Source organism: Cystobacter fuscus (assembly GCF_044360685.1).
GTDB classification, from domain to species: domain Bacteria; phylum Myxococcota; class Myxococcia; order Myxococcales; family Myxococcaceae; genus Cystobacter; species Cystobacter fuscus_C.
Genome location: NZ_CP043491.1, coordinates 7762470 through 7876966, shown reverse-complemented (window position 1 = coordinate 7876966; position 114497 = coordinate 7762470). Strand labels below are relative to the sequence as shown.

Sequence of the window (114497 nt, the reverse complement as noted above, 5' to 3'; positions counted from 1 at the left end):
TGCAAAGCCTCAAGACGATGCAGGCGCAGATCATCACCCAGGAGAAGTTCGCCTTCCTCGGCTCGCTCACCGCGGGGATCGCCCACGAGCTGAAGAATCCCCTCAACTTCGTGAAGAACTTCTCCGAGCTCTCCCTCGAGCTGGTGCGGGAGCTTCGCGAGACGGGGGACAACCGGCAGGAGTCCGGCCCCCTGCTGGAGGAGTTGGAGCAGAACATCTCCAAGGTGTGTACGCACGAGCAGCGGGCCAGCGGCATCATCAATGGGATGTTGCGGCACGCGCGCAACAACCGGAGTGAGCCGCAGCCCATCTCCATCAACCAGATCGTGGAGGAGGCGGTCCGGCTCGTCCACCACGCGCTTCGGGCCATGCGTCCTCCTCGTGACGTGCGCATCGACACCTTCTTCGACGACGCCTTGCCCCAGTGTCACCTGGTGCCCGAGGACCTGAGCCGCGTCATCCTCAACCTGGTGGACAACGCCTGTTACTCGGCCCACCAGAAGGCCCAGCGCAACCCGGTGGAGCCTCCCCGGTTGAAGGTGTCCACCTGCTGGACGGGCTCCGAGGTGGAGATCCGGGTCCATGACAACGGCGGCGGTGTCCCCCCCACTGTGCGCGAAAAGCTCTTCACTCCCTTTTTCACCACGAAGCCGGCGGGCGAGGGGACCGGGCTGGGCCTGTCCCTCAGCCATGAGATCATCGTCGGCGCGCTTGGCGGCAAGATGCGGGTGGAGTCCGAGGAAGGGCTCTACGCGGAGTTCACCGTGGTGCTCCCGGGTGAACTCGCGCGACGTCCGGCCAGGGGCTGACCTCGTGTTTTGCTCGGCCGCCTCGGACTCCGGCTGCCATGGGAGGGGCCCCTGTGCCTGAGTCCAGGAAGTTGTCGGGCAGTCAACACGAGGCTTAGGATTGCTCTTGACACGGGTGGATGAAACCCAGGTGGGAGAAGGTCCATGCTGTCTGCCTCGGGAGGACGGAGAAGCCGCTCATCCGTCAGCCGGTCATCGAGCCCTTGGGCCTGCTGCGCCAGGGACTCCCCGGGCTGAGCGGCTCCTGCGTGCCAGATGACGGCCGGATGGCCGCACTCCTCTCGCGGGCCTTGAAGGTGGCGCAGCGCGCCACCGCGGCCTGAAACCTTCCTCTCCGCCGCTCCCAGCCATGATCTGGTTCCAGAATCTGAAGATCGCCACGAAGCTGCTCGTCTCCTTCCTCCTCCTGCTCACCCTGACGGGCCTCCTGGGCGTCTCCGCGCTCGAACAGATGCGCCAGATGCGCCATGCGTCCGACGAGGTCACCGACAACTGGATGCCGAGCACCCTCTACGTCTCGGACGCGAACACCAATACCTCGGACTTCCGCGTCGCCGAACTGCAGCACGTCCTCTCCCTTGGCCCCGAGGAGATGTCCGGCTACGAGCGGCAGATGCGCGAGCAGCTCGACAAGTTCGATCGCAACCTCGACCGGTACGAGGCGCTCATCTCCCTGGAGGAGGAGCGCCGCGTGTTCGACGAGTTCATGGTGCTCTGGAAGGAGTACATCGAGGAGCACGACAAGGTCATCGCGCTCTCGAGGGAGAACAAGAACCAGCAGGCCCGCGGCTTGCTCCGCGGCCGCTCCCAGCAGGCCTTCGACGCCGCCAGCGCCAAGCTGTCGCAACTGGCGGAGATCAACCTGAGGGCGGGCCAGCGGGCCTCGGATGCCGCGGACAAGACCCATGAGACGGCGCAGCAGTGGATCCTCTGGGCGATGGGGGGGGCGGTCCTCGTGGGCCTCCTGCTCTGCTACTTCCTCGCCCGGGCCATCGCGCGGCCGTTGATCGGCGCGGTGGCGGTGGCGGACCGCATCGCCGAGGGAGACCTCACCGTGCGCATCGACGTGGCGACGGAGGACGAGACGGGCCGGCTGCTGGCGGCCATGCAGCGCATGGTGCGCAAGCTGGCCGAGGTCATCGGTGAGGTGCGCGAGGGGTCCGATGCGCTCGCCTCGGCCTCCGCGCAGGTGTCTTCCTCGTCGCAGAGTCTGGCGCAGGGCACCAGCGAGCAGGCCAGCAGCGTGGAGGAGACCACCTCCAGCCTGGAGCAGATGTCGGCCAGCATCGGCCAGAACCGGGACCACAGCCGGCAGATGGCGCAGATGGCCCTGCAGGGGGCTCGGGATGCCGAGGAGAGTGGCCAGGCGGTGAAAGAGACGGTGGTGGCCATGGGCTCCATCGCGGAGAAGATCTCCATCATCGAGGAGATCGCCTACCAGACCAATCTGCTGGCGCTCAACGCGGCCATCGAGGCGGCGAGGGCGGGAGTGCACGGCAAGGGCTTCGCGGTGGTGGCCACGGAGGTGCGCAAGCTGGCGGAGCGCAGCCGGTCGGCGGCACGGGAAATCAGCGGGCTGGCCTCGAGCAGCGTGAAGGTGGCGACACGCTCGGGAGAGCTGTTGTCGGAGCTGGTGCCCTCCATTCGCAAGACGACGGATCTGGTGCAGGAGGTGGTGGCGGCCTCGGTGGAGCAGGCCAGCGGCGTGGGGCAGATGAGCAAGGCGATGGCGCACGTGGACCAAGTGACGCAGCGCAACGCCTCGGCCTCGGAGGAGCTGGCGTCCACGGCGGAGGAGCTCTCCTCCCAGGCGGAGGCGCTCAGTCAGTTGGTGTCCTTCTTCCGAGTGGCCGACGGGGATCGCGGCTCGAGGCCGAGGCCGCACCCCGCGGTGGCGAAGCCCTCCATCGCTCATGGGCTGAAGGCCACGGCGCGGGGGCCCGGCTCCGCGGCTCCGTCCGCGCGGGTGTCCCTCTCCACCGCGCTCCCGGACGAGGACCGCGAGTTCAGGCGCTTCTAGGAGACGGCCATGAGCGAACAGCCTGCCGAGATCTCCACGCAGTACCTCAGCTTCATCCTGGCGGGGGAGGAGTTCGCGCTCGGCATCCTGCAGGTGAAGGAGATCATCGAGTACGACACGGTGACGCGCATCCCCGGCGCGCCCGGATGGGTGCGAGGGGTCTTCAACCTGAGAGGCAGCGTGGTGCCCGTGGTGGATCTGTCGGTGAAGTTGGGTCTGCCGCCAGCCACGGTGACGAAGTGGAGCTGCATCGTGGTGGTGGAGGTGAAGCTGGGCGGGGAGCAGCTCGTGCTGGGCCTGCTGGTGGATGCCATCGGGCAGGCGCTGGAGTTCCAGCCCTCGGAGGTGGTGCCGCCGCCGTCGTTCGGCGCGCCGGTGCATGTGGACTACCTGCTGGGGATGGGGCTGCCCGCGGGGGAGAAGACGTTCGTGTTGTTGATGGACCTCGACAAGGTGCTCAGCACCCAGGAGGTCCTGGTGGCCAGCACGCTGCGGACCGAGGCGGAGGCTCCTGTCCAGGAGGCAGCCGTTCAAGAGGCGGAGGCGCCCGTCCAGGAGGAGCCCTGAGCCAGGCTCAGGTCATGGAGTCCGCTCGGCTTCGCGCCGGACACATGGGTTGCGGCCGGTACTCGGCCCACGTATAGGGAAGGGCACCGTGTCGCTGGCTCTTCGTCTCTTCACGCTCGTGCTTCTGCTCGGCTGGCAGGCCGTCGCCAGTGGCGTGGGGCTCGCGCACTTCTGCCCGAAGCAGGCCTCGACGCTCTCCGCCTGTCACTGCCCTCATGGAGAGAAGAAGGCGGAGACGGTCCCGCACGACGAGACGGCGTTGCGCAAGGACTGCTGCGACGCGCTGGACCGGCACATCCCCGCGCCGGCCCTCGTGGACGTCTCCAGCCACGCTTCGCCGCTCGGGGTCCCCCCGTCCCCACCGCCGGTGTGGATGACCGTCCAGGCTCCCGAGGACAGCGGCCGCTTGTCGCTCGCCCTCTGGGACACGCCCCACGCCCAGGGGCCTCCCGTCTTCCTTCGTATCCGCTCGCTCCTCATCTGAGCTCTCTGGGCGCGCGCCCGGGGGACCCTGGCCCTCCCTCCGCCCTGGCGAGAGGGGGCTCGAGACCCTGAGCGACGTCCCGAACGGCGGAGGAGTGGCCTGGCGCATTCGCGCCGCGCTGCCCCTCCTCCTGTCGAGAAGCATCGAGGGGCCGGGCGTGCTTTCGCGCTCCGGCCAGTCATCCCCTTTGATTGGCGTCGAGAAAGAGCGAGAAGAATCCATGGAAATCGTACTGGTCTCATTGCTGGGCATGTTGGCGTTCGGTGGCCTTTTCCTCGTGCTGTGTCCGGAGTGGTGGAGCACGAGCCTGGGGACACTCAAGGAGCAGAAGCCGCCGGAGAAGACGGGTGATTCCGGCGGGGACGCCCGGGGTACCAAGACAGGCCCACGTGAGAGGGAAGAGGGCCCGTCGAAACAGCTCTCGTGAAGTCAGACGAACCGCTTGCCCTTGACCAGCTCGAGACCCAGCGGGTTGCCGCGGAAGTGGATGGGATCCAACATCACCCGGCGGATCCTCCAGCCCTCGGGGGTCTTCTCCAGGTCATGGGTATAGCGGATGACGATGGTCCACTCCTGGGGGACACCGCCCAGGGAGAAGAAGTGGCCGACGTCCGCATAGGCCATCACCTGCGCCTCCGTGTCGCTCTTGAAGTGGGTGCGCACGGTGTTGGCCGTGGCGTGCTGGACCCTGCTGAAGGGCGCCAGGGCCTCGCCTCCCACCTGGGCCATCTGCTCCCGCGCCATGGTGACCGGCTCTCCGAAGAGCCGGCTGTAGTCCGCGGTGACCTGGGGCGTGAAGACGTTCACCCAGCGGCTCCAGTCTCCCGTGTCCTTGCCGAAGTCGATGGCCTGTCCGTACTCGGCCACCAGTTCCCGGATGGCGATCCAATCCAGCGTGTATTGGAGATCCTGAGGCTTCATGTCGGTACACCTCCGTGAGAAGCCCGGAGCTTTCAACGAAGGGGGCCTCCACGGCCAGCACACCTGGGCACCGCGAGGCAAAGGCTCAGTCGAGCAGGTGGGGGTTGCGCAGGACGAGGAGTCCGGCCAGCACGGTGCTCACGTAGTCATTGAGGTGGCCAGCGCGGGCGAGTGCGCTGGCATCGCGCAGGCCCGTCGCGCTCAGCACCTCGTCCACCTTCTGGTCTCCCTGGTTGTAGGCCGCGAGCGCCAGGCGCCAGTCGCCATAGCGGCCGTGCAGATCGGAGAAGAGGGCCGCGGCGGCCTCCGTCTCGCGCGTCACGTCGAGCCGCTCGTCACGCTCCGCGTCGACCTGGAGTCCGTACTGGCGCGCCGTCGAGGGGATGAACATCCACACCCCCGCGCCCCTCATTCCTGGAGCCAGCGAGGGATTCGTCGACGTCTCCGGCATGTTGGTCACCGCCGACTCCACCATGGCCACGGCCAGCAGCCCCTCGGGCAGCCCCCGGGCGCGCAGCGTGCGCGTGAGCGCCTCGCGCTGGGGGGTCAGGTTCCCCAGGGCCTTCTTCATGAAGGCGCGGCCCTTGGGTGTGCTCACCAGCTGGTTGAGCTTCTCCACCACCAGCTCATCCACCACCACGGGAAGGTCACCCTCGGGCTGCGAGGAGCGCGCGAGCGCCTGGGCCTCGGCGAGCGTCACCGCGCGGCCACGGGTGGCGCTCTGCGCCCACAGGGTGAGGGGGACGAGCGTCAGGGCGATGGTGGCGACGAGCCCGAGGGCGCGGTGGTTACGGCTGGGACGGGATTGGAACAGCATTTCGATCCTCCTGGTGGTGGGGTGGGCCATGCCCGTGACACTGACGGGAAGCGGGGGTGAACCGGAGGCGCGCAGGGCCGCGTCGAGCAGGCAGCGCGCGTAGTCGTGCGGACGGGCCTTGCCTCCGGACACGAGTGCCTCGTCGCAGGCGAACTCCTGGTGGGTGGCGAGCCAGCGCCCGAAGGCGCGCACCGCGGGGTTCCAGAAGAAGGCCCCGTCCAGGAGCAGGCGCACGTAGGCGAGCACCGTGTCGCGTTGGCGGTGGTGTTGGAGCTCGTGCAGGACCGTCATCCGCAGGCCCGCGGGGTCCTCCAGGAGATGGGCGGGTACCGCCACCCAGGCGCTGGGGTGGGGCGCCGGACGAGGGAACCAGGTGGAGAAGGCGGTAGCCCCGGTGTCGAGGAGGACCACGGCCACACGGCCCACCTGGCGCACGCGGGGCAGCGCTTCGAGCTGGCGGAGCAGCCCCAGGTGCGGGCGGAGCTCCCGCGCGCAGTGCACCCCCGTGGCCGTCCCGAGCAGCAGCACCACCGCCAACCCCACCGGGAAGGACGCGGGCGCCTCGGCGGGGCGGGGCGCGGAGGCGCGCGGAGGCGCGTTCCAGGCCGGCTCTGGCAGCCGCGTGGTGAGCCGCACCACGGAGCGATCGAAGGTGAAGAGTGGCCCGGTGGGCACCAGCCCGCGCACGCTCATGCACGCGGGGGGAAGCAGGAGCGCCAGCGCCAGCGTCACACGCCCGGCCCACAACGTCTGCCGTGCCGACAGGTGGAGGCCCACCCGCCCCAGGAGCGCGAGGGCGGCGCGCAGCAGCGCGTAGCCCATGGTGAGCAGGATCGCCACGCTCACATAGCCCGTGGCCAAGGTGCTCGCCAGGGCGCTCATGACCGGGAGTCCTTCTTGGCGAGCAGCGCGCGGATCTGCTCCACTTCCTCGGGGGAGAGCGGGACGGCCTCGACCAGTCGCTCCACCAGCGCGGAGGGCGTGCCGTCGAACACCGTCTCCACCAGGTGGCGCACGCTCTGCAGCTCGTAGGCCTCGCGCGGCAGCACCGCCGAGTACAGATGCCCCCGGCCCACCTTCCGGCTGCGCAGCACCCCCTTCTGCTCGAGGATGCGCAGCACCGTGGACACCGAGGTGTAGGCCAGCTTCCTCTCCGGCGGCAGCGCCTCGAGCACGTCCGCCACGCTCACCTCGTCCTTGCGCCAGACGAGCTGCATCAGCTCCAGCTCCACGGGCGTGAGCGGCCTGGGAGCTTCGTTCTGCGATGACTTGGACACGGTCCCGACCTCCAGGACCGTAAACTACTAAGACCTTAGTTGTTTGGCAACTAAGACCTTAGTTCTTTGTCATCCTGGAGCTGGGGAGGGCGGGGGACGCCCTACTGCAGCGCGCCGTGGATGGCGCGGAGCAGGGACTGCTCGCTCGAGGTGCTCTGGTCTCCGGCCAGCTCCCAGATCATGATTCCGCCGTACTGCTTGCCCAGGGTCGTCTTCGCGCGCATGGTCGCGAGCCCGTTGTACGAGTACTGGGCGCCGTCGGCGTTGATCCAATCCGCGTTCCAGGCGTTCGGGTACTTCGCCAGGATGTCCTTGTAGAGCACGTACGCGCTGCTCTTTCCGCCACAGTTGCCCCAGCAGTAGCCGTAGAAGGGCACTCCGAGCACGATCTTGTCCTTCGACACACCCTTGTTCGAATAGAAGGTGAGCGCGGTCTGGGCCTGCGCATAGCTCGAGTGCTCGCCCGCGCCCGTCCAGGTGCCCGCGTTGTCGTAGGACATGACGGTGATGAAGTCGAAGGAGCGCAGCGTGGTGTCAGACATGCCGTACTGCATCCACTGAGCGACGGCGGCCGTCACGGGAAGACCGCGCGGACGCGCCTTGGCGATCAATTTCGCGATGAACGTGTCGTACAAGGCGCCCATGCGATCCGGCGCCTCCACGTCCACGTCGATCCCATCCATGTTGTTGGAGACCACGAAGTCGATGATGTGGTCCACGAAGGCATCGACCTTGTCGGGCTGGTAGAAGGGCGTGATCCGGCCGTCTCCGCCGCCGCCACAGAGCGAGGGGAACACCTTCACGCCCTTGGCATGCGCGGCGTTCACGAACGTCGCGAGATCGCTGCTCGGCGCCAGCTCGAGGTGTCCATTCGCGTCGCCCAGGGCGAAGGCGAGGTTCACATGCGTGAGCTTGGCGAAGTCCACCCGGCCGACCCAGCTCGCGTAGGAGCCGTACCAGTTGGGCAGGTAACCCACGACGCGCGGGCGCGTCGTCGGCGGCGGCGGGCTCGAGGGCAGGCCGGAGATCGCCAACTGCTCCCAGCTGCCAAACGCGCCGCCGTACGCGAACACTGTGCCGCCGCCGCCATTCTCCGCGGACACCCAGTGGCCCGTCGTCACCGTCTGCAGGCCGACGATGTCGCCGTTGGAGATGACCCCGCTTCCGCTCTGCTTGACGATGCGGAACGTCTCCCAGCCGAGCGCATTCGAGCTGGCGGCGTTGAGCGAGGAGCCGCCGCCGTTGGCGGCCTGGAGGTAGTTCCCGGTGCCCGCGAGGATGAAGACCGTATCCCCGCTCTCGAGGGCCCCACCGTTGATGTCATCGAGGGTGAACTTCTCCCACGCCTGGGCGCTCGTCGCCGTCGCGATGACCGCGCCGCCTCCGTTGTTCTGCGCGCCCACGTAGCGATTGCCGAGCACCGTCTTGAAGCTCACGCCGGAGGTGCGCAGTGCGCTGGAGGCGGCCACTGGGGCGTCATCTTGTCCCTCGGGAGAACCGCTCGCCGGGGAGCACGCGGTCGTGAGGAACAGCGTCGCGCACGTGGCACCCAGGAGCCACCTGGAGCGGTTGTCACGGCGCCTGGAACGGGTTTCGGTCGGATGAATGTGGGAGTGGGTCATGACGGCCATGGAGGCGCTGGCCGTGGATTTCGGGTCACGGAATCGCTTGAGAACCTGATAAGCTGGAGATTCAAGCTTCTACTGAAAAAATTACCCTCCGCTGAGGGGCTGGGTTCTGGAGTCAGAGCCCGAAGGGGTTCTTCCCCTCATAGAGAACCTCGTGCTGGTGCAACTTGAGGCTGTCCTGGATGCGGAACTCATAGAGGTCGGACATCTTCGTGATTCGGACCCCTGGATCGAGGCGGATCACGAGGATGTGGGAGCCCCGGCCCTCGTGCGTCGATTGTGCCAGGAAGAGGTTCATGTGCGCGTCCGCCTGGCTGAAGGGCTCCTGGGTGAAGTAGACGTGCCCCTTGCGGTTGGGCCGGATGACGCCCTCCTGAAGGATGTTCCGCAGCCCTGTCTCATCGGTGTAGTGGATGAATACGTCCGGATCAGCCTGCAGGAGACTGCGGATCTCGATGGAGTTCATGGCCCTTGCCTTTCGAGGTTCTTCGGTTCTCGCTGATACGTCCTCACTCGCCTTGAATCTCTCCCCGGTGGAAGCGGAAGTGCCGATCCACCGCGAACGTCTTCTCATCGATCGTGACGGTTTGTGTGCTGCCTTCTTCCAGGAGGATTTCCAACCTCGGTTGTTTAGGATTTTCGTGCAGATAGGATGGACATGTGTTGAAGATCATCAATCTGTTCGAAGGCCAGGGTGTGGATGGGCCCGAGGAATTCCTCGCGTTGCCGCGCCGAGCAGGTGGGCAGGAAGATCCTCAACACCCGGGGATCATAGAACCGGAAGTAGAGGCGATGGTCGTTGTCCTCGGCCTCGACCATCAAGAACTTGCGCAGATGGCGCCTGAGCTCGAGGAAAGGCGAGGGACAGGTCAGATAGATGCCCCAGTTCTGCATCCAGCCCTCGAGCGTCAAGGACTCCAGCAGCCGTGACTGAGGCGGAAGGCTCACGAGGTAAGGGGCCACCTCCGCGAGTGCCTGCCCTTGGGGGCCCTCGTAGAGGGATTGGTACTCCTCCACGGACTCCTGGAGCAACTCCAGGATCCGGGGCGTGCGCGCGGCGTCGAGGATGGCGAACAGCGGAGCCTCCGCGGCGAGCGACTGCAAGACCCGAAGGTGTTGCTGTGCGGCATCTCTCGCCTCGGGAGGAGGCGGCTCCTTGGGAGGGGTAAAGCCCTCGATGAACACCGAGAAGTCGGTCGAGCCCGCGCGGATCCAACTCTTGTTGAAGACTTGCCCGGTTGCTGCCTTCTGTCCATCCAGCAGGGTGCCCGTGGCGCTTCCCAGGTCGCGAAGTCGGCAGTGCTGACCGTCCCACGACAGCTCGAAGTGCTCCTGGGACATCCCTGCATCGTTGGGGAGCGAAACCCCCACGGTCTTCCCTCGTCCGACGCGAAGCGCCTGGGCCGGCTGGACGATGAACTTGTTGGGGGAGAGGGCCCCCCAGAGAACCTGGATGATCAGTCGTCTTGCTTCCATCATGCCCACTCGGTGTCGATCGCCGCGGCGGGCATTCGCGCCAGTGGCTCGGTCTCCAGATCGATGCCGTGTGCGGTCAGCCAGGGGCTCATGCCAGTGCCGATTTCGTCCGAATCGATCTGCCAGGAGCCCCCCAACTCGAGGGTCTTGGCTTCCACGGCCTTGAGGAAGGCGTTCAACCGCGGGGTGTGGCGGCCCGCGAGTTCGCGATTGTCGAACATCCGCTTGTAGTCGAACTCGGGATGAGTCAGGCCGAAACTCCACGGAAACCAGATGTCGGAGTGGATGGAGAAGCGCACCTCAAGTGGCCAGTCCAGGGGCGAGTTCTTCGGCTCGCGTGAATCCGGGGGATATTCGAGGCGTCTGCCCGTCACCCGGACCGGTGGATAATGCCTCAGGCAGTCGAGTGGAAAGGCGTCCGGCGCCGGCTCGAACCGGGCCAGCAATGCCCCCAGATCGGTGCAGGCTCCTTCCACGACCTTTCCGTTGACGTCGTACCACGACAGGGTGGCCTGGGCCGTGGATGATTGCGGATGCCCCGGTGCCATCGCGGCTCCCGTGAAGCCGAAAAGGTCGACGACGTGATGCTCCTGGTACAGCTTGGACAAGAGGGGTCCGAGTTCGCCGCCATGTTCCGCGGTGTAGCCGAGGAGCGGCGCCTCGATGATCTTCAGCACCTGGTAGCGGGCTCCCTCTTCGAGCACGTCGAGGACGAACCGCAGCAGCGACTCGGGCTGGGCGCGCAGTGGCGTCAGGTCCGCGACCCAGGTCGCGAAGGGATTCTCGGTTTGTGCCCACAGATTGCGCATGGTCATTTCAGTTCGTCGGGCGAGAAGATGTGGGTTCCGTGCTGATTGACGATTCGCACGACCCCGGGAGTGGTGTCTTTGGGTTGCAGGCTATCAAGGTTGTTGACCCTCCCGCGCAGATTCCCGAGAAGCTCTTGCCGATCCTGCTGGTAGAGGGTGCTCGTCGGTGCCAGACGAACCTCGGCCACGCGCTGGTAGCCCACGGGCGGATCCTCCCCTCCCACGCCACCCAATTGATCCACCGCCGATTGCAGGTTGCCGAGGAACGTGTTGAGAGATGCTCCCGTCACGGACTTCATCTGGATGGCTTCCATGCTCGTGTGATCGATGACATCCGCCTGGCCACTCCGAGCATCGTTGTCTTGCCGTTTGCGGCCCTCCAGGGCCACTTCATGGCCCATCATCGCGCGACGATGGACTTCCTTGAGTTGTTCGAATTTGCCATTGCGCGGGTTGTTGATGTCCTTGCGTTCCGCATGGAGTCCCGTGAGGAACCTCTTCAAGCCCAGCAGGTTCTCGAGCTTCCCGCTGTTGACGACCTCGACGACCTCACGTGCGACGCCAGCCAGTGCCGCCAGCTCCAGGGTTTTCTGGGCCTGGGCTGGATTGACCTTGGACGCGACGAGGCGATCGAGCGCGCCCTGCTGCTGCTCGGGAGACACCTGCTCGGGGGACGGGCTGCTCGAGGCGGATGCATCAGGAGCTTCGGCCTGGGACTGCGCGTCCCGCTGGGCTTGCTCTTGTGCCCTCTTCTTCTTTTCGCACTCCTCACAGAAGGGGGTGCCGTCCCGGGCCGCCACCACGACGGTCTGCGCTTGCGCGGACGAGCCGATGATGACCGTGGGGCAACCGGCCACGAGGACTCCACCATGGGAGGTGCCATCCCCCAGACGCGCGGCGGGCTTGCCCCCGATGATGACCGTAGACTCGCCCTGGGAGATGGAGTCGGGTGGTCCGCCGAAGCACACCAGGCTGTCACCAATCCGGGCGGCGGGCATGCCACCGATGATGACCGTGGACTCGCCGGAGGACGTGGGCCCTCCGACATGGGGGACCGGTCCAGGCTCCACCTTGGGACACACATGCATGTCGCTGATGCGCGCGGCTGGAGGCATGGGGTTCTCCCTCGGCGTCAGGTTCCGTCGTCGGCCAGGGCGGGCTGGGTGGGCTGCGCTGGAGCGGCATCCGTGGGCGCGGTGGGTTTCGCGCCGCTGCCAGGTATGGGCGCCCCGCTGGTGTTGATGTAGACCATGGTGCCCTTGATGGAGATGCCACTGGCGTCGATGGTGATGAACCCTCCCGGCCCCCGGATGGTCAATCCACTCGCGGCCTCGATGACGACGTTCGTGGACTTGAGGTGGATTTCCTGGCCGGCCTCCAGTGCGTGTTTCTGTCCCACCGTCACCTGGAGATCCTTGCCCACGGTGAGAGATTGGGTGGCGTCCACCTGCTCGTTGAGGTTGCCCTTCACGTGCAGATGGCTGTTCTTGAGGATGAGCTCCTTCTTGTGGGCCTCGATGATGATGTCCTGGTTCCCCTCGCCGTCGATACCGCCCACCAGCAGCTTCATGTCTCCGCCGATGTGCTCCTGGTGGTGCCGGTGGATCTTGAGGCTCTTGTCCCGGTAGATCATCTCGTTCTGATCGCCGACCTTGCCGTCCTTGAGCTGGCTGCCAATGGTCTGGTGGCGATCATGCAGGATGTTCTCGAAGGAGTCGTTCTTCACATGCTTGTCCATGTTGCGCTGGGCATGCATGAAGATCTGCTCCTGGCCCTTCTTGTCCTCGAAGCGCAGCTCGTTGTAGCCGTTTCCATCCAGGGAAGTGTTGGACTTGATGGTGCTCTTGGTCTTCTCGTCCGGTAGCGGGTAGGGCACCGGGTTGGCGCCGTTGTACACGCGCCCGGTGATGATGGGCCGATCCGGGTCGCCCTCGATGAAGTCGACGATGACCTCCTGCCCGATACGGGGGATGAACATCGCGCCCCAGGACTCGCCCGCCCAGAGCTGGCTCACGCGGATCCAACAGGAGCTGCGCTCATTGCGCTGGCCTTGCCGATCCCAGTGGAACTGGACCTTCACCCGTCCGTACTCGTCCGTGTAGATCTCCTCTCCCGAGGGGCCGACGACCACCGCCGTCTGCACCCCGCGCACCTGGGGCCGAGGTGTCGTCCGGGGCGGGCGGAAGGGCGTCTGCTCCGCGATGCAGGTGAAGTTGTTGGAGTAGTTGAAATCTCCTCCGTCAGACTCCTCGTCGAGCACCTGGGACTGGTGGCCATAATGGCCCACGCTGGTGAGCAGGTAGCGCGCGTTGTAGTCGGTACGGGAGTGCTCCGACAGCGTGAACAGGGAGCCCGGGCAGAAGCGCTCGCAATCACTCTCTCCCTGTCCCACCTTGCGGCCCGCCTGCCATTCCTCCAGCCGCAGCTTCGCCAGACGCTTGCCCTTGGCGGAGCTGCCCTCGCCGGGGTGCTGGTACTCGCCCGGGTAGTCATAGACCTCCAGGTCCGCGTCCACCTGCGCCTTGCCATCCGCGTGCAGGGACAGGTCCGGCTTCTTGAAGTTGAAGTCGCGCAGGCTCACCGTGCCGGGTTGGATCTCCTCGGCGAACCGGAACCGCTGGACGTGCTCCGCGTCGATGACGAAGCCGGCCGGCCGGCGGAACGGCAGCAGCTCGCCGCCCGGGATGGGCTGGTTCGCCGAGGCACTGTCTCCCATGACGAGGACATGTTTGTCCGCGTGGTGCTCGAAGAAATAGAAGATGCCATCTTCTTCCATGAGCCGGCTGACGAACGCCCAGTCCGACTCGCGGTATTGCACGCAGTAGTTGCGCGGCTCGTAGGTGTTGCTCAGGGAGAACTTGAAGTGGTCGCTCGAGATGCCCGCTTTCTCGAAGACCTTCTTGAGGATGTCCGGGGTGGTCTCGTCCTGGAAGATGCGGCAGTCGTGGCGGTGCCGGAGGCGCCACGTCTGGGGCACGAGGCTGGCGTGGTAGATGGCATGGCGGTGCAGCTCGTTGACCTGCTCGAAGCGGCTGACGATGCCATGCACGAAGCGCGGCGCCGACTCCCCCACCAGGGTGAGCAGGGCCGTCTTGCCCACCACGTCGGAGAAGTCGAGCGACTGGTTCTCGCAGGCCAGCTTCAGGTGGAACTCGAACGGGCTCGACATCGCCTCGGTTCCGGAGAACTGGATGACCCGCATCTCGTCCGGACTGCCATTGACGGCGAAGCGGAACAGCGAGGTGCTGCCCAGCAATGAGGCTCGTGCGACCATGACACCTTCCCTGGGGACTCAGCCGCCAATGACGGGAGACTTCCGGACGTACCGGGGAGAACGAAGCTGCTCGAGCATGAACGCGGCCACGTCGGCCCGCGCGATGCGCAAGGGCACCTTGCCCTGATCGATGGACACCTGATGCCGTCCGCTCGCCGCGGCATCGGTGAGCCGCGTGGGCCGGACGATCACCCACTCGAGCGAACTCTCACGAATCACCGCCACGCGCTGCTGCCAGCCGCTGGTGTTCGTCCTCGGGCGCAAGCGGGCCATGAGCTTGTCGAAGAGCGCCGCGGGTCCCCACCCATCTCCCTGCTCGTGGAAGGGGACATAGATAAGGCGCCAGACCTGATGGCGTTGCATCGCCGCGACGATGTTCTCCGTCCCCCGGGCGATGGCCTCGGCGTCCTTGCGCCCCGTGGGGCCCAGCGCGCACAGCACGGCGTGGTGGTTCTTCACGGCGTCCTCCACCGCGCTGGCGTCTTCCACCCGGCCCTGGATGTGCCGCAGCCGGGCGTGGGCCGGGGGGAGCGCACGTGTGTCCCGCGCGAACGCGGTGACCCGGTGTCCCGCCGCGAGCGCCTGTTCCACCAGACACCGCCCCGTGCGGCCCGTGGCACCGAAGACGAGCAGCGGCAGCCCGGGCTCCGGAGCCGGCTCCTTCTTGCGCTCCGGCCCGTACGTGACCGCGTCTCCCCGGCCCGTCACCGAGACGCAGAGCTCCTCTGGCAGGGGCTTCTTCACGGCGTGCTCTTCGCCTGGGCCACGGAGGCAGGTTCGATGGGGATGGCGCCCGCCAACAACTCCAGCTCCATCAACCGCACCCACATGGATGCGTCCGTCGCCACCAGGCGGTTGTTCTCGACCCGGAGCTTGCGCTCGGACTGGGCCCGCCGGTACGCGCGGGGCGGCATGGCGGGGAGCTTGGGATTCAGATCGTCCATCGCCACCTCCTCGTTGATGGAGATGCCCTCGGGCGTGTACTTGAGCGTGGCGGTCTGCTGCACCTTGCGGTGCATCCCGCTGGGCAGCTTGAGCAGCTGCTCCCGGGCGAAGGGGAACCACGCGGGGCCCAGGCACTTGCCGTCCTTGCTCATCACGGACTCGGAGAAGAACCGGCCATTACGCATGGGGAGGATGCGGGCGAACCGCCGGCACACCGTGGGGGCGCTCAGGCTGCACTGCTCGCCCTCGGCGACCAGGAGGGTCGTGTCACCACTGCGCTCCAGCCTCAGCTGGGAGTGGAGGGGAAAGGAGCGGAGGCTGCCAAGCGCGCGCACGACGATGCCCTTGTCCGTGCGCTCCACCAGTCCCACGGGCCCCAGGGCCTCGCCGTTGGCGTAGCGCCGCGCGATGACCCACACCAGCCGGAGGTCCGCCCGGAGTGTCGTCATCACGAGATCCTCGTCCGAGAGCTGCTTGGACATGGGCAGCAGCTCGGCGTCGGGGCCGGCTTCCCGGCACTCGTCCGCCACGGGCTCCTGCCACACCACCGGGGAGCCCGAGCAGTCCAGCGTGGGCCGCGCCAGGGTGTGCGCCTCGCGGTCGAAGCCGTGGAGCAGCAGGTCGAACCAATCCTCCGCGGAGAGGATGGGCCGCTTCTCCCGGGCCACGTCGATGGAGCAGAGGGCCTGGGTGGGAGGCCGGGCCGCGCATCCGAACAGGAGCAGGATTCCGGTGCTCACAAGGGTCGTCAGTCGTTTCATGGTGTTCCTGGCCTCTCGACGCAAGGCATCACGCCCGGGTCTCGGTGAAGTGGGTGTGCCAGCCGCCCTCGGGGGTGAGCCCCACGTGCAGGCGGGCCGGAGCACTTCCTCCGGCCAGGCACTGCAACAGGTTCCGGGAGACCTCGGGCATCAGCGAGCCGCGCAGCAGGTGTTCCACGTTGCGCGCGCCCGTCTCCGACTCGGTGCACCGGCGGGCCAGCACGTCCACGAGCTCGGGGGCGAAGGTCGTTTCAATCCGGTGGGTGGCGCGCAGCCGGTCGGCGAGCACCGTGAGCTTCATGGCGGCGATCTGCTTCATCACCTCCTGGCCCACGGGGAAGAAGGGGACGATCGTCATGCGCGCGAGCAGGGCGGGCTTGAAGTGCTGGCTGAGCGTGGGCCGGATCGCCGCCACCACGTCCTCCGTGCTGGGAGTGGCGCCCCGCTCGTGCATGCGCATCACCACGTCCGAGCCCAGGTTGCTGGTGAGGATGAGCACGGTGTTGCGGAAGTCGACCGCGCGGCCCTCGCCGTCGGTGAGCATCCCCTTGTCGAACACCTGGTAGAAGAGGTTCATCACCTCCAGGTCGGCCTTCTCGCACTCGTCCAGGAGGACGACGGAGTAGGGCCGCTGGCGCACCGCCTCCGTCAACAGGCCTCCCTCGCCATACCCCACGTACCCCGGCGGGGAGCCGATGAGCCGGGAGACAGTGTGCTTCTCCTGGAACTCGGACATGTTGAGCGTGGTCATGAACCGCTCGCCGCCATAGAGGCTGTCGGCCAGCGCGAGCGCCGTCTCCGTCTTCCCCACGCCGCTGGGGCCCACGAAGAGCAGCACCCCGATGGGGGCCTCCGGATCGCGGATGCCGGCCTGGGCGACGCGCAGCGTCTCGGCCACCTTCTGGATCGCCGCGGGCTGCCCGCGCACCCGCGCCTCGAGCCGCTGCTCCAGGTGGAGCACGGCCTCCATCGCGTCGGTGCGCATCTTCCCCACGGGAATGCCGGTCCACCCCGCCACCACCTGGGCCACCACCTCCGCGTCCACGTCCCCGTGCACCAGCGGCTCCTCGCCCCGGATCCGGGCCAGCGCCGCCACCGCCTCGTCCACCGCGGCCCGGAGTGCTCCGGGCTCCTGTCCGGCGGGGACCTCCGACAGGGCCTTGCGCGCGGCCTGGAGCGAGGCCACCGAGGCACGCTCCTCCTCCCACCGTCCACGCAAGGTGGCCACCTGATCGTGGAGGGCGCGCAGCTTCGCCTCCAGGGACTCCAGCTCCGCCGCGTCTCCCGAGTGACCGTCCGCGAGATCCCTTCGCCGCGCGTCCCGCTCCCGCTCCACGCCGGCGATCCGGGCCTCCAGCCCCGTCAGCTCCTCGGGCCGGGTGGACTGCGCGATGCGCACGCGCGCGGCCGCCGTGTCCAGCAGGTCCACCGCCTTGTCGGGCAACTGCCGCCCGGTGATGTAGCGCTGGGACAGGCGCACCGCCGCGGTGATGGCCTCGTCCCGGATGATGACGCCATGGGCCGCTTCGTAGGTGGCGCGCAGGCCCCGGAGCATCAGCACCGCGTCCTCCTCGCCCGGCTCCTCCACCTTGACGGGCTGGAAGCGGCGCTCCAGCGCGGCGTCCTTCTCGAAGTACTTCTTGTACTCGGACCAGGTGGTGGCCGCGATGGTGCGCAGCTCGCCCCGGGCGAGCGCGGGCTTGAGCAGGTTGGCGGCGTCACTGCCTCCCGCGGCGCCTCCCGCCCCGATGAGGGTGTGCGCCTCGTCGATGAAGAGCACGAGCGGCACGGCGGAGGCCTTCACCTCGGCGATCACCGCCTTGAGCCGGTTCTCGAACTCGCCTCGCACTCCCGCGCCCGCCTGCAAGAGCCCGATATCCAGGCCCAGCACCTCCACGTTCTTCAGCGAGTCGGGCACCTCGCCCTTCACGATGGCCCAGGCCAGACCCTCCACCAGCGCCGTCTTGCCCACGCCCGGCTCACCCACCAGCAGGGGGTTGTTCTTGCGGCGCCGCGAGAGGATGTCCACGAGCTGCCCCACCTCGCGGTGCCGGCCGAAGACGGGATCGATCTTCCCCTCGCGCACCCGGGCGGTGAACGACGTGGCGAAGCGCTTCAGGGCGCCTTCCTCGGCGCCGCCCGCGGACGTGGGAGCGGAGGCGGGCCGTCCGCCCTCGGGCGGTGCCACCTCGACCGTCTCCGCCGAGGGCCGCAGCACCTCCGCGAGGCAGCGCTTGAGCTCATCGGCGGGGATGGCGTCCAGCTCCGGGAAGTACTCGGCGGTGTAGCGGCTGCGCCGGAGGATGAACTGGGCGAAGAGCACCCCGGAGCGGATGCGCGAGTCCCCCAGGTGCAGCGACGCGAGCAGCCAGGCGTCCTCGAACCACTGGAAGACGGACTCGGAGAAGACGGGCCGGGCGGCGCTCCCGGTGCGCAGCTCGCGCAGCGCCCGCTCCACGCCCTGGAGCAGCCGCCGCCGCTCCACCCCGAAGCGCTGGGCCAGGAGCGCCGTGTCGGACTCCTCGGCCTCCAGCAGTTGCGCGAGCAGGTGCTCGACGACGATTTCGTGGCAGTGGCTGGTGTTGGCCCGGCCCACCGCCCCCTCGAGCAGCTGGGTCGCGGTGGGAGTCAGTCGCTTCACGAGGGCATGAGGTTCGACGCGCATGGTAGGGGCTCCGGAGACAGCCGGACTCAAGTGGAACCCGGCACGGTGATCCGGTTCTGCCGGTTCGTGCCGAGCCAGGTATCCCGTCCGAGCCGGGAGGGCTCTCGCTGGGTGAGTTGGAAGGTGTGCTGGACGCTCTCGCTGAGGAACAACTCGAAGGAGTACTCGAGGGGATCTCGCACGCAGAGCGACACCACCTCGCGCGCCATCGGGTACAAGTCTCCCTCGGGCATCAACCGCCGCCAGGTCTGGGGCGGGAGCGGACCGATCTCGACCTTGAACCGGCCCGTCCTGTCGAAGGCCCGGCCCCCGAGCAGCGTGTTGCGTCCGAGCTGGTGGTTGGCGCGGCCCAGTTGCATCCTCGCGTCGATCTCCACCCACCGGCCCACGAACTGGTGCACGGTGACGCGGGCGCCGCCCAGGTCCTCCCCGAGCACGTCCTGCAGGGCCATCTCCAGCTTCTCGGCGGTGCGCACGTAGCTGGCGAGGATGGGGACGATGCGCAGCATCTTCCAGGAGGGCAGCTTGCTGGGCCGGCCCTGCTCGAAGGTGTCGAAGCCGGCCAGGGCCAGCAGGCGCCGGGACCATTGGTCGTCACAGGTGGACGTCAGCTCGGTGGTGACGCGGTAGCGCGACTCGATGCGATAGAGCAGCGAGAGCAGCCGGTGGTGGAAGAGATCCAGGAACTCGCGCCGCACGGGGTGGTCGGGATCCTCTTGGGCCACCTCCTCGGCCACGTACATCGGCAGGGGCGACACCGAGCCGGTGAGGCCCAGGAACGAGGTGACGACCTCGAAGAGGGGCCGCTTCGCCAGCACGTCGTCTTCCTGGGCGGGGACCCGGCGCAGCGCCATGTCGCTGACGTCCCCCGAGGAGAAACCCAGGGAGGGATCATGCCGGAAGCGGATCTGCTCCTGGAGCACGGGCCCCAGCTCGCCCACCCGGGCGGCGCCCGCGGTGAGCCGCTCGAGGAACGCCACCAGGGGGAAGAACCCCAGGCGGTTGACCCGGGGCGCCAGGGCCGCGGAGGCCGCTACAAGAGCGTCTGGGTGCCGTTCCTCGGGAGCCACGAATACTCCATCTGCGAGGGCTGGAGCCGGAGCGCCAGCTCGTTGAAGGCGTTGAGGGTGACGTTCGACGCGAGCAGCTCGTCGAGGATGCAGCCAAAGAGGAAGGCGTCGCCGGTGCCCATGAAGCTCGTTCCGTCAATCTCCAGGAGGGTGCGGGTGCCTCGCACGGGCACGCCCTGCAGGAAGCGGGTGCAGGCGCGCACCTCCACCTTGCGCATGGCGTTGATGCGCAGCCGGTTGGCCCGGCCCGTCAGGTCATCCGTGAGGGAGTGGAAGTTGTAGAGCTCCAGCAGGCGGCGCAGCACGTCGGCGTCCGCGAGCGACATCTGGTTGATGGCGAGGTGGGAGAGCAGCCGCCAGTGCAGCTCGGTGCCGAGTGGAGCCCGGGCGGGGCGGCTGACGGGGGTGATGTTCTTGAAGCGCGCCTGGGTGGGCGAGGTGAACGTGGCGAGGCACACGTCACCCACCTGCAGCCGGGTGGGCAGCGAGCGGTTGGTGCACGTCAGGTCGACGGACAGGGTCTCCTCGGAGATCGACGGCACCACGTCCCGGGCGGTCTCCAGGGAGAGGTAGGTGTCGATGCCGTCATCGATGGGCGAGGCCGCGCGCCGCAGGCGGTAGAAGGCGGGCTCGGCGCCCTCGCCCGCGCCGTGCGCGAAGTCGAAGAAGGGCCGGTAGTTGCGCCGCTCGTTGCGGCCTGGCTGCAGCCCCGTCACCTGATCCACCGAGTACACCTCGGAGTGCCGCGGCTCCATGTCCGAGGCGCGCAGCAGGTGCTCGCCATCCAGCGTGTGGTGGCGCAGCGGGTGGGCCGACGCCGAGAAGAGGTTGAGGGCGGGCGTGCAGTGCAGCCGGAACATGTCCCGGCCGATCCGCGCCTCCAGCGGAGGCGGACGCGACAGGTGGAAGGCCAGCTCGAAGCGATCCTCCGCCACGGCGGCGACGGTCTCCAGCTGGTGCACCTCGAAGAAGAGGAACTTCTCGGGCAGGGTGAAGTACTCCTGGAGCTGCCGGTAGCCCTCGGACGAGCGGGGCCAGGGCAGCAGCCGGAAGTCGCGATCGAACCCGATGGGCTTGATGGCCTGCGGCGGCAGCCACACGCTCTGGCCGGAGCCCAGACGCACCTCCACCCCGCGGCAGTAGCGCAGCAGCCACAGGAGGATGAGGGCGCTGGTGGCGAGCTCCGAGTGGATGAACAGCCGCAAGCCGCCGGGCTTGAAGACCTCCAGGCGGCCCTGCTCGTGCGCCAGGAAGGACAGGCGCAGCACGGGCGCGGTGCTGGACGACTTGTCGAGCGACGCGTCCTCCAGCGTCAGGGGCAGCAGGTCCACCGCGGACGTGGTCCGGAAGAGACACGAGGTGCCGTCGATGGGGTTGGCCGCCAGCTCCGCGCCCGCCGGCACATGGGCACGGCCGCGCAGCGCGCGCAGCTGTGGGGTGAACTCGATGATGGTGGAGGCGGGCAGGGGACGCAGGTAGTGCGGCAGCAGCAGGTCCGTCAGGACGTGCACCATCTCCGGGATGTCGTCCTCCACCCGCTCGCGGATGCGCGCCGTGAGGAAGGCGAAGCCCTCGAGCAGCCGCTCGACGTCGGGATCCGCCCCGCGCTCCACCAGCAGGCCCGCGATGGTGGGGTTGGCCAGGCCGAACGCCCGTCCCATCTCCCGGAGGTAGGTGAGTTCACTCAGGTAGTACTTGCTGAACATGCTCCGGCCTCACGGTTCACCACAACTCGAGCTGGCCGCCGGCACCGACCCTCGTCCGGAAGCGGAGGACCTCGCGGCTGCCCCGCTGGGCGAGCTGCGCGGTGATTTCGAACTTCAGCGCCGCGGGCTCGTGCACATCCGGCACATGCACGACCACGACGTTCTTCAGACGCGGCTCGTACTCCTGGATGGCCGTCCGGATGGACGTCTGGATCTTCTGGAGGGCCGAGGGGTAGGAGTGGACGACATCGTTGAAGTCCAGGATGCCGTAGCCGGGGGAAGAAACGGACTCCCCCCGGCGGGTGTTGAGCAGCACCCGCAGGTGCCGGGTGATGGACTCGAGAGGTGCCTCCTTGTGGGAAGACGGATGCAGGTGGCCCTTCTCGAGCCGGGACAGGAGCCCGCGGGTAGACATGAGGTGGAACCTCGGGGGAACGCCCGGTTAGCGCTGATCCGACCAGGTGTCCTCGTGCTGCACGCCACCGTTCGTGTACGTCCACGAGATGGTGTGGAACACGAACGACAGCTCCTCCAGGGGCGGCTCGAAGGAGGTGGCGGGGACGATGGTGCTGGGCACGTACTGCTTGATGTGGTTGATGCGGCCCTGCTTGATGGTGACGGTGTAGAACTGCTCCGTCGTGCCGTCGCCCGTGGGGTTGGGGCGGAAGAACTTCATCGTCCCCTCGATGACGGCGTTCTCCACCAGCGCCTTCATGAGCAGCGGCGAGCTCTTGTCGATGCGCTTGCGGATGAGCAGCGGCGAGTACTGGCGCCGGCCAGACGCGATGCCCGAGCCGCGCTCACGCGCCGTGATGACCTCCTGCTCGTAATAGACGCACTCGATGGAGCCGTCGCGCCCGAGGCTCTTCTGGGTGCTCTCTCCCTTGATGTCCGCGCCATTGGCCTTCAGAAAGAGGTGTACTGTCTCTGCCATGTTGGGCTCTCCCGTTCAGTTGCGTAGGGGTGGGTGAAGCGCCGGAGCACCAGCTCCGGACATGAGGAAGGCGGGACGGGCCGCTGTGCGCCGCGGCGGCCCGTCTGGGATTGCGGCCCTCGGGGGGGCCTATTCCTTGTCGAGCTTGCCGACGAGCGACAGGGTGAAGGACGCGCCCATGTACTTGAAGTGCGGACGCACCTGGATGTTGCAGCGGTACCAGCCCGGCTGCCCATCCACGTCCTCCACCTTCACCTGGGCCGCGCGCAGCGGCCGGCGCGAGCGCACCACGGGCGCGGGATCATCCATGTCGGCCACGTACTGGCTCAGCCAGTGGTTGAGCTCACGCTCCAGATCCGAGCGCTCCTTCCAGCTGCCGATCTGCTCGCGCTGCAGCACCTTGATGTAGTGCGCCAGGCGGCTCATGATGAACATGTAGGGCAGCTGGGTGCTCAGCCGGTAGTTCGTCTCGGCCTGCTTGCCCTCGGGCGTGCCGCCGAAGTACTTGGCGCGCTGGACCGAGTTGGCCGAGAAGAAGGCGGCGTTGTCCGCGGACTTGCGGAACACCAGGCCGATGAACCCTTCCTCGGACAGCTCGTACTCGCGGCGCTCGGTGAGCAGCACCTCGGTGGGAATCTTCGTCTGGATTTCCCCCAGCGCCTCGTACTGGTGCAGCGGGAGGTTCTCCACGGCGCCACCGGACTGGGGCCCGATGATGTTCGGGCTCCAGCGGAACTTGGCGAACGAGTCGGCCACCCGGCTGGCGAGCGCGATGGAGGCATGGCCCCACAGGTAGCGCTCGTGCTCGCCCACCACGTCCTCCTGGAAGTTGAAGGACTTCACGGGGATCGTCTTCTCCCCATAGGGCAGGCGCAGCAGGAAGCGCGGCAGGCACAGGCCCACGTAGCGCGAGTCCTCGCTGTCGCGGAACGAGTGCCAGCGGGCGTACTGGGGACCTCCCAACAGCGAGTTGAGGTCCTTCAGGTTGGGCATGTTGAGGAAGTTCGGCTCCCCGAAGAACTCCGCGCTGGCGTTGGAGAGGAACGGCGCGTGCGCCATGGACGCCACCGCCGCGCACTTGCGCAACAGCTCGATGTCCTGGGGGCCCGGCCCGAAGTCGTAGTTGCCGCACAGCAGCCCGTAGGGCTTGCCGCCGAACACGCCGTACTCGTTCGAGTAGACGAGCCGGTACAGCCCGCTCTTGACCACCTCCGGTGCGTCCTCGAAGTCCTTGAGCAGATCCTCCTTGGAGACATTGAGCATCTCCACCCGGATGTTCTCGCGGAAGTCCACCTTGTCGATGAGGAACTTCAGCGAGCGCCACGTGGACTCCATCGCCTGGAAGTCCTTGTGGTGGATGATCTCGTTGACCTGGGCGCTCAGCCGCCGGTCCACCTCCGCGATCATCGCGTCCACCAGCGCCTTGTCCACGCGCTCCTCGGAGGAGCGCTGGGGCGACAGCATCTCGGTGATGAAGGCCTGCACACCGCGCATGGCGATGTCATAGCCCTCGTCCTGCGGCTTGAGCCGCGTCTCGGCCAGGATGGAGTTGAGCAGAGAGGCATTGGTCTGCGCCGTCTCCACCACGAGGCCGCCATTCTTCACGACATTCGTCTCGGTGCTCATGGGTGTCTTTCCCTCTGGCGACTACTGCTTCTCGGGGGTGGTCTCGTCCTGGATGCCCAGCTCGCGCATCAGCTTCTGCCGGCTGTCCGGATCTCCCAGCAGCGACTGGAGCTTGCGGCGGAACGCGGGGAGGTTGCCCAGGGGGCCCTTGAGCGCGTGCAGCGCCGAGCGCAGCTCCAGCAGCGTCTTGAGCTCCGGCACCTGATTGACGACGCTCTCCGGCGAGAAATCCGCCAATGTCTTGAATTCCAGCGTCATCGGCAGTTCGGCGTCCTTCTCATTGGACAGACGGTCCGGCACCGACAGCGTCACCTTCAACTCCTGCTGCGCCATCACCTCGTTGAAGTTGTCCTTGTCCACGTTGATGGGCGCCCGCTCCTCCAGGGGCCGCGCGTCCGGCTGGTGGGTGAAGTCCCCCATCATCAGGATCTTCAGCGGCAGCTCCACCTGCTCCTGAGCATTGCCGGTGGCGGGCTTGTAGACGATGTTGACGCGTTCAGTGGGCGCGACAGAACTATCCTTGCTCATCGGCAGGGTGCTCCTTTGGGTGAGGGTCGAAGGGAAAACGGCGCGGCGAACGGAGTGGAACTGGGCGGAACTGCGCGCGAGCGAGGATGAGCGAGCAGAGACGTGTCACGCTGCCAGGAGTTTATTGTCCTAAACGGAAAGCAGCGGCCGGGTCAAGCTTTGACAGACGAATAAAATGAGGCCAGGCCTCGCGAGGAAGAGCAGGGGTGTTTTTTTGCACAGTGCGCGTCACGAGGAGGAGTCCTTCCAGGCACTCCGCCGACAACTGGGGCTCCCATTCATCCATCCCCCGGGTGGTGCTCTCGGCGACGAGCGTTTCGTAGAGGGCCTGTGCCATCAAATGTTGTCCGGAAAGGACACACAACCTTCCAAGTAGGAGGCGGGCCTTGAAGCGGGCGCGGCCCGTGGTGGCCGTGGTCACCTGCTGTTGCAGCCGCGCGAGCGCCTCGGCGACCCGGTCCGCGGCGAGGAGCTCCCGGACCTCGGAGGGCAGCGCATCGGTGCCGTCCTCCGGGCGCTCACCCGTGCGCGGCAGGGGCGCCGAGGGCGCGGTGCGCTCCAGCACCTCGGCCTCCACCCACTTCCGGGTGCGCTCGTCGGCGAGCGGCGTCCCATCCGAGGCGAGCAGGCCCAGCACATCGGGCATCCGCTGGAGCAGCGCGCGCACCTCCAGGCGCACGGCCTCGCGCGCGGAGGCATGCGTGGGCCCGAGGCCCGCCAGCGCGGTGGCGCCGTAGCGCTGGAGATCCAGCACGAAGCGGTATTGCTCCAGGTTCGCTTCCGCTTCCTCCAGCAGCTCCGCCCAGCGCGAGTGGGTCTCCAGTCGCTCCAGCTTCTCGCGCAGGGGCGTGGGGAGCGCGGGCACCGGTGTCCTGCCCTCCGCTCCGGGAGCGGGGGGCTGGGTGAAGTGCAACCAGAGACCCACCCGCTGCAGCCGGTAGGCGAGCGGATCCGCGGTGTTCGCCTCGCGCAGCAGCCGGGCGGACTCGGCCAGCGAGGCACCGATGCCACGCAAGGTGTCCAGGACGTTGTCGGCGCTCCTGGGTTGCTCCCCGGGGAGGACGAGCGATGGCGCGAGCACCGCGGGAGTCGTGGCCGGAGCCGGAGGCGGGACTGGAGTTGGAGGTGTCGCTGGACGGGCGGAGGGCTCGGCCGCGGGCGGACGGGGCGACGCGGAAGCGGGGAGGCGGTTGCGCAGCCGCTCGACGCCCTCCAGCAGGGGTTTGAGGGAGGGCCCCTGTTCCTCGAAGCGCACGCGCGAGACCTCCGCCAGCCTCCGCGTGACGGTCTCCAGTCCCTCCACCAGCTCCCAGTCCTCGCCCGTCACCTGGACCGAGGGCAGGGACTCCGTCATGCGGGCCACGAACCAGCTCACGGCGTTCACGCGTCCGCGCAGGCGCTGGGCCTCCGGAAACAGCGTGGGCCAGTAGCGATCCAGCACCTCGGTGAGCACCGTCACGCCCGTCACCGCGCCCCGGAGCCCCTCGGTGGCGTGGAGCCCATGGGCCAGGTACGAGGTGAGCCAGAGATCCTTGGTGCGCCGCTGGAGCAGTTCGCCCGCGTTCGTCACCACCTTGCTCCAGCTCACGGGCGTGCCCGTGGGGGACTCCAGCCGGGCCACTTCCTGCGCGACGAGATCGTACGCGGGCTCGTGTTTGGCGGACCTGCCGGCGGGCGCCTCCTCGGAGATGGGCTCCGTCCAGGTCCGGGCGCGCTCGCGAAGCTCTTCGAGGGAAGGGGGCATGGGAGGGGGCGCGCGGCTCAGCACGACAGGGCGTGGAGCAGCTCCTCGAGGTTCGTGGTGGGCGAGTCGATGCGCTGGCGCTGGGGCTCGGTCAGGGCCTGGGCGGCCTGGTCGATGGCGGCCTCGCGGGGCGTCCGCAGGGGCCACACGCGGCGTCCCCCCTGGTTGGTGCGAGAGAGATGGAGGAAGACGTCGGGCGCCATCGCGCCCAGGCACAGCAGCAGGCGGGGCTCTGGCGCGCCGGACCAGATGAAGGCCGGAGGCGCGGACGTCCAGTGCAGCAGCCGCGCCGCGAACTCCAGCCACGCCGAGGGTCCGAGCCCGGGAGCGATGGGGCACTCGAGGACGACCTGTGCCGGGCCCTGCTGCCGGTGGTGCTCTCCCGCGCAGGCCGTGCGGAAGGTGTGGAAGGCGTAATAGGCGCCGCCCGGCGGATCCTCGGGGTGGCGCAGGGGCTCGAGCAGCTCCGCGCCGCGCCGCCGTGCCAGCACTCCCCGCCAGAGCCGCTCCGCCTCGGAGAAGGCGCCGGACGGGGGGAAGGGCAGGGCGTCCACCCGCGCGGTGAGCTCGGGAAGCGCCATGGACGCGGCGGCGTCCAGGAGCGCGGCCCCCTCCGTGAGGAAGGGGTGGAAGACCATGGGCAGCAGGGCGAGCCGGTGCGCCGCCGTGGAGGCGGGCAGCTCGGTGAAGATCGCCAGGGGAAAGGCGCGGCCCACGCCGTCGGTGCTTGGCGCGAACGCCCCCACCAGCACGTTCTTCTCCTTCGGGGCCGTGAACAGGAAGGAGACCGTCCCGGAGGGCAGCTCACAACGGGCGGCGCGCGCCGCCTCCACCCCCTCGGCCAGCCAGCGCTGGAGCTGGAAGGCGAGGGAGCTGACGGCGTTGATCCTCAGGAAGTCGGGCTGGCAGGGCGCCTTCCCCACCAGGCCGGCCCGGACGGAGAGGGCGCGCATGTCAGGGCACCGCGGCGGCGCTGAACTGTGGCTCGCAGACCTTGTCGCTCCGGGCGAGTCCCTGGGGCGGCAGCACCTTCGGGTCGCGGAACAACTGCATCAGCTTCAAGGAATTGTTCCCCGCGGATCCGAAGAACGGGTGGGCCAGCCGCTCCGGGCGGATGTCGATGGAGACCAGGGCGCCGTTGAACTCCTTGAGCTCCCAGGTGGCCGTGAAGAAGCGCCCGTCCGTGCTGGGCTCGATGTTCTTCACCTGCTCCAGGAGCCGGAACAAGCCCCACTCCCCCATCTGGGTGAGCTCGGACATGTCCCCCTTGGTGTTGACGACCTGCAAGGTCGCTCCCGGCTCACCGGCCTGCCCGGGCCAGATCATCCGCTGCCAGATGTTGTCGGGGCCATTGCGGTAGATCACATCGGTGCCATCCAGGGTGAACTTGATGGAGGCGATTTCCGAGGCCGAGGTGTCTGGAGAAGTTCCCGCGTGGATGCGGATCTGGAACCGTACGAGTGGCAGCACCTCGTCTCCCGGGAACAGCGCCGTCGACAAGGCGTTGAGCCGTTCCATGTAGGTGCACAGGTCATCCTTGTACAAGCCCCTGGAATCGAGCGCGAGGGAGCACCGCCTTCCCTCCAGGATGACATTCTCCTGGAGCTGGGTCTTCACGAACTCCTTCACCCGGCCATTGGCGGGGCGGATGAACTCGGCCAGCTCCGACAGCGGTACCTGTAGATCTGAGTCCTTGGCGAACGGGTATCGGCTGCCCACGATGCTCATGAAAGGATCGGCGACCTCCGCACACCACAATGCGCTCTTCTTCTTGAGGAGGTCACGGGGGACGATATCGGGCCGCAGCGGGGGAAGCAGCAGCCGGGTGAAGAGCGCCTGACTACCGTCTTGATTCTGGACGATCCGTTCGATTTCCTGGCGAGTGGATCGAATGGTGTCCGTCAACCTGGATTCACCCGGCCTGTCGTGATCCTTGATGATGGCGTCGAGCACCAAGCGGAGCTTTTCCCTGTAGTAGGTGATCTGGGTCACCTTCTCCTGCTTGTCGTCCGTGAGGAGCTTCTCGTTCACGAAGGCGTTCACCGCGCTGAAACGGTTCGCCACATCCCTGGGTTCGAACTGGGTCTCTTGTGCGTTCTCGGCGACAGCGTCATCGAACTCCAGGACGCCCTTGCGCTTGGCTTCATCGACTAAATTGCGGAGCACGCCCTGGGGAAAGGGGGCTTTTTTCTCCTCGTCCTTCTTCACCAAGGGCTCAAGCTGGACGTTGTGCGTGACAACCTTGAAGAGCCGCTCCAGGGGAATGACCGCACCGCTGGTGAGGCTCTTCAGGATGCGCTCGGACTGGTCGATGTTCTGGGGTTCCTCGATGGTAATCGACGACAGGAACGCGTCCCACTCCTCGATGTACTTCTGATAGTAGAGGCTGCGCAGCTCGGCCCTCAACTTGCGTCCCTCTTCTTTGGAATCGGGATTGAGGACCCAGGCCTGCCGTTCCTGGAAGGCTTCGTTCAGCACATTCTTGATTCGCTCATCCCAGGCCCGCTTCGTGAAGGCGGGCCGCACCTTCTTCGTGGCCCGCATTTCCGGCACTGCTCCCACGATGTCATTCAGGGTCAGCTCTGGGAACTCCTGACTCGCCTCGGCGCTGATTTGTTGAAGATGCAGTTCCGCCAGAGGGACGCGGTTGAGCGCGCGGCGCGCCTTGATGACCACCTCTGCATCCCGGATGAATCCAAATTTCTCGGGATTCCGGGCCATCATCGCGATGTACATCCTGGCGTGATCGACGAGCTGCTCCTCCACCGACGTGTCGCGATCCTGCCCGCGGATGTTCCTCCAGTGCGTCACGATCTGCCAGACGAGCCAGGACTGGTGGTCCGCGTCGAGTTCGGGCTCCTGGACGCTCCGGGGATGGGTGATGAGCAGGTACATCTTCAAATCATTGAAGCTGCTTCCGTAGGCGGTGGTGCTGGGGACCCATTCGACACGCTCCTGGGGCGCGGAAAAGGCTTGCAGCTCGTACTTGATGCGTGCGTGCTGCTTGCCGAGCAACAGTTCCTTGAGCTGCTTGTGGTAGAACGGCTGCGCTAGGTCGAAGAGCCGGTTCCCCTGGTACATGCCCATGCGCAGCCAGAACGGTGCGCCTTCCTCTTGGTGCCTGGCCAGCACCTCGAGCTGGCGCTGGAGGGGCGTCATCTCCACGATCCGGCCAACGTCATCCACCGCCTCGAGCTTGATCGAGACAATGGTGTCGCGCAGGCCCCTCACCAGCTCGAAGTTGTTGACATACGACACGGCGGGAAGCAGCAGCACCAGGGCAGCCGTGGCCAGGAAGGCCAGGGTGAGGGTGTAGCGCTGCTTGCGCCGACGCATCTCCTCCATGGAGCTGCGTACCGCGAGCTTCTGATCCTGGAACATCACCTTGTTGAAGACATCCCAGAGGAAGAAGCTGCGTCCCTCCGTCTGCTCCGCCGAGGACCGGTGGGTGCCGAAGACCTCGGCCGCCGCCCCTCGCACCTGTTGACGCTCCGTGAGGCGCACGTCCTGGGTGCCACTGGTGAAGTAGAGCCCGCGCATCACGGGTGTGTCCTGGAAGACGCTCTCCATGAACAGGGGTTGGATGAACTCCACCATGTTCTTGCGCAGGGTGTCGAAGCGCTGGGGAAACTGGTAGATGCGCTCGCGCGTCTCCAGTTGGCGCTCCTGCCCGATGCGCCGGATGGAGCGCTGCTCCAGCACGGCCGTCAACTCATCGAAGCGCTTGAGCAACAGCTCCGAGGGGGCTTCCTGCTGGGCGGACAGCGGCACGGTGAAGCCCCAGATCTGCCCCCGCTCGGAGCGGGGCAGGTCCGAGAACATCTCCACGAAGCCGCTGAGCAAGTCGCACTTGGTGATCATCACGTAGATGGGCACCACGACCTTGAGCCGGGTCGTCACCTCATCCACGCGCTCGCGGATGCGCTGGCCCAGCTCTCCGGCCGCCTGTGGATCCACGTTCATGAGATCCGTCACGCTCACCGTGACGATGAGCCCGTTGATGGGCCGGCTGGGACGGTGGCGCGCCAGGATGTCGAGGAACGCCATCCACTCGTCCCGATCCTCCTCGCCTGTCGTGTAGCGGCCCGCCGTGTCCAGGAAGACGGCTTCATTGGTGAGCCACCAGTCGCAGTTGCGCGTGCCGCCCACGCCACGAACGGCGCCGCCCCCCTTGCTCGACAGGTAGGGGAACTTCAGGCCCGAGTTGCGCAGGGCCGTGCTCTTGCCCGTTCCGGGCGGACCGATCATCAGGTACCAGGGCAGCACCGCGAGGGCATCCCTGCCACCGCGCGCGAGCTTGGAGTTCTTGAGCGAGGCCACCGCCCGCGAGAACTCGGCCTTCATGGCCTGGACCTCGGGCTGGAGGTCCGGACGCACTGTCCGGGCCTGCTCCTCGGCCTGGGCGGTGATGTCCTCCTCGAGCTTCTTCGCCGCCGCCTTGCGCGCGCGACGGCGGCGGATGAACGTCCGCACCAGCATCAGCAGGAGCACCGCCCCCGTGGCTGCCAGGCCCATCCAGGGCGCCAGGGACAGCTTGTAGACGGCTCCCCAGACGAGGGCGAGCAGGAGCGCGGCGAGAATCGGAGCGATCACGGCGAGGCCCTCGTGAGGTTGGCGATGTGCAATTCAATCTCGTGGAGCATCGCGGAGGTCCCCCGGTCCAGGCTGAGCAGGAGTCCGCCGTAGACGAGCAGCGACAGGGCCACGGCGCCCAGGGACATGGAGAGCAGGGAGACCCGCCGCTTGGCGGAGGCCAGCACCTCCGAGGGACGCTCCCCGTGAGGTGCGAGCACGCTGAAGTCGAAGGGGCTGGCCCGCTCCAGCTCCTTCTGCACGGTGTCGATGAGCGTGAGCAGCTCCAGCTCTCCGCCCCGGATGCGGTAGTGGCCCTGGAAGCCGAACAGCAGGCAGAGGTAGTAGACCCGGAGGACCTCCGCGCTGTGGGGATCCTTGCGCAGGGCGTTCAGCCGGACGAAGAAGCCGTCACCCGCAACGTTCTCCTTGAAGTAGTGCAGCTGCAGTGGGTGGGTCATCCAGAACTGGCGGTACTGATCGGACTTGCCGAGCACCGTCTCGTCCAGGAGCGCCACCAGGGCATAGGCCATGTCCTGCGCGTCCTGGTGGCTGAAGCCGAGCGCCGCGGCACGCCGCAGCACCTCGTCCACGACGCCCCGGAGGCTGTGGCTCAGCTTCTCGGGAGGTGGCACCTGGCTCGCCTCCTTCTGCCGAAGCTGGATGATGACGTCGAAGCAGTCCTTGGTGGCTTCGTTGACTCGATCCATGTCGCTCCCCCCGGAGCCCTGTGGGTGATGGCGCTCACTGGCCGTTGGTCGGCACGGCGAGCAGCTCGATGGTGGTGCGGCTGATGTCGAAGGGATGCGGCAGGTACAGGGCCACGTTGCGCTCGCGCATCACGTTCTTCCAGTAGCCGTCCTGGACGGAGAGCGTGAAGTACGAGGTTCCCGGCTGCACGGGAATCTCCGGCGGCGGCCGGTAGGTGACCTTGATGGGCACACCCGGCGAGGCGGCATGGACGATGTCGCGGATCTCCGAGCCGGAGGCCACCTTGACGAGTCTGGGGAGCTGCTCGGCCACCTGGGCCTCGGGCAGCTCGCTGCGCACGGTGAGCAGGAACTGTCCACATCGCTCCAGCCGCTCGTCCGAGAGCGAGCCGCGGAAGATGCGATCCGGGCCGAGTTCCATGAACACGGACAGGCATTGCTCCAGGGCCACGGCGCGCAGCAGCTCGTTGATGCGGCGGAAGAGCTCCTCGAAGGTGGCGCGCAGGTGGGTGTACTGGAACGTGGGCAGCGTGGAGGGGTCCGCGTCCGGGGTGAAGGTGCAGAGCTGCCCCGCGCACCGGATCAGCATCTGGTACAGCTCCTGCGGCCGGGCGTTGCCGGCTTCCAGGATGTGCTGGAGGTACGGGATGACGCCATTGAGGGCGTTGAGTTCCAGGAAGAGCGTGACATCCGACGCGGTGAACTCGAGCGCGGACTCGTTGCGGTGCCGCCGCCGCGAGGAGAGCGTGCGCTGCTTGCTGACGATCAAGCGCAGCAGCAGCCGCAGCTCGTGCAGCAGGTAGGGCGAGGCATCGATGCGCAGACAGGGCGGCACATAGTTCGCCACGAGCAGCAGGTTGCCGGACTTGTCCCGCGCCAGCTCAGCGATCTTGATGGCATCGAAGTCGTCGCGCTGCTCGTTCTCGAACAGCAGGCGCAGGTTGCGCTGCGCGAAGGCCACCGGCAGGACCGAGGTGGACGCGTGCAGGTCGCTGATGGGCTGGTTCTTGGGCGTGAAGCGGGGGCTGGCCCCCACCTGCCCACTGGAGCCGTAGCTCTCCACCCCATTCCGCTCCTTGGGGATGCCCAGATAGACATTCAGGGTGTGCTCGGAAACCGGGAAGTGTCCCTCGACGAGCCGGGCGGGGGGGGCCTCCTCCTGCCCGCGCGAGAAGCTCACGGGCAAACCATCCGGCAGCACTCCGGAGAAGCGGAGCAGTTGCACCTGTCCCGCGCGCAGCGCCTCCAGATCGAACTCCTGGGACACGACCCCCCACGTATAGGGAAACAGGGAGCCCAGCCGCGCTTCCACCAGGTTCTCGTGGTACAGGTCCTGCTGCTGCATGTGGTGGGGACTCATGAACATCCCCTCCGACCAGACCACTCGCTGCGGGGGCTTCATGACTTGCTCCAGTGCGGCTTCACGCCACCTTGCAGGTTGTCCAGGATTGGGTCGCTCATGGAGGCGGGCGAGCCCTGGAGAAGATCGATCTGATAGCCCTCGAGCTTGAAGCGCAGTTGCTTGTCCGTGGCTCTCGGGCCGCGCTGGCCCACGGGCTCGTCCGTACACAGATGCTTGGGCACCGAGGGCAGCATGGTTATCTCTCGCCAGGAATCACCCTGGGGCCGCCGGAACAGACCCATCGCCACCACGAACTGGGCCTTGGGATCCCTCGAAATCCACCGCGCCACTTCCTGGCCTGGCGCCACGGTGAACTCAGCCACCTGGAGGAGATCTTCCTTGAGAAGGGTTTCGGGTTTACCCCAGAGATCCCGGAAACTGGATTGCTCCACGCGAATGCTGTCCCGGAGTTGCAGGATTTGCACGAGGGTGGGCATGGCGCGTCCTCGCGGATCGGGATTGACGCGATCAGACGCCACCAACTGGAGATAGAAAGGCGGTGGCTTGTCACACGTCTCGAACCGCTTCGCCGCGCAAGCGTTACAGAGCAGCGCCACGAGCAGCGGCATCACGAACCGGGCAAGGTCCGGACGATCGAGGCCATGGCCTGTCTGTCCCTTCTTTGATCGAACTCCTGGCATTGCCCCCTCTTGTCCCGCGTTACGTTTCCCCGCCCCACCCACGTTCACGCGCGCCAGCATCCAGACGCGATACCCACTGGAGGACGAAGACCTGCGGCTCCAAGGTGGTCCGTCGTGCGCGTTTGCTGAATGACACGTGCCTTCGCGAACTCGCAAGTCCCCCCCCCCATCGGGTTCACTATTCGTTTAAAAGCCCTTGACGATGCCCGGCATTTAACAGAAATCTTGTTGAGTATGTCCAGCAAATAACGCTCGCTGGTGCGCGCTTGGGGTCGTAGGCCTGACGGACTTGCTGTGAACTCCGCAGACCCTGTACCTCCCCAGGTACCGCACCATTCCTGGTTCCGCGAGCAACAGACGAGGGGTTCTCTCGCCTGTCACGGATGCTTTTCTGTCTTTGAATGTGAATCGGGTTTTGCGTGGTTTTTCATCAGGGACTGAACATCCTGTCGAGGGGAGGGGGCATGATCCGAGGTCGGTCCATATGGAACCAGTCACCGATGGGGCTCATGCTGACGGTGGGCCTGCTGCTCGTGGCGAGGCCCGTGGGCGCTCAGGGCGTTGCCTTGGAGCGGATGGAGTTGAGTCCCGGCGCCGCGGGCTCGCTCCTCTTGGGGACGGGAGAGCTGTTGCCCGAGGGTGCTCTGCGCTTGTCCACTGTGGGGCACTATCAGCACAACCCCTACGTTCTGTCCCGTGGCGGCGCCGTGACGCAAATCGTCGGCAATCGTCTGACCACTCACCTGGCGGCGGCCTATTCCCTGACGAACTGGCTCGAGCTCGAGGCCCAACTTCCCGTGGTGGCGCTTCAGCGGGGAGAGGACCTGGTCGACAAGGGAATCGAGCCGCCTGTTCGTTATGGGTTGTCCACCCCGACAGTCGGTGCTCGTTGGGGACTCCTGTCCCAGCGGGCGGAACGATGGGCGGACCTCGCGCTGGGGTTGAATGTGGGGTTGCCATTCGGCAATGCGTCAGGGCTCCCGGGAGAGGCCGGGGCGCATGTGACCCCTCAGTTGATGTTCGGCCGGCGCTTCGGATGGTTCCGGCTGGCGCTGGAGGCGCGTGCGCTGCTGCGCAAGAAGAGCTTGCCCCCAGCCGATTCCACCGTTGGACGATCAGAGGTGGGCAGTGAGCTGCGCTTCGGCGCCGTGGCGGCCACCGTGGGCCGACGGCTGCGGTGGGAACTCAACGTGGTGGGAACGGTTCCCCTGGTGAACCAGCCGAGGTCGCTGGAGTTGTTGCTGGGTCCGCGCTACCTGCTGAATCCGTCCACGGAGTTGTTCGCGCTCGGTGGCGTGGGGGTGGGGATCGCGCCGGGAACGCCGTTGTTCCGTGTGATGGTGGGAAGCGCTTTTGGTGGGGTGACGCCTCCGCGGCTAAAGGGGGAATCGTCCGTCAATTGCTCGATGGGCCTGTCGCACACGGCGGAGGAGTGCCCCGACCTCGACGACGACAAGGATGGGGTTCGCAACGAGGTGGACAAATGCCCCGACAAGCCGGGCACGCTGGAGCGCAATGGCTGTCCCCCTCAAGACTCGGATGGTGACGGAGTCGAGGACGCGTTGGACGAGTGTCCGAAAGAATGGGGCGAGTGGCGTGGGGGGTGTCCCATGCCCGATGAAGATAAAGACGGAGTCGACGACGAGCGGGACTCCTGCCCGACCCTGGCGGGTCCGCCCGAAACGCGCGGCTGCCCGAGAAGCGATCAGGATGGAGACGGTGTCGAGGACGACGTGGATCTCTGCCCAAAACAGGAGGGAGAGCCAAAACTCCAAGGTTGTCCGGAAGCGGATCGGGATGGAGACACCCTCGCGAACCGGTTCGACAGTTGTCCCGATCTCCCGGGGCTACTCACCAACCATGGCTGTCCGAAATACGAGGTTCCGTTGGTGGAGATCACTCCAACGCAGTTGAAGCTGACGAGCAAGGTCTATTTCCTGACCGACAGCTCTCGCCTGGATTCTCGTTCCAACGAACAGCTCAACTGGGTGGTGAAAGTCATCAAGGAACACCCGGAGATCCAGAATATCTCGATTGGCGCCCACACGGACGACCGGGGCTTCCCCAATGCCAACCTGCAACTGTCTCTGGAACGGGCGAGGGCGGTGCGGCAGTACCTCATCCACGAGGGAGTGGCGCCGGAGCAACTGGAAGCCAGGGGATTCGGCGGCACTCAGCCCATTGCGGATAATCAATTGTCGATTGGCCGGGAGGCGAATCGCCGAGTGGAGTTCTCCATCATCTGGCGCGAGTAGGGCTTGTGAGGCACGAGGAGCAATGAACCCATGAACGCATGGTTGCCTGTAGTGTTGTTGTCCGTGGGGCTCGGCTCCGCGCCGGTTCGGGCTGGACCCGATTCGGTTGGGCTGGGCAGCGGACGGGACGGACCCCTGGTGGTGACCGGGGCAGCTCAAGTCATCAACCACTATGCCCAGGTGACAGGGCCGGCTGCTCCAGGGGACGATGTCCTGCTGGTGGCGGACACGAAGGCGTTTTCCGCGGGTGAGTTGGTGCTGGTGCTGCAGGCAACGGGCCTGGTGCCGGAGCCTTCTCCAGGAAGCCGTAAGCCGCTCTCCGTGCCGGACGACTCGGTGGGCCAGTGGGAGTTTGCCAGACTGGCGCGGGTAGGGGAGGGGATGCTGAGCTTGAGCGAGCCCCTGGTTCATTCCTACGCGGCCGAGGTGACCCAGATCATCCGGGTTCCCGAGTACACCCAGGTGCAGGTCCAGAAGGGAGCGAGCCTCCGCGCGGTGCCCTGGAATGGCCGCACGGGGGGGGTCTTGGCGTTTCTCGCCACCGGTCCCCTGCACAATGAGGGGGAGATCAGCGCGACCGGAGCGGGTTTCCGTGGAGGCAGTCATGTGCCGGACCTGTTCAGCCCGATGAGCTGCAAGGAACTGGTCGTGGCCTCGAGGCCCGGGGCACAGAAGGGTGAGGGCGTGGCCGTGACCCAGTTCGGACCCACGAAAACGGGTCGCGAATCCGTGTCCAACGGAGGCGGCGGAGGCGTCTGCCCGCTGGCGGGAGGTGGAGGCGGTGGTAACGGAGGGCCAGGTGGCCGAGGTGGAGGGTCCACGGGACTGGACGAAGACGGCCTGGAACTGGGAGGGCAGGGCGGCTCGAAGCTCGTGTACTCACTGCCTGCCTTCCTGGGGTTCGGAGGAGGAGGAGGGGGCGGGCACGGTTCGGATTGGTCCGTGTCCAGAGGAGGTGCTGGCGGAGGCATCGTTGTTGCCCGTGCTCAAGCGCTGACTGGAGCAGGTTCGATTACCGCTGATGGTGAGAGTGGTGATGCCGCGAGCACGGGGGGCGCTGGCGGTGGTGGGGCGGGTGGTGGCATCTCCTTGCGGTTCTCGGACTCCGCTGAGTGCGGTGTCATATCGGCTCGTGGTGGTGACGGAGGTGCTGGCGGGACCCAGTTCACGGGCCGCGGTGGCGCTGGCGGAGGCGGTGGTGGCGGACGCGTGGTGCTCCTGGCTGACTCGCACTGGAGATGCCCTCTTCTTGTTGACGCGGGACTCGCGGGCGCTGCTATGGCTCCAGCGGTCATCCATGCCAATCAAAACGCTCAGCCCATCCAGGACGAGCGAGCTTCTCTCGCGGGAGTTGTCATTGACTCGCTTTTAGATCCTCCTCCTTCTTGCCCTTCTCCGGGAGAGACGTTCAAGATTATAACTCCGAAGGATGGGGCCCGCGTAAATACAAGCCAAGGCATGGTTGTCACAGGACGCGCACCAGTTGGTTTCCAGATGGTTCTTGATTTCAATGGACCCGCCACAGATCCAGCTGTGTCATCAAACAGCAGCGGGATATGGACAATACCTCTCAGTCGGGTGCCCATTAGTGGTGGAACTGAAGCGTTTGTGGAAGGGATGTCTTATACGTTCTCCGCTCGTGCGGTAGCTTTTCAAAACTGCCAAACATCCAGCGTCACCTTTACCGTGGATACGCAGGCGCCGTCTGTTTATTTTGATTCAGCAGCCGCGCCAAAAACCCCATCAAATCTGGAGATTGTCAATTTCAAGTTTTCTACAACGGACACCGCGAGTACTGGATTCAAAGAATTTCAATGTTCGCTGGATGGCGCCCCGTTCGTGAAGTGCAATTCTGACGATCCGTTTACCATCTCTGGGGATAAGCAGCATGTATTCAAACTCAGGGCGATGGATGAGGCTGGCAATATCAATGAAATGCAACCTCCGTACACCTGGACTACTGACTTCACAAAGCCAGGGGTGAGGTTCGATAACCCTGCGTTGCCCAATGCGCGAACCAACGTGCAGGATTTTGCATTCGCTTTTTCATCGACAGCTCAAGATTGGAAGGAGTTTCAATGTGCCGATGAACGCGATGGCAATTACTCTACCTGTGCTAGCGGTACAGGTCGTCATTTCGATGATGGATCCCGTACATTCTGCGTGAAGGCAGTGGACCATGCGGGAAACATAGGGGAGCCTGCTTGTCATACATGGTTTGTGGATACCGTGAGGCCAAGGGTTGTTCTGGATTTGAGCCCAGGCAAGACGCCTCGCAATCCGACAAACAAAGAATCAGCTAGTTTTGAGTTTTCATCACCAGATGATGATGTTGGAAAGTTTCAGTGTGCCCTGAATGGCAATTCAGAGCAATCGTTTCGTGATTGCAATAGTCATGATTCTTACCCCATCGTGCAAGAGGGCATCCAAACCTTCTATGTTCGGGTTGTGGATGCTGCTGGTAATGTCAGTGAGCCGCCGGCTTCTTATTCGTGGAATGTCGATCTCACAGAGCCAATCATCGCCATAAATCGTGAGCCCAAACCGAGGTCCACCACTCGAGATGCTGAATTTGCGTTTTCGTCTGAACCAGGAGCGGTTTTTGAGTGTGCGCTGGAGGATTCTGGAGGGTTGAGTTTTACGTCCTGTCACAGTCCCTGTCGGTTCAGTGTTGGAACAGATGGCATTCAGAAGTTTTATGTCAAAGCCATTGATCTGGCGGGAAATGAGGTGCTGGTCAATCGCGAATGGGAGGTTGATACGCAACTCCCCGAGGTTCTGGTGACCGAGCCGTCGCGTGAGGCATTGACCAGGGCTAAATTGCCTTTCTTCAGGGGGCAAACCGAACGTAACAGCATTGTTCATATCTGGGTTGACGGCAAGGAGTACGGATTGACGCCTTCGGGTCCCTCTGGAGATTGGTATTTCTTCCCGAGGGATGAGGCGCTTTCCTTGGCGGAGGGCCGTCATACGGTAAGCGCATCGGCGATTGACTCTTTTGGGAACACGGGGAATTTCAGCGAGAGCGTGGTGTTCTTCATTGATTCCATACCGCCAGATACGAATATTGTTACCTATCCGCCCAAGGCGCATAGATCGTACAAGTCGGACTTTTCCTTCTCCTCTACGGAAGAGGGCGTTGAGTATGAATGCCAGATTGATGCGGGTAAATTTCTTCCCTGCGGAAAAAATCACAGTTTTGATTCGCTAGCGGTAGGCCAGCATACCCTTGCGGTTGCCGCCAAGGACAAGGCGGGCAATGTAGACCCGAATCCAGCGACCTATGTATGGTCGATTTATTTCGAGCGGCCACTCTACCCGGACATCTCCGAGCCAGCCGACGGCGCAAGAGTAGAGACGGGAACCCCCACGATTTCGGGCAAGACTGTGCCCAACGGAACCGTCATCATCTTTATCGATGGTGAGCCCAGTGAAAAAACCGCATCGGCGGATGGAAATGGTCTATGGACCTTTCAGCCGCCGGCCCGGTTGGCGCCGGGTCGTCACTCCTTGAGTGGTGAAACGAGGGATGTTGATGGAACGCCCAGTGAGTCACGCTCGCCAGAAATATTTTTCACAGTTGTGATCCCCAGTGAGGTAAATCAAGCGATTGGTGGAGGTCTGGGGGGATGTAGTTCCTCCGGAACCGCTGGTTCTTCCTCCTTCTTCTGGGGTCTGTTCGCGCTGATTGTTTTTCGTCGAAGGTGTCGATCTTGATGTTTTGAACTGGAATTTGCTTGGTCATGAGGCTGATTAGATGAGAGTTTTTCCCAGGCTGCTTCTCTCGACCCTGTTGCTTGGCACGCCAGTGGTCATGGCACAACCTGTCCCCATGGAGCTGGCGAACGGTCTCCTTGCGTCAGGGCCAGACACGTCTATCGACTCTGCTCCTGCGGAGCAGAGCAACAAGGTTGACGCGGTTTTTACTTTTTCCTTGCAGGGTGGCGAGGGGTTCGGGGGGTACGAGTGCTCCATTGACACCGCGACGTACGGGCGTTGTTTCAGTCCGTATACGCGCAAGAATCTCGCCGACGGCCGGTACGTTTTTTGCGTCAGAGGAATAGACTCAACTGGCGCGAAAGATGGGACTCCCGCCTGCCACGAGTGGACTGTCGACACCAGGCCTCCCTCGGTGGCAATTACGTCGCCTGCGGACAATGCTGGTGTGCTCACGAAGGATCCCGAAATCAGGGGGACGACCACCGAGCCGCTCTGCGAGGTTCACGTCTTTGTCGGTGACAAGGATGTGGGCAGCGTGACCTCGAATGAGAAAGGTGACTGGGCATTCTCCGGCGCCTTGAATCTGGGCAATGGAAGTCAGAGTGTGGGTGCGACAGCCAAGGACCGGGCAGGAAACGTGAGCGGACGCACGACTATTTCTGTCAACGTGAGCACGCAGCCTCCGACCACGACCATTGTCGAGCACCCGGAGCAGGTCGAGCGTTCCCACAACGCCGTATTCGAGTTCTCCTCACCCAGTGGCGCCACGCAGTTCGAGTGCCAGCTCGACAATGCCCCTGAGTTCACTCCTTGCGACGCGGTGTGGCTCCTCAAGAAGCTCGAGGCGGGTCCCCATACGCTTCGGGTTCGTGCCAAGGACAGCGCGGGCAATGTGGATCCGGCCCCGCTGGCACATTCCTGGACCGTTGATCCGCAAGCGGCGATCACTTGCTCGCCGGATCCTCAGGGCGGCTGTGCCTCGTCGGGTGGACAGCCGACGCTGGTCCTGAGCCTGCTCGGTGGCCTCCTCCTCGTGTTCACCGCGCGCCGACGCCGTTCGTCCTGAGGCTCGACACACGACACGGGGCGCTCCCTCCTTCTGGCGGGGCGCCCCGTTGTCCGTGAGGGGTGTCCTGGTGCCGGGAGCCGAGTGCTTCCTGGCTCAGGGGGTGGCGGCAGGCGAGCTCCACACCCCCCGGAATCGCTTGGAGGCCGAATCCTTCAAGCGCTTGCACTCCACGCCGTCGATCAGGTGGGTCCCGTCATCGCTGAGCACGAGGATCTCGTCCTTGTCCTCGTACGAGACGAAGGCCTCGGGGTTGAGGCCGGTGAAGTCGGCGCCGGTGACGACCGTGGGTCGCTCCGCCTTCCCGTCCCAGACGAACAGGCGCGAGCCCTCGCTGCCGGACGCGGAGCCCCCGATGATGAGGTAGCGGCCCCTCCACCGAGACATGGAGCGGATGCCCTGGCCCCCCAGGTCCAGCAACAGCGCGGGGCCCAGTCGCGCGGGCTTCCCCTGGATCAGCTCCAGCGGATTGAGCAGCGTGACGGTGAGCGCCTTGCCCTGGGACCGCGGATTGCGGAAGCCGATCAGGAAGGACTTCCCATCCTCCATCACCGTCAGGCCCTCGATGTTGAGCCCGCCTTCCTCCTTGGGTGCCTTCTGGGAGGCCGGGGCCAAGCCGAATGGCTCGAGCTGGGGCGCGGCGAGCAGCTCGTCCAGCAGGCGCGTGTACGGCTTGCCCTCGAGCCGCACGTCCTTGCCGTCCTCGGAGGTGCGGGTGGCGAAGAAGCGGAAGCGGTTGGCGTCCGGCTTTCCGGAACTCTTGCGCCCATGCGACGTCATCCAGAAGGAGAGGGGAGGCAGGGGCGTCGCCGCCTCGATGTCCGTCTCGGGCGCCTGCTTCTTCCCCGCGGGAAGCCCCAGCGCCGAGGACAGATCGAACGTTTGCACCGGGGGGCCTCCGGTGTTGCCGTCGTAGACGCGCAGCACGTTGTTCTCGTCATCCCCCACGAGGAACAGGCCGCCCTTGAGCTCCACCGCGCCGGACGCATCACACGTGCCCTCGAACGTCACGACCTTCCGGGTCGCGGGCGGGGCAGGGGTGGCGGGCGCGGGCGCGGCACCCAGGAACGTTGTCAGCAGAAGCGAAGTCGTGAACATGGCCACCAACCTAGACCCTTCTTCTTACGGGGAGATGTCGTGCGGCTTTCTTCCTCGTCATCCGGGCATGCCGAGAGGCGTGTCCGGACCCGGGGGGTGAGGTAGATTGCGGAGCCTCGGATGACCCTCTACGCGGAGATCGCCACCCTCATCGCCGAAGGCCGCGCCTTCGTGCTCGCCACGGTCATCGAGAGCGCGGGCAGTACGCCCCAGAAGCCCGGCTCGAAGATGGTGGTGCTCGAGGATGGTTCGCTGCGCGGCACCGTGGGCGGCGGCGCCATCGAGTTCCAGATCATCGAGGCCGCGCGCCAGCTCCTCGCGTCCCCCGAGCGTACCCGCATCCTCGAGACCCACCTCACCCACGAGCTGGGCATGTGCTGCGGCGGCCGGATGAAGGTGTTCCTCGAGAAACACGAGGCCCCCATGCGCCTCACCCTCTTCGGGGCCGGGCACGTGGCTCGGGAAGTGGCGGCGCTCGCCCTCCACGTGGGCTTCCGCGTCACCGTGGTGGACGCCCGGCCCGAGTGGGCCACGTCCGAGCGCTTTCCGGGCTGCGAGGTGCTCCTGAAGGATCCCGCCGACCACGCGCGCGCCCTGAGTTCCGACGCCCGGGACTGCTTCTGCGTCACCACGCACGATCACCCCCTGGACCAGGCGGTGCTGGAGGCCCTGCTGCCCAAGCCCTCGGCCTACCTGGGCGTCATCGGGAGCCGGCGCAAGGCGGAGCGCTTCCGGATGCGGCTGGCGGCGGCCGGCGTGGAGGACGCGGCACTGGAGCGCCTCCGCTCACCCATGGGCCTGCCCATTGGCGCGCTGACGCCCGCGGAGATCGCCGTCTCCATCGTGGCGGAGCTCATCCAGGTGCACCGGAGCGCGTCCCCCCGGAAGTGAGCCTCAGCGCTTCTTGAAGAGCGCCTCCGCGGCACTCAGGAGCGCGTCCCTCCGGTCGGCGTCGGGCCGTCCGCCCTCGCCCATCTGGAAGAGATCGCAGAAGTTGATGATGTCCTTGTCCGAGGGCACCTCGGCGAAGGGCTCCTTGCACTGCTTGGCCGCCGCCTCGTCGAAGTGGCGGCAGTTGCGGCAGTTGCGCAGCTCCGCGCCACAGTGGGGACACGTGTCACGCCGTCCCACCTGCGTGCCCACGATGTCCAGCCGGCCTCCGCACCGCGCACACCCTGGCATGCCTCACCTCCCGATTGGAGAGGCCCTCAGTCTACTCAGGTGCGCGAGCGCTGGACGCGCGCATGCAGGGGCACCGGCACCGGCTCGCTGGCCTGGGCCACCTGCACGTCCTCGCTGACTTCCTCCAGCTCGCCGTTGAGCTTGCGCAGCAGCCTCAGCACCCAGGCCGCCGCCGCTGCCGCCGCCGCGAACAGGATGCCCAGCGTCTGGCCGCGCTGCCACAGGTACGCCTGCTCCAGCACCGCCCGTCGCCTGGCGAACGTCTCCAGTTGCTGGGTGGCCAGCGTGTCGTTGAAGCTCTCGGCGTACTCGCTGGCCTGGGCCTTGCTCCGCTCCAGCAGCCAGGCGGCCTCCGAGCGCAACTGCTCCGCGCGGTACCAGGACGCACCGGCCCCCGCCGCGGACAGCAGGCACACGCACACCGCGGTCGTCACGCTGAACAGTCGCATGTCCCCTCCAGCCCAAGGAATCCGAGGTTGGAAGACAACCCCTCACTGCTCCGGCTTTGCGAAGACAGTAGCCGATGGTAGGGAGCCCGTCCGCCATGGGCAAGCCCTACCGTCCGAAAGACCATTATTTCAAGAAAGCCAAGCAAGAGGGTCTCCGCGCCCGTTCCGCCTTCAAGGTGGACGAGATCCTCAAACGCTACCCCTTCTTGAAGAAGGGGGCCACGGTGCTCGATCTGGGGGCGGCGCCCGGGGGATTCCTGCAGATCCTCGCCGACACGGTGGGTCCGGGGGGACGGGTGATCGGCGTGGACATCGTGCCCATCCGGCCCTTCACCCAGCCCTTCGTGAAGACGGCGGTGCTGGACGTGCTGGCCGACGACTTCGACGCGAAGCTGCGCGAGCTGTACGACGGGCCCTTCGACGCCGTCATCTCCGACATGGCCCCCAAGACGAGCGGCATCCGCACCACCGACGAGGCGCGCAGCCTGCGGCTGGCCCGCAAGGCGCTCGAGGTGTCCGTCACCCGGGGCCGCCCGGGTTCGGCCTTCGTGGCCAAGCTCTTCATGGGCGGCGAGTTCGAGGAATTCCGGCAGGAGGTGCGTGCCCATTTCGAGGAAGTGAAGCTCGTCCGCCCGGAGGCCACTCGAGGGGCGAGTATGGAAGTGTACGTTATCGGATTGGTTCGCGTGGCCAGCGGGCCGAAATCAGAATAGACTGGAACCATGTCCAACCAGAAACCCCCCACGCGAGGCAATCGCTCGCGCAAGGCGATCACCGCCCTCGATGGCAACGACGAGTTCAGCGTCTTTTCCGTGGAGCCAGAGGCCTACCGGGATCCCGTCGACCTCGGCAGGGGAGGAGACACCCGGGGCCGTCCGGAGGACACGGCGGCGACGAGCTCGGTGGTGCGCTTCTTCCGCCGGATCTTCGGCGAGTAGTCCTCCTCCGGTGGCCGGGCCTCCGCCTCGTGCCGGAGGGGCCGGGGCGCCGGAGTGGATGGCCACATGCGGCCCACGGAGACCTTCGTCGTCGAGGACATCAACGAGGCCCACGGCTTCGCGCGGCTGCGCGGGGAAGGCGGCTCGGGCCTGCTGCACTGCGGGCTTTTCCCCGAGCAGGGTGATGGAGAGCTGAGCCCCCTGCGGCTGCAACTGGGAGACCGGGTGAGGGGCGTGCGCCGGGGACAGACGGTGTCCCAGGTGCAGTGGGTGTCGCGCGCCGCCCCGCCGGAGGCCCTGGTGCGGCGGATGGAGGAGGTGTCACGGCAGCTCGAGTCCCGGGGCCTGCGCGTCGCCGTGGCCCCCGAGTCGCTCGCGGACCACCAGTGGCGCGAGGGTCCCGGCAGTCCGCTCCTGGAGGCGCTCCAACCCCAGCTGCGGCTCTTCTTCGCCTGGGACGCGGCCCATCCCTTCGAGGACGAGCGGCTGCTCGATCGGGTGGAACAGGCCACGGCCGAGCACCTGCCGGGCTTCTCCGTGCTGCCGGTGCCCGGGGTGGCCCGCTTCCGCGTCGAGCCCGGCTCGCACGTCATCGTCGGCGGCGAGCCGGACTGGGAGGAGCCCGCCCGGCTCTTCGAGCCGCTCGTGGAGCACATCAACCAGGAGCTGGGCCGCGCCAGGGCGCTCGTGCGCTGGATGCCGGTGCGCGACAACTGGGTGCTCGCTACCCAGGAGCTGGTGGACCTGCTGGTGTCCAACGGCGTCCTGCAGGGCCGCGCCTCGGCCTGAGCCCCGCCGCAGCCCGTTCTGGGCTCCCTTTCGGGACTTCAGAGGAGGGCGGGCTGGCTCGCCACGCGCTCCACGCACGCCACCACGTCGTTGGTGGGAGAGTTCACCACCCGGCCGACTTCCCAGGCCACCAGGGGCTCGTCCTCGTTGGGCACCAGCAGGGGCTGGAGCTCCGCGGCGTCCTGGGGCTCGGGGCGCAGCCACACCGCTTGCGCTTCCGGGCGGAGGATCACGGGCATGCGATCATGGATGGGCGCCATGAGCCGGTTGGGGCCCGTGGTGATGACGGCGCAGGTGCGCAGCACCTCACCGGTGTCCGGGGCGGTCCACTCCTCCCACAGGCCGGCGAAGGCGATGGGCCGTCCGTCCTCGCGCTTGAAGAGGTAGGGCGTCTTGGGCTTCGTGGACTGCTTCCACTCGAACCAGCCATCCACGAGCACCAGGCAGCGCCGGCGCTTGAGGGCGGAGCGGAAGCTGGGCTTCTCCGCCACCGTCTCGCCCCGGGCGTTGATGAGCTTGTTGCCGATGGAGGCCTCCTTGGCCCAGGAGGGGATGAGGCCCCAGCGCACGGTGTCCAGCATCCGCTCCCCGTCGTTGAGGACCACGGGCATGAGCTGGGTGGGGGCGAGGTTGTAGCGGGGGCGCTCGAGGGCGGAACGGACGCCGGCGAGGCCCAGCTCACGGGCGATCGCCAGGGCGGGGGTCTGGATGGTGACGCGGCCACACATGCGCCCAGTATGCCCGGGAGCGGGGGGCCGCGCACGGGCCGCTCACTCGCCGCAGGTCGGCCGCTCGTCGGTGGGGTAGAGCGAGGCGATGCCATAGGTGCCGTTGCGCGTGCCGCACCAGATCCGCCACGCGGTGGGCCCCAGGTCCGCCGCCGCGTACACGCCGCCCTCCTTGCGGCCCCCGTCGCGGGCGCAGCAGCGGGCGAAGGCGCGAGTGCCAATGGCCACCATCCCCACGGGATCCGCCTGCTGGGTGAAGCCGCCGAGCTTCTTCTCGGCACAGGACCAGGGCGCCACGCCCCGGTAGCGGATGACGTACTGGCCCTCGCGCAGCGCCTGCCGGCCACGCGCCGGCCCGTCGAAGCACAGCTTGCCCTCGGACTCGAGCTGGGCGTAGCGCGGCAGGTAGTGCAGCCCGCCGATGGTGCGCGTGGTCCAGTCATCGCCGCAGAAGACGTGGGTGAAGGCGTTGCGCGGTCCGGTGCTCACCCAGAGGCCGGTGAGCCAGTCGAGCTGGGCCTGGCGCGTGCCCGTCCGGCCCGCCGCGGACAGGGCCCGCTGGAGGCGGGGATCCTCGTAGTGCGCGGCCATGAAGCGCCGCACGTCGCCCGCGCTCACCGAGGCGTCGGGCCGCGCCGGGCACATGCCGAGCACCTCGCGGTCCACCGGCGTGAGCGCGAGCGCCTCGCGCAAGAGGGGAGGGCGGGTGCACCGGGTCTCGCAGCCCGTGGCCACGGGGGCCTGGGCGGGCAGGGGCGCCGCCACGGGGGCCCTGTCCCGCGAGGCCAGGAACTCTCCACTCATGCGGGGCTTCTCCGGCAGCTCCGCCGTGCCGTCGCACTTCACCCAGCCCTCGCCCGCCGCCCCCTTCAACTTGCACCACGCGCGTCCGGGCCCTCCCTTCTTGAGCACCGGGTAGGCGACGCCCGGCTCCACGGTGAAGACGACCGAGGAGGACTCAGGCTCCTTCACCGCGCGCAGGGTCTCGCCGGACACGAAGGCTCCCGCGGCATGGACACGCGCGGGGGCAAGACACAGCAGGCTCAGGACAAGGAGGAGGGCGGAGAGGCGGGCGGATCGCATGGCGGCGGGAGGATACCCTCTCCACGCGGCCCGGATGGGCGGGGTGAGGACCGCGCGGCGTCCTGGCCGGGGAATGCTTCGGGCCGCCACCCATGAGACGCCAGCCAGGCTCGTCCCTCGTCCGCCCGTTCGTCGTCCAGGGCGAAGTCCACCCGGTCTCCCGCCAGGGGCTGGACGGTGTCGTCGTAGAGCCGCACCTGGCCCTCGCGCACCAGCAGCACCGGCAGCAGGGTCTCCTCCAGCATCCGGTTCACCCCCGGGGACGAGGACTCCAGTTGCGGTGCCTCCAACACCCAGCGCTCCAGCGACACCCGCCCCCGCTCGCTCCGGGACGCCCACTCATCCAGACCACGCTCCTCGCCGAAGAGGACGCGGCCGATGTCCCCCGCGTGCTCCTTGCGCACCGCCGTGTGCCCGCGATGCATCGCCACCAGCGGACGCGCCGTGCGGTCATGCTCGCGCACCTTGAGCGCGAAGAGCAGGTTCACCGCCTCGTTGACGGTGAGCCCCACATAGCCCGCGCGGCCCTCCAACTGGGCGCGCAGCAGCGTGCGCTCGTCCAGTCCGTCCCCGAAGAGTACCTGGAAGCCTTCTTCCTGGGCATGGCGGCAGGCCTCGGCCCCCATGTCCACGAGCGTCACGTTCTGCCCCGCGGCTCGCAGCGCGCGGGCCACCAGTCGGGCGAGCCCATTGGCCCCGAGCAGCACATAGCCGCCCGGCGCCGTGCGGCGCACCCCCAGCGCCCCCGCCACCCAGCCGCCACTGAGCCCCTGCAGCACCACCGTCACCGCGATGACGAGGAACACGAGCGCGCGCAGCTCGGGTCCGCCCTCCAGGCCGCTGTTCTCCAGCCGCGTGGCGAAGAGCGAGGCCACCGCCGCCGCGACTATCCCCCGCGGGCCCAACCAGGAGATGAAGCCACGCTCGCGCCAGGACAGCTTCGAGCCGCGCGTGGACACCCACACCGCGAGCGGCCGCGCCACGAACATCAACACCCCCACCGTGACGAGCCCCCGCCACCCGAGCGCCGTCACCTGGGCGAGCCGCACGTCCGCCGCCAGCAGGACGAAGAGCATGCCCACGAGCAGCACCGTGAGCTGCTCCTTGAAGGTCACCAGCTCGCGCCGCACGGGGACGCCGGCGTTGCCCACCACCAGCCCCGCGGTGATGACGGCCACCACGCCACTCTCCGGCGCGAGCGCGCCGCTCACCTGCACGAGTCCCAACACCATGGCGAGGCTGAAGACGTTGCGCAGCTCCTCGGGAATGGCCCGCTCGGACTTCAACCCCCACGCGATGAGCCTCCCCGCGAGCAAGCCCACGCCCAGGCCCACGCCCCAGCGCAGCGCCAGCTCCTGGAGGAAGGTGGAGAACGCCTCGGAGGCCGGACGCAGCGCCACCTCCAGGGCCACCACCGCGGTGATGGCGCCCACCGCGTCCACGAAGATGCCTTCCCCCTCGAGCACCGTCTCCACCGGGCGCACCACCCGGATGCGGCGCAACAGCGGGGTGATGACCGTGGGCCCCGTCACCATCACCAGCGTGCCGAAGAGCAGCGCGTTCCTCCAGCTCCAGCCCATGACCCCCCGGGCCGCGAGCGCCCCGCACGCCGCCGTCACCAGCGCCCCCACCGTGACGAGCTGGCGGATGACCCGCCCCTCCTTGCGCAGCCGGCGCACGTCCAGGCTCAGCGCCCCCTCGAAGAGGATGACCGCCACCGAGAAGCTCACCAGCACGGGCAGCGCCGTGCCCAGTCCGGAGGGCCATACCAGCCCCAACCCCTCGGGTCCCAGCACCACCCCCGTGGCCAGCAGCACCACGATGCCGGGGATGCTCAATCGCCGGGCGAGGATCTGCGCCAGCATCCCCGCCGTGAGGGCCAGGGCAACGGTGAGCGCGGGAGGGTGACTCACATGGTCCATGTCGGAAGGGGCCGCCTGATTGGAATCTCGTGGCCAAGCTAGCCATGACTCCCCACGGGGCAGCCCTCGCGCGGCCCGAAGGTCGGGCAGGCGACGAATGCGTGCTCCATCCGGGGTGATGCGCTCCGTGCCGCGTGCGCCGAGCCGCGCGGGGGGGGGGCGGTGGTGCTTTCGCCGGGGAGCGGCGGATATAGTTTCCGCCATGTCCAAACCCTCGCGCCCCTCTTTCATCCGGAACTACTCGGAGCTGCCCGCCGAGGCCGGGTGCTACCCCGGTGAAACCGAACTCATGAGCGTGGGGACTCCCCTGTCGCGCCCCCTCGGCTTGTCACGCCTGGGCATCCACCACGAGCTGGTTCCCCCCGGCACCCGCACCTCCTGGCCTCATGCCGAGGAGCTGGAGGAGGAGTTTGTCTTCGTCCTCGAGGGCCACCCCGACGTGTGGCTCGACGGCGAGTTGCACCGCGCGGGCCCGGGCGACGCCATCGCCTTCACTCCAGGTACCGGCATCGCCCACACGCTCATCAACAACACGGATCAGCCCGTGCGCCTGCTCGTCATTGGCGAGTCGCTCAAGGGTAATCGTATCTACTACCCGCTGCGCCCCGAGGGCTTCCCCGGCATGCGTCCGGAGCGGCACTGGTCGGACGCCCCCAAGCACCCGCTCGGTCCTCACGATGGCCTGCCCGATGCCAGCCGTCCTGTCTCCCCGGACACGGAGCGTTATCCCTGATTCCCCGGGTACTTGTCGTTTCCTGGCTTGTGCTATTCTTCGGCCCACCCGGTGCCCCGGGGGCGTCCAAGCGCAGCGGACAGGAGAGGAGCTTCACCCGTCTCTCCCTGGAGAAGCCCATGAACAACAAGACCGAGAAGAAGACCAAGATCAAGTTCGTCAGCCGTCTCACCCCCAAGCAGGATCAGGAGCAGGCACAGGAGAGCCGCGTGCCGAGCATTGACGAGGTCAAGATCGGCCAGACGTTCTTCGTGACCGAGGCTGGCCGTACCAGCATCTACTGATGTGCTGAGCGTGCCCTAGAGCACGCTTTCGTCTTTCTGCTTTGCTCCTCTCCTGTGTGATGCGCTTGGGCCGCACTCTGTAGGGGCATGAACGAGAAGGAGGAGTAGTCATGCGGGTCTGCCTTTTGTCTCCTCCTTACGGGGACGGTGGCGAGTCGATGCGGCCGATCGGCCTGATGGCCATCCACTCGTACCTGGAGGGCGAGTTCGGCTCGGCGGTGGAGGTGGAGCTGGTCGACTTCTCCGATTGCGAACCGACGGCCTACGCGCTCATCGACGAGTACGCCCTGTCTGAATACGACATCGTGGGGTTGTGCTCCTACAGCACCAATTTCATGCTCGTGCGGGGCTGGGCGGAGGAGATCAAACGGCGCAACCCGCGCTGCCTCACCGTGATCGGTGGCCCCCATGCCACGGCGTTGCCACAGCACGTGGCCCAGCACCACTCCGACGTCTTCGACTACGTCGTCCGGGGTGAGGGCGAGCGCCCCATGGCTGCCATTGTCCGCGCCGTGCTGGAGGGGCATGCCGAGCGGCCCACCGCGCCGGGCATCTGTTTTCTGGGCCCGCTCGGGGTGGTGGGCGGTCAAACCACGGATCCGGTGCGTGACCTGGACACCGTTCCGCCCCCCGTCACCCGGGTCAAGTCGCCCTACGAGCGCGAGACCTCCTATTTCGACAAGCGCGACAACCGGTTGCGCCGCGCCGTGGCGCTCACCACCAGCCGCGGCTGCCCGTTCACCTGCTCCTTCTGCTCCATCCGCGCTTCCAACTCCAAGTGGCGCTCGGTGAGCGCCGAGCGTCTGTCCGCGTGGATCCGCCGCTCCATCGAGCTGGAGCCGCAGCCCATCGAGCACGTCTACTTCATGGACGCGGACTTCCTCATCAATCGCAAGCGCGTCATCGAGATTGGCGAGATGATGGCGCGTGACTATCCGAAGATGACCTGGAGCTTCTCGGGCCGGGTGGATGACCTGGCGCGCCTGGGCGAGGACGCCATCGCGAAGCTGACCACGCAGGGACTGCGTGCCATCGAGATGGGGCTGGAGTCGGGTTCCCAGGCCTCGCTGGACCGGCTCAACAAGGACGTCACCGTGAAGGAGAACTACGACGCGGTGGCGATGCTCAAGCGGTTCGATCTGGAACTGGTCATCGACTTCATCAACTTCCTGCCGGACTCGACGCCCGAGCACCTGCGCGAGAGCCTGGACTTCGTGCGCAACGCGGGCCTGTCCGAGTTCTTCCCCGCGGATCACCTGTCCACCTACCTGCTGCTGTACCCGGCCACGCCGCTGCGCACCTTCTACGGCAACCTGTTCAACCGGACGTTCTCCAATGATGTGCTGCCGGAGCCGGATGATCTGTTCATCCACGAGGGCACCCGGCGCATCTTCAAGCACTTCGTGCGCGACTTCCGCCCGTACCGCGGCCGCCTGATGGCGCTGGTGGAAACCGTGGAGCGGGGAGCGCTGGAGCACGCGCAGTCGGATCGCGAGCTGGCGCAGTTCCTGCGCATCGAGTTGGTGTCGCTCAAGCACGTGCAGTTCCTGGTGCTGGAGGCGCTGTGCCGTCAGCCCGAGGCACAGTCCCTGCTGGAGGCGGTGCCGTGGCTCGCGCAGTTCGAGGAGCATGCCCGTCAACTGGAGGAGCTATGTGGTCGGAATCAAAGGGCAGCGGCCTAGAGGCGCTTGGACTGGGACTCTCCGCCACGCCCCGCGAGGCGCTGGAGTTCTGCGCCCGCAAGGAGCGCGGAGAGGCGGGGTTTCGTGACCTCGGCTACCTCAACATCGGGGTGGCCTCCTACAGCGACATCCCCGAGGAGCTCCCCGAGCGTCTGCGCCGGGCCGGACTGGGCACGGTGTCCCATCTGGAGGAGTTCAACCTCGTCGAGCCGGACATCGATCTGGGCGTGGCCGAGCGCGTGGCGCGCAAGGCCGCCGTGCTCTCCCCGGCCTGGTTCCAGGAGGACCTGGGCTTGTGGAGCCACGGCGGGACGGCCCTCTTCGGCCACATGATGAACGCCATGCACGCGGAGGCGGACGTGGCGCGCGTGGCGGGCAACATCCGCCGGCTCATGGCCCACACCGGCATGCTCTTCCTCGCCGAGAACGCGCCGGCCTACATGACGGTGGAAGGGATGGATCTGCTCGGCTTCCTCAGCCAGGTGGCCGAGCGGGCGGATTGCGGCCTGGTGCTCGACATCGGTCACCTGATTGGCTACTGCGTGGCGACGGGACGAGACCCGGTGCGCTACGTCCAGCAATGGGCGGGCATCGAGCGGGTGGTGGAGATTCACGTGGCCGGGTTCCAGGTGCTCGACAGTCCCCACGGTCCCATGTGGCTGGACGACCATACGCGCGTCATTCCGGCACGAGGGCTGGAGGTGCTGGGGACGGCGGTGGAGCGGGCGTCGAACCTCAAGGCCCTCACGTTGGAACAGGACGGGGCGGTGCCGGACGTGGTGCTGCACAACCTCGGCGCCGTGTCGGCGGTGGTCGCGATCTCATGATGGAACGTTACGCGGAACTCTTCTCGGCGTACTACACGGGAGAGGTACCTCCGGGCTGGTTGCCGGAGGACCAGCACTCCCGCTTCCGCGTGGACTCCATCCGCCGGCGATTGGATCTGCTGTCGCGGGTGCGCGAGCAGTTCCCCCTGACGAGCTACGTAGCCAATGCGCTCATGGACGAGCGCTTCCTGCTGGGGGTGTGCGAGCACTTCCCCCAGGCGACGCGGGCGACCAGTTCCCTGTCCCGAGCGGTGGCCAAGGCGCTGGAGGCCTGGGTCGCGGGACAGGACGCTCGAATCGAGGCGCTCCACGCCTACGAGTCCCTCCTGCTGGTGGGCCTGCGGCCCTGGTACGAGGGCCCGTGGAAGGAGGCGCTGCGCGAGCGCGGCGGCCTGCCCGAGCGCTTCCTGTTGGCGGAGTTCTCCCTCGACGTGCTGGCGCTGGCCGAGTACGTCGGGTTCCTGGCCCACCACGTGGCACCGGACTCCTTCGTGCGGGAGACCGTGGGGCGTCCCCGCCGCCAGGTGCTGGCCGCCTATCCCTCGGGCAACAGCATGCTGGCGCGAGACGTGACGGCGCTGGTCGACTCCATCGTGGGCCGCGTATGACGTCCGACCTCGTCATGCGGGCTCCGGGCAGGACGATCTTCGGCGTGCCGCTGTGGGCGCCGGAGCAGCCCTGTGACGTGGTGTTCGTGGGGGTTCCCGCGGACATGGGCATGCTCGGCATCCGCTCCACCCAGGGCGGCCCCGGCGCGCTGCGCGACGCCTCCATCGTCTTCCCCGAGGTCCGCGACGACGCGAACAGGCCCGTGGGCTGGTACGACTACCCGCAGCGGCGCGTGCTTCTCGCCGGGCGCCAGCTGCGGGACGCCGGCGATTTTCCCTACGATCGCCGTCAGGGGCCCGAGCAGCTGGAGTCGCTGCCGGACCTGTACGCCGCGCTCCGGGAGTCCTCGCGGCTGCTCGTCATCCTGGGCGGCGACCATTCGCTCTCGTACTGGATGGGGCGGAGCCTGTCGGGCGAGGGCGTGGTCTGGGTGGATGGGCACGAGGACGCGGGACGGGTGCAGGGGGAGGTGCCCCATCACGCCAACGTGGTGAGCTATGTGGAGCGGCTCGATACGGTGGGCTGTGTCGTCCAGTACGGCCTGCGTGGGCTGATCCCCGCGCTTCGCCGCGACCCTCCACCCCAGCGGACGCTGTGTGAGCGGCCCGAGGAGGTGGTCGCGGCGCTGCGGCGGTATGGCATCACCGAGGTGGCCCTGAGCATCGACGTGGACGTGCTGGACCCCTCGGTCATGCCGTCGGTGAGCTCGCCCCTGCCCGAGGGCCTGGGGTTCGCCGACCTGCTGACGCTCGTGAGTACCTTGACGCGGGGAGGCATCTCCATCCGGGTGCTGGAATTGATGGAGTTCGCGCCCGTGGGCGAGGCGGATCGCCTGCCCGCGCTCGCGCTGGTGAAGTTCCTGGTCCGGGTGGTGGACGCGTGTCTGGCCCGGTGAAGACGGACGGAGCCTGGGTGCGTGAGGCCCTGGAGCGCCTCACGGGCTTCCCGCATGCGGTCTTCGTGCAGAGCGGAACGGCGGCCTTGGAGCTGGTGCTGCGGTTGCTGGGGCGCCGGGGCTGGCGGGTGGCGCTGCCCGGGCTCACCTGCTGGACCAACCCCCATGCGGTGCGCAAGGTGGGCCTGCGCCCGGTCTTCTGCGACGTGGACGAGTACTGGGGCCTGCGTCCACCGCGCGAGCCGGTGGAGGTGGTGCTCGGGGTGGACCCCTGGGGGGGCGCGGGCAACTGGACCGTGGGCGGAAAGGAGCGGCTGCGCATCGGAGACGCCACGCAGTCGCCCGGTGCCCGCGTGGGAGGCGCACTGCTGGCCGAGCGCTTCGACGCGGCCATCCTCAGCTTCGGCGTGGGCAAGCCCATCAGCCTGGGCGGAGGGGGCGTGGCGCTCTTCTCCGACGAGCGGGCGGCCGTGGAGGCACGCCGCCACCTCCAATTCGGTTTCTGGGATGGCCGCTGGGCCCTGCACACGGACCGGTATGTCTTCCCGCAGGCCCTCTACCCCCTGCTGGCCGAGCGGCTGCGGCGGGCCCTGGTGGAGCTGCCCCGCGCGCGCAGGGCGCTGCCCGGCGAGCGCGCCGCGCTGACCCGCTTGCTTCCCCACCTGGCCCCCCCTCCGTTGCGTCCGGGGACGGAGCCGGGACTCTTCTCCATGACCCCGTTGATCCTCCAGCGGGGGGCCGCGCTCACCCCGGCGGACCTCGAGGCGGCGGCCATCGTGAGTGGCGTGCCGCTCGTGCGGCACCCCGTGTCGGCTCCCTACCTGGAGGCCGTGTGGCGGGGGCCTCGTCCGGACCGGCCGCTGCGCCGGGTGGAGTCGCTCTCCCCGCGGCTGCTTTTCTTCGAGGGCAGGGGGCCCAAGCCGCGGCGCGCGCTCGCGCGGTTCCTGTCGCTCGTGCTCGGCGCGCCGGAGCGCTTCCGCCGGCCCTACTCGCTGGGCGAGGCGGCCCCCCTGCCGGAGCATGTGCGGCACTGGGCGGAGCGGGGGACGGTCTGCCGCTCGGCTTCGGGTGAGCTCTTCGTGGTCGACCGGGCCCTGGCGCGCGCCTTCCCGGTGCCGGAGGCCATCGCGGCCGAGGTGCAGCGGCACGAGTGGAGCCCCCATGGCCGTTGAGTTGATCCACCTGGGCGGCTCGCCCGAGGAGCTGGAGGCGGCGCTGGGCTTGCGCCGGCGCCGCAACGTCCACGTGCAGGTGGAGCCCGAGGCGGTCCCCCATTTGCGTGCCACCGGCTTCGTGGAGGCACCCGAGGCGGTGAACGCCTTCGTGGAGCTGCCGTACGACGGGGCGCGCCGCTCGCACAACCTGCGCCGCAGCATTGGGACCGCCGTCGAGCGGTGGGAGCAGGCGGAGGTGTCGCTCGAGCTGCACGACGTCTCGTCCTACGGGCTGGAGCGGCTGATCGAGGAGTTCTACTTCCCCATCCTGGTGCGGCACCTGTACACGCGGGGGTTGTCGCCCTTCGGCGCCCACAACCTGGAGGCCTTCCGGCAGATCGCCCGCCCAGATACCTACGTGGTGATGGCCACCCGGGACGGCAAGGTCGCGGGCGGGGGGTTGTTGCGGCGCCGGGCCGGTGAGCCGTTGCGCTCCGTGCGGGGGCCTCTTCCCACGGGTCCCTGGGTGGAGGGGTTGGTGTATGCGCTCGCGCCGGTGTTGGACGGCTTGCAGCGTGCCTTCCTGTACGCCCTGACGGAGATCTTCTCGGCGGAGGGCTTCTCCCACCTCTCTTTCGGCAGGGATCTGCCCTACGCGGAGCCGCGCTACTCAGGAGTCCTCCTGGAGAAGCTGCGCTGGGCGGATTGCATCGCCGTGCATGAGGGCGCGCGGCGCCACCTGTATGCCTTTCACGAGGAGTCGCTGTCGGACTCCGGGTTGTTGCTGCTCGAGCAGTGCGCGGAGGGGCTCGCCGCGCGGGCCCTGGGCCGCGTCTTCGACAACCAATCCCATATCTCACGCCTGCTCGCTCGACGAGCCGAGGACTGATGCGCTCCTTCACCATCATCTGGTTCGGACAATTCCTGTCGATCTTCGGCTCGGCACTGTCGCGCTTCGCGCTGGGCGTATGGGTGTATGAGCGCAACCACTCCGTGTCGGAGTTCGCGCTCATCACCTTCTTCGGCGCGCTGCCCGAGCTGCTCCTGCTGCCCTTCACCGGAGCGCTGGCGGACCGGATGGAGCGGCGGCGCATCCTCCTCTTCTCCGACACGGCGGACGCGCTGCGCACGCTGTTGATCGCGGTGCTGTTCTTCTCCTCGTCGTTGCAGCCCTGGCATGTGTATGCCTCCGCGATGTTCTCGGCGTGCTTCGCGGCCTTCCAGTCGCCGGCCTTCTCCGCGGTGGTGCCTCAGCTGGTGCCCCGGGAGCAGCTGGGGCGCGCGAGCGGGATGATGGAGGTGGCGCAGTCCGTGGCGCTGGTGTTGGGGCCAGGGGCCGCGGGTCTGCTCATGGGCTCCGTTGGCATGGGCGGCGTGCTCCTCATCGATGGGGTGAGCTTCGTGCTGGGCGTGGGCAGTCTGCTGCTGGTGCGCATTCCCGCCCTGGCTCGCGAGCCGGAGCCCGGGCCGCGCAAGTCGCTGGGGGCCGAGGCCCTCGTTGGCTGGAACTTCATCCGCGAGCGCACGGGGCTGCTGGTGCTGTTGGGCTTCGCGCTGATGACGAACTTCCTCATCGGCTTCTTCAGCGTGCTCATGACGCCCATCGCGCTGAGCTTCGCCTCGCCGGAAGGGCTGGGGCTGGTGGTGTCGGTGTCGGGGGCGGGCATGCTGTTGGGCGGGTTGTTCATCGCGGTATGGGGAGGGCCGAAGCGCCGCGTCCCCGCGCTCATCGGCTTTCAATGCCTGGCGGGAGCGGCGATGATCGCCGCGGTGAGCCGGCAGTCGCTCGCGTTGCTGAGCGGCGCCGCGTTCGTCTTCCTCTTCTGCTTTCCGCTGATGCGCAGCTGCAGCCAGGTGATGTGGCAGATGAAGGTGCCCATGGCCATGCAGGGGCGCGTGTTCGCCATCCGCAAGATGCTGGCGCTGTGTGTCGCGCCCCTGGCCTACCTGCTGGCCGGACCGTTGGTGGCGCTGCTGGAGCGCTCCCTGGTGGAGGGCGGGGCCGCGGCGCGGCTGGGTGGGGTGCTGGGCATGGGGCCCGGGCAGGCTCCGGCGCTGCTGGTGATGGTCCTGGGCCTGCTCGTCATCGTGTTGTCCCTGTTGGCGCTGCTGGTGCCCCGGCTGCGGCACCTGGAGCGGGAAGTGGCCGATGAGCCTGGAATCCAAGCCGCCGGAACCCAAGGGTGAACCCATGAAGCTGACGCTCATCAGCCTGCCGTGGTCCGCGATGAACCGCCCGTCGGCCGCGCTGGGCGCGCTCGCCGCGTACGTGCGCCAGCACGAGCCCCGGGTGGACGTCGAGGTCCGCTACGAGTACGCCCACGTGGGGACCACCCTGGGCGCGCGTCTGTATGGCGAGCTGGCGAACCTGGCCTACGAGGCGGGGGAGCTGCTCTACATGCCCCTGCTCTACCCGGAGAAGCGCGACGAGGTGCTGGTGTACGCCGCCCGCGAGCTGGCGGCACGCAACCCCGAGCCGGGGGAGCTGTGGCCCGGTGCCTCCTCGTGGGAGGAGGTCGCCCGCTCCACCCTGGACGTGATCGAGCGGCACCTCGAGGCGCTGGCGCGCGAGGTGGCGGGCGACGCGGACGTCGTGGGCCTCACCACCTGCTTCGGTCAGCTCTTCGCCAACGTGGCCCTGGCCCAGAGGATCAAGGCACTCGCCCCCGACACGAAGATCCTCCTGGGCGGCTCGACCATCTCGGGGCGGGTGGGGCCCTCGGTGATGCGCGAGTACCCCTACCTGGACTTCATCACCCAGGGCGAGGGGGAGCTGCCGCTGGTGGGCTTGTTGCGCGCGCTCCTGGCGGACCGCGCGGCGATGCCCACCGTGCCCGGACTCCTCACGCGCGCCAACATGGCGCTGCACCCCGGCGGCATCGCTCCGGCGGAGGTGCCCGACATGGACGCGCTTCCCGTCCCCCAGTACGACGAGTACGCCGACTTCGCCGAGCGCACCGGCATCTCCTGGCTGGTTCCCATCGAGGGCTCGCGAGGCTGCTGGTGGGATCGGGTGCACCGCGCCAACAACCCGAAGAGCACCTGCTACTTCTGCAACCTCAACGTGCAGTGGCGGGGCTACCGGCAGAAGACCGAGGCGCGCGTGGTGAGCGAGCTGGCGGAGCTCTCGGAGCGCTACTCCAATGGCAGCTTCTTCTTCCTGGACAACATCCTGCGCTTCAAGGGCGTGGAGACGCTGGCGCGCTCATTGGCGGAGCTCGGCAAGGACCTGAGCTTCTTCTACGAGATGCGCGCGCACGTGCGCCCCTGGGAGATCCTCGTGCTGTGGGAGGCCGGCCTCACCGCGTCCCAGTTCGGCATCGAGGCCCTGTCCACCTCGATGCTCAAGCGCGTGGGCAAGGGGACCACCTGCATCCAGAACCTGGAGGTGATGAAGACCTGCTTCGAGCTGGGCATCCACAACCAGGCCAACCTCATCCTCGACTTCCCCACGTCCACGCAGCTCGAGGTGGAGGAGACGTGCCGGATGATCGAGCGCGTGGCGGTGGCCTACCAGCCGCTGGAAATCACCCGCTTCCACCTGGGGCAGGGCAGCACCGCCGAGGTGCTCCAGCGCGAGTTCGGAATCGTCAACGTGCGCAACCGGGACTCGTACCGCGCGGGGCTGCCCGAGGACGTGTGGCGGCGGCTGAGCCTGCTCGATCTGTCCTTCGATCTCGAGGGGCCCCTGGCGGACTGGACGCCCGTGGAGCGCGCGGTGGAGCGCTGGCGTGCGCGCGTGGCGGCGCAGGCGCGGCATCCCGAGCGCGGCGTGCTCACCTACCAGGATGGGGGCTCGTTCTTGCGGATCCAGGATCGCCGCGGGCCCAACTTCGACGTGGTGCTCAAGGGCGCCACGCGTGAGCTGTACCTCTACTGCTGCGAGATCCGCTCCCTGGAGCACGTGCTGGCGCGCTTCGGCGCGGGCTCCGAGGCGGCGCGCCGCTCCATCGAGGGGGTACTCACGCAGCTCACCTCGCACCAGTTGATGTTCCGCGAGGGGGACCGGATCCTCTCGCTGGCCGCGGCGCAGAGCCCGCGGGCGGCCGCGCGGCGCATCCAGATGCTCCACGACGAGGCCGAGCTCGAGGCCCAGGAGCAGGCCGCTCGCGAGCCGGCGGCGTGAGGCGGGCTCAGCGGCCGCCGAGCAATCCGCTGAGCAGACGCCGGTCGTGATAGAAGTGCGCCCCCGGACGCTCGGCCCCGGGGACGAGCCAGAAGTTGACGGCGATCTGCAGCCCCTCCTCGTTGCGCACGGCGTGCCACCAGTTCTCGGGGATGAAGATCATCTCCCCCTCCTGGAGCGCGACCTCGAGGTAGGTGGCGCCGCGCGCGCGGGGGAAGCGCTCCGGCGCCGGGTTGAAGACGTCCAGGTCGCTCCAGTTGCGCTTGCGCAGATCCGCCGGACTCCGGAGCGGGCAGGGGTAGAGCGCCTCGTGCTGATCCGGAGAGAACAACCAGATGCGCTTGCGGCCGCGGATGAGCGCGAGCAGACCATTCTGGGAGTCCCAATGCAGTCCGGTGGAGGTGCCGCCGGGACCCAGCCAGATACCGGACTGGTCCACGGCCTCGGCGGGAACGAAGCGCGGCAGGCGATAGTCGGGGATGAGCCAGGGGCAGCGGGTGAGGATGTCCTGGATGACGAAGCTCTGGGCGGGGCCCTCCCGCCGCGCCGCGAAGAACTCCGCCAGGCTCATCCGCGTCTCCTTGACCTGATGGCCGGTGTAGAGCCCCCGCTCATGGTGGTTCACCTGGACGAGGCGCTGTCCATGGCGCGAGGTGAAGTACTCCTGGCTCCAGTGGGAGAACGCCGGCCAGGTGGGGACCTCGCCGGTCAGCACCACTGGCTGGTTGGCCCGGAGGTGGTGCTCCTGGAACTCCTCCGCGGAGAGCGTCTCCCGGCGGGGGACCTGGACATCGGAGCGGATCAGCATTCCTCGGTCTCCTCGGTGAAGAAGTGGCGCACCGCCTCCAGGGACGCGGGCGGCAGGGCGAGCACGCCCACGTTCTCCTCGACATGGGACTCGCGCCGCATGCCGACCACCGCCGTCCCCATGCCGGGCAGCGAGCGCACCCATTGCAGTCCCACCTGTGGGTCGCTCACGACGGGCCCGAGCCGCAACCGCTCCGCGCGGGGCATCTCGTAGCCGACGTGCCCCCCATCCAGACAGCGCTCGGCCAGGACGTGGAGCCCGAGCGCCCGCGCGGCCTCGAGCGTGGGCAGGTGCTCGCCCCCCACGTGGTGGCGCAGGGCCAGCATGTCCTGGTGGCTGAGGCTCAGGGGCAGCGAGAGGGCACGCAGGTGGTGCCGCTCGCCGGCCACGGCGCGCGCGGCGTCGAACACGTCTCCCACGTCGAGCGCGCCCTGCATGGCCACGCCATAGGCGCGCAGCCAGCCGCGGGCGGCGAGCTCTTCCAGACACTCGCATGCGGCGCGGAGCCGGGCGCGGAAGGTGGGCAGGTCCACCGCCTCCAGGTGGAGTTCCGGCGTGTCGAGGAGCACCAGGTCGAGCGTGTCCAGCCGCATCCGCTCGCGGCTGGTGGCGAGGCTGTGCTCGAGGAAGCGGGGGGCGAGGCTGTGCCGGCCGAGCACCAGCTCGCCCCAGTCCAGCAGCCCCCGGCGCACGTAGTGCTCCTCCAGGGCGAGCACGCGGGGGCCGAAGCGCGAGGGCAGGGCGGGCAGGTGGCCCACGCGGGTGCAGAGGACGAGGGCCTCGCGTTCCGCCAAGCCCCGGGTGGCGGCCTCTCGCACCACCGTGCCTACGAAGTCCTCGTGCTGGCCTTGCTGCGCGTGGGGGGCCGAGACGAGCACGTTGACGCCGAGCTCCACGGCCAGCAACGCCCCCTCGGTGCTCTCGGCGGGGCCGGCGCTCGAGGGGCCAAGTCCCAGGGTCGACACCGCGAGGCCATCGAGGACACCGAAGGGGGCCGTGGCGAATCTCCGGCGGAAGGCCGCCGTTGCCTGGACGGTGGCTCCGCGTTGCGCTTGCTGCTTCACGGGCGTCATGCGCGGCATCGTAGCGCAACCCCTCGCACGTTTCGGGCGGGCGGTTGACGCGTTCGGGCGCCAACCCATACGCTTGGGAACGTGGGCTACATCGGTCTCAATTCGCAGGTGCGCTACCGGATGGAGCTGGGCTTCGCCTTCGTCGACGATGGCGACAAGCTGTTCAAGGTCGATGGCGCCCTGTTCCAGCAACTGGCGGCCCACGCGGTGGCTGCTCCTCCCCCCGAGGGACCCGTGCGCGACCTGGTCGGCAGGCTCACGACCATCTTCCGCGAGTACGACGGGCCGGAGGAGGCGCTGCGCTCCTTCGAGGACGCCGAGCTGTAGGCGGCCCCGGCCGGGCCGCGGGCTCGTCTGGGTTCAGCTCCCGGGCAGGAGCGTCACCACCGAGCGGCGCTCGGGACGCAGATAGCGGGCCAGGGCCTCCCGGACCTGCTCGCCCTGGATGGACTCATAGAGGCTCAGCACGTGCAGGCCCGCCTCCCAGGAGCCCAGGAGCTGCTCGCACAACCCCAGCCAGTAGGCCCGCCCGCTGTTGGTGGACAACTGGCGGAGCAGGTCCGCGCGCAGGTTGTTCCGGGCCTTTTGCATCTCGTGTTCGCTGGGCCCCTCGCGCACGAGCCGCGCCAGCTCCTCGTCGAGCAGCTCCTCCACGCGGCGAGGCTCCACGCCCGGCTTCAGCTCGAGGAAGACGACGAATGCGCCCGGATCGAACCGGGAGGCCCAGTCCAGTCCCACGGAGAGGGCGAGCCGCTCCGTATAGACGAGCCTGCGCACCAGCCGGCCGCCGTTGCCCTTGGCCAGCACGTACTGGAGGACGTCCAGGGCGGCCGTGTCCTCCGTTTCGCGCGCGGCCGGACCGCGCCAGGCGAGCATCATCGCGGGAGCGCTCACGGGCAGGCGCAGCTGCGCGCGGCGTTCACCCCGCTGCGGGGGTTCGGCGTCCACCACGGCGGCGGGCCGGGGGCGCCGGGGCAGGTCGCCGTAGGCACGGCGCACCCACGCGAGCACCTTGTCCGGATCGATGTCCCCGGAGATGTAGAGCGCCGCGTTGCCCGGAACATAGTAGGTGCGAAAGTGCGCCTCGCAGTCCTTCCGGGTGAGGTGCTCGAGATCCTTCATCCACCCGATGACGGGCCAGCGGTACGGATGCGCCTTCCAGGCGAGCGCGTTCAACTCCTCGCTCATCAACCCGACGGGGCTGCCCTCCACGCGGGCGCGGCGCTCCGCCATGACCACCCGTCGCTCCCGCTCCACCACGGCCTCCGAGAGGCTCGGCGAGCGCATCCGCTCCGCTTCCAACTCCAACACCGTCTCCAGCGCCTCCGTGGGGAAGTCCTCGCGGAACACCGTCATGTCGGGCGACGTGTAGGCGTTGGAGCGGCCTCCGTTGGACTCCAGGACGTGGTCGAACCGCGAGGCGCGACGGGCGGGGCCCTCGCCGCCGAACATCAAGTGCTCACACAGATGGCTGAGGCCCGTGAGGCCGGGACGTTCATCACGGCTGCCCACCCGGAAGAAGGTGTAGAGGCTCACCACGGGCGTCTGGTGATTGACCAGGAGCCGCACGGAGAGTCCATTGGGCAGGGTTGCTTCCTGGGCGTGGAGGAGGGATTTCAGCGCGGGATCCACCTGGACGCGGGACGGAGAGGAAGCCTTCGGCACGTGATTCTCCGGCGGGAGGACGGTCGGGGGAGGAAGGAGTGCGCTCCCCACAGCGTACCTGGGGCCTCGTCTGGGAGGAAAGCCGGAAACCCGCCCATCCATGCAATTCTGTTCGCGTCGGGGTACGATCCTCCCGGGACTGACGGAGAGGCTCTGTATGGCGGCAGCCGGCGCGGGTAATGACCTCGAGGTGGCGGCACACGATGTCTGTTTGGATCTGATCCTGGTGGTCCCTCCGGGGTTGGACAAGCAGATCCACCCCTGGGGTGTCGAGTCATTGAGGGACTACGTCACCACGCTGGGGACGGTGGAGAGCGCGCGCATCTGGCGGCTGCAGGAGGAGCCGTGGCTGCGCGAGCTGTTCGACACGTGCCGGGAGCCGTTGTACGCGCTCTATTCGGCCCTGGAACCGGAAGCCCGGGGCGTCTTCTTCGGGCATACGGTCAATCCCTTTCTCTACATGGGATTGGTGGGGGCGGTGGGCACGCGCTTCCTGGAGATCGCCGAGCGCCACCAGATGTTCTCCCTGGCGAGCGGGGAGTTGGGACTCGAGCACCGTGTGGCGGAGGCCCTCACCGTGCTCCAGGAGCAGTACGGCCGGCGGCTGCGCGACGGCATCCAGCAGTTCCTCGAGCCAGTACCGGGCGCGGCGGGGCGCCGGCGCAGGGTCTGGGGCATCAGCGTGTATGACTACACGCTGTTCAACTCGCTGTTCCTGGCGCGGGCCATCCGCGAGCTGGATCCGGACGCGGCGATCCTGCTCGGCGGTGACTACTTCGACTTCCGCGCGGCGGACAAGCTGGTCCGGGCGGTGCCCTGGGTGGACGGCGTGGTGGTGGGCTATGGCGAGGAGGTCCTACGGCAGGTCCTGCTCGGGCTCGCCAGCGGGAAGAGCCCGGGGTCGCTGGGGATGACGGGCTTCGTGACGCGGGGGCAGGGCGCGGAGGCCACCCAGACACACGAGGCGGCGGATCGCGTCCTGGGGCTGGGGCAGACCTCGCGCGAGCACCGGCAGACGGTGGTCAACGTTCCCTCGAGCTACACGGCCCCCTCGCGCACGCCGCCGGTGCGCTACGTGCACCTTCAGCCCGACGGCACCATTCGCATCTTGACGCAGCGGGGTTGCAGTTGGGGCCGGTGCACCTTCTGCTCCCAGCTCGACCGGCGGATGTTCTTTCCGATCGGCATCGAACACGTGCTCGAGGAGCTGACCGCGGTGCTCGAGCAGGCCGAGCCCACCGAGAACGGAGTGCGCCGGGTGGTGCTCGACGCGGACGAGAACGATCTCAACGCGGTGTTGCCGCTCATCGAGCACCTCAACGGCTTCGACGAGTCCTACGTCATCGAGTTCTGGCTCATGGTGCGCAAGTTCGGCGTCGAGCTGCCGCGGCTGCTGGCGGCCCGCAACCGCAACGTGCTGCTCAAGGTCATCCTGAACATCGAGAGCCTGAACCTCTCCACGCTCAAGCGGATGAAGAAGGGGACCGTGCCGCTGCAGGCGCTCGAGGCCGTCAAGGCCGTGCAGGACACCGGGCACGTCGTGCAGAGCAACTACTTCATGAACTACCCGCTGGAGGATCTCCAGAGCGTCCGGGAGGAGGCGGATCTGCTGCGCCGGGTGGTGCACCTGCTGGTGCCACCGAAGATGATGATCTCCGGCTTCTCGTACCTGGCCAACGCGCGGGACGAGATCCATTTCGATCAGGAGAAGTACCAGATCGAGTCGAGCCGGGTGGAGAAGGACGTCTGGCTCCAGGAGGTATTCGGGGTCGACCTGCCGTTCTCCATCTGGGCCTTCAACTACCGCAAGAAGCTCCGGGACTACACGGCGGAGGGACTGGTGCCCTACTCGTACCACCGGCTGTCCTTCGCGAGGAAGGAGCTGATGGCCGCGAACACCGCGCGCCTCGTGTTGTTGGGGACGCACGAGCAGGGGGCGCTCTCGGGGCTGGCGGAGAAGGCACGCCACGCGGGCTACTTCCTGTGGAAGGGGGTGCACCGGGTGGCGCAAGAGCTGGCGAAGACGCACGCGTACCAGGAGCGCACGGCGGTGTTCGAATACCTGGAGGGAGTCGCGCGCACCAACGGCCTGCGCCGGCGCAAGGCGGCGCAGACAATGGACGGGGGCACGCCGTCTGGTTTCGCGGATCTGGGGCGGCGGGTGGTGGCCCGGTGGGAGGGGCACCAGGAGCGGGAGAGTTCGCGCCTGCGCATCGAGGGCAATCGCCTCCTCAAGGACTACCATCTGCCAGGGCACGAGGAGAGTTGGTCGCGCGAGCTCGATGACAAGGAGTTGCGCGTGCTGCGCTTCCTCTACTGGCGCCGGCAGGAGCGGCAGGTGCGCGACAGGTTCAAGGACGAGCTGCCCGCCCACGAGCTGCAGGAGATCCTCGACCGGCACACGGCGCTGGGGACCGTTCTGGTCCATACCCAGATGATGCTCTGCGTGGCGCACGATCCGGGCTACTGGCGCACCGAGGAGTGCATGACGAAAGGCCCCTCCGCCAGGACGGACCTGTCTCCCCACCCGAAGCACGTGGAGGTGAGCGTGCCCTTCAAGGGGGCTCAGCTGGAGCCCTCCTCCAGCTGAGCGGGTCCCTCCTCGTCAGCGCGGGGCGCCTAGACGAGCTTGAGCCGGGCCGACTTGTGCTTGCCCACCTGCACGAGGTACTCGCCCGCGGGCAGCTCGTGCTTGGGATCCATGGCCTTCTCGCCATTGACCCGGACGCCACCCTGGCCCATGAGCTTGCGGCCCTCGGTGCCGGACGCCACGAGCTTCGCCTCCGCCAGCGCCTTGGCGAGCGCGATCGTCGGCGCGCCCCCGAGCGATACCTCCACCAGCGGCTGTTCCTCGGCGACGAGCTTCTTCTGTGAGTAGCGCTGCTCCCAGGCCTGCATCGCCTGCTCGGCGGCCTCGGGGGTGTGGAAGCGCGCGGCGATCTCCTGCGCGAAGCCCGACTTGGCCGCCTTGGGGTGCACGGCGCCGCTCGTCACCTGCTCCTTGAGCGTGGCGATCTCCTTGAGCGTGCGCGAGGAGAGCAGCTCGTAGTAGCGCCACATCAGGTCATCCGTGATGCTCATGAGCTTGCCGTAGATCTGATCCGGCGACTCGCTCAGGCCCACGTAGTTGTCCAGGCTCTTGGACATCTTGTCGCCGGTGATCTTCCCGTCGACCAGCCGGGCATCCAGGCCCTCGAGGATGGGGCCCGTCATGATGACCTGGGCCTCCATGCCCTCTTCCTTCATGAGCTGGCGGCCCACCAGCAGGTTGAAGAGCTGGTCCGTCGCGCCCAGCTCCACGTCCGCCTTGAGCGCCACCGAGTCGTAGCCCTGCAACAGCGGGTAGAGGAACTCGTGGATGGCGATGGAGCGGTTGTCGCGGAAGCGCTTCTTGAAGTCATCGCGCTCGAGCATGCGCTGCACCGAGTAGCGAGCCGCCAGGCGGATCATCCCCTCGGTGCCCAGCTTGTCCAACCACTCGGAGTTGAAGCGCACCTGGGTGCGCGCCGGGTCGAGCACCTTGAAGACCTGCTCCTGGTACGTCTGGGCGTTGGCCTTGACCTCGTCGCGCGTGAGGGCGGGGCGCGTGGTGTTCTTGCCCGAGGGGTCGCCGATGAGCGCGGTGAAGTCGCCGATGAGGAACACCACCTGGTGGCCGAACTCCTGGAAGCGCCGCATGCGGGTGAGCAGCAGCGAGTGGCCCAGGTGCAGGTCGGGCCGACTCGGATCGAAGCCCGCCTTGATGACGAGCGGCTTGCCCGTCTCATACGAGCGCTCGAGCTTCTTCTTGAGTTCCTCGGGCACCTGGAGATCCACGGTGCCGCGGGTGACTTCCTCGAACTGCTCCTGGGGGGTCGCCTTGCGCAGGGGGTTTTCGGACATGACGGCGCGGAACCCTAGCCGAAGCAGCCGTGTTTGGCATGTCCTGAAGCCGATGTCCGCGCGCCGGTCTATATACGTTCCCCCCCTTTGGACTCCCCTCGATCCGGCACCATGCTCCAGCTTCCTGGCTATTCGCTTCTCGGACTCCTGCAGTCCAGCTCCTCCAGCCTCCTCTACCGAGCCGTACGCGAGGCGGATCGCCAGCCCGTCATCCTCAAGACCCCGCGCTCCGAGTTTCCCGGCGCCCGGGAGCACGCCCGCCTGCGGGGAGAGTACTCGCTGCTGCGGCGGCTGAAGGGGGCGCCCGGCGTGCTCCAGGCCCACGGCCTCGAGTTCCTCCTGGAGCGGCCGGTGCTCGTCCTGGAGGACGTGGGGGGCCGGGCCCTGTCGGAGGCGCTGGACCGGCCCTTCGGGCCCGAGCGCTTCCTGCCCCTGGCGCTCGCCCTGTGCACGACGCTGGCCGAGGTGCACCGCCGCGGCGTCATCCACAAGGACATCAAGCCCACCAACATCCTGTTGTCGCCCGGGGGCCAGCCGTGGCTCATCGACTTCGGCATCGCGACGCTCCAGCAGGCCGAGCACGTGGAGGCCTCTCCTCCCCAGCTCGTGGAAGGCACGCTGGCCTACATGTCCCCGGAGCAGACCGGGCGGATGAACCGGACGCTGGATTACCGCACGGACTTCTACTCCCTGGGCGTCACCTTCTACCAGGTGCTCACCGGGCGGCTGCCGCTGCAGGGCCGGGACACGCTGGAGTGGTTCCATGCGCACCTGGCCCAGGCGCCCGTGCCCCCCCATCAGGTGGAGCCCTCCGTCCCGCCCATCCTCTCGGCGCTGGTGATGAAGCTTTTGTCCAAGGTGGCCGAGGAGCGCTACCAGGGGGCGGAGGGGTTGCGGTTGGATCTGGAGCGGTGCCAGCGGGGTTGGGAGGCGGGAGCGCTGGAGGACTTCCCGCTGGGGCACGAGGACGTGCCCGCGCGCTTCCAACTGCCCCAACGCCTGTATGGCCGGGAGGCGGAGGTGGCCGCGCTGCGCTCGGCGTTCGAGCGGGTGGCGGGCGGGGGCGGGCTGGAGTGGGTGCTGGTCCGAGGCTACTCGGGCATCGGCAAGTCCTCCGTCGTGAATGAGCTGCACCAGCCCGTGCTGCGCCGCCGGGGCTTCTTCCTCCAGGGCAAGTTCGACCAGTTCCAGCGGGACGTGCCGTACGCCACGCTGGTGCAGGCCCTGCGGGGATTCGTCCAGCAGGTGCTGGCGGGCAGTGACGTGGAGGTGGACGCCTGGCGCCAGCGGCTGCTGGAGGCGCTGGAGGGCCAGGGCCAGGTGATGGTGGAGCTGGTGCCCCAGCTGGCGCTGATCCTGGGCGAGCAGCCCGCCGTCGCCGAGCTGCCTCCGGCGGAGACCCAGAACCGCTTCCACCAGCTCTTCCTGCGCTTGCTGGGCGTGTTCGCCACGCACGAGCACCCGCTGGTGCTCTTCCTCGATGATCTGCAGTGGGCGGACCTCGCCAGCCTCAAGCTGTTGGGTCAGTTGACGTCGCGGCGGGAGCTGCCCTGGCTGTTGTTGATTGGGGCCTACCGGGACAACGAGGTGACGGCCGCGCACCCCCTGGCGTCGTTGTTGGAGCAAGCGCGCGCGTCGGGGGTCCGGCTGGAGGACATCCAGCTCCAGCCCCTGTCGCTCGAGCAGACGCGGCAACTGGTGGCGGACTCGCTGCCCGGCGCCGACGCGCGGGTAGTGGAGCCCCTGTCGGTCCTGGTGCAGGAGAAGACCGCGGGCAACCTCTTCTTCCTGCTCCAGTTGTTGCAGACGCTCCACCAGGAGCGGTTGGTGTTCCGGGCGCCCGGAGGGGGCTGGCGCTGGGACGAGGAGGGCGTGAAGGCGCGCGGCTATTCGGACAACGTGGTGGACTTCATGGCGGGGCGGCTGCGGCAGTTGCCCGAGGTCACGCGGCGCCTGCTGCAACTGGCCTCGTATGGAGGCGGCGTGATGTCCCTGTCCCTGCTCGGGCTCCTGTCCGAGCGGGACGTGGCGGAGGTGGAGAGTGGACTGGAGCCCGCCCTGATGGAGGGGCTGGTGGTGCGCTCGGGGCCCCAGCACCTGCGCTTCCCGCACGATCGCATCCAGCAGGCCGCCCATGAGCTCATCCCCGCCGGGGAGCGGGACGCCCTCCACCTGCGCGTGGGCCGCTTGCTGCTCGACAGCCTCTCCGCCGAGGAGCTCGCGGAACGGCTCTTCGAGGTGGTGGGTCATCTCAACGCGGGCGTGGCGGGAATGGACGATGCCGCGGAGCGACTGCGGCTGGCGCACCTCAACGCCGAGGCGGGCTCGCGCGCCAGGTCCTCCACGGCCTATCAATCCGCCAGTGGCTACTTCGCCATGGCGTTCTCCCTTCTGCCCGGGGATCCCTGGGAGGCGGATCCCGACTTCGCGTTCAAGGTGCGTCTGGCCCAGGCGAGCAGCGAGTTGATGCGCGGCAATCCTTCCGAGTCGCTCGAGATGGTGATGGAGGCCTTGCCGCGGGCGCGCAGCCGCGCGGACATGGCCAGTGCCTATATCCTCAGGAGCGAGCTGCTGCGGACTTCCCAGCGCGCGCAGGTCTCCGTGGAGGGGCTCCTGGAGTGCCTGGCGAAGCTGGGCATGCCGCTGCCGCTCACGCCCTCGCCACGCGAGCTCGAGGAGATGGAAGCGGAGGTGTGGGCGCTGTTGGAGCGCCACCCCATCGAGAGCCTCCTCGCGCTGCCCGCCTTGACGGACCCGGACATGAAGGTGCTCATGAGTGTGTTGTCCTCCCTGGCGCCCATGGCCTATCCCATCGGCGTCGGCTTCGCCGCCCTGGTGTCGGGACGGATGGTGGCCCTGAGCATCCGCCATGGCAACGCGGAGGGGTCCGCGGTCGGATATGTCTCGTTCGCGCTCTGGTATGGCGGAACCCGCGGAAGATACCGCGAGGCGTATGCCATTGGACGGCTCGCGGTGGACCTGGCCGAGCGCCAGGGCCTGTCCGCCTCCAAGAGCATGATTCTCACCGTGTTCGCCTCCATCAACAGCTGGCTCCGTCCGCTCTCCGACACGCGGAAGGTCATGCTGTCGGCCTACCATCATGCCCAGATGACAGGCGGCTACTCGGTGGCGTGTTACAACTGCTTCACCCTCGTCTTGAACGCCATCATCAGCGGGCGGGAGCTGGGCGAGGTCTATCGGGAGGCGGAGTCCTTCCTGCCGTTCACGCGCAATTATGCCGTCGCGCACGACATCATTCTCTATCTGCAGCGCATCGTGCAGCAGCTGCGAGGGTTGTCGCGGACGTTCCAATCCCCGAGCGGCGATGGCATCGAGGAAGACGCGCTCATGGCGCGGATCTCGAGAGGGGAGGGCTTCTTCTACGGCGTCTGGGGATCCATCATCCGGATGAAATCCGCTTACCTGTCGGGGGACCGCGAGCACGCGCTCCGGCTGCGTGCCCAGGTGGAGCCCCTCATGGCGCACACGCCGCTCGAGGCCTCGCACATTCCCTTCAACCTGTATGGGGCGCTCGCCCTGGCCGTGGCCCATCGGAGCACGCCCGAGCCCGGGCGGCCCGCGGTGGTGGAGGAGATGAGGAAGCACCAGCGGCGGCTCGCGGAGTGGGCCGAGAATTGCCCCGCGAACTTCCTCGCGCCCGAGCGCCTGGTGTCCGCGGAGCTGGCGCGTGTGGAGGAGCGGCCCCAAGAGGCCCTGCGCGCCTATGAGGGCGCCATCCAGGCCGCGCGCGTGCACGACACCCTCCCGTACGTGGGACTCGCCAGTGAGCTGGCCGCGCGCTTCTGCGAGGAGCAGGGCCTGCACACCCTCGTCACGGCCTTCATCCGCCAGGCGCGCGAGGCCTTCTTCCAATGGGGCGCGATGGGCAAGGTGCGCCAGTTGGACGAGCAGTGGCCCCTCCTCCTCACCTCCGCGTCGGTGTCCCAGGGCACCACCACCACCCAGGACACGGGCGCCCACGGCGTGGATGCCCTGGCCGTCATCCGGGCCCAACAGGCCATCTCCAGCGAGATCGTCCTGGAGCGGCTGGTGGACACGCTCATGCGCGTGGCGGTGGAGAGCTCCGGCGCCCAGCGCGGTGCCCTGCTGCTGCTCCAGGATGACACGCTCCAGTTCGTCGCCGGGGTGCCTCCGCTGTCCACCGCGGAGGCCGGGACTCCCCCCTCCGAGGAGCTGTTGCCGCTGTCGCTCGTGGCCTATGCGCGCCGCACCGGCGAGTACGTCCTGCTGGATGACCTCGCCCAACCCCATCCCTTCTCCACCGACCCCTACTTCGCCACCAGCGACGCGCGTTCCCTGCTCTGTCTTCCGCTGCGCCGCCAGGAGACCTTCTATGGGTTGCTGTACCTGGAGAACTCGCTCACCACCCAGGCCTTCTCCCATGGGCGCATCGCGCTGCTGGAGCACCTGGCGTCCCAGGCGTCCATCTCCATCGAGAACGCCCGCCTGTACGCCGAGGTCCGCAAGGCCGGGGCCGCCCTGCGTCAGGCCAACGAGGAACTGGAGGTCCGCGTGCGCGAGCGCACCCGGGAGCTGAAGCAGGCCCAGGCCCAGCTCGTGGAGACCGCCCGCATGGTGGGCATGGCGGAGGTCGCCTCCAGCGTCCTGCACGACGTGGGCAATGTCCTCAACAGCATCGTCGTGGACACCCAGCTCATGCGCGGCGCGGTGTCCAGCTCGCGCATGAGCCGGCTCCAGCAGGTCGCCTCCCTGCTGGAGGAGAAGCGCCCGGTGCTCGCGGACTTCTTCACCCGGGACACGCGTGGCCGCCACCTGGTGGACTACCTGCGCGCGCTCTCCGACACGCTCGCCGAGGAACACTGCTCCCTGAGCCGGAGCCTGGAGGCGCTGGACGGCAACGTCTCGCGCGTGCGCGCCATCGTCCAGAACCAGCAGGCCCACGTCACCTCCACCCTGTTGCTGGAGGAGTGCGAGTTGCCCGCGCTGGTGGAGGAGGCCCTGCGGCTGCAGGAGGGCGCCTTGCGGCAGGCCGGCATCACCGTGTCACGGGAGCTGAGCCCCCTGCCGCCGGTGAGGGCCGACAAGCACCAGGTGTTGAAGATCCTGCTCAACCTGTTGAGCAATGCCCGTCAGGCCATGGAGTCCCAGGCGCCCGAGCGGCCGCGCCGCCTCGTCATCCGCCTGTCGGCGGAAGGGGGCTGGGTGAGCCTGCAGGTGGTGGACACCGGCAAGGGCATCGCCTCGGAGGTGCGCCCGCGGCTCTTCACCCAGGGCTTCACCACGCGCGAGGGAGGCCATGGCATCGGCCTGCACTCGAGCGCCCTGGCCGCGCGGCTCATGCACGCCCACCTGTCGCTGGACAGCGGCGGTCCGGGCATGGGCGCCACCGCGACGCTGCTGCTGCCCATCGCGCCCGATCCGTCCGAGCAGGGAAGGGTACAGGGCAACTAGGTGCCCGGCAGGTACTCGCGGATGCGCTGGATGGAGCGCGCCTTGCCCGTCTTGTCATCCAGGTCGAGCACCACGCCCTGGAGGTAGACGAGGTTCTTGGCGACTTCGTACTGGTTGTGGCGCAGGGTGACGAAGCGCTCGATGGACAACTCCTTGCGCACGCCGATGACGGAGTCGAGCGGACCGCACATGCCCACGTCGGTGATGAAGGCGGTGCCGCCCGGGAGGATGCGCTCGTCGGCCGTCTGCACGTGGGTGTGCGTGCCCACCACGGCGGACACCTTGCCGTCCAGGTGCGCGCCCATGGCGTTCTTCTCGCTGGTGGCCTCGCAGTGCATGTCCACGAGGATGCAGGGCGTCTGCTTGCGCAGCTCCGCCACGAGCTCCGGCGCCACCGCGAACGGGTTGTCCAGGGGCTTCATGAACACGCGCCCCTCGAGGTTGAGCACCCCGAGCTTGCGCCCGTCCGGCGTCTGGATGACGGTGTGCCCCCGTCCCGGCGCCCCCTTGGGGTAGTTGGCCGGCCGCAAGAGCAGGTGCGGATGCTCCTCCACCCAGGGAAGGATGACCTTCTTGGTCCAGAAATGGTTGCCGCTCGTCAGGAGGTTGACCTCACTGTCGAGCAGCGCCTCGGCGGACTCGGGGGAGATGCCGGCACCGCCCTCGCTGTTCTCAGCGTTGGCGATGACCAGGTCCACCGAGTGCCGCGCGATCAACTTGGGCAGGAGGGTGCGCACGGCCAGCACTCCTGGCTTGCCCACCACATCGCCCATGAAAAGGACTATCACGTGTCGAGGAAATCCCAGTCGCGGTAGAGCCCGCGCATCGTCTGCGACTCGGTGACGACGAGGTCCATGTCCACGTCGTCATTGGTCGTGGGCAGGGTGTCGACGATCTGGTCGCCGAAGGCAAGTCCCACGCGCCGGCTGCGCGCGGAAGCCGCCTTGAGGGTGGCGTCGTAGTAGCCGCCCCCACGTCCCAGCCGCTTGCCATCGCGCGTGAAGCCCAGGCCGGGCACCACGAAGAGATCGATCTGATCCACCGCGATCAGCTCCGACGAGTTGGTGGGCTCGCGCACACCCAGGCGTCCCGGCTCCAGCTCCGCCTCGGACTTGATGGCGCGGAAGGCCAGGATGCGCCCGTGCACATGTGACAGCGGATAGCAGACGATCTTCTCGTCCTGCAGGGCCGCGATCAGGATGTCCCGGGTGGGCACCTCGCCTCGGATGGGGGCGTAGAGCGCCACCGTCCGCGCCTTGTTGTAGTAGGGGGTCGCCAGGAAGCGCGACTGAACCTTCAATCCCCGCTCGTCGATGATGTCGGGTGTCATCGCCTTGCGACGAGCCGTCAGCTCTTCACGCAGCGTCACCTTCCGACCCACTCCCTCTTGCGCCACCGTCTCGCTCACCTGCCCCACTCCCCGCCAAGAGAAAGAAAAAGCCCCCCGCGAAATGGCCGTGTGCCTAGCGTCCATTGAACCCTAAAAAGCCAGGTGGGGTTCGAAGTCATGGAACCGTAGGCTTCCCTCATCCCCGAAAGGGAGGGCTTGCTCATGGAACCTGAAACGGACCCCGTGATGGACGTATCGGTTCGAATTTCTGCTGGGCATCACGCGCCCCGCAGGGGACAAGACCTTCAATCAAATTCTAACGAACTGCGACACCAGGAAACTCCTGGAAACCCCCAGAAGCATCTAGGGGAATGATAAGGACGTGGGTGTGATGGGTCAAGCCATCGCCGCGCGTTTACAAGGCGGTGGAGGCCCTCGTATGATGCGGCGCTCCATCCATGGTGTCCGTTTCGAGAACAATCAGCCTGGCGGCGTTGCTCGCCACGGTTTCTGGTGCGCGGGGGGCGGAGCTCCCCCTCCAGGGCAGCTACCAGGCGGACATCTGGGGCACGGTGGAGTTGAGCACCGAGGGCGAACGCCTGGTCGGCAGGGCGAGCAAGGGCAATCCCTGCGGGCTCGAGCCCGGGACGCCGGTGCTCGACGGGCTCTTGCAGGGCCGGGTGCTCGTGGGGCAGTTCGAGCTGTGCCTGCAGGGCGAGGGGTGCCCGGAGAAGCAGGCGCTGCCGGTGCTCGGCTTCCACAGCCCCGAGGAGGGCTCGCTGACGGCCTACGTGCGCATCCAGCCGGGGTGCGTGTCGCCGGTGTTGGGTCAGGAGGGCCTGGTGGTGCTGCGCTCGCCCCGGGCGGTGAGCGCGGCCCAGGAAGCCGCCGCCGCGGCGCGCGCGAGCCTGATGTCCGGGCGTGCCGCCACCCGGCGCAACCCCGAGGCCGCCAAGGCGGCGCTGGAGCGGGGCGAGCAGTTGCTGCGCGAGAAGAAGTGGGGCGGCTCGGTCACCGAGTTCGAGCGCAGCATCGCCCTGGGTGAGCAGAGCTGGGTGGCCTTCTTCGGGTTGGGCACCGCCCAGTTGATGCGCAACCAGATCTCCGAGGCCGTCGAGATGCTGAGCCGGGCCCAGAAGCTCAACAAGCGCGATCCGAACATCGCCTACAACCTGGCGTGTGCCTACAGCCGGCTGGGGAAGAAGGAGCAGGCGCTGCTGTTCCTGGAGCTGGCGGTGAAGTCGGGCTACGCGATCAAGGCGGGCACGCAGGATCTCGGGCTGGAGAAGCTCCTGCTGTCGGATCCCGGCTCCATCGCGCGGTACACGGAGAACATCCAGGAGGCCTTCAAGAACGCCGAGGCCCCCGCCAGAAGGCGGCAAGCCCAGGGACCGTGAGCGCGTGAGTTCCTCTGCTTCTCCGAGGGTTCCCCGCATCCTCGGCAACTACGAAATCCTGTCCGCCTTGGGCAAGGGGGGAATGGCCGAGGTCTTCCGTGCCCGGGTCCTGTCCGGACCGCGCCAGGGTTGGGTCGTGGCCCTCAAGCGGCTGTTGCCCGCGCTCACGCAGGATCCCGCCTCGCTCGCGCTCTTCGACGCCGAGGCGCGCCTCACCCAGTTGCTCAACCACCCCAACATCGTCCAGGTGCTGGACGTGGGCTCGGTGGCCGATCAGCACTTCATGGTGATGGAGCTGGTGGATGGGCGCGACCTGGGCCACATCCTGCGCCGCTGCAAGCAGCGCGGCATCTACCTGCCCCTGGATTTCGCCCTCTACCTGTGCCGGGTGCTGCTCGACGCGCTCGCCTACGCCCACTCGCTTCCGGGGCCCGACGGCGGGCCCCTGGGGCTGTTCCACTGCGATGTGTCGCCCTCCAACCTGTTCATCTCCCGCCTGGGTGACATCAAGCTGGGGGACTTCGGCGTGGCGCGCCTGCGCGTGGACGGCGTGCTCCAGGGCGGCGAGGTGCTCGGCAAGCCCTACTACCTCTCGCCCGAGGCGCTCCAGGGAGAGCTGTCCCCGCAGGTGGACCTGTGGGCCGCCTGCGTCGTGCTGTACGAGCTGCTCACGCTCCAGCGCCCCTTCGTCGGAGCCACGCCGGAGGAGGTCTTCAAGAAGATCATCTACCGGGACTACGTGGCGCCCAGCCTCATCCGCCCGGAGATCCCCGAGCCCCTGGAGGAGATCATCGCCCGGGGCTTCAGCATCAGCCCCGCGGAGCGCTTCGCCAGCGCCGAGGACTTCGCCGCCGCCCTGACACCGCACTACGACGAGTGGGTGGGCACGCCCCTGGCCATCGCCGCCGTGGTGCGCGGCCTCTTCGGCATCACCGACGCGAAGTAGGTGGCCGGGCGGGAAGTGATCGCTCGGCGGGTCGCTCGCCGCTGCATGCCGGGAGCACCGTGCGTGCGGAGATTTCCCCCATGAGCGGGCGCATGCGCCCCCACAGGGAGGACGACGATCATGGCGAACCAGGATCAGAAGAAGCCCCAGAAGCCCCAGGAGCAGCGGGAGGCCCAACCGGAGCGCGAGTCCGAGCGCCAGCCGGCCAGGCCCCAGGAGTCCCACGACGGGATGCCGGGCTATGGGCAGCCTCCGGACGAGGTGCGCACGGGCAAGCTTCCCAACCAGAAGTGGTGAGCGCCTCCGGGCGGGAGGCTAGGGCGTGTTGAGCTCCCGGGCCCGGGGCACGTGCCGCACGAGCGCCTCCACGACGCGCTCGACCTGCTCGCGGGTCGTGGTGGGGCCCAGGGAGAAGCGCAGGGTGGCGTGGGTGCGTGCGGGGGTGAGCCCCATGGCTCGCAGCACGTGCGAGGGTGTCAGCGTCCCCGACGCACAGGCCGCTCCCGACGAGGCACAGATGCCGTCCAGATCCAGGGCGATGAGCAGCGCCTCGCCATCCGCGCCCTCGAAGGTGAGGCTGCTCGTGTTGGGCACCCGCGGGGCCGCCTCGCCATTCACCGTCACGTCCGCGAGCCGGGCGCGTACCTCACGCTCGAAGGTGTCGCGCAGGGCGCCCAGCCGCTCCGCGACGGCCGGCTGCTCCTGGTGGGCCAGCTCCAGCGCCAGGGCGAATGCCTCCGCGTAGGGGACGTTCTGGGTGCCTCCCCGGCGCCCGGCTTCCTGGTGCCCGGGCGTCAGCGCCTGCACGTCCACGCCCTTGCGCACCACGAGCACTCCCGCGCCCGCGGGCCCTCCGAACTTGTGCGCCGAGAGCGAGAGCAGATCCGCGTCCACCTCGCCCAGGCGCAGGGGCAGCTTTCCCGCCGCCTGCACCGCGTCCGTGTGGAACAGGACGCCGCGCTGACGGCACGCGCGCGACACGTCCGCCACCGGCTGCACCACGCCCGTCTCGTTGTTCGCCCACATCAGCGAGCACAGCAGCGTGTCCGGCGTCAGGGCCTCGAGCAGCGCCTCCCTCGGCACCTGGCCCGTGGCGTCCGGTGGCAGCCGCACCACCTCCGCGCCCAGAGCCTCCAGGTGGTGGAGCGCCGCCAGCGCCGACGGATGCTCGATGGCCGTGCTCACCACGCGCCGCCGCCGGGGCTCCTTCCTCCCGAGCCACACGCCCTTGAGCGCCAGCGCGTCCGCCTCCGAGCCCGAGCCGGTGAAGCACACCTCCTTCGGCTCGCAGCCCAGCACCCGGGCCACCCGCGCGCGCGCCGCGTCCAGCCGGCCCCGCGCCTCGCGGCCCATCCGGTGCACGCTGGAGGCATTGCCGAAGCCGCCCTCGGTGAAGGCCCGCGAGAGCAGCGTGGCCACCTCGGGCCGCACCGGCGCCGCCGCGTTGTAGTCCCAGTAGATCACGGCGAGGGCGCCGACAGGAGCGCCACCGGCCGCTCGTCTGCGACCCCGAAGGACTCGAGGAAGCGGCGCACCAGCTCGCGCTTGATGGCCTTGCGCTGGTTGGCGCGGCCCGACAATGGAATGCGTGCGCCCGCCATGCTGCCGTGGCCTCCGGCCGAGCCGCCGTAGTCCCCGCAGATCTCCCGGATGAGCCGGCCCGCGTTCATCCGCCGGTCCTTCACCCGCAGCGACAGGAAGAGCTGGTTGCGGAACGTGGCGTACGCCAGCGACCACTTCATCCCCTCGAGGAACATCAGGCGCTCGGCCACCTCGGCCACCATGTCCGGCGAGTAGACCTCCTTGAGGTCCGTGACGATCGCCGTGTCCCCGTACACCTTCGCCCGCTCGTAGGCCGTGTGGTACATCTGGAAGTAGCGCGCGGGCAGCTCCGGGTGTTCGATCTGCCCGAGCAGCTGCTTGTCCGCCCGGGGGAACAACCACAGGTACGTGTCGATGTCCGTCGGGGTCGTCTCGCGCCCCAGGTCGCGCGTGTCCGCCTTCAGGCCGTAGAAGAGCGCGGTGGCCACCTCCGTCGAGGGCTCCAGGCGCGCGGCGCGCAGGTACTCCACGAGCATCGTCGAGGTGGAGCCGTAGTCGCCGCCCACGTCCGCGAAGGGTGCCTCCAGGCTCTCGTCGCGCAGCGGGTGGTGGTCGATGACGATGTCCACCTCGCGGCGCAGCCGGGGCGGCACCGCGTGGTTGCCCGTGGGCGGCTGCGTGTCCACCAGCCCCAAGAGATCGTACTCGTCCAGGTCCACCTGGGCGATGGGCACGACGGGCAGGCGCAGCACCTTCACCAGCGCGATGTTCTCCGCGCGGCCGATGAGTCCGCTGTAGGCCACGCGCGCCTCGGCCACATCCGCCCGCTCACGCAGCAGTTGGGCCAGGGCCACCGCGGAAGCGAGCGAGTCGGGATCCGGGTTGTCGTGGGTGAGCACGAGGGCTTTCTTGTGCCCTCGGGCCACTTGAATCATCCGCTCCAACTTCGCTCGAGCGGGGAGGGTCGCCAGACGCGGTGGCGGAGGCTCGGTTTCTCCACCTCCGGACATCTTCCGGCCATTGGCTGTGGGGGTCGCGGGCATGAGAAGGGTGTTTACTCGCTGTTGGCTCGCTCGGGCGTGGCGATTCGAGGAGGATCGAAAAGGAACCGCGCTCCTCCAAGAATGTTGACGGCGCGCCGCGCCTTCACGGGGGAGCCCCCGGGTGGGGGCCCGAGTGCTTCCCTGTCCACCATCCCGTATCGCCGCCTAGTTGATCGCCTTGTAGCGCCGGGCCATGTCCTTGAAATACTTGATGCCGTTGTCGAGCGAGTTCTCGATGGCATCCATCAGGAGTGAGCGGAACAACCCTTCCGCGCCGCGCAGGGACTCGTAGTAGCGCTGACGATCGATGGAGTGGATGATCGCCGGCATGTAGCCGTGGCGCAGCAGCACCAGGTTGGTGAGCATCCGCCCCACCTTGCCGCTGTTCTCCGTGAAGGGGAACACCTGCATGAAGCGGTGTTGCACCACCGCCGCCTGCTTGATGGGGTGGAACTCGCGGAACTCGGCGCTGCCCGTGTAGTCCACGAGCTTCTCCAGCCCGGGCTGGATCTTCGCCGGCTGGGCGATCTCGTGGAAGTACGTGCGGTGCAGGGGCATGTCCTTGCGGTAGCCGCTGCGCTCGCGCTCCTTGGCGAGCTCCTTCTCGGTGCGATCCCTCCGCTCGATGGTGGCGCGCGTGGCCAGGGCCTCGGGCGTGTTGCCGCAGAGCAGATCGTGGATGCGCTTGATGGTGGTGAGGGTGATCTGCGCCTGCTTCTTGCCCGTGGCCGCCGCCTCCTCGCGCAGGTAGTCGCACGCGGCCTTGTGGTTGCGCACCTCGAGCACCACGGGGATCATCGCGGGATCCATGGTGGCGCGCTCGGGGAAGAGCGCCGAGACCAGTTCCTGCTGGGTGTACACCGTCCCCTCGAGCGCCGCGTCGTGGTAGATCCACGACATCTCGAAGCGCTCCAGGAAATCGCGGCCCTTGTCCTTGTAGATGCCAAGGTAGTCGCGCAGCGCTTCGTTCTTCTCGTCAATCTCTTGGTAGCGTTCCTTCACGGACGTGACGCTCCTTCACACCGGCTCACTATTATATACCGGCGGACTGGGACCGACAGGGCCCGGCCAGGCGATGAAACGGGCACGGGATTGTAGAAATTCCAGGGGGTTAGGACAACCACGACACCGCGGGACTACAGGCTGACGAGGAAGACTTCACACGCTTGGTCCAACAAGTCCTTGGACAGGGCCGGGGGAATCTGCCGGTAGCGGGCGGCATCCCGGATGAGCTGCACCAGATCTCTCGGGTGGCAGGCGCGCATCTGCATGTTGCGCGGCCGGTAGTAGTGCTCGAACAGGTAGGTGACCGCCTGGTCCACGTAGGGAATGCCGGCCGCCTGGCACACCTGAGCGAAGATCTCCCGGTAGACCTCCTCGTCGGGATTGCCCACCTCGATCTTGTATTTGATGCGCCGCAAGAAGGCGTCGTCCACCAGCTCCTTGGGGTCCAGGTTGGTGGAGAAGACGAGCAGCTGATCGAAGGGGATCTCGAACTTCTTGCCCGTGTGCAGGGTGAGGAAGTCCACCCGCTTCTCCAGGGGGACGATCCACCGGTTGAGCAGATCCGTGGGGTGGACCTTCTGGCGGCCGAAGTCGTCGATGAGCAGCATCCCGCCGTTGGCCTTCACCTGGAAGGGCGCCTCGTAGAAGCGCGCGGTGGGCGAGTAGATGAGATCCAACGTCTCGAGCGTCAGCTCGCCGCCCACCACCACCGCCGGGCGCCGGCACAACTGCCAGCGGTGATCCATCTCGAAGGTCTGCCGTCGGCCGGCCGCGTCGCGCTCGGATTCCAGGTGGACGGGGGTGTGGTTGAGCGCGTCGAAGACCTTGATGATCTGGTTGTCGATCTCCAGGCAGTGGGGGATGAAGACCTCGCCGCCGAACATGCGGCTGATGGCCTCCGCGAGGCTCGTCTTGCCATTGCCCGGAGGGCCGTAGAGGAAGAGCGAGCGGCCGGAGTTCACCGCCGGGCCCAGCTTGTCCATCAGGTCCGCGGACACGGTGAGGTGCGACAGGCCCATCACCAGGTCCTCGCGGCTGATGACGGGGCTCTCCTCGGTCTGCGCGGTGATGAGGGCGTTGTACTGCTCGATGGGCACGGGGGCGGGGCCCACGTAGGTGCTGCGCTCGATGGCGCCGCGCGCGTACTCCCGGCCCCGCTCGCTGAGCACGAAGTCCACCGAGGCGCGGCCAAAGCCCTTGCCGCCTCGCAGGTCCACCAGCTTCTCGGTGGTGAGGAAGTCCACCACGCGCTCCATCACGTCCGGCCAGGGCAGGCGCAGCTCCTGGGCGATGTCCATGCCCGTGGCCGTGCCCTGGTAGTACAGGTAGCGCAGGGCGATGTCCGACAGCAGACCCATCTTCAACCCCGTCTCCTCCAGCGACTTCGGCTCGGGCGGAGCGATGTCGAGGATGGCGGGGTTTTCCAGGTTGAAGGGATTGGGTGGAGCGGCGTACTCGGGACGCATCGGTTCCTCTTTTAGCCTATCCGCCCCCCCGGGGGCACGTCTCCCGACGTGGCCCCCTGGTTGCCTGGCGACTCAGATGTAGGTGAGCCAGTGCGTGTAGCGCGGCTCGAGGCCCCGGACGGCGCGGAAGTACGTCTCCTGGACGTACTGGGTGATGGGGCCGGGCTTGCCGGTGCCCACGGTGCGGTCGTCCACCTCGCGCACGGGGGTGATCTCCGCGGCGGTGCCGGTGAAGAAGACCTCGTTGCAGATGTAGAGGGCGTCGCGGGTGACGGTGACCTCCTCCACCTCGCGGCCCGAGTCGCGCAAGATCTTCAGCACCGAGTCGCGGGTGATGCCGTCGAGGATGGGGGAGGAGAGGGGGGGCGTCTTGATGACGCCCTTCTTGTTGACGAGGAAGAGGTTCTCGCCGGAGGCCTCGGCGACGAAGCCGCTGATGTCCAGGAGGATGGCCTCGTCGTAGCCGCCGAGCACCGCCTCGCGCTTGGCGAGGATGGAGTTGACGTACTGGCCGGTGATCTTCCCGCGCACCATGTTCACGTTGACGTGCATGCGGGTGAAGGAGCTCACCTTGGCGCGGATGCCCTCGCGGATGCCCTTGTCGCCGAGGTACGCGCCCCAGTCCCAGGCGGTGATGGCCACGCGCGTGGGGTTGATGGCGCCCAGGCCCATGGCGCCATCGCCCATGAAGACGATGGGACGCAGGTAGGCGCCATTGGCGAACTGTTCCTTCTGCGCGCGCAGCAGCTCCACGCACGCCTCGGCCACCTGCTCGCGCGTGAAGGGCATCTTCATCATGCAGATGTGCGCCGAGTCGAACAGCCGGTCGACGTGCTCCTGCAGGCGGAAGATGGCCAGCCGGCCATCATGCGTGCGGTAGGCGCGAATGCCCTCGAAGCAGCCCAGCCCGTAGTGCAGGGCGTGGGTCATGACGTGCACCTGGCCCTCGTCCCATTTGACCATCTTGCCGTCGAGCCAGATCTGGTCGGAGCGCAGCACACTGGAGGAGGTGGAACTCATGCGGGGAGCTTCCTTTGGGACGACGGGATGAACTGACGCGGTGGCATTCTTCGCGGGAGGGATTTTCAAGTCAAAGCATCTTCTGGTGGGGGAGTGGCGCGAAGCACCCGGGAGTAGACCCCAGGACGCCTCTCCCGGGGCCTCTTCGTGGGCAAGGGCGGAGCGCTCAGGCCTGGGCGATGCGCGCGAGCTGCTCCCGGGCCTTCTCGAGGTCCGCCTCGTGCTTGAGCACCAGGTTCAACGTCGCCGCCACCCGCTCCGCCGACAGCACCTCGGCGTTGAGCAGGGCGAGGCCACGCACCCAGTCGAGCGTCTCGCTGATGGAGGGCGACTTCTTCAAGTCCAGCTCGCGCAGCACCGCCACCGCCTCCACCACCTGGGCGGCGAGCGTCTGGGACACCTCGGGCAGGCGCTGGCGGATGATGCGCAGCTCGCGCTCGCGGTCCGGAAAGCCGATGTGCAGGTGCAGGCAGCGCCGCTTGAGCGCGTCCGACAGCTCCCGCGCGTTGTTCGACGTGAGCACCACCCGCGGCACGTGCCGCGCCGGGAGCGTGCCCAGCTCGGGAATCGTCACCGCGTTGTCCGACAGCACCTCCAAGAGGAAGGCCTCGAACTCCGGATCCGCCTTGTCGATCTCGTCCACCAGCAGCAGCGCCGGCTTTTCCGAGCGCAGGGCCTGGAGCACCGGCCGCGGCAGCAGGAAGCGCTCGGAGAAGAACACCGCGTCGCTCGCCGCCAGCCGCTCGGCCGCCTCGCCCAGCGTGCCCGCCCCCTGGACCAGCTCGCCAATCTTGTCCTTGAGCAACTGGGTGTAGAGCAGTTGCTTGGCGTACTCCCACTCGTAGAGCGCCTTGGTCTCGTCCAGCCCCTCGTAGCACTGCAGGCGGATGAACTCGCGTCCCAGCGCCCGCGCGAGCGCTCGCGCCAGCTCCGTCTTGCCCACCCCCGCCGGGCCCTCCACCAGGATGGGTTTGGCCAGCCGATCCGCCAGGAAGCTCGCCGTGGCGATCTCCGGCGAGGCCAGGTAGCCCACCTGCTCGAGCCGCGTCGCCGCGTCTTCCACGCCGCGCAGCATGTGGGTGTCGGTCGGAGGGGAGGGGAGACTCACACCCTTCAAATTAGTCGAAGAACTTTCAGGCGACTGCGGCAAAAACGCCAGGGTGTCTGCCCCTCCGCTGCCCAGGCGACACACGGGGCTCGAGGCAAATGGGCGGAACGACTGTGGAATCTTTTTTCCCACACCAGGCACGTCACGTGCATGGAAGCTCGCGCACGGTCGAGCGAGGGAGGCAGTGATGATGTCCTGGGTGTGGCGGATGATGCTGGTGGCGGTGGTGACCCTGGTTCCCGGGGCCTTCATGCTGCTCGTGTCCTACCTCGCGACCCGGACGATGTGGGAGCACTGGCGGCAGGCGCAGCAGGAGTCCCTGGTGAGCGGCGTGCCGGTGTCCTTCCGGGACGTGCTGGCCACGGTGCACCTCAAGGAGCTGGTGCAGCAGGCGCGCGCCGCGCTGTAGACGTGCGCCGCGCGCGGTGAGCGCGGGACCCGGAGGCCCCGCGCTCCTGACGGCCGGAACTACTTGTCCAGCTCGTCCACGAGCGACGTCCAGTCGGCCTCGTCCTCGGCGGCGGCGCCGGGGATGGGCATGATCATGGTGCGCTCGGGAGCGGCCTCCTCATTGGCGAGCGAGGGAGCTGGAGCCGGAGCGGGACGCCTGGCGGTGGCACCCGCGGCGGGCTTGGCGCCGGGACGAGCCGCGGGAGCGGCCCGGGGCGCCGCGGGGGCGATGGTGGGAACAGCCTGCTGGGTGGCCAGCAGGTCATCGTCCTCCACCGGAGGCTTGGTGGCGGCCGGCTTCACCGTGTTGGGGGCGGCGCCGCCCTTCGTCTTGAAGCGGGCCAGCTCCAGCTCGGCGACCTTGAGGGCCTTGCTCTTCTCCTGCACGGACTGCTGCAGGCGCGCGATCTCCTGGGCCTTGAGTGCCTCGCGGCGCTCCAGCTCCGCCTTCTGACGGACGGCGAGATCCTCGAGCTCCTTCTGCTGCCTGGCCTCCAGCTCCTTGCGCTCCTTGAGGGCGGTGGCGAGCTTGGTGGCGGCGTCGGTGGCCTTGGCCTCGGCGGCGGCCAGCTTCGTGTTGAGCTCCTTCTCCGCGCGCACCTTGGCACCCGCGGCGTTCTCCACCGCGAGCTCCATCTCCTGGACCTTCTTGGCGCGGGCGGCGAGCTGGGCCTGGGCTTCCTTGACGCGTTCCTCGGCCTCGGCGGCGCGGGCCTGGGCTTCCTGGCCGAGCTGGGCCACGCGGGCCTCGGAGCGCGACAGCTTCGCGTTCAGCTCCTCCTGGGCACGCCTGGCCTCGGCGCGCTCCTGGGCCTGGGCCTGCTGGAGGGCCTGGGCCTGGGCGTGGGCCGCGGACAGGTTGGCCGCGAGGCCCTCGCGCTCGGACTGGAGCTTGGACTGGGCGGCGGCGGCGGCGCGCAGCTGCTCGTCGCGGGCGGCGAGCTGCTTGCGCAGGGCCTCCTGCTCCGAGTTGAGGCCGGCGAGCTGACGGGACAGCTCCTCCTGGGCGCGGCGTGCCTGCTCCGCCTCGTGCTGGCGGCGCTCCTCCTGCTGCTTGAGCTGCTCGGAGCGGGCGGCCACTTCGCCGCGCAGACGCTCGCGCTCCTGCGTCAGCCCGCTGAGCTTCTGCAGGGTGTCGGACAGCTCCTGGTTCTTGCGCTCGGAGTCCTGCTCGAGGATGTCGATGCGGCGCTGGGACTCGGCGCCGAGCGTGTCGAGCCGCTCCTGCAGATCGTTGCGCTCCCCCTCGGCCTGGGCGAGCTGCGAGCCGAGCTGGGTGACCTCGGAGACGCGGCTGCCCAGCTCCTGCTTGACGAGGAAGAGCTGCTCCTCGAGCTCCTGGCCCTGATCGCGCGCCTGGGCGAGCTGGGCCTCCAGGTCGGCCTGGATGCTGGACGCCTGCTGCTGGGTCTGCACGTGGGCGGCCTGCTCACCCGCGAGCGCGTCGCGCGTGGCGGAGAGGCTGCCCTGGGTCTCGGCCAGCTCGGCGCGCGTGAGGCCGAGCTGCTCGGACAGCTCCTCCTCCATGGCCTGCTTGAGGGCCTCGGTCTCCTGGAGGATGCCGTTGACGCGGGCGATCTCCTTGTTCGCGGCGATCAGCTCGGCCTCGCGCTCGGTGCGCGCCTGCACGGTCTGGGCGAGCTCGTCGCGGGTCTGCTCCAGGTGGCCCTGGGTCTCGGTGAGGGCCTGGGTGGTGGCATCCAGCTCGCCGCGCGTGGCGGAGAGCGACTCCTCGGTCTGGGCCAGGGTCTCCTGGGTCGCGGCGAGGGTGGTCTGCGTCTCACTCAGCGCCTGGGTGGTGGCGTCCAGCTCACCGCGCGTGGTGAGCAGCGTCTCCTCGGCCTGGGCGAGCTTGTCCTGCGTGTCGGTGAGGGTGGCCTGGGTGCTGGTGAGCGTCTGGGTGGTGGCCTCCAGCTCGCCGCGCGTGGTGAGCAGCGTCTCCTCGGTCCGGGCCAGGGTGTCCTGGGTGGTGGCGAGGGTGGTCTGCGTCTCCGTCAGCGCCTGGGTGGTGGCGTCCAGCTCGCCGCGCGTGGTGAGCAGCGTCTCCTCGGCCTGGGCGAGCTTGTCCTCGGTGTCGGTGAGGGTGGACTGGGTCTCGCGGAGCGTCTGCGAGGTGGCGTCCAGCTCGCCGCGCGTGGTGAGCAGCGTCTCCTCGGCCTGGGCCAGCTTGTCCTGGGTGTCGGTGAGGGTGGACTGGGTCTCGGTGAGCGTCTGGGTGGTGGCGTCCAGCTCGCCGCGCAGGGTGGCGATGTTCGCGTCGCGCTCGGAGACGGTCTCCTGGAGCGCCTGCACCTGGCCGGCGTAGTCCGCCTCCATGGCGGCCTTGGCGGCGGTGAGCGCCTCCAGCTCGGCCGTCAGCTCGTTCTCGCGATCGGCCAGGTGCGCCTTGGCGGCCTCGACCTCGCCCTCCAGCTCGCCGATGCGCTCCATCTGCTGCTGGATGTTGGCGTTGAGCTCCGCCTCGTGGTTCTCGTTGCGGGCGATCGTCTCCTGCAGCTCGGTCTCGAGCGTGGCGACCTTCGCGTCGCGCTCTTCCAGGCGCTGGTTGAGCAGCTGCTCCTGGGCGTCCTTGTCGAGCTGGAGCTGCTCGCGCTCGGCGGTGGTGCGCGCCAGGTCCGCGGAGAGCAGGGAGATCTGCTCGTTGAGCCGGGCCTCGAGCTCGGCGCGCTCGGCGGAGATGCGCTGGATCTCCGCGTCCGCCTGGGCGCCATGCTGCTCGGCGGCGAGGGCGCGCGCCTCCAGGGTGCGCACGGACGTGTCGCGCTCCTGCTCGGTCTGGGCCAGCCGCTCCTGCAGCGCCTGGATCTCCCCGGTGAGCTCGGAGTAGCGCTGATCGCGCTCGCCGATGGTGCGCGCCAGCTCGCCTTCCACTTCCTCGATGCGCTGCTGGCGGCGGCCGAGCTCGGTCTCGTGCGCCTGCACCGTCGTGGTGAGCCCCTGCTCCTTCACCTCGAACTCGAGGGTGACGATGTTCAGGTGCTTCTCGAGCTTCTCGTACTCGTCGCGCAGATTGCTCAGCTCGCCCCCGCGACGCGACAGCTCGTCCTCGAGGTTGGTCACCGAGCGGCGCAGGACGTTGATGTCCTTCTCCTTGGAGGCGACGACCTCGATGAGGTCCTTCTCCGCGGAGAACTTCTGCAGGAGCAGATCGTCCACGGTCGCGCCGTGCTCGCGCTCCTTCTGGAGCATGCCCTGCTGGGCCTCGTTGAAGCGGCGCAGCAGATCATCCACCTGCATCTTCAGGCCCTGCAGCTCCACGTCCTTCTCGTGGAGGCGGTCCTCGACCGAGAGCAGCTCGCGCTCGCGCACGTTCCACACCTCGGACAGCCGGGCGATCTGCGCCTCGCGCACCTTCAACTCGTCGCGCAAGAGCTGCACCTTGCCCTCGGGCGTGCCCATCATGTCGCGCCGCGGCGGCGGGCGCCGGAGCTGACGCGACTCGGCGAGCAGCTCGGCCTTGCGGTCGGCGATGGACTGGAAGGCGCGCTCGAGGAAGGTGCGATCCTCCTCGGTGATGGCGCTGCGGCGCTCGCGCTTGGGCAGCCGGGGCGGAGCGCCCGCGGCGGTGGGGGCGCCCTTGAGCGGCGGCGGCGTGGAGGGCGCGCCGTCACGCGGTGCGGCATCCTGCTCGGAGTCGCCCGGCGGCATGATGTCCACGCTCAGCGACGCGAGCTCTCCCATCTCGAAGGGGATGGAGAGGTAGCCGTCCGCGGCGCCCGGCGTCTGACGGTGCTGCTGCAGCCCGTCCGCGCCCGTGTCCGAGGAGAGCAGCAGCACCCGCAGGTTCTGCCCCCACTTGCCCTTCTTGATCTGCCCACAGAGGGAAAAGCCCGACTGGTCTGGCAGCTCGGCGCGGACCACGATGAGATCCGGGCGCCGCTTCTCCATCTCGCGCTGAGCATCGGCGGCGGTGGCCGCCATGGCCGTTTGATAACCCGCGCTCTTGAGCACGGTGGCCATGCTCAGGGCGAAGTCATTCTGGCTTTCAACAATGAGGACGCGACGCTCCATGAGCTCTTTTTTATCCAGGCAAAAAGTTCAATGAAAACCGGCACATCCTAGATCCGGCAGGCAAGCCTTGGAAAGTTCCCCTTCCAAGCTTGGTCGGTTGGCACACGAGTCGCAGGAAGATCTGAATCTTTATGAGGGTTTGCCGCGCGCACCGCCCTGGATCTTGGGGGCAGCAGCCGTGGGGGCGGGCAGCTCGTCCCGGCCGGGGAAGGTGGTGGGAGGGGTATGCCGGGCGAAGTGGGTGCCCTCGGGCGGGCAGTAGCCGTGGGCGAGCTGGGCGAACCACGGGTTGAGCCGCGACTCGGGCGGCTGGCGCGCGGGCGCCTCGGTCTCCTGGATTTCCTCGCTGCTGATCTCCTCGGGCTCCTCCAGCGGGTGGGCATGGCGGGGCGTGGGCGAGGCCTCCTCTTCCGAGAGCACCTCGGCATGGGAGGAGGAGATCTCCTCGGGCTCCTCGGCGACGGGCTGGAGCACGGGGGGCGCGGGAGCCGGGGGCGCGGGCACCGGCGTGAGCATGGGGGGCTCGCTGGGCCGAGAGCTACTGGGAGGCCGGGGGGCCCGGGGAGGCAGCGGCGGAATGACGAGCGAGCCGCGCGCGGGCGTCGGGAGCTCCAGGGACGGCCGGGAGGGCAGGGCGGGGGGCCGGAGCGGCTCGGGCTCGGGGGCCACCGCGCGGCGCAGCTCGGGCGGCGTGGTGCGGCGCAGCTCGGGGGGCACGGGGCGTGAGCCCACCAGGGAGGGCCGGCTGGGAATGGGCGGGGGCGCCGGCACGGAGGGCGGAGCCGTCACGGCGGCTGGCGCCGGGGCTGGAGCCGGAATCGGAGGGGGCGCCGGAATCGGGGGCGGTGCCGGGACCGGGAGTGGCGTCGGAGGCCGTACTTGTTGCTCGGTCAGGCCTTGCTCCTGATCGGCGGCGGGGGGATCACGCAGGGGGAGACCCATGACCACGGGCGGGCCCTCCGGACGGCGGGTGTCGGGCTCGGTCTTGACGAGCCGGGTATCGAGGCCATCTTCGGCCAGCAGTGCCTGGCCCACGACGACGGGCGGATCATCCAGCGCCGGAGGACCCTGTCCGGGATCCGTATCCTGGGTGTGGGTAGCCGGTCCGTTGGGCTCGGCGGCCTTGGCGGGGGCGGGGGCGGGCTCGGGAGCGGCCTCGTCGGCGCTCACCGTGCCCATCATGCCGAGGACGCGGTTGGTGGGGGTGCCGGTGACGGCCGTGAGCTGAGGCTCGCTCTGCCGCTCGCCGGGACTCACGCGGGCCGCGGCGTCCTTGCCGAGCAGCGCGTCATAGATGTCCAGGAGCTGGCCGCGGATGAGCCCCGCGTCGAGCGACTTGCTGGCGAAGGCCCGGGCGTGCTCCCCGAGCGACAGGCGCCGGGGCACGTCGCGGGCGAGGGCGATGAGCTGCTCGGCGAGGGCCTGGGCATCTCCGGGCGGGTAGAAGACCCCCGCGGCGGCCGGGACGAGCTCGCGCGCGAGGGGCAGATCCGCGGCGAGCACGGGCCGGCCCGCGGCGAGGTACTCGGACACCTTGGCGAGCGCGCCGCCCTGGACGCGGTTGCGGTCCACGTCGTCGAGCGGCACCACCCCCACGTCCGCGAGGGCGAGCACCTTGGCCAGGTTGTCATGGCTGACGGGAGGCTGGAACTCGACGTGCTGCTTGAGGCCGAGCTCGGCGACGAGATCTTCCAGGTGGGGCTGCCAGTCGGGGTGGCGCGGGCCGACGAGCGACAGCCGCACGTCCACCTCGCGCACCGCGAGCGCGAGCCCCCGCAGCAGCCCGGCGAGGCCCTGCCAGGACACCTGACTGCCCAGGTACATGAGCCGCATGGGGGCGCCGTCGGGCACGCCGAGCGCCTCGGGCACATAGGGCCCCGTGTCCACGGGGGCGCGCACCACGTGCACCGACTCGCTCGGCACGCCCAGGGACTGGATGAAGTCGCTCGTGGTGGCCGAGCCGGTGATGACCCGATCCGCGTTCATCAGGCAGAACAGCTCCTGGCGCCGGATCTTGGAGAGGAACTTGCGGTCCCCCTCCAACTGCGGATGCGTGTAGCGCAGCTCCTGCGAGGGGAAGCTCTGCGCCTCGTAGACGAGCCGGTAGCCGTAGTCCCCCTTGAGCTCGCACAGGGCGTAGCCGCCGAAGGGATCGGTGAAGTGGGCGAGGGCGTACTCCTCGCTCTCCAACTGGCGCCGCACGGCGCGCTCGAAGGCCTGGATGCGCGAGGCCAGGTCTCCCGAGCCCACGGGCACCCGGAGCAGCCGCGCGTTCTCGTACTTCTCGATATGGGTGTGATCCGGCGTCTTGACCGAGAGCACCACCACCGAGAACCGATCGGGCAGTGCCTTCAAATACTCGGTCAGCCGGCGCGAGGAACCCGACGGGCCGGGGATGACGTCGAAGCTGCACAGCAGGAGTCTGGGCAGATCACTCAAGGCGGGCCGGAGAATACAAAGCCCGCTCCCGCCTTGTCACCGTCCCTCGCCGCCCCGTGAGGTATCCCCACGAACAGTCGCGAAATCGTCCGTTGACCCGGGTTGGCGCCGGCCCTAAGCCCAGGTCCGCTTATGGCCGACCGCAAGAGCGTCATGGTGGAACACCTCCGGGACTTCGCGCACACGCAGTGGGGGCGCGGGGTGGACAGGCTCAAGGCTCGCAAGGGCCTGCTCGGCGCACTGGTGACGCGCGTGGACGAACTCGTCACCCTCCTGGGACTGCGCGAGCGGGCTGACGGCTCCACCGAGGCCCCCTCGGACGTCTCCGCGTCCCAGCCCCCTCCGCAACAGCCCAAGCCGCCCGCCGCGCCGAGGCGGCCCCTGCCCGGGGATGATGACGAGAAGACCCCCGTGTACGTGCCGGCCCGGCCCGAGCCACCCGCCGCGCCGAGGCGGCCCCTGCCCGGGGATGATGACGAGAAGACCCCCGTGTACGTGCCGGCCCGGCCCACGCGTGTGGTCGACTTCCCACCCAAGCCCAAGGCGGAGTCGGACTCGGAGTCGGCGCCCACCTCGCCTCCCGGGCCCGCGAGTACCTCCGCCGAGCCGCTCGTGGAGGGCTTCTTCGTGGCGCGCATCGTCACCGGGGCGTCGAACGCGCCGCCTCCCGATGCGCCAGGAGGGCTGATCTCCAATGGGTCGCTCGGCGCGCTGCCGATGGACTACGCGGACGACACCCTCGTGTTGCTGCCTCGGGATCCCCACACGCTCTTCGCGTTCTGGGACTTCAAGGCCACCACCCGGGAGCGCGCCGCGCAGGGGCTGGAGTACCCACGGGCCGTGATGCGGCTGTACGACGATCATGACACCCCGCTCGGTGTCATCGATGTCGCGCTCGAGTCGCGGAGCTTCTACATCGGTGGGCTCCCAGCGGGCCGGCCCTACCGGGTGGAGCTGCACTTCGTCGGCCGGGATGGCCGTTCGCGCCGCATCGGACACTCGTCCAACCGCGTCTTCCTGCCACCGGCGGGGCCTTCCGCGGACACCTCGGTGCGCTTCCTGCGGATGCCATCTCCCGCCGCCTGGCGCGCCGAGCCTCGTCCCGGCTCCGTGTCCCTCCGGCTCGAGTCCGACCAGGATCGCGACTACATCACCTGGCGCCGCGTGCTCCTGCCGGGCAGCGCCGAGCATCTCGAGCCCCGCGTTCCGTCGCGCGCGGCGCCTCCTGGAGAGCAGGGCGCTCCCGCGCCGGGGTATCTGCACGTCCCGCGCGCCGAGGGCTCCTCGTCGGAAGGGCGCGTGGGGGGGCCGGGGCCCGCCGAGCGCCCCTCTGGTGAGGCTCCCGCGCCGGTGGGGCCCGAGACCGCGCCCCCGGAGCGTTGGGTGTGGTCGCACGGGCCTGGAGGATCTTCCGAGATCTGGCTGGATTCGGCCGGACCGTCGGGTTCCTCGGAGCAGGGGGCCTGGTCGAGGGGCGTTCCCGCGGCGGGTGGTGACTCCCGAGGGCCCGCCGGGCTTTTCGCGCACGGGTTCGTGTCCCAGGGGCCCGTGGGCTCCTCGGAGCAGGCGTCGGGCGTGCCGCGTGCGCGCGAAGGAGTCGTGCAGTGGATCGGCTCGCATGGGCCCGCGGGTTCCTCGGAACAGGGGCCTGACGTGTCGCGTGCGCGCGAAGGAGTCGTGCAGTGGATCGGCTCGCACGGGCCCGCGGGCTCCTCGGAGCAGGTGCCGGGCGCGTCGCAGCGAGGGGAAGGGGTCGTGCAATGGATGTGGGTCTACGGGCCGGTGGCTTCGGAGCAGGGGCCGGGTCCGTCCGGGGCCTCCGGGCAGTGGGTGTGGTCGAGCGGGCCGGCGGGCTCCTCGGAGCAGGGTCCTGGTTCATCGGGTCCTCCTGGCGCCGCCGGGCAGTGGGTGTGGTCGAGCGGACCGGCGGGCTCCTCGGCGCAGGGCCCTGGTCCATCGGGTCCTCCTGGTGCCGCCGGGCAGTGGGTGTGGTCGAGCGGACCGGCGGGCTCCTCGGGTCCGGGGTGGTGAGGGAGAGACCATGAGCATCGGCTCCCTGGCCCTCGTGCTGCATGCGCACCTGCCGTTCGTGCGCCATCCCGAGTACGAGAACTTCCTGGAGGAGGACTGGCTCTACGAGGCCATCTCCGAGACGTACCTCCCGCTGCTTCTCATCTTCGATCGGCTGGCGGAGGAGGACGTCCCCTTCCGGTTGACGCTCACGCTCACGCCCACGCTCGTCACCATGTTGCGTGACGAGCTGCTCATGAGCCGTTATGCCCGGCGCCTGGATCAGCTCTGCGAGCTGGGCGCGCGCGAGGTGCATCGCACCCGGAACGATCCCGTCTTCGGCCGGCTCGCCCGCTTCCACCGCGACCACTTCGAGTCACTGCGCCAGGCCTTCCATGAGCGCTACAAGCGCGACCTGGTGAGCGCCTTCCGCCGGCTCCAGGACGCGGGACACCTGGAGATCATCACCTGCAACGCCACGCACGGCTTCCTGCCGATGATGCAGCAGACGCCCGAGGCGGTGCGCGCGCAGATCTCCGTGGCCGCCAGCCACTACCGGCTCACCTTCGGGCGGGACGCGCCGGGCATCTGGCTCGCCGAGTGTGGCTACTTCCCCGGGGTGGAGAAGTTCCTCGCGGCCGAGCGCATCCGCTACTTCTTCGTGGACACCCATGGCCTCACGGACGCGACCCCCCGGCCCCTGAATGGCCCCTTCGCGCCCATCTACACCGAGGCGGGCGTGGCCGCGTACGCGCGTGATCCGGAGAGCAGCCAGCAGGTGTGGAGCGCCGAGCGCGGCTATCCCGGCGATCCCCACTACCGGGAGTTCTACCGGGACATCGGTTGGGACCTGGAGCTGGACTACGTCCGGCCCTACGTCCAACCCACGGGAGACCGCAAGAACACGGGCTTCAAGTACTACCGCATCACCGGCAGGGAGCAGGACAAGCAGCCGTATGATCCGGACCTCGCGCGCGAGCGGGCGCACGTCCACGCGGGCAACTTCCTCTTCAACCGCGAGAAGCAGTTCGAGTGGCTCGCGGACAAGGTGCGCGGACGCAAGCCGGTGGTGGTGGCGCCCTACGACGCGGAACTCTTCGGCCACTGGTGGTTCGAGGGGCCCTGGTTCCTCGAGGCGCTGCTGCGCAAGGTGGCGCAGGAGCAGAAGACGTTCTCGCTGGTGACGCCCTCGGACGACCTGGCCGCGCATCCGGAGAACCAGGTGGCCACGCCGCCCCTGTGCTCCTGGGGAGCGGGGGGCTATGCGACCATGTGGCTGGATGGGTCCAACGATTGGATCTACCGCCACCTCCACCACTGCGCCCGGCAGATGATCGCCCTGGCGAAGGACTTCCCGGACGACTCGCCCACGCTGCAGCGGCGGGCCCTCAACCAGGCCGCGCGCGAGTTGCTGCTCGCGCAGTCCTCGGACTGGGCCTTCATCATGAAGACGGGGACCATGGTGGACTACGCGGTGCGTCGCACCCAGGAGCACGTGCTGCGCTTCCTGCGCCTGCACGAGCAGTTGCGCGGGGGCCGCATCGACGAGGAGCAACTCACCCGGTTCGAGGCGACGAGCACCGTGTTTCCTGAAATCGATTACCGCGTCTACCGTCCAGAGTGAGACAGCCGGAAGCGGGCACCGCCCGCTCGTCCCCTCTGCTTTCGGGAAGAGGGGGGTGCCCGCGTTGTTATGTCGCACCGACAGGGCGCTTCCGCCTTGCTTCGCTGCCTTCGTGTCTTATGTCGGGAGAGTCATGACCAAACGAACGAATTTTCCGCGGAGTGCCATCGCGGGTGCTGCCCTCGTCGCGCTGCCCTTGCTGGCGCACTCCCAGACGTCTCCGCAGCCTCCCCAGAACGTGCTCCAGCCCGCCACGAAGGAGGCGCAGGCCCTTCCCTCGCTCGCCCCGTTGGTGGAATCCGTCAAGGGTGCTGTCGTCAACGTGGACGTCCAGGCCACCTCCGCCCGGGGACAGGGCGAGCGGTCGATGTCTCCCTTCGATCGCTTCTTCGGAGGCGAGGATCCCCGGGGCTCCCGCCGCGAGCCCATCCGCCAGGGCACGGGCTCGGGCTTCATCATCGATCCCAAGGGACTGGTGCTGACCAACAACCACGTCGTGGAGGGCGCGGTGGCCATCCGCGTCCGGCTGGATGACGGGCGCAGCTTCGACGCGGAGGTCGTCGGCAGGGATCCGCTCACCGACGTGGCGCTCATCCGGGTCAAGGGCAAGGTGGACAACCTGCCCACGGTGAAGCTCGGCGACTCGGACGCGATGCGCGTGGGCGATTGGGTGGTGGCCATCGGCAACCCGTTCGGGCTGGCCTCGAGCGTGAGCAGCGGCATCCTCTCCGCGCGCGCGCGCAACATCCACTCCGGTCCCTACGACGACTTCCTGCAGACGGACGCCGCCATCAACCCGGGCAACTCGGGCGGTCCGCTCTTCAACCTCAAGGGCGAGGTGGTGGGCATCAACACCGCCATCGTCGGCGGCGGCACGGGCATCGGCTTCGCGGTGCCGAGCAACCAGGTGAAGGCGCTGCTGCCCCAGCTCGAGAAGGAGGGCGCGGTGACGCGCGCCTGGCTGGGCATCGGCATCCAGGACCTGGACGAGGATCTCGCCCGGGCGCTGCAACTGCCCGTCAAGGAAGGCGCCGTCGTCAACCAGGTGAACGACAACTCCCCGGCGGGACGCGCGGGCGTGAAGATGGATGACGTCATCGTCTCCATCGACGGGCAGAAGGTGGGCTCGGGCAGCTCGCTCACCCGCTCGGTGGCGCTCAAGAAGCCGGGCAGCACCTCCGCGCTGGAGGTCTTCCGCGAGGGCAAGCGCCAGACGATCAAGGTGCAGCTGGGCACGCGTCCGGACCTGGAGAACCTCGGGGTGCGTCCGCGCCAGGGCCAGGAGGACGAGGAGCAGTCCTCCAAGGCGCGCGTGGGCCTGTCCTTGAGCAACCTGGATCCGCGCATCGCCGAGCGGGCCGGGTTGGACTCGGCCAAGGGCGCGATGGTGACGGAGGTGCAGCCGGGCTCGCCCGCCGAGCGCGCCCAGTTGGAGCCGGGCATGGTGGTGGTGGAGGCCAACCGCAAGCCGGTGGCCAACGCTCAGGAGCTGGCGGGCATCATCCGCAAGGCGCCCGCGGGCAGCACGCTGCTGCTCCGCGTGGCACTGCCGGGCGGGCGCGCGCTGCGTGCCCTGACCCTGCCCTGAGCCCGCCCTTCAGGCCTTGGCCATGGGGGCCGCGGACGGATCATGGGGGCGGCTCAAGCCCCGCTCCCGATCCGGGTGGACCTCCATGCCGGGCTCGTAGCTGGTGACGCGGTTGCGGCCGCCGCGCTTGCTCGCGTAGAGGGCGGAGTCGGCGCAATCCACCAGGTGATCCTGGGCGGCCGCGTCGGTGGGCAGGGTGGCCACGCCAATGGACACGGTGATGTGGCCGCCCGGTTGGGTGGGCGCGGCGAGCTGGGGGGCCTCCACCACGGCGCGCCGCAGCTTCTCGGCCACCTCGTGCGCGTCCTTCTTGGACACGTTGGAGAGCACGAGCATGAACTCCTCGCCGCCGTAGCGCGCGAGCGTGTCCACCTTGCGCACGCGCGCGCGCAGCACGTCGCACACCTTGCGCAGCGCCTCGTCGCCAGCGCGGTGGCCCGCGGCGTCGTTGAGCTTCTTGAAGTGATCGATGTCCACCATGAGGATGGACACGTGGGTGCCGAAGCGCTGGGCACGCGCCACCTCCAGCTCCAGCCGGCTGAAGAGGTGGCGGCGGTTGGGCACGCCGGTGAGGGGATCCGTCAGGGTGAGCCGCACCGCCTCGGTGTGCAGGAGGGCGTTCTTCACCGCCGCGGCGACCTGATCGGCCACCGTGGCGAGCATCTCCAGCTCCTGGGGTGAGAAGCTGGCCACCTCCGGGCGCTGGAAGTTGAGCACGCCGAGCACCGTGTTCGTGTGCACCAGGGGCACGCAGTACATCGCCCCGCGCTCCTGCTCCGGCCGCTCGTCCCGCCGGGCGTACTGGCTCGAGGGCTCCGCCACGTCCGGCACGTACACGCTGCGCTGGGTCGCCGCCGCGCGCCCGCAGATGCCCTCGCCGAAGCGGAAGGTCATCCCCTCCAGCACCGGGTCCGCCGGGAAGGTGCTCTTGATCTCCAGGTGCCCCTCGGCGTTGACGAGCATGATGGAGAAGTCCGGGATGTGGAGCCGCTCGGGGACGAGCTGGGTGATGCGCGCGAGCATCTCCGGCAGCTCGAGCGTGGAGTTGAGCGAGTGTGCCACGTCGAAGAGCAGGCCCAGCTCCGCGACGCGCTCCTCCAGCTCCTCCTTGAGGGAGAGCTTGTGCTTCGTCTCCTCGAGATCCCGGTGGGTGTCGATCTCCTCGGCCTTCATGGAGGTGAGGCGCGCCAGCATGGCGTTGAAGGCCGAGCCGAGCCGCGCCAGCTCGTCCGAGTCCCCCGCCTCGGCGCGCACCAGCACATCCCCCTCCTCGGCGCGCCGCATGGCGGCCATCAGCCGGCGCAGGGGGCGCACGAGGAAGAAGTGCAGCGACGTGCCGGTGGCGACGATGAGCAGGGTGCCCAGCACGAACACCGCCACCAGCGCGCCCATCAAGGAGTCGGTCAGCTCGCGGTGCACCACGGGCTCCGCCGCGCGCAGGTGCAGCAGGCCCACGGGCCGCTCACTCGCGCCCGCGTGACACCCCTCGCACTCCTTGTCCCCGAGCGGACGGAGCACTTCCGTCTGGTGCTCGTCCGCGCGCGCCCACTGGGGCCCGGGCGCCGTCAGCAGCGCCGCCGCCGGGTGGCGCAGGCCCACCTCTTGCGGCCGGGTCGACCAGCGGATGCGCCCCTCGGGTGTCAGCACGTTGAGCTCCGTGGTGGAGCCCAGCAGCCGGGTGTTGCTCGCCAGCAGCTCGGCGACGGGCGAGTGCGGGGGCTTGCCCGCGGGCGTGGTCAACCGGAAGGTGGTGTCCACGAACTCCGCGAGCACCAACGCTTCGTCATGGGTGGCGTCCCGTGTGGCCACGTGGGCCTGCCGCCAGAACAGCGCCACGACAACCAGCGCGGTGCACAGCCCCGGCAGGGCCACGCTCCGCAGGAGCTTCCTGCCGATGGTGTTGAAACCCGATGCCATGGAGGGTGAGGGCCTCGCGAATGGGTAGATTGTCGGCCCGGTTAACGCACACTGTCAAACTGCATTCCTCCTGTATTCTCTGGAAAAGGAAGAACGAGGTTGCGTGGCGCGTCGGAAAGAATATCCGGGGGTGTACCCATCATGAGCCCTTCCTTCATTCAATCTTCTCTGCTCCCGGTTCCTCATGGCTTCACCACCCGTGAGGGAGGCGTGTCCGAGGAGCCCTTCGCCTCGCTCAACCTGGGCTTCGCCGTGGGCGACGTGCGCGAGCGCGTGGTGGAGAACCACCGGAGCCTGGCGGCGCGACTGGGCGTCTCGCTCGCCACGCTGCACACGGTGACGCAGGTGCACGGAGATCGCGTGGTGGAGGTGGGAGCGGGGGAGGGGAGCGAGGAGCCGCGGCCTCCCGAGGGCGAGGCGGATGGTCTCTGGACGGAGAGGCCGGGGCATTGGGTGGGGGTGGGGACGGCGGACTGCGTGCCGGTGTTGCTGGTGGACCCCGAGGGCCAGCGCGTGGCGGCGGTGCACTCGGGCTGGAGGGGGACGGAGGCCCGCATCGTGGCACGCGCGGTGGAGGCCCTGGCCGCGCGCGGCTCGCGCCCTGATCGGCTGCTCGCGGCGGTGGGCCCGTGCATCCAGCGCTGCTGCTACGTCGTCTCCGAGGAACTGGGCGAGCGCTTCACCGCTCGCTTCGGTCCCCAGGTCGTGGTGCGCGAGGGAGCCCAGGTGCGCCTGGATTTGTCACGCGCCGTGCGTGAGACGCTGCTGGGGACGGGGTTGCTCGCGGAGCGGGTGGACGTGCTGCCTCCCTGCACGGCGTGTGACGGGCGCCAGTTCTTCTCCCACCGGCGGGACGCGGGGCGCACGGGCCGTCACCTCAACTTCGTGGTGCACCGGTTCCCGGCCGCGTCCGGGCCGATTTCTTGACGGTCTCCGGCGCTGCTTCCTATCCTCCGCGAGGATCTCCCCCCAGGTCGCTCCGGAGCACCGCGCCATTCGCCGACTGCTAGCCATCGCCCCGCTGTGTGCGTTGACCGCCTGCGCCACCACGAACTCCGCTTCCAACGCGGAGGTGGTGTCGCTGAGGGCCGAGGTGCGCTCGCTGCGCGAGGCCCAGTCGCACCTGGAAAAGCGCCTCGAGCGGATGGAGATGCTCGCGAGCGTGAAGCAGGCCCGGGCCTCGCGTGCCGCCGAGCCCGCCGCCGAGCCCACTCCCACTCCCGCCCCCGAGGCGCCGGCCACCCCGTCCGCCTTCGTCACGCCCGAGCTGGCGGTGGTGAAGCTCAAGCCGCGTGCCGAGCCCGCGCCCGCGCTGCCCGTGCGCGTGGACGTCGTCGAGCCCACGGAAGACGACATGGAGATGTTCGTGAGCGCCTCGCCCGACGAGGGCGCCAGCGGTGACGAGGCCCTGTCGCCGAGGACGTCGGACTCCGGACTGGACGCCGCCTTCGAGCAGGCCGTGGCGGCGCTGCGCACCGGCAACGTGGAGGGCGGGGTGAGTACCCTGCTGGGCTTCGCCGAGAAGAACCCCCGTCATGCCCGCGCCGACAACGCGCTGTACTTCAGCGGGCTCGGGCAGATGGGGCTCAAGGACTATGCCTCCGCGGCCGGCACGTTCGAGCGGCTCATCACCCGCTATCCCGCCGGCGACGCCGTGCTGGACGGCATGCTCCGGCTGGCCGAGTGCCGGCTGCGGCTCGAGCAGAAGGACGATGCCCGGGCCCTCTACACCCGTATCCTCACCCAGTTTCCGGGCACGGCCGCCGCCACCCAGGCGGAACAGCGGCTCGCGTCCCTCTCGCACTAAGCAGTCCGAAAGGAAGTCATCCGAATGCGCTCGCGGATCCTCTCCTCGCTCCTTCTCGCCGCCGTCCTCGCGCCGCCCGTCTGGGCGCAGTCGGACGAGTCGGAGCCCGAGACCGGTGACGAGACCGAAGGCAGTGACGTGGTGGACGAGCCCCCCGCCGCGCGGCCGGGCCGCGTCACGCTCCCCCCGGGGCAGGGCGGCCGCGAGTCCGCTCCCGGTGAGGTCCACACCGTGCAGACCGGCGACACGCTGTGGGACCTGTCCCAGCGCTACCTGGGCAGCCCCTGGTACTGGCCCAAGGTCTGGTCCTACAACCCGGAGATCGCCAACCCGCACTGGATCTACCCCGGCAACAACGTGCGTTTCTTCGCCGCGGGCGAGGAAGTGCCCTCGCGCGTGGAGGCGGGCGTGGGCCCCGTGGATTCCGGTGAGGACGCCGTGCCCTCGGAGACGACGGGCGACGACGTGGAGGTGAGCGGGAAGATCTCCTACGCGCCCAAGTCCGGGCGCTCGGTGATGACGCAGGCCTTCGTCACCGCGCGCGAGCTGGACGAGGCGGGCCGCATCGAGGGCTCCAGCAGCGGCGCGGAGATGCTCTCCTTCCCGGACACCACCTACGTGCGCTTCAAGCGCAAGACGGACGCGAAGCTCGGCGACCGGTACGTGGTGTTCCACACCGCGGAGCAGATCTTCCACCCGGTGACGAAGAAGCCGGTGGGCTACCTCACCGAGTTCGTGGGCATGCTGCGCGTGACGGCGCTGGGCAAGGACTACGTCAAGGCGCAGGTCGTGGAGACGTGGGATCCCGTGGTGCGCGGCGATCTGGTGGGCCCCTACGGCGAGCGCATGGCCGAAGCGGTGGTTCCCCGCCGCAACGAGAAGGAGGTCAAGGGCGTCGTCCTCACCGCGCTCGTGCCCTACCTGAGCCTCACCGCGGAGCATCACATCCTGGTGATCGACCGGGGCAGCGCCGATGGCGTCCAGCCGGGCAACACCTTCACCATCACCCGCCAGGGAGATCCTGCCCGGCAGGAAGTGCTCAAGCTGGAGCTGCCCATCGGCAAGAAGAACCCGCAGGCGCCGCTGCCCACGGAGGACGTCGCCTTGTGCATGGTGACCGAGGTCAAGGAGCGCACCTCCAACTGCCTCATCGTCCGCTCCATCCAGGAAGTGGGCCCGGGCGACCCGGTGGTGATGCGCGTGAACGCGGCCCCCACCGCCCAGCGCTGACGCGCCCGCCCCGCCGCTCGGTCCCGGCGTCCGTGTGGACATCGCACCCACGGAATCGCCCCCGGGGAGCCCTACTTCCAGGGACGTCCCGCTTGACCACCGGCGGTCAGGTGTTTATGTGTGCCGACCTCTTTCCGTCGGACCCATCTTCTATATAGGTGGCTCGGGGAAGGGGGTGGGGCATGGTGGACGTCACGGCGAACAGCTACACGGCGGAGCAACGCGCGCTCCTCGCGCTCTGGTCGGTTCCGGGTCTGGGTCCGAGAACCCTGGAGCGCTTGCGCTCCTTTGCCAGGGGAGGGCTCGCTTCCCTGGCCGCCTGCCCGGTGAGGGATTGGCTCGCCGAGGCGCCGCTGGCTCCTCCCGTTCGCCGCCGGCTCGCCGAGGTCTCCACCCTGGAACCGCTCGCCACCCGGCTGCTGGAGCGCTGTGCCCGAGCGGAGATGGGTCTGGCCTTCCAGGGCGAGCCCGCCTACCCGGCACGCCTGGCCGAAACGGATGATGCCCCTCCGCTTCTGTTCTACCGGGGACAGGTGGGCCCTCCCCGGCGACGCGCCGCGTTGGTGGGCAGCCGTCATCCGGATCAGGGATTTCTTCCCTTTGCCCGGACGTTCGCCCGGCGGGTGGCGGAAGGGGGCGTCGGGGTGGTATCGGGCGCGGCGGCCGGGGTGGACCGGGCGTGCCACTGGGGCGCGATGGATGCCGGGGGCGAGACGTGGGCCTTCCTCGGCTCGGCGCTGGACGAGCTGGATCCCGCCCAGGCCCGGCTGCTGCCGCACTTCCTGGCCCGGGGTGGGGTGTTCTTCAGCGAACTGCCCCCGGGGGTGCGGGCGAGCACGACGACGTTTCCCCGGCGCAACCGGCTCATTTCTGGCGCGTCGGATGCGGTGGTGGTTCTTCGGGCGGGGGTGGGTTCGGGCAGTCTCTACACGGCGGAGGCGGGCCGGGCGCAGGGCCGGGCGGTGCTCGCCCTGCCCGGAGACGTGCTGAACGAGGCGGCGGCGGGGTGCAATGCGTTGTTGCGTGATGGTCACGCCCGCGCGTGTCTGTCCGTTGAAGAAGTCTGGCGGGCCGTGGGGATCCTTCCCCATCGGCACGTGCCGCCAGCGGAGGGTTCTTCATGGGAAGAACTCTCGGTGGAAGCGAGAGGGGCCTATCAGGTGTTGAACCGGGTTCCCAAGTCATTCGATGAGGTGTTGGCCGGCAGCCAGCTCTCCCCCGCGGCGCTCACCAGCGCCCTGGTGGAGTTGGAGCTGTCGGGATTCGTGATCCAGCACCCCGGCAGGTTGTTCGAGAGGGTCTGAGGAAAAGCATGGCGACGCGCACGAAGAAGACAGCGACCGCGGGCGAGCAGGAGGTCGAGGAGACGGCGGCCCCCGAGAAGCCGACCAAGAAGCCAGCGGCGCGCAAGAAGAGCGCCGCCAAGAAGAAGACCAGCGCGAAGAAGGCGTCCGCGAAGAAGGCGGCCGTCAAGCGCGGCAAGAAGGGCGAGCTGGCCACGGTGGAGGCCGACGCCGAGGACGCCGAGGCCGAGGCTCCCCGCCGCGGCAAGGGGCCGCACTACCTCGTGGTCGTCGAGTCGCCCGCCAAGGCCAAGACGATCAAGAAGTACCTGGGCTCGGGCTACACGGTGAAGGCGTCCGTGGGCCACATCCTCGACCTGCCCAAGAGCAAGATGGGCGTGGACCTGGAGCACGACTTCGAGCCCCAGTACGAAGTCATCAAGGGCAAGGAGAAGGTGCTCAACGAGCTGAAGAAGGCCGCCCAGGGCGTGGACAAGGTCTTCCTCGCCACGGACCCGGATCGCGAGGGCGAGGCCATCGCCTGGCACATCAACCAGCAGCTCGGCCACCCGGATGCCTACCGGGTGATGTTCAACGAGATCACCAAGCCGGCCATCCAGGAGGCCATCGCCAACCCGCGCCAGCTCAGCCAGGAGAACTACGACTCCCAGCAGACGCGGCGCATCCTGGACCGGCTCGTGGGCTATCAGATCTCGCCCATCCTCTGGAAGAAGGTGCGCCGGGGCCTGTCCGCGGGCCGCGTGCAGTCCGTGGCCGTGCGCCTCATCTGCGAGCGCGAGAGCGAGATCAAGGCCTTCGTGCCCCAGGAGTACTGGACGCTGGACGCGCTCCTGCAGGGCCAGGCCGGGCCGCCGTCCTTCAAGGCGAAGCTGTCGCGCGTGGACGGCAAGAAGGTGGAGCTCAAGGATCGCGCCACCACCCAGGGCCTGGTCGAGGAGCTGAGGAACGCCTCCTTTACCGTGAGCAAGGTGGACAAGCGCGAGCGGCGCCGCAACGCCCCCGCGCCCTTCATCACCTCCAAGCTCCAGCAGGAGGCCGCCAACCGGCTGCACTTCACCGCCAAGAAGACCATGGCGCTCGCCCAGCGGTTGTATGAAGGCGTGCTGCTCGGCGAGGAGGGCCAGACGGCGCTCATCACGTACATGCGTACGGACTCCACCCGTCTGTCCGAGCAGGCGGTGGCGGGGGTGCGCGACTTCATCCTCCAGACGTATGGCCAGGACTACCTGCCCGAGGAGCCCGTCGTCTACCGCACCAAGAAGGGCGCCCAGGACGCGCACGAGGCCATCCGTCCCACCTCGCTCGAGTACCCGCCCTCCAAGGTGAAGGCCGCCTTCGACGCGATGAACGACGACATGGCCGCGGACATGTTCCGCCTCTACGAGCTCATCTGGAACCGCTTCGTGGCGTGCCAGACGAAGCCGGCCGTGTATGACCAGACGAGCGCGGACATCACCTCGGGCCGGGCCACGTTCCGCGCCTCGGGCTCCACGCTGAAGTTCCCCGGCTACCTGGCCATCTACGGCGCGAGCCTCACCCCCGAGGAGGAGGCCGCCCAGGAGAAGGCGCGCGCCGCGGGCGACGAGAGCGCCGACGACGCCACGGGCGAGCTGCCCGTGCTCAACGAGGGCGACAGCCTCGTGCTGCAGAAGCTGCTCGACGAGCAGCACTTCACCCAGCCCCCTCCGCGCTTCTCCGAGGCCACGCTCGTCAAGGAGCTGGAGGAGCGGGGCATCGGCCGTCCCTCCACCTACGCCGCCATCCTCTCCACCATCCAGGACAAGAAGTACGCGGAGAAGATCGAGGGCCGCTTCCGCCCCACGGACCTGGGCCTCATCTGCAATGATCTGCTCGTCAAGCACTTCCCCCACGAGCTGGATGTGACGTTCACGGCCAGCATGGAGGAGAAGCTGGATCAGATCTCCGAGGGCGAGGCCAACTGGAAGGCCGTGCTCAAGGACTTCTACGCGCCCTTCAAGGAAACGCTCGAGAAGGCCGAGGCGGAGATGCGCGACGTCAAGCGCGAGGAGGTGAAGACCGACGTGGCGTGCGAGAAGTGCGGCAACGTCATGGTGATCAAATGGGGGAAGATGGGCCACTTCCTCGCGTGCTCGAACTATCCCGAGTGCAAGAACACCAAGGACTTCAAGCGCGACGCGGAAGGAAAGATCGTCATCGTGGAGGAGGAGACCACGGACGAGATGTGCGAGAACTGCGGCAAGAACATGGTCGTCAAGCGCGGCCGGTTCGGCAAGTTCCTCGCCTGCTCGGGCTACCCGGACTGCAAGACGTCCAAGCCCATCTCCATCGGTGTGACGTGCCCGGACTGCAAGCAGGGCTACCTCACCGAGCGCCGCAGCCGTTTCGGGAAGATCTTCTTCGGGTGCAACCGCTACCCCGACTGCAAGTTCGCCGCGTGGGACCGGCCGCTGCCCGAGGCGTGCCCCCAGTGCCAGTCGCCCTACCTGGTGCAGAAGTTCTCCAAGCGTGACGGCCCCTTCGTGGCCTGCCCGAACAAGGAGTGCGACTACCGTCGGCAGATCACCGAGCCCGAGGCCATTCCGGCGGCCAACGGGCCCGACGCGTCCTCGGCGGCCTGAGCCTTCCGTTCCGCGAAACCGGGGCGCTCGGGGAGACCCGAGCGCCCTTTTTACCTACCGTCGTGCCTAGAGGGTGGGCACCGACTGGGCGTGGCCCCCGCGCGTCTCCAGCTCGTGGCTCGTCGCGTCCTCCTCGCAGCGGATGGCGAAGGGCATCGCCTCCAGCCGCTCGAGGGTGATGTCCGCGCCGCAATCCACGCACTCCCCGAACACGCCCGTGTCCATACGACGCAGCGCGGCATCGATGAGCATCACCTCGCGCCGCTGCGCCTCCATCAGGCTGGACAGGGTGTAGTCCGCCAGCTCGGCCTGGGCCTGCTCCTCGTACTCGGGATCCCGGTCCGAGTCCTTGAGGGCGGACAGCTCGCGTTGGGCTCCCTCGCTCGTGCTGAGGATGGCGCGGCGGCGGCGCTGGAGGAGGTCCCGAATCTTCATGAGGTCATTGGCTCGCGTCATGGCCTGTCGCTCCATCAAAAGGGTGCACTGCGTTGGACTTCTGCTTCGCGGTTTCGCGAGTCGAACTCGGCAAAAGTAGGAGTCCCCAAAAGGTAGGGTAACTGCCGTCGGCTGTCCCACCTGGAACCCAGGCTGGAGAGCAAGCGGGGAAACGGGCACCGCCGGTCAGTTGGCGTGCCCGGGCGAGCGGAAGGGAGGGACAGGGCGGAAGGGGCCTGCTAACAGAGGCCGGATGGCTCGGGGCGGCGAGGGCCGCGCCCGGGAGAGAGGCAGGCAGCGGTGAAGCATCAGCGGGTGACGGTGATTGGCGGGGGCCTCGCGGGCAGCGAGTGCGCCTGGCAACTGGCGAAGCGCGGAGTGCCGGTGACGTTGCGGGAGATGAAGCCGCAGCGGCGCTCGCCCGCGCACAAGACGGACACGTTCGCGGAGCTGGTGTGCTCCAACTCGTTGCGCTCGGACAACCCGGAGAGCGCCATCGGCCTGTTGCACGCGGAGCTGCGCGCGCTGTCCTCGGTGATTCTGGGCTGCGCGGACACGCACCGGGTGCCGGCCGGGGACGCGCTGGCGGTGGATCGGGATGCGTTCTCGGCGGCGGTGACGCGCTCGGTGTACGAGGCGCCCGGCGTGGAGGTGGTGGCGGGCGAGGTGGAGCAGCTGCCCGAGGGCGTGGTGGTGATCGCCACCGGGCCGCTCACCTCGGACGCGCTGACGCGGGAGCTCGAGCGCTACGTGGGGGAGAAGCTCTATTTCTACGACTCCATCGCGCCCATCGTCTCCGGGGACTCCATCGACATGAACATCGCCTTTCGCGCGAGCCGCTATGGCAAGGGCGGAGGGGACGACTACATCAACCTGCCGCTCACGGCCGAGGAGTACGCGCGCTTCATCGCCGAGGTGAAGGCGGGCCAGAAGCTGCAGCCGCACAGCTTCGAGGAACCCCGGTACTTCGAGGGGTGTCTGCCCATCGAGGTGATGGTGGAGCGGGGCGAGCAGACGCTGGCCTTCGGACCGATGAAGCCGGTGGGGCTGGTGGACCCGCGCACGGGCAAGGAGTCGCACGCGGTGGTGCAGCTGCGCATGGAGGACAAGGCGGGCACGTCGTGGAACATGGTGGGCTTCCAGACGCGGCTCACGTGGGGTGAGCAGAAGCGCATCTTCACCTCCTGCATCCCGGGCCTGGCCAACGCCGAGTTCCTGCGCATGGGGCAGATCCACCGCAACACCTTCATCGACGCGCCGCGGCTGCTCGGGCGGGACTTGTCGCTCAAGGCCGAGTCGCGGCTGTTCTTCGCGGGGCAGATCACGGGGGTGGAGGGGTACGTGGAGTCGGCGGCGTGCGGCTACCTGGCGGCGCTGGCGGTGTACGCGCGGCTCACCGGTGGCGAGTTCGTGCCGCCGCCGGCCACCACGGCGCTCGGCGCGCTCTACCGGCACGTGACGGGCGAGGCGCACCCGGAGGACTACGACTATCAGCCCTCCAACATCATCTTCGGGCTGTTTCCGCCGCTGCCGGGACGGCACAAGAAGGCGGACAAGCGGGTGAAGTACGCGGAGCGGGCGCGGGCGGATCTGGCCACGTGGCTGCCGAGCGTGCCCCCCGCCGAGGCGCCCGGGAGGACGGTATGAACCGACGAGCGGTGTGCATGGGAGCGCTGGTGGCGCTCGCGCTGGTGGGGTGCAAGCGCGGCGGGGACGACAAGGCGGCCGGAGGCAGCGGCCGGGCGGCCGGGAGCGCGGCGGTGGTGGGGGGCGCCGGGGTGCCGCTGGCCGTGGGTCCCGCGGAGGATCTGCGGGTGACGGAGGATGGGCGCTTCGCCTCGTACCTGACGAAGACGCGCAAGCCGACGGTGGAGGGCATTCCGCCGCAGATGCGCCTGGGCGAGCTGTACGTGGTGCCGGTGGAGGGTGGCGTGCCGCGGCGGCTGGGCGATGGGGTGACGAACGTGCCCGGCGGGCAGTTGTTCACCCCGGACTCCAAGCACGTGCTGTTCCTCACCGGGTACAACCTGGCCAACCAGTCCGGGGTGCTGCACGTGCTGGAGCTGAACGAGCCCACGGCCGAGCCGAAGAAGCTCGGGGAGGGGGTGACGTACTTCGTGCCGAGCCCCGACGGGACGAAGCTGGCTTTCGTGGAGGGGGGCGTGCTGAAGCTGGGCGCGCTGCCCGCGGGGCCCTTCCGCCCGGTGGGTGGCGAGGTGTCCACGGCGGGCTTCTCCCCGGATGGGGCGACGCTCCTCTTCAAGCGCAAGCTGACGGCGGGCGGGGGCCTCCTGGCGGTGGCGGTGGATTCGCCCGCGGACAAGCCGGCCGAGCCGCGCAAGCTGGCGGACCAGGTGGGCGACTTCGTGTCGTCACCGGACTCGAAGTACGTGGCCTACCAGGTGCGCAGCAGCGGCAACTCGACGTACGACCTGTACGTGGCGTCGCCGCCGGAGTGGACGGGACTCAAGGCGGCCTCGGGCACGACGTCGTTCGCCTTCTCGCCGGACTCGAAGTGGCTGGCGCGCAACGACGGGGGCAAGCCCGAGCTGATGGGCGACCTGTACGTGGGCCCGGCGTCCGGGGAGCCCGGGCGCAAGGTGGGCGAGCGCGTGAAGGACGTGGCCTTCAGCCCGGACTCGCGCGCGCTGGGCTTCCTGGCGAAGTACGACCAGTCGGCGGGGGCGGGGCTCATGGGCGTGGTGACGCTGCCGGACGGCGAGCCGAAGCTCGTGGGCAGCCGCGTGCCCAACTTCACCTGGGGCAAGGACGGCCAGTACGTGGCCTTCCTCTCGCGCTTCCTCAAGCCGGTGTACTCGGTGGACCTGATGGTCTACCCGGTGGGCGCGGAGAAGGCGATCAAGGCCCAGGCGGGGGTGTTCGGCTATGGCTTCACCCCGGGCAACTCGGCGCTCGTCTTCCGCTCGGGCTGCATCCGCGAGGGCCGGGCGTGTGACTTCCAGGCGCTGCCGCTGCCCCTCTCCGCCGAGGCGGCGCCCCAGCCGGCCACGTGGCTGCAGGGCATCTACAGCTACAAGCTGTCCGCGGATGGGGAGCGCGTGCTGGCGACCTCGGCGCGCATGGACTCGGACGCGTTCGACGTGGCCGTCTATGACGTGAAGACGAAGGCGCGCAAGACGCTGGACCAGGGGGCGCAGTTGCCGGCGTACTTCGCGGGCCCCGGGGACTCGCTGGCGGTGTACGTGCTCAAGGGCGCCAACGCGGGCGTGTACGCGGCGCCGGCCCGGCCGTGAGAAGCTTGCGGGAGGCCCGGCCGCGTCTAGGCTGGGGCCTCCCATGAGCACCGAGCCGCTGTCGCCCCTGTTGGAGAAGTTTCGCGTCCACCTCGTCGACGAGAAGGGCGCCAGTGCGCACACGGTGCGCAACTACTTCATCGATCTGGTGGACTTCGAGCGCTACCTCGTCGAGCGCGCGAAGCTCTCGCTCCTGTCCGCCTCGCACGCCGCCATTCGTGGCTACCTGGGCACGCTGGCGGTGGAGCACGCGCCCGCCAGCCGTGCGCGCCGGCTCGCGAGCATCAAGAGCTTCTACAAGTTCCTGGTGCGCCAGAAGCTCCTGCCGGGCAGCCCCGCCAAGCTGGTGAAGAGCCCCAAGCTGCCCAAGAAGCTGCCCAAGGTGCTGCCGGTGGAGGAGCTGTTCGCCATCCTCGACATGCCCCCCCAGGACACGGTGCTGGGGCTGCGCGATCGGGCCATCCTGGAGATCCTCTACGGCGGCGGCCTGCGCATCAGCGAGCTGTGCGGGTTGGATCTGCTGGACGTGGACCGGAGCGAGCGCATCATCCGGGTGATGGGCAAGGGCAGCAAGGAGCGCCTGTGCCCGGTGAACGCGCAGTCCATCCGCGCGCTGGAGGCCTACCTGGCGCGCCGGGGCGAGCTGCTCGCGGTGCCGCACGAGGGGCAGGACGCGGAGGCGGTGTTCCTCAACTACCGCGGCGGCCGGCTCACGCCCCGCAGCATCGCGCGGCACCTGGACGCCTACGTGCTGCAGTGCGCGCTGCAGCGCAAGGTGAGCCCCCACGCGCTGCGCCACTCCTTCGCCACGCACCTGCTCGGCGGCGGGGCGGACATCCGCAGCATCCAGGAGCTGCTCGGCCACGCGAGCCTGTCCACCACCCAGCGCTACACCCACGTGAGCTGGGAGCAGCTCCAGGCCGTCTACGACGCCGCGCACCCCCGGGCTTGAGCGCGCGCGGCGTGGGCCTTCACCACTCGATGTAGTACTCCGCTTCGTCCATCCCCATCCGACGCACCTCCACCCGGCCCGTGCAACCCACGCCCTGGAGCGCCGCCTCCAGCAGACCCTGGTGGAACTCCACCGGCTGCATGTCGCCCTTGAAGTGCAGGCTCACGCGCCGCTCGCCCACCACGCTGAACTTGCGCTGCCCATAACTCACGGCCGTGGAGTAGGCCGTGGGCGCGCTGGAGAACAGCCGCTTGGGGTCTCCCTGTCCGATGATGGTGGTCAACGTCCGGCCCACCCCGGACTGGAAGAACCCGCCCACCGCCGCCGCGCCACACGCCCGGATGGCCGCTTCCGGCGAGCCATACTGGGGCGCGAGCAACTCACCCGCCGCGAAGAGCACCTGGAGGAAGTCGCGCGCGGGGTACGAGAAGAAATCCACCAGGGGTTTCTTGGCAATCTGCGCTCTCAACTCCGCCGCCGCCGTGGCTCCGCGGTGCTGCTCCACCAACTTGAAGACCGCATTGAAGATGAGTCCTCGCACGGTGGCGGTCTCCGGCGCGAGTCCCATCCTCTGCGTGCACTCCTGGCTATTGAGCGATGGCATGGTTCAGGAATTCTGACACAATTAGCTCTCGGAATCTTCCCCCCTGGGCACCGTGCCTCTCCACGGTAGATAGATAAGCCTTGAACCCTCTCCATCTCCTGGCTTCTGAGTCGTCTTCAGCGTTCGCAACGACACTCGCAGTCTTGGGTGCCTGGCTGAAGGAATTGGAAAATTCCGAGCGAGTCACAAAGACTCCCACGCAATTGGATTCATCTCGTCTGAATGAACTCCTGATGGATGTCTGGAGAGCAGGAGGTGCGTCAGGGGCACCGGGCCTGGCGCGAGGCTCTCCGGACCAGGGCCGCTTCCGCGCCGAGCTCGGGCCCTACTTCTGGAAGAGCGCGGTGCTGCGGCGCTGCTGGGAGAAGCCCCGCGGCTACGCGGGAGACTTCCTGATGATGGAGGCGCTCTACCGGCGCAAGCCCGAGGGCCAGACGCCCCTGGAGGTGTGGATGGACACCTGGGCCCTGGAGCTGCCTGGCTTCCAGGCCGTGCGCAACCGCCGCGACCTGCTCGCCCAGATGCTTCGCGCGGAGCATGCCCGGGGCGCACGCAAAGTGATGAACGTGGCGTCTGGCTCGGCGCCCGAGCTCGTCGCGGTGGCGCGCGACGTCTCCTTCGATTCCGTGACGCTGTTGGATCAAGATCAGGGCGCGCTGGACTCGGCGCTCGGCCACTTCACGCGGGTGGGGGCGATGCCGGCCACGCGCCATCAGGCGCTGCGGCTGTGGTGCGGCTCGGTGCTGGAGCTCTTGCGCAACCGCAGCGATCTGCCCCCGGCCTCGCAGGACTTCATCTACTCCATCGGGCTCTTCGACTACCTGACGGAGCGCTTCGCCAGACGGCTCACCACGAAGCTCTGGGACGGACTGGCCCCGGGCGGCCTGCTGGTGCTGGGCAACTTCAACGCGAACAACCCCATGCACCTGTTCACCGAGACCGCGCTGGACTGGTACCTCATCTACCGGGATCCGGAGGATCTGCTCAGGCTCGTGGAGGGCTTGCCCCGCCTGGAGAGCGCGGAGGTGCGGACCGAGGACACCGGCTGCCTTCACCTCCTGGTGGCGCGCAAGGCGAAGTAGCTCCGCCTCAGAACAGCTGCTCGGGATCTTCCTGCACGCCCGAGTCCTGGCTGGCGAGCTTGAGGATGGGGGCCTCGTCGGGCAGTTGGGTCTCGAAGTGGGTCGCCACGGCGAACCACTCGCCCACCCGGCGCGTGCGCACCACCTTGATGGAAAAGGTCGAGCCCGGGAGCACGGGTAGATGCACGGTGTAGTGCTCCCCCACGCGCATCGCCACCGGGGTGACGAGCAGACACCCCGAACGGGAGATGTTGAAGATCTCTCCGGCGAGCTCGACTTCTCCGCGCAGGATCTTGATGCGCATGCGAACGCGGTGACGGGGATGGCGACGCCGATCAGAACTGCTCAGGTTGCTCACGGTGGATCTCCTGGCTCAGGGGCAGGAATGAGTGTGCCTTTTCGGCCCCCCCGGGCTTCATCATACCGGAGTCCTCGGGCGGCGACCGAGCGCGTTCGTCAGGTGTTGGGTTGAAAGTCGCGTTCCGCGTGCGATGAGGAGCGAACGTTCCACCTCTCTCTCTTCCCAAGGATTCGACTCATGCCCCCCGAGCCTTCCACCCCCTTCTTCCGCACGCTGTCCTGCGAGGGCGCCGCCTACTTCCTGCTGCGGCTCGCCCTGGGCCTCAACATCTTCCTGCACGGCGCGGTGCGTCTGCCCGCCCTGGGCGCCTTCGCCGACACGCTCGTGCAGGGCTTCGCCCAGACGCCCCTGCCGCCGCCGCTCGTGCGCGCCTTCGCGCTGCTGCTTCCCTTCCTCGAGGCCGTGCTCGGACTGCTGCTCACGCTGGGGCTGCTGACACGTGCCGCGCTCTTCGGCGGAGGGCTGCTCATGGTGGTGCTCGTCTTCGGCACCGCGCTGCGCAGCCAGTGGGAGACGCTCGGGTTGCAGATGGGCTACGTGTTCCTCTACGCCGTGCTCCTGGTGACGGTGCGCTTCAATGCGCTCGCCCTCGACGGCGGGTGGAACGTCCACAAGCGGTGAGGGGGCGGACAGGCCGCGCGGGAGTCGTGGAAACGCCCGCCTCGCCTTGTTAAATGCCCCGGCATGTTCCATGGCACCACCATCCTCTGTGTGCGCCGAGAGGCGAAGGTCGTCATCGCCGGTGACGGTCAGGTCAGTCTCGACAAGACGATCATGAAGAACACGGCGAAGAAGGTCCGCCGCATCGGCGATGGCTCCGTGCTCGCCGGCTTCGCGGGCAGCACCGCCGACGCCTTCACCCTCTTCGATCGCTTCGAGGCGCGGCTCAAGGAGCACCAGAAGAACCTCACCCGCGCCTGTGTGGAGCTGGGCAAGGATTGGAGGACCGACCGCTTCCTCCGCCGCCTGGAGGCCCTGCTCATCGTGGCCGATCGCGAGAAGACGTTCATCCTCTCCGGCTCGGGCGACGTCATCGAGCCCGACTTCGGCATCGCCGCGGTGGGCAGCGGGGGCACCTACGCGCTCGCCGCCGCCCGGGCCCTCATGACGCACACCCAACTGCCCGCGCGCGAGGTGGCCACCCACGCCATGCAGATCGCCGCCGACATCTGCGTCTACACCAACTCCAACGTCACCTACGAAGAGCTCTGAAGGGAGCCGCCACCGTGAGCAACGCACGCAAGAGCCCCACCTTCACGCCCCGCGAGGTGGTGGGCGAGTTGGATCGCTACATCGTCGGGCAGAACGCCGCCAAGCGCGCCGTGGCCATCGCGCTGCGCAACCGCTGGCGCCGCCAGCAGGTCTCCGAGGATCTACGCGATGAGATCCACCCGAAGAACATCATCATGATCGGCCCCACCGGCGTGGGGAAGACGGAGATCGCCCGGCGGCTGGCGAAGCTCGCCCAGGCCCCCTTCGTCAAGGTCGAGGCCTCCAAGTTCACCGAGGTGGGCTACGTGGGCCGCGACGTGGAGTCCATGGTGCGCGACCTCGTCGAGTCCGCCATCGCGCTCGTGCGCGACGAGGAAATGGAGCGGGTGCGCGCGCGCGCCACCGAGAACGCCGAGGACCGGCTCGCCCAGCTGCTCTCCGGCCAGGCTCCCGCCTCGCGTCCCACCGGCGGCATGGGATTCATGGCGCCTCCGCCCCCACCGCCCGCCGCGCCCCGGCTCAGCGACACCGAGCGCGACAAGCTCCGGGCGCAGCTGCGCGCCGGCACGCTCGATGATCAGGAGGTGGAGCTGGAGACGAGCGAGGGCGGCTCGCCCACCTTCCTGCGCAACTTCTCCGGCCAGGGCATGGAGGAGATTGGCGTCAACCTGCAGGATCTCTTCAAGAACATGCCCGGCATGAGCCGCTCGCGGCGGCGCAAGGTGCGCGCCCCCGAGGCGCTCAAGCTCTTGGAGCAGGAGGAGGCCGCGCGGCTGGTGGACACCGAGCGCGTCAACCGCGAGGCCCTGGTGCGCGCCGAGCACAGCGGCATCATCTTCATCGACGAGATCGACAAGATCGCCAGCCGCGAGGGTGGGGGCAAGGGCGCGGGCCCGGACGTGTCGCGCGAGGGCGTGCAACGCGACATCCTCCCCATCGTCGAGGGCTCCACCGTCAACACCAAGTACGGCCAGGTGAAGACGGACCACATGCTCTTCATCGCCGCGGGCGCCTTCCACGTCTCCAAGCCGAGCGATCTCATCCCCGAGCTCCAGGGCCGCTTCCCCATCCGCGTGGAGCTCGAGCCGCTCAGCGGAGAGGACCTGGTCCGCATTCTGCGAGAGCCCCGCAATTCCCTCCTGCGCCAGTACACGGCGCTGCTCGACACGGAGGGCGTGCACCTGGATTTCTCCGACGAAGCCGTGTTGGAGATCGCCCGGATCGCGCAAGGCGTCAACGAGCGGACGGAAAACATCGGGGCCCGGCGCCTGCATACGGTGCTCGAACGTCTACTCGACGATGTATCCTTCAACGCCAGTGAGCAGGGCCCCCGGACCCTGTTCATCGATGCAGCCTATGTTCGCGAGCGGCTCGCGTCCGTGGTGCAGGACGAGGATCTTTCGCGCTACATCCTCTAGCAGACCCCAGGTCAGGAGAGTGCCCGTGTCGTCCACGCCTTCGCTGAACTCCACCAAGACCGAGACCACCCCTCAGGCGCCTTCCCCTTCGGCCAAGAACGAACAGTGGATCGAGAAAGCCAAGGCCCACCTGCTGCAGAACTACAAGCAGCAGCCGATCGTCCTGGAGCGCGGGTTGGGCTCGCGCGTGTGGGACGCGGACGGGCGCGAGTATCTGGATCTGCTCGGGGGCATCGCCACGTGCGGGCTCGGCCACTGCCACCCCGAGGTGGTCGCCGCGGTGCGCGGGCAGCTCGACAAGCTGTGGCACGTGTCCAACGTCTTCTACACGGAGCCGCAGATCGAGCTGGCCGCCCGGCTCACCACCGCCTCGGGCCTGGCGCGCGCCTTCTTCTGTAACTCGGGGGCCGAGGCCAACGAGGCGCTCATCAAGCTGGCGCGCAAGGTCCAGAAGGACCGCGGCCAGACCGAGCGCCACGAAGTCATCACGTTCGAGAACTCCTTCCACGGGCGCACGCTCGCCACGGTCACCGCCACGGGCCAGGTGAAGTACCAGAAGGGCTTCGAGCCGCTGCCCCAGGGCTTCACGCACGTGCCCTATGGGGACCTCGAGGCGGTGCGCAAGGCGGTGAGCCCGCGGACCGCCGCCATCCTCGTGGAGCCCATCCAGGGCGAGGGTGGGGTGCGCGCGGCGCCTCCGGGCTTCCTCAAGGCCCTGCGCGCCCTGTGCGACGAGCACGGCCTGCTGCTGATGATCGATGAGATCCAGACCGGCATGGGCCGCACCGGCAAGGTCTTCGCCTTCCAGCACGAGGACCTCCTCCCGGACGCCATCAGCCTGGCCAAGTCGCTCGGCAACGGCATGCCCATTGGCGCCATGCTGTGCTCCGAGGAGGCCGGCAAGAGCCTCACGGCGGGCACCCACGGCTCCACGTTCGGTGGCAACCTCATCGCCGCCGTCGCCGCCAACGTGGTGGCGCGCAAGGTGACCGAGCCCCAGCTGCTGCGCGACGTGACGCAGAAGGGCGAGTACTTCCTCGGCCGCCTGCGCGAGCTGCAGCGCCGCCTGCCCACCATCATCAAGGAGGCGCGCGGCCAGGGCCTGCTCATCGGTGTGGAGCTGTTCCAGGACGCCGCCCCCATCATCGCCAGGTGCCGGGAGCTCGGTGTGCTCCTCAACGCCGCGGGCGAGAAGACGCTGCGCTTCGCCCCCGCCTACACCGTGTCCCACGACGATCTCGACCACGGCGTGCGCATCCTCGAGCGGGCCCTCAAGCCCTGAGCCGCTCGCGGCCCGGAGCGGGGCGCGCTTCCCTCGAGGACGCGCGCCCCTCCGGCGCCTCTTCCACCGGAGAGAAAAAGAGTTCTCCCCGAGTGAAAAAATCCGTTGTCCGTGTTGACGCCATTCCCAGGGAATCGTAGGATTCCAAGACCTCAGAAATTGAGAGGGAAGGGGAGTGGCCGGTGAAGAGAGATGCTCCGCAATCCGCGGCTCTGGGACTGGCGGCGACTCCAACCGCGATGTCGGCCCGTGCGGTCTCCCCCTTCCAGCGCA

95 protein-coding genes, 1 other RNA gene and 1 pseudogene (2 of these 97 cut by a window edge) are annotated in these 114497 nt (G+C 68.3%); 48 read left to right on the top strand and 49 right to left on the bottom strand.

All coding sequences use genetic code 11. The features are described from left to right. The 6 genes from F0U63_RS32185 to F0U63_RS32160 all read left to right on the top strand — a co-directional run. On the top strand, window positions 1–809 hold the final stretch of the coding sequence (locus F0U63_RS32185) for an AAA family ATPase (RefSeq protein ID WP_395835792.1). Its footprint begins 4591 nt before the window's first position; 809 of the gene's 5400 nt are visible here — the last part of the coding sequence; its start codon lies beyond the left edge, outside the window; its stop codon occupies window positions 807–809. A 119-nt stretch (window positions 810–928) separates the two neighbouring features. Beyond that, entirely contained in the window at window positions 929–1132 is a 204-nt protein-coding gene (locus tag F0U63_RS32180; RefSeq protein WP_395835790.1) for a hypothetical protein, read from the top strand. 26 nt (window positions 1133–1158) lie between these two features. Beyond that, the gene (locus F0U63_RS32175; protein ID WP_395835788.1) at window positions 1159–2829 is read left to right on the top strand and encodes a methyl-accepting chemotaxis protein; all 1671 of its coding nucleotides are present in this window, start codon (window positions 1159–1161) and stop codon (window positions 2827–2829) included. Window positions 2830–2838: 9 nt separating this feature from the next. Next, a complete protein-coding gene (locus tag F0U63_RS32170; RefSeq protein WP_395835786.1) occupies window positions 2839–3396 on the top strand; it encodes a chemotaxis protein CheW in 558 nt (185 codons plus the stop codon). A gap of 88 nt (window positions 3397–3484) precedes the next feature. Next, window positions 3485–3880 (top strand): hypothetical protein, encoded by a 396-nt coding sequence (locus F0U63_RS32165; protein ID WP_395835784.1) that lies wholly within the window; start codon window positions 3485–3487, stop codon window positions 3878–3880. A 94-nt stretch (window positions 3881–3974) separates the two neighbouring features. Then, the gene (locus tag F0U63_RS32160; RefSeq protein ID WP_395835782.1) at window positions 3975–4307 is read left to right on the top strand and encodes a hypothetical protein; all 333 of its coding nucleotides are present in this window, start codon (window positions 3975–3977) and stop codon (window positions 4305–4307) included. 2 nt (window positions 4308–4309) lie between these two features. Here F0U63_RS32160 and F0U63_RS32155 read toward each other — a convergent pair whose 3' ends face one another. From F0U63_RS32155 to tssJ, 24 genes are all read right to left on the bottom strand, one after another. Beyond that, window positions 4310–4801 carry a nuclear transport factor 2 family protein gene (locus F0U63_RS32155; RefSeq protein ID WP_395835780.1) on the bottom strand — a complete coding sequence of 164 codons (492 nt, stop codon included), beginning with the start codon at window positions 4799–4801 and terminating at the stop codon, window positions 4310–4312. An 85-nt stretch (window positions 4802–4886) separates the two neighbouring features. After that, window positions 4887–6500, bottom strand: a complete 1614-nt coding sequence (locus F0U63_RS32150) for a transglycosylase SLT domain-containing protein (protein WP_395835778.1) — start codon at window positions 6498–6500, stop codon at window positions 4887–4889. Beyond that, on the bottom strand, window positions 6497–6895 hold the full coding sequence (locus F0U63_RS32145) for a BlaI/MecI/CopY family transcriptional regulator (protein WP_395835776.1): 399 nt from the start codon (window positions 6893–6895) through the stop codon (window positions 6497–6499). The genes F0U63_RS32150 and F0U63_RS32145 overlap by 4 nt, the downstream gene beginning before the upstream one ends. 101 nt (window positions 6896–6996) lie before the next feature. Continuing rightward, complete coding sequence (locus F0U63_RS32140; RefSeq protein WP_395835774.1) at window positions 6997–8364, bottom strand: glycosyl hydrolase family 18 protein; 1368 nt, start codon at window positions 8362–8364, stop codon at window positions 6997–6999. Window positions 8365–8638: 274 nt separating this feature from the next. Beyond that, window positions 8639–8989, bottom strand: coding sequence for a hypothetical protein (locus F0U63_RS32135; RefSeq protein WP_395835772.1), 351 nt, complete (start codon window positions 8987–8989; stop codon window positions 8639–8641). A gap of 164 nt (window positions 8990–9153) precedes the next feature. Then, a complete protein-coding gene (locus F0U63_RS32130; protein WP_395835770.1) occupies window positions 9154–10002 on the bottom strand; it encodes a DUF4123 domain-containing protein in 849 nt (282 codons plus the stop codon). Then, window positions 9999–10814: a hypothetical protein gene (locus F0U63_RS32125; RefSeq protein ID WP_395835768.1), complete on the bottom strand. Its 816-nt coding sequence runs from the start codon at window positions 10812–10814 to the stop codon at window positions 9999–10001. The genes F0U63_RS32130 and F0U63_RS32125 overlap by 4 nt, the downstream gene beginning before the upstream one ends. After that, window positions 10811–11923: a PAAR domain-containing protein gene (locus F0U63_RS32120; RefSeq protein ID WP_395835766.1), complete on the bottom strand. Its 1113-nt coding sequence runs from the start codon at window positions 11921–11923 to the stop codon at window positions 10811–10813. Before F0U63_RS32120 ends, F0U63_RS32125 begins: the two co-directional genes overlap by 4 nt. 17 nt (window positions 11924–11940) lie before the next feature. Further along, the gene (locus tag F0U63_RS32115; RefSeq protein ID WP_395835764.1) at window positions 11941–14082 is read right to left on the bottom strand and encodes a type VI secretion system Vgr family protein; all 2142 of its coding nucleotides are present in this window, start codon (window positions 14080–14082) and stop codon (window positions 11941–11943) included. Between the two features lie 18 nt (window positions 14083–14100). After that, window positions 14101–14826: an NAD(P)-dependent oxidoreductase gene (locus F0U63_RS32110; RefSeq protein ID WP_395835761.1), complete on the bottom strand. Its 726-nt coding sequence runs from the start codon at window positions 14824–14826 to the stop codon at window positions 14101–14103. Further along, window positions 14823–15788, bottom strand: a complete 966-nt coding sequence (locus F0U63_RS32105; protein WP_395835759.1) for a hypothetical protein — start codon at window positions 15786–15788, stop codon at window positions 14823–14825. Before F0U63_RS32105 ends, F0U63_RS32110 begins: the two co-directional genes overlap by 4 nt. A 28-nt stretch (window positions 15789–15816) precedes the next feature. Then, window positions 15817–18453, bottom strand: a complete 2637-nt coding sequence (gene tssH / locus F0U63_RS32100) for a type VI secretion system ATPase TssH (protein WP_395835757.1) — start codon at window positions 18451–18453, stop codon at window positions 15817–15819. Between the two features lie 26 nt (window positions 18454–18479). Then, window positions 18480–19523: a type VI secretion system baseplate subunit TssG gene (tssG, locus tag F0U63_RS32095; RefSeq protein ID WP_395835755.1), complete on the bottom strand. Its 1044-nt coding sequence runs from the start codon at window positions 19521–19523 to the stop codon at window positions 18480–18482. Further along, on the bottom strand, window positions 19487–21229 hold the full coding sequence (gene tssF, locus F0U63_RS32090) for a type VI secretion system baseplate subunit TssF (protein WP_395835753.1): 1743 nt from the start codon (window positions 21227–21229) through the stop codon (window positions 19487–19489). The genes tssG and tssF overlap by 37 nt, the downstream gene beginning before the upstream one ends. A gap of 16 nt (window positions 21230–21245) precedes the next feature. Then, a complete protein-coding gene (tssE, locus tag F0U63_RS32085) occupies window positions 21246–21644 on the bottom strand; it encodes a type VI secretion system baseplate subunit TssE (protein ID WP_395835751.1) in 399 nt (132 codons plus the stop codon). 27 nt (window positions 21645–21671) lie between these two features. Further along, window positions 21672–22163 carry a type VI secretion system tube protein TssD gene (gene tssD / locus F0U63_RS32080; protein ID WP_395835749.1) on the bottom strand — a complete coding sequence of 164 codons (492 nt, stop codon included), beginning with the start codon at window positions 22161–22163 and terminating at the stop codon, window positions 21672–21674. A gap of 129 nt (window positions 22164–22292) precedes the next feature. Then, the gene (gene tssC, locus F0U63_RS32075; RefSeq protein WP_395835747.1) at window positions 22293–23789 is read right to left on the bottom strand and encodes a type VI secretion system contractile sheath large subunit; all 1497 of its coding nucleotides are present in this window, start codon (window positions 23787–23789) and stop codon (window positions 22293–22295) included. Window positions 23790–23810: 21 nt separating this feature from the next. Continuing rightward, window positions 23811–24317: a type VI secretion system contractile sheath small subunit gene (gene tssB / locus F0U63_RS32070; protein ID WP_395835745.1), complete on the bottom strand. Its 507-nt coding sequence runs from the start codon at window positions 24315–24317 to the stop codon at window positions 23811–23813. 121 nt (window positions 24318–24438) lie between these two features. Beyond that, window positions 24439–26061 (bottom strand): type VI secretion system protein TssA, encoded by a 1623-nt coding sequence (tssA, locus tag F0U63_RS32065; RefSeq protein WP_395835743.1) that lies wholly within the window; start codon window positions 26059–26061, stop codon window positions 24439–24441. 17 nt (window positions 26062–26078) lie between these two features. Then, window positions 26079–27014: a type VI secretion system-associated protein TagF gene (tagF, locus tag F0U63_RS32060; RefSeq protein WP_395835741.1), complete on the bottom strand. Its 936-nt coding sequence runs from the start codon at window positions 27012–27014 to the stop codon at window positions 26079–26081. 1 nt (window position 27015) lies between these two features. Next, window positions 27016–30654 carry a type VI secretion system membrane subunit TssM gene (gene tssM, locus F0U63_RS32055; protein ID WP_395835739.1) on the bottom strand — a complete coding sequence of 1213 codons (3639 nt, stop codon included), beginning with the start codon at window positions 30652–30654 and terminating at the stop codon, window positions 27016–27018. Continuing rightward, window positions 30651–31343, bottom strand: a complete 693-nt coding sequence (locus F0U63_RS32050; protein WP_395835737.1) for a DotU family type IV/VI secretion system protein — start codon at window positions 31341–31343, stop codon at window positions 30651–30653. The genes tssM and F0U63_RS32050 overlap by 4 nt, the downstream gene beginning before the upstream one ends. Window positions 31344–31377: 34 nt before the next feature. After that, the gene (tssK, locus tag F0U63_RS32045; protein WP_395835735.1) at window positions 31378–32745 is read right to left on the bottom strand and encodes a type VI secretion system baseplate subunit TssK; all 1368 of its coding nucleotides are present in this window, start codon (window positions 32743–32745) and stop codon (window positions 31378–31380) included. After that, window positions 32742–33386, bottom strand: coding sequence for a type VI secretion system lipoprotein TssJ (gene tssJ / locus F0U63_RS32040; protein ID WP_395835733.1), 645 nt, complete (start codon window positions 33384–33386; stop codon window positions 32742–32744). Before tssJ ends, tssK begins: the two co-directional genes overlap by 4 nt. 509 nt (window positions 33387–33895) lie before the next feature. Here tssJ and F0U63_RS32035 point away from each other — a divergent pair. The 4 genes and pseudogenes from F0U63_RS32035 to F0U63_RS32020 all read left to right on the top strand — a co-directional run bounded on the left by F0U63_RS32035 (window position 33896) and on the right by F0U63_RS32020 (window position 40427). Continuing rightward, complete coding sequence (locus F0U63_RS32035; RefSeq protein ID WP_395848460.1) at window positions 33896–35641, top strand: OmpA family protein; 1746 nt, start codon at window positions 33896–33898, stop codon at window positions 35639–35641. Window positions 35642–35671: 30 nt separating this feature from the next. Beyond that, window positions 35672–36898: pseudogene (gene agmC / locus F0U63_RS32030) on the top strand (adventurous gliding motility protein AgmC); the annotation flags it as partial. 360 nt (window positions 36899–37258) lie between these two features. Beyond that, entirely contained in the window at window positions 37259–39358 is a 2100-nt protein-coding gene (locus tag F0U63_RS32025; protein WP_395848459.1) for an Ig-like domain-containing protein, read from the top strand. 448 nt (window positions 39359–39806) lie between these two features. Next, complete coding sequence (locus F0U63_RS32020; protein ID WP_395835731.1) at window positions 39807–40427, top strand: Ig-like domain-containing protein; 621 nt, start codon at window positions 39807–39809, stop codon at window positions 40425–40427. Between the two features lie 96 nt (window positions 40428–40523). On the opposite strand, the gene F0U63_RS32015 is transcribed toward F0U63_RS32020, so the two are convergent. Next, entirely contained in the window at window positions 40524–41525 is a 1002-nt protein-coding gene (locus F0U63_RS32015) for a DUF3616 domain-containing protein (RefSeq protein WP_395835729.1), read from the bottom strand. 120 nt (window positions 41526–41645) lie between these two features. Between F0U63_RS32015 and xdhC the strand changes: the two genes are divergently transcribed. Beyond that, complete coding sequence (xdhC, locus tag F0U63_RS32010) at window positions 41646–42416, top strand: xanthine dehydrogenase accessory protein XdhC (protein ID WP_395835727.1); 771 nt, start codon at window positions 41646–41648, stop codon at window positions 42414–42416. A gap of 3 nt (window positions 42417–42419) precedes the next feature. On the opposite strand, the gene F0U63_RS32005 is transcribed toward xdhC, so the two are convergent. Then, window positions 42420–42707, bottom strand: coding sequence for a hypothetical protein (locus F0U63_RS32005; RefSeq protein ID WP_395835725.1), 288 nt, complete (start codon window positions 42705–42707; stop codon window positions 42420–42422). Between the two features lie 35 nt (window positions 42708–42742). Further along, on the bottom strand, window positions 42743–43156 hold the full coding sequence (locus tag F0U63_RS32000; RefSeq protein ID WP_002624185.1) for a hypothetical protein: 414 nt from the start codon (window positions 43154–43156) through the stop codon (window positions 42743–42745). Between the two features lie 74 nt (window positions 43157–43230). Here F0U63_RS32000 and F0U63_RS31995 point away from each other — a divergent pair, with 74 nt between their 5' ends. From F0U63_RS31995 to F0U63_RS31985, 3 genes are all read left to right on the top strand, one after another. Further along, window positions 43231–43869, top strand: coding sequence for an SAM-dependent methyltransferase (locus tag F0U63_RS31995; protein ID WP_395835723.1), 639 nt, complete (start codon window positions 43231–43233; stop codon window positions 43867–43869). A 9-nt stretch (window positions 43870–43878) separates the two neighbouring features. Continuing rightward, window positions 43879–44094 (top strand): hypothetical protein, encoded by a 216-nt coding sequence (locus F0U63_RS31990; RefSeq protein ID WP_395835722.1) that lies wholly within the window; start codon window positions 43879–43881, stop codon window positions 44092–44094. 66 nt (window positions 44095–44160) lie between these two features. Next, window positions 44161–44883 (top strand): hypothetical protein, encoded by a 723-nt coding sequence (locus F0U63_RS31985; protein WP_395835720.1) that lies wholly within the window; start codon window positions 44161–44163, stop codon window positions 44881–44883. Between the two features lie 38 nt (window positions 44884–44921). On the opposite strand, the gene F0U63_RS31980 is transcribed toward F0U63_RS31985, so the two are convergent. Genes F0U63_RS31980 through F0U63_RS31970 form a run of 3 tightly spaced genes read right to left on the bottom strand, consistent with a single transcriptional unit; the run spans window position 44922 to window position 48616 of the window. Continuing rightward, window positions 44922–45611 (bottom strand): SOS response-associated peptidase, encoded by a 690-nt coding sequence (locus F0U63_RS31980; protein WP_395835717.1) that lies wholly within the window; start codon window positions 45609–45611, stop codon window positions 44922–44924. 42 nt (window positions 45612–45653) lie between these two features. Beyond that, window positions 45654–46694: a hypothetical protein gene (locus tag F0U63_RS31975; RefSeq protein ID WP_395835715.1), complete on the bottom strand. Its 1041-nt coding sequence runs from the start codon at window positions 46692–46694 to the stop codon at window positions 45654–45656. Continuing rightward, window positions 46655–48616: a cation:proton antiporter gene (locus F0U63_RS31970; protein ID WP_395835713.1), complete on the bottom strand. Its 1962-nt coding sequence runs from the start codon at window positions 48614–48616 to the stop codon at window positions 46655–46657. Before F0U63_RS31970 ends, F0U63_RS31975 begins: the two co-directional genes overlap by 40 nt. A 202-nt stretch (window positions 48617–48818) precedes the next feature. Here F0U63_RS31970 and F0U63_RS31965 point away from each other — a divergent pair, with 202 nt between their 5' ends. The 10 genes from F0U63_RS31965 to F0U63_RS31920 all read left to right on the top strand — a co-directional run bounded on the left by F0U63_RS31965 (window position 48819) and on the right by F0U63_RS31920 (window position 58926). Beyond that, window positions 48819–49349 (top strand): cupin domain-containing protein, encoded by a 531-nt coding sequence (locus tag F0U63_RS31965; protein WP_395835711.1) that lies wholly within the window; start codon window positions 48819–48821, stop codon window positions 49347–49349. Window positions 49350–49468: 119 nt separating this feature from the next. Then, window positions 49469–49633, top strand: coding sequence for a hypothetical protein (locus F0U63_RS31960; protein WP_395835708.1), 165 nt, complete (start codon window positions 49469–49471; stop codon window positions 49631–49633). Between the two features lie 110 nt (window positions 49634–49743). Next, a complete protein-coding gene (locus F0U63_RS31955) occupies window positions 49744–51315 on the top strand; it encodes a B12-binding domain-containing radical SAM protein (RefSeq protein WP_395835706.1) in 1572 nt (523 codons plus the stop codon). Next, entirely contained in the window at window positions 51285–52142 is an 858-nt protein-coding gene (locus F0U63_RS31950) for a DUF692 family multinuclear iron-containing protein (protein WP_395835704.1), read from the top strand. The genes F0U63_RS31955 and F0U63_RS31950 overlap by 31 nt, the downstream gene beginning before the upstream one ends. Continuing rightward, the gene (locus F0U63_RS31945; RefSeq protein WP_395835702.1) at window positions 52139–52750 is read left to right on the top strand and encodes a hypothetical protein; all 612 of its coding nucleotides are present in this window, start codon (window positions 52139–52141) and stop codon (window positions 52748–52750) included. Before F0U63_RS31950 ends, F0U63_RS31945 begins: the two co-directional genes overlap by 4 nt. Continuing rightward, window positions 52747–53646 carry an arginase family protein gene (locus F0U63_RS31940; RefSeq protein WP_395835700.1) on the top strand — a complete coding sequence of 300 codons (900 nt, stop codon included), beginning with the start codon at window positions 52747–52749 and terminating at the stop codon, window positions 53644–53646. The genes F0U63_RS31945 and F0U63_RS31940 overlap by 4 nt, the downstream gene beginning before the upstream one ends. Next, entirely contained in the window at window positions 53631–54818 is a 1188-nt protein-coding gene (locus F0U63_RS31935; RefSeq protein ID WP_395835698.1) for a DegT/DnrJ/EryC1/StrS family aminotransferase, read from the top strand. The genes F0U63_RS31940 and F0U63_RS31935 overlap by 16 nt, the downstream gene beginning before the upstream one ends. Continuing rightward, window positions 54808–55689, top strand: coding sequence for a hypothetical protein (locus tag F0U63_RS31930; RefSeq protein ID WP_395835696.1), 882 nt, complete (start codon window positions 54808–54810; stop codon window positions 55687–55689). The genes F0U63_RS31935 and F0U63_RS31930 overlap by 11 nt, the downstream gene beginning before the upstream one ends. Continuing rightward, the gene (locus tag F0U63_RS31925) at window positions 55689–56987 is read left to right on the top strand and encodes an MFS transporter (RefSeq protein ID WP_395835694.1); all 1299 of its coding nucleotides are present in this window, start codon (window positions 55689–55691) and stop codon (window positions 56985–56987) included. Before F0U63_RS31930 ends, F0U63_RS31925 begins: the two co-directional genes overlap by 1 nt. Continuing rightward, window positions 56950–58926 carry a RiPP maturation radical SAM C-methyltransferase gene (locus F0U63_RS31920; RefSeq protein ID WP_395835692.1) on the top strand — a complete coding sequence of 659 codons (1977 nt, stop codon included), beginning with the start codon at window positions 56950–56952 and terminating at the stop codon, window positions 58924–58926. Before F0U63_RS31925 ends, F0U63_RS31920 begins: the two co-directional genes overlap by 38 nt. Window positions 58927–58933: 7 nt before the next feature. On the opposite strand, the gene F0U63_RS31915 is transcribed toward F0U63_RS31920, so the two are convergent. Next, a complete protein-coding gene (locus tag F0U63_RS31915; RefSeq protein WP_395835690.1) occupies window positions 58934–59734 on the bottom strand; it encodes a cupin-like domain-containing protein in 801 nt (266 codons plus the stop codon). Then, a complete protein-coding gene (locus F0U63_RS31910; protein WP_395835688.1) occupies window positions 59728–60807 on the bottom strand; it encodes an aldo/keto reductase in 1080 nt (359 codons plus the stop codon). Before F0U63_RS31910 ends, F0U63_RS31915 begins: the two co-directional genes overlap by 7 nt. Window positions 60808–60888: 81 nt before the next feature. Here F0U63_RS31910 and F0U63_RS31905 point away from each other — a divergent pair, with 81 nt between their 5' ends. Next, window positions 60889–61134 carry a hypothetical protein gene (locus F0U63_RS31905; RefSeq protein WP_395835686.1) on the top strand — a complete coding sequence of 82 codons (246 nt, stop codon included), beginning with the start codon at window positions 60889–60891 and terminating at the stop codon, window positions 61132–61134. Window positions 61135–61167: 33 nt separating this feature from the next. Here F0U63_RS31905 and F0U63_RS31900 read toward each other — a convergent pair whose 3' ends face one another. Beyond that, the gene (locus tag F0U63_RS31900; RefSeq protein ID WP_395835684.1) at window positions 61168–62472 is read right to left on the bottom strand and encodes a M16 family metallopeptidase; all 1305 of its coding nucleotides are present in this window, start codon (window positions 62470–62472) and stop codon (window positions 61168–61170) included. A gap of 157 nt (window positions 62473–62629) precedes the next feature. On the opposite strand from F0U63_RS31900, the gene F0U63_RS31895 reads away from it, so the two are divergent. After that, window positions 62630–65062: a B12-binding domain-containing radical SAM protein gene (locus tag F0U63_RS31895; protein ID WP_395835682.1), complete on the top strand. Its 2433-nt coding sequence runs from the start codon at window positions 62630–62632 to the stop codon at window positions 65060–65062. A 29-nt stretch (window positions 65063–65091) separates the two neighbouring features. On the opposite strand, the gene tyrS is transcribed toward F0U63_RS31895, so the two are convergent. Beyond that, window positions 65092–66354: a tyrosine--tRNA ligase gene (gene tyrS, locus F0U63_RS31890; RefSeq protein WP_395835680.1), complete on the bottom strand. Its 1263-nt coding sequence runs from the start codon at window positions 66352–66354 to the stop codon at window positions 65092–65094. A gap of 111 nt (window positions 66355–66465) precedes the next feature. Between tyrS and F0U63_RS31885 the strand changes: the two genes are divergently transcribed. Beyond that, entirely contained in the window at window positions 66466–71787 is a 5322-nt protein-coding gene (locus tag F0U63_RS31885; protein WP_395835678.1) for an AAA family ATPase, read from the top strand. Here F0U63_RS31885 and F0U63_RS31880 read toward each other — a convergent pair. The 3 genes from F0U63_RS31880 to ssrS form a co-directional block, all read right to left on the bottom strand. Next, window positions 71784–72560 carry a TIGR00282 family metallophosphoesterase gene (locus tag F0U63_RS31880; RefSeq protein WP_395835676.1) on the bottom strand — a complete coding sequence of 259 codons (777 nt, stop codon included), beginning with the start codon at window positions 72558–72560 and terminating at the stop codon, window positions 71784–71786. The genes F0U63_RS31885 and F0U63_RS31880 overlap by 4 nt on opposite strands. Before the next feature lie 11 nt (window positions 72561–72571). Continuing rightward, window positions 72572–73195: a 5-formyltetrahydrofolate cyclo-ligase gene (locus F0U63_RS31875; protein ID WP_002624194.1), complete on the bottom strand. Its 624-nt coding sequence runs from the start codon at window positions 73193–73195 to the stop codon at window positions 72572–72574. A 29-nt stretch (window positions 73196–73224) separates the two neighbouring features. Then, window positions 73225–73416: non-coding RNA, 6S RNA (gene ssrS / locus F0U63_RS31870), on the bottom strand. A gap of 159 nt (window positions 73417–73575) precedes the next feature. On the opposite strand from ssrS, the gene F0U63_RS31865 reads away from it, so the two are divergent. From F0U63_RS31865 to F0U63_RS31855, 3 genes are all read left to right on the top strand, one after another. Continuing rightward, window positions 73576–74514: a tetratricopeptide repeat protein gene (locus F0U63_RS31865; protein ID WP_395835674.1), complete on the top strand. Its 939-nt coding sequence runs from the start codon at window positions 73576–73578 to the stop codon at window positions 74512–74514. Window positions 74515–74518: 4 nt separating this feature from the next. Continuing rightward, window positions 74519–75460: a serine/threonine-protein kinase gene (locus tag F0U63_RS31860; protein ID WP_395835672.1), complete on the top strand. Its 942-nt coding sequence runs from the start codon at window positions 74519–74521 to the stop codon at window positions 75458–75460. 120 nt (window positions 75461–75580) lie between these two features. Continuing rightward, window positions 75581–75757 (top strand): hypothetical protein, encoded by a 177-nt coding sequence (locus tag F0U63_RS31855; protein ID WP_395835670.1) that lies wholly within the window; start codon window positions 75581–75583, stop codon window positions 75755–75757. A gap of 18 nt (window positions 75758–75775) precedes the next feature. On the opposite strand, the gene F0U63_RS31850 is transcribed toward F0U63_RS31855, so the two are convergent. The 6 genes from F0U63_RS31850 to F0U63_RS31825 form a co-directional block, all read right to left on the bottom strand. Continuing rightward, the gene (locus F0U63_RS31850; RefSeq protein WP_395835668.1) at window positions 75776–76924 is read right to left on the bottom strand and encodes a cysteine desulfurase family protein; all 1149 of its coding nucleotides are present in this window, start codon (window positions 76922–76924) and stop codon (window positions 75776–75778) included. Beyond that, entirely contained in the window at window positions 76921–78045 is a 1125-nt protein-coding gene (locus F0U63_RS31845; protein ID WP_395835666.1) for a bifunctional oligoribonuclease/PAP phosphatase NrnA, read from the bottom strand. The genes F0U63_RS31850 and F0U63_RS31845 overlap by 4 nt, the downstream gene beginning before the upstream one ends. 165 nt (window positions 78046–78210) lie before the next feature. Next, the gene (locus F0U63_RS31840; RefSeq protein ID WP_395835664.1) at window positions 78211–79047 is read right to left on the bottom strand and encodes a Fic family protein; all 837 of its coding nucleotides are present in this window, start codon (window positions 79045–79047) and stop codon (window positions 78211–78213) included. 134 nt (window positions 79048–79181) lie between these two features. Continuing rightward, window positions 79182–80516: an AAA family ATPase gene (locus F0U63_RS31835; protein ID WP_395835662.1), complete on the bottom strand. Its 1335-nt coding sequence runs from the start codon at window positions 80514–80516 to the stop codon at window positions 79182–79184. Between the two features lie 72 nt (window positions 80517–80588). Next, on the bottom strand, window positions 80589–81536 hold the full coding sequence (locus tag F0U63_RS31830; protein ID WP_395835660.1) for a branched-chain amino acid transaminase: 948 nt from the start codon (window positions 81534–81536) through the stop codon (window positions 80589–80591). Window positions 81537–81702: 166 nt separating this feature from the next. After that, entirely contained in the window at window positions 81703–82611 is a 909-nt protein-coding gene (locus F0U63_RS31825) for an AAA family ATPase (RefSeq protein WP_395848458.1), read from the bottom strand. 220 nt (window positions 82612–82831) lie between these two features. Here F0U63_RS31825 and F0U63_RS31820 point away from each other — a divergent pair, with 220 nt between their 5' ends. Further along, entirely contained in the window at window positions 82832–83053 is a 222-nt protein-coding gene (locus F0U63_RS31820) for a hypothetical protein (protein WP_395835658.1), read from the top strand. A gap of 59 nt (window positions 83054–83112) precedes the next feature. On the opposite strand, the gene F0U63_RS31815 is transcribed toward F0U63_RS31820, so the two are convergent. Together F0U63_RS31815 and F0U63_RS31810 are read right to left on the bottom strand one after the other, a co-directional pair. Beyond that, window positions 83113–87105: a response regulator gene (locus F0U63_RS31815; RefSeq protein WP_395835656.1), complete on the bottom strand. Its 3993-nt coding sequence runs from the start codon at window positions 87103–87105 to the stop codon at window positions 83113–83115. Window positions 87106–87234: 129 nt separating this feature from the next. Beyond that, on the bottom strand, window positions 87235–89544 hold the full coding sequence (locus F0U63_RS31810) for a glycosyltransferase (protein WP_395835654.1): 2310 nt from the start codon (window positions 89542–89544) through the stop codon (window positions 87235–87237). Window positions 89545–89697: 153 nt separating this feature from the next. Between F0U63_RS31810 and F0U63_RS31805 the strand changes: the two genes are divergently transcribed. The 3 genes from F0U63_RS31805 (at window position 89698) to F0U63_RS31795 (ending at window position 94766) form a co-directional block, all read left to right on the top strand. Further along, window positions 89698–91575 (top strand): DUF4912 domain-containing protein, encoded by a 1878-nt coding sequence (locus tag F0U63_RS31805; protein ID WP_395835652.1) that lies wholly within the window; start codon window positions 89698–89700, stop codon window positions 91573–91575. 10 nt (window positions 91576–91585) lie between these two features. Next, the gene (locus F0U63_RS31800) at window positions 91586–93178 is read left to right on the top strand and encodes a glycoside hydrolase family 57 protein (RefSeq protein ID WP_395835650.1); all 1593 of its coding nucleotides are present in this window, start codon (window positions 91586–91588) and stop codon (window positions 93176–93178) included. Window positions 93179–93311: 133 nt separating this feature from the next. After that, window positions 93312–94766, top strand: a complete 1455-nt coding sequence (locus F0U63_RS31795; protein ID WP_395835648.1) for a Do family serine endopeptidase — start codon at window positions 93312–93314, stop codon at window positions 94764–94766. A 9-nt stretch (window positions 94767–94775) separates the two neighbouring features. Here the strand turns inward: F0U63_RS31795 and F0U63_RS31790 are convergent, their stop codons facing one another. Next, window positions 94776–96683, bottom strand: a complete 1908-nt coding sequence (locus tag F0U63_RS31790; protein ID WP_395835646.1) for a diguanylate cyclase — start codon at window positions 96681–96683, stop codon at window positions 94776–94778. A 141-nt stretch (window positions 96684–96824) separates the two neighbouring features. Here F0U63_RS31790 and pgeF point away from each other — a divergent pair, with 141 nt between their 5' ends. The 5 genes from pgeF (at window position 96825) to topA (ending at window position 103624) form a co-directional block, all read left to right on the top strand. Continuing rightward, window positions 96825–97610, top strand: a complete 786-nt coding sequence (gene pgeF / locus F0U63_RS31785; RefSeq protein WP_395835644.1) for a peptidoglycan editing factor PgeF — start codon at window positions 96825–96827, stop codon at window positions 97608–97610. Between the two features lie 103 nt (window positions 97611–97713). Further along, complete coding sequence (locus tag F0U63_RS31780; protein ID WP_395835642.1) at window positions 97714–98490, top strand: tol-pal system YbgF family protein; 777 nt, start codon at window positions 97714–97716, stop codon at window positions 98488–98490. A 24-nt stretch (window positions 98491–98514) separates the two neighbouring features. Then, the gene (locus F0U63_RS31775) at window positions 98515–99720 is read left to right on the top strand and encodes a LysM peptidoglycan-binding domain-containing protein (RefSeq protein ID WP_395835640.1); all 1206 of its coding nucleotides are present in this window, start codon (window positions 98515–98517) and stop codon (window positions 99718–99720) included. Between the two features lie 182 nt (window positions 99721–99902). After that, a complete protein-coding gene (locus F0U63_RS31770) occupies window positions 99903–101024 on the top strand; it encodes a DNA-processing protein DprA (protein WP_395835638.1) in 1122 nt (373 codons plus the stop codon). A gap of 8 nt (window positions 101025–101032) precedes the next feature. Further along, window positions 101033–103624, top strand: a complete 2592-nt coding sequence (gene topA / locus F0U63_RS31765) for a type I DNA topoisomerase (protein WP_395835636.1) — start codon at window positions 101033–101035, stop codon at window positions 103622–103624. Between the two features lie 66 nt (window positions 103625–103690). Here the strand turns inward: topA and F0U63_RS31760 are convergent, their stop codons facing one another. Beyond that, window positions 103691–104080 (bottom strand): TraR/DksA family transcriptional regulator, encoded by a 390-nt coding sequence (locus F0U63_RS31760; RefSeq protein WP_395835634.1) that lies wholly within the window; start codon window positions 104078–104080, stop codon window positions 103691–103693. Between the two features lie 279 nt (window positions 104081–104359). Between F0U63_RS31760 and trmFO the strand changes: the two genes are divergently transcribed. The 3 genes from trmFO to F0U63_RS31745 are packed head-to-tail and all read left to right on the top strand — an operon-like array spanning window position 104360 to window position 108265. Beyond that, window positions 104360–105706: a methylenetetrahydrofolate--tRNA-(uracil(54)-C(5))-methyltransferase (FADH(2)-oxidizing) TrmFO gene (gene trmFO / locus F0U63_RS31755; protein WP_395835632.1), complete on the top strand. Its 1347-nt coding sequence runs from the start codon at window positions 104360–104362 to the stop codon at window positions 105704–105706. After that, window positions 105703–107313, top strand: coding sequence for a gliding motility protein (locus F0U63_RS31750; RefSeq protein ID WP_395835630.1), 1611 nt, complete (start codon window positions 105703–105705; stop codon window positions 107311–107313). Before trmFO ends, F0U63_RS31750 begins: the two co-directional genes overlap by 4 nt. 43 nt (window positions 107314–107356) lie before the next feature. Further along, a complete protein-coding gene (locus F0U63_RS31745) occupies window positions 107357–108265 on the top strand; it encodes a tyrosine recombinase XerC (RefSeq protein ID WP_395835628.1) in 909 nt (302 codons plus the stop codon). 19 nt (window positions 108266–108284) lie between these two features. Here F0U63_RS31745 and F0U63_RS31740 read toward each other — a convergent pair whose 3' ends face one another. Continuing rightward, a complete protein-coding gene (locus F0U63_RS31740; RefSeq protein WP_395835626.1) occupies window positions 108285–108869 on the bottom strand; it encodes a TIGR02265 family protein in 585 nt (194 codons plus the stop codon). A 233-nt stretch (window positions 108870–109102) separates the two neighbouring features. Between F0U63_RS31740 and F0U63_RS31735 the strand changes: the two genes are divergently transcribed. Continuing rightward, window positions 109103–109951, top strand: coding sequence for a class I SAM-dependent methyltransferase (locus F0U63_RS31735; RefSeq protein ID WP_395835624.1), 849 nt, complete (start codon window positions 109103–109105; stop codon window positions 109949–109951). Between the two features lie 7 nt (window positions 109952–109958). On the opposite strand, the gene F0U63_RS31730 is transcribed toward F0U63_RS31735, so the two are convergent. Continuing rightward, entirely contained in the window at window positions 109959–110309 is a 351-nt protein-coding gene (locus tag F0U63_RS31730) for a PilZ domain-containing protein (RefSeq protein ID WP_395835622.1), read from the bottom strand. 180 nt (window positions 110310–110489) lie between these two features. Between F0U63_RS31730 and F0U63_RS31725 the strand changes: the two genes are divergently transcribed. From F0U63_RS31725 to F0U63_RS31705, 5 genes are all read left to right on the top strand, one after another. Continuing rightward, a complete protein-coding gene (locus tag F0U63_RS31725) occupies window positions 110490–110933 on the top strand; it encodes a MauE/DoxX family redox-associated membrane protein (RefSeq protein ID WP_395835620.1) in 444 nt (147 codons plus the stop codon). 63 nt (window positions 110934–110996) lie between these two features. Then, window positions 110997–111524: an ATP-dependent protease subunit HslV gene (hslV, locus tag F0U63_RS31720; RefSeq protein ID WP_071900607.1), complete on the top strand. Its 528-nt coding sequence runs from the start codon at window positions 110997–110999 to the stop codon at window positions 111522–111524. Window positions 111525–111538: 14 nt separating this feature from the next. Continuing rightward, complete coding sequence (gene hslU, locus F0U63_RS31715) at window positions 111539–112942, top strand: ATP-dependent protease ATPase subunit HslU (RefSeq protein WP_395835617.1); 1404 nt, start codon at window positions 111539–111541, stop codon at window positions 112940–112942. Window positions 112943–112967: 25 nt separating this feature from the next. Continuing rightward, window positions 112968–114224 (top strand): aspartate aminotransferase family protein, encoded by a 1257-nt coding sequence (locus F0U63_RS31710; protein WP_395835615.1) that lies wholly within the window; start codon window positions 112968–112970, stop codon window positions 114222–114224. Between the two features lie 239 nt (window positions 114225–114463). Continuing rightward, window positions 114464–114497, top strand: the 5' portion of a protein-coding gene (locus tag F0U63_RS31705; protein WP_395835613.1) for a hypothetical protein. The gene runs 572 nt beyond the window's last position; 34 of the gene's 606 nt are visible here — the first part of the coding sequence; the start codon lies at window positions 114464–114466; the stop codon falls past the right edge of the window.

Excerpts from the sequence above, each read along its gene's own strand:
- F0U63_RS31910 (WP_395835688.1), bottom strand. The coding sequence starts at position 60,807 with ATGACGCCCGTGAAGCAGCAAGCGCAACGCGGAGCCACCGTCCAGGCA.
- F0U63_RS31745 (WP_395835628.1), top strand. The coding sequence starts at position 107,357 with ATGAGCACCGAGCCGCTGTCGCCCCTGTTGGAGAAGTTTCGCGTCCAC.
- F0U63_RS31895 (WP_395835682.1), top strand. The coding sequence starts at position 62,630 with ATGGCGGCAGCCGGCGCGGGTAATGACCTCGAGGTGGCGGCACACGAT.
- F0U63_RS32135 (WP_395835772.1), bottom strand. The coding sequence starts at position 8,989 with ATGAACTCCATCGAGATCCGCAGTCTCCTGCAGGCTGATCCGGACGTA.
- xdhC (WP_395835727.1), top strand. The coding sequence starts at position 41,646 with ATGACCCTCTACGCGGAGATCGCCACCCTCATCGCCGAAGGCCGCGCC.
- F0U63_RS31970 (WP_395835713.1), bottom strand. The coding sequence starts at position 48,616 with ATGGACCATGTGAGTCACCCTCCCGCGCTCACCGTTGCCCTGGCCCTC.
- F0U63_RS32025 (WP_395848459.1), top strand. The coding sequence starts at position 37,259 with ATGTCTTATACGTTCTCCGCTCGTGCGGTAGCTTTTCAAAACTGCCAA.
- tyrS (WP_395835680.1), bottom strand. The coding sequence starts at position 66,354 with ATGTCCGAAAACCCCCTGCGCAAGGCGACCCCCCAGGAGCAGTTCGAG.
- F0U63_RS31735 (WP_395835624.1), top strand. The coding sequence starts at position 109,103 with ATGGATGTCTGGAGAGCAGGAGGTGCGTCAGGGGCACCGGGCCTGGCG.
- F0U63_RS32005 (WP_395835725.1), bottom strand. The coding sequence starts at position 42,707 with ATGCCAGGGTGTGCGCGGTGCGGAGGCCGGCTGGACATCGTGGGCACG.
- F0U63_RS31990 (WP_395835722.1), top strand. The coding sequence starts at position 43,879 with ATGTCCAACCAGAAACCCCCCACGCGAGGCAATCGCTCGCGCAAGGCG.
- F0U63_RS31915 (WP_395835690.1), bottom strand. The coding sequence starts at position 59,734 with ATGCTGATCCGCTCCGATGTCCAGGTCCCCCGCCGGGAGACGCTCTCC.
- tssJ (WP_395835733.1), bottom strand. The coding sequence starts at position 33,386 with ATGCCAGGAGTTCGATCAAAGAAGGGACAGACAGGCCATGGCCTCGAT.
- F0U63_RS32150 (WP_395835778.1), bottom strand. The coding sequence starts at position 6,500 with ATGAGCGCCCTGGCGAGCACCTTGGCCACGGGCTATGTGAGCGTGGCG.
- F0U63_RS32120 (WP_395835766.1), bottom strand. The coding sequence starts at position 11,923 with ATGCCTCCAGCCGCGCGCATCAGCGACATGCATGTGTGTCCCAAGGTG.
- tssD (WP_395835749.1), bottom strand. The coding sequence starts at position 22,163 with ATGGCAGAGACAGTACACCTCTTTCTGAAGGCCAATGGCGCGGACATC.
- F0U63_RS31790 (WP_395835646.1), bottom strand. The coding sequence starts at position 96,683 with ATGGCATCGGGTTTCAACACCATCGGCAGGAAGCTCCTGCGGAGCGTG.
- F0U63_RS31855 (WP_395835670.1), top strand. The coding sequence starts at position 75,581 with ATGGCGAACCAGGATCAGAAGAAGCCCCAGAAGCCCCAGGAGCAGCGG.
- tssK (WP_395835735.1), bottom strand. The coding sequence starts at position 32,745 with ATGAAGCCCCCGCAGCGAGTGGTCTGGTCGGAGGGGATGTTCATGAGT.
- F0U63_RS32175 (WP_395835788.1), top strand. The coding sequence starts at position 1,159 with ATGATCTGGTTCCAGAATCTGAAGATCGCCACGAAGCTGCTCGTCTCC.
- F0U63_RS31795 (WP_395835648.1), top strand. The coding sequence starts at position 93,312 with ATGACCAAACGAACGAATTTTCCGCGGAGTGCCATCGCGGGTGCTGCC.
- F0U63_RS31770 (WP_395835638.1), top strand. The coding sequence starts at position 99,903 with ATGGTGGACGTCACGGCGAACAGCTACACGGCGGAGCAACGCGCGCTC.
- F0U63_RS31945 (WP_395835702.1), top strand. The coding sequence starts at position 52,139 with ATGATGGAACGTTACGCGGAACTCTTCTCGGCGTACTACACGGGAGAG.
- F0U63_RS32105 (WP_395835759.1), bottom strand. The coding sequence starts at position 15,788 with ATGAAACGACTGACGACCCTTGTGAGCACCGGAATCCTGCTCCTGTTC.
- F0U63_RS31750 (WP_395835630.1), top strand. The coding sequence starts at position 105,703 with ATGAACCGACGAGCGGTGTGCATGGGAGCGCTGGTGGCGCTCGCGCTG.
- hslV (WP_071900607.1), top strand. The coding sequence starts at position 110,997 with ATGTTCCATGGCACCACCATCCTCTGTGTGCGCCGAGAGGCGAAGGTC.
- F0U63_RS31995 (WP_395835723.1), top strand. The coding sequence starts at position 43,231 with ATGGTAGGGAGCCCGTCCGCCATGGGCAAGCCCTACCGTCCGAAAGAC.
- F0U63_RS31830 (WP_395835660.1), bottom strand. The coding sequence starts at position 81,536 with ATGAGTTCCACCTCCTCCAGTGTGCTGCGCTCCGACCAGATCTGGCTC.
- F0U63_RS31880 (WP_395835676.1), bottom strand. The coding sequence starts at position 72,560 with ATGGGCGATGTGGTGGGCAAGCCAGGAGTGCTGGCCGTGCGCACCCTC.
- F0U63_RS31805 (WP_395835652.1), top strand. The coding sequence starts at position 89,698 with ATGGTGGAACACCTCCGGGACTTCGCGCACACGCAGTGGGGGCGCGGG.
- F0U63_RS31800 (WP_395835650.1), top strand. The coding sequence starts at position 91,586 with ATGAGCATCGGCTCCCTGGCCCTCGTGCTGCATGCGCACCTGCCGTTC.
- F0U63_RS31865 (WP_395835674.1), top strand. The coding sequence starts at position 73,576 with ATGGTGTCCGTTTCGAGAACAATCAGCCTGGCGGCGTTGCTCGCCACG.
- F0U63_RS31740 (WP_395835626.1), bottom strand. The coding sequence starts at position 108,869 with ATGCCATCGCTCAATAGCCAGGAGTGCACGCAGAGGATGGGACTCGCG.
- F0U63_RS32130 (WP_395835770.1), bottom strand. The coding sequence starts at position 10,002 with ATGATGGAAGCAAGACGACTGATCATCCAGGTTCTCTGGGGGGCCCTC.
- F0U63_RS31925 (WP_395835694.1), top strand. The coding sequence starts at position 55,689 with ATGCGCTCCTTCACCATCATCTGGTTCGGACAATTCCTGTCGATCTTC.
- F0U63_RS32015 (WP_395835729.1), bottom strand. The coding sequence starts at position 41,525 with ATGTTCACGACTTCGCTTCTGCTGACAACGTTCCTGGGTGCCGCGCCC.
- tagF (WP_395835741.1), bottom strand. The coding sequence starts at position 27,014 with ATGCGCGCCCTCTCCGTCCGGGCCGGCCTGGTGGGGAAGGCGCCCTGC.
- tssE (WP_395835751.1), bottom strand. The coding sequence starts at position 21,644 with ATGTCTACCCGCGGGCTCCTGTCCCGGCTCGAGAAGGGCCACCTGCAT.
- tssF (WP_395835753.1), bottom strand. The coding sequence starts at position 21,229 with ATGTTCAGCAAGTACTACCTGAGTGAACTCACCTACCTCCGGGAGATG.
- F0U63_RS31815 (WP_395835656.1), bottom strand. The coding sequence starts at position 87,105 with ATGGAGCGTCGCGTCCTCATTGTTGAAAGCCAGAATGACTTCGCCCTG.
- tssC (WP_395835747.1), bottom strand. The coding sequence starts at position 23,789 with ATGAGCACCGAGACGAATGTCGTGAAGAATGGCGGCCTCGTGGTGGAG.
- tssB (WP_395835745.1), bottom strand. The coding sequence starts at position 24,317 with ATGAGCAAGGATAGTTCTGTCGCGCCCACTGAACGCGTCAACATCGTC.
- topA (WP_395835636.1), top strand. The coding sequence starts at position 101,033 with ATGGCGACGCGCACGAAGAAGACAGCGACCGCGGGCGAGCAGGAGGTC.
- F0U63_RS32170 (WP_395835786.1), top strand. The coding sequence starts at position 2,839 with ATGAGCGAACAGCCTGCCGAGATCTCCACGCAGTACCTCAGCTTCATC.
- F0U63_RS31920 (WP_395835692.1), top strand. The coding sequence starts at position 56,950 with ATGAGCCTGGAATCCAAGCCGCCGGAACCCAAGGGTGAACCCATGAAG.
- F0U63_RS31980 (WP_395835717.1), bottom strand. The coding sequence starts at position 45,611 with ATGTGTGGCCGCGTCACCATCCAGACCCCCGCCCTGGCGATCGCCCGT.
- F0U63_RS31775 (WP_395835640.1), top strand. The coding sequence starts at position 98,515 with ATGCGCTCGCGGATCCTCTCCTCGCTCCTTCTCGCCGCCGTCCTCGCG.
- F0U63_RS32050 (WP_395835737.1), bottom strand. The coding sequence starts at position 31,343 with ATGGATCGAGTCAACGAAGCCACCAAGGACTGCTTCGACGTCATCATC.
- F0U63_RS31955 (WP_395835706.1), top strand. The coding sequence starts at position 49,744 with ATGCGGGTCTGCCTTTTGTCTCCTCCTTACGGGGACGGTGGCGAGTCG.
- F0U63_RS31930 (WP_395835696.1), top strand. The coding sequence starts at position 54,808 with ATGGCCGTTGAGTTGATCCACCTGGGCGGCTCGCCCGAGGAGCTGGAG.
- F0U63_RS31940 (WP_395835700.1), top strand. The coding sequence starts at position 52,747 with ATGACGTCCGACCTCGTCATGCGGGCTCCGGGCAGGACGATCTTCGGC.
- F0U63_RS32000 (WP_002624185.1), bottom strand. The coding sequence starts at position 43,156 with ATGCGACTGTTCAGCGTGACGACCGCGGTGTGCGTGTGCCTGCTGTCC.
- F0U63_RS31820 (WP_395835658.1), top strand. The coding sequence starts at position 82,832 with ATGATGTCCTGGGTGTGGCGGATGATGCTGGTGGCGGTGGTGACCCTG.
- F0U63_RS31725 (WP_395835620.1), top strand. The coding sequence starts at position 110,490 with ATGCCCCCCGAGCCTTCCACCCCCTTCTTCCGCACGCTGTCCTGCGAG.
- pgeF (WP_395835644.1), top strand. The coding sequence starts at position 96,825 with ATGAGCCCTTCCTTCATTCAATCTTCTCTGCTCCCGGTTCCTCATGGC.
- F0U63_RS31985 (WP_395835720.1), top strand. The coding sequence starts at position 44,161 with ATGCGGCCCACGGAGACCTTCGTCGTCGAGGACATCAACGAGGCCCAC.
- F0U63_RS31760 (WP_395835634.1), bottom strand. The coding sequence starts at position 104,080 with ATGACGCGAGCCAATGACCTCATGAAGATTCGGGACCTCCTCCAGCGC.
- F0U63_RS32155 (WP_395835780.1), bottom strand. The coding sequence starts at position 4,801 with ATGAAGCCTCAGGATCTCCAATACACGCTGGATTGGATCGCCATCCGG.
- F0U63_RS32035 (WP_395848460.1), top strand. The coding sequence starts at position 33,896 with ATGCTGACGGTGGGCCTGCTGCTCGTGGCGAGGCCCGTGGGCGCTCAG.
- F0U63_RS31885 (WP_395835678.1), top strand. The coding sequence starts at position 66,466 with ATGCTCCAGCTTCCTGGCTATTCGCTTCTCGGACTCCTGCAGTCCAGC.
- F0U63_RS31975 (WP_395835715.1), bottom strand. The coding sequence starts at position 46,694 with ATGCGATCCGCCCGCCTCTCCGCCCTCCTCCTTGTCCTGAGCCTGCTG.
- F0U63_RS32115 (WP_395835764.1), bottom strand. The coding sequence starts at position 14,082 with ATGGTCGCACGAGCCTCATTGCTGGGCAGCACCTCGCTGTTCCGCTTC.
- F0U63_RS32125 (WP_395835768.1), bottom strand. The coding sequence starts at position 10,814 with ATGACCATGCGCAATCTGTGGGCACAAACCGAGAATCCCTTCGCGACC.
- tssA (WP_395835743.1), bottom strand. The coding sequence starts at position 26,061 with ATGCCCCCTTCCCTCGAAGAGCTTCGCGAGCGCGCCCGGACCTGGACG.
- F0U63_RS31835 (WP_395835662.1), bottom strand. The coding sequence starts at position 80,516 with ATGCGTCCCGAGTACGCCGCTCCACCCAATCCCTTCAACCTGGAAAAC.
- F0U63_RS31965 (WP_395835711.1), top strand. The coding sequence starts at position 48,819 with ATGTCCAAACCCTCGCGCCCCTCTTTCATCCGGAACTACTCGGAGCTG.
- F0U63_RS31825 (WP_395848458.1), bottom strand. The coding sequence starts at position 82,611 with ATGCTGCGCGGCGTGGAAGACGCGGCGACGCGGCTCGAGCAGGTGGGC.
- F0U63_RS31950 (WP_395835704.1), top strand. The coding sequence starts at position 51,285 with ATGTGGTCGGAATCAAAGGGCAGCGGCCTAGAGGCGCTTGGACTGGGA.
- F0U63_RS32180 (WP_395835790.1), top strand. The coding sequence starts at position 929 with ATGAAACCCAGGTGGGAGAAGGTCCATGCTGTCTGCCTCGGGAGGACG.
- tssH (WP_395835757.1), bottom strand. The coding sequence starts at position 18,453 with ATGCGCGTCGAACCTCATGCCCTCGTGAAGCGACTGACTCCCACCGCG.
- F0U63_RS31845 (WP_395835666.1), bottom strand. The coding sequence starts at position 78,045 with ATGCCCGCGACCCCCACAGCCAATGGCCGGAAGATGTCCGGAGGTGGA.
- F0U63_RS31960 (WP_395835708.1), top strand. The coding sequence starts at position 49,469 with ATGAACAACAAGACCGAGAAGAAGACCAAGATCAAGTTCGTCAGCCGT.